The following is a 109639-nucleotide window of genomic DNA, read 5'->3' as shown; positions in this document are numbered from 1 at the left end:
TTGATTAAAATACAATATAATTATATTATATGATTTTGAGAAAGGAATTTCATGACTCTTATTATTGAAAATGTCAGTGAAGATTTTTTGCCTGCATTTAAAGGTTTAGCTAAAAGTATAAATGCTAAATGTAAAGTTTCTAAACCTAAACTAAGTAGTTTTGAAAATAAGATATTAAATGCAAGCAAAGAGCTTAGTAAGGAAAAAAAAGATAACACTGCATTAAGCTTTAATTCACATCAAGATTTTGTGAAAGCTTATCAAGATAGCAAAATATAAAATTTATTATCATAAAGATTTTATAAAAGCCTATAAAAAAATAAGCAACGAAGAGCGTATAATAACAGATAAAGTTATTATAAAGCTTTCTAACGATGAAATTTTAGAACCAAAATATAAAGATCATCAATTAAAAGGTGCATTAAAAGATTTTAGAGAATGTCATATAAAGTCTAATTTGTTATTGATTTATCAAAAACATGATAATGAACTAGAGTTAAATATTTTAAAACTAGGCAGTCATAGTAAATTATTTAAAAAATACTAAAAAGAATAATATCAAAATAACTCACAAAGAATTAAAAATACAATCTTAATCTATACTCTCTAAAGCTAATAAAAATAACAGCTTTTATCTTACAAAAAATATTTTTTATCTTACCAATATTAATTTTAAAGTTAAAATTAACAAATTAAATTATAAAAACAGAATAAATACTAATATATCAATATTTAATGCTTATAAAAAAGACTTTATAAAGGACTTTTGTGGGATATATAAAGCACCTTTAGGGGCGAAATAAAGCACTTTTTTGATAGATTTTAAGCAAAAAATAATAAAAAAAGAAAAAATGGACTTTATAAAGGACATTTAGGAGATATATAAAGGACTTTTATGTGTAAAAAATACGCTTAAAAAGCACTTAAAATAAACTTTATAAAGGACAAAAATGTAAAATATAAAAAACCCTTGCAAAATACTATAAAATAGGCATTTAAAAGCACTAAAAAACTTGATTTTTATTGTGAATTTTGGTATAATTTTAATATTAAATGTAAAGGAATAACAATGTATAAAAACACTAAATTAAAGATCACTTTTGTTGTGTTATTTGGATTAATTTTAATCAATATAGGTATTTTATTTATAAGCAAAAATGAAATATTTACTAAAACTCTTATAGGTTTAATAGCAACTACTTTCATTTTATATTATGTTTTAGCTTGGATAAATACTATTAAAAGTATTAAAGATAATAAATACATTAAACCAGCTTTTAAAGATATATTATTCTCTATATTAAAAAGTCCTTATTATATAATAAGATTTTTTCTTATAGGTAGAATCAAATATCTCGGAAATAATGAAAACAATTTGTATAAAAAAGATATAAACTATATTCTAGAAAATGCTAGAGCCATAGGAAATGATATAGTTACTCAGGTAGGTAATGTAACTTTTATAGGAAACAAAATGGTTACTAAAATAGGTAATGTAACTTTTATAGGAAACAAAATGGTTTTATGGAAATAATACTCCCATAATTCTATGGGAGTTATTTTATTTTGTAATTTCAGCAAATGCGTCAGTAACCATTTTACTTCCTTTGACAATATTACCACCTGTTCTCTTAACTGCTCCATCTTTGAAATCCTTTTCTGTATTTTGCAGACCACTTGATACTTCTTTTTGAGTATTACCACTAGAATCTCCCCAAGTAGTACTTTGTCCTGTTTGATCTTGGTGTCCTTCTTTTAGCGTTTTAACATTATTTTGATATTGATCAGCGTGTTTAGTTGCTGAACCATCGACTTTTGATATGTTACTATTGTTAAACGAAGCAACTTCACCACTAGCGTGATAATTTTTATTACTAATTTCTCCTATATTATTCGATGGATTGTCAAATTCTCCAGCATTAAAATATTTAGATAATTGCTGTGGATTATTTACAGCCCAATTTTGGAAGTCATTCATAGCCATTGTAATAGCATGGTTTTTATTTCCAGTATTCCATGCATTTGTAATTTCTGTATTATCACCAGATTTTATATAGTCATTAAGCGCTTTAGGAATAGAATTTACATTGACATTTTGAGATAAACTTTCAGTTGAACTATATTTATCAATAGCAGAATGTACTTGAGAAAATTCTTTACCTGTAAAGGTTGAGAAGGCATTATTAAGAGAAGCCCTAACAGATGAATCATTAGAGTAGGTAGAAGAAACATTGTTTGCAAATTCTTTATTCCATTGCTCCATTTCTTTATCTGATAAGGTATAAGTTCTACTAGTTCCATCTTTTTCTGTAACAGAAAATTCACTACCTACTACTACCATATTAGCTCCAGCTTTTAACGCGCCAGAAATTTCACTTGCTTTAGTATCTCCAGCTTGAGCCATTTTATCAAATGCTTTAGTGGCAGAAGCTTTAAATACTTCTTGTGCTTGAGCGTTAATACCATGAGAAGAAGAATGATCAAATGCCATGTTAGCAATATCCTGAGAAGTTCTTCCAGTTTTTAGAGTATCCCCAATTGCTTTTGATACATCATTGCTTGCGCTAGATTGCATTGTCTTAATAGAGCTTGCGTCAAGTCCAGTTATATTTGCAGAATTCACCCCATTATTATCATAGCTTACTTTTGAATTAGTATTAACATCTGTAACAGTATTTCCACCACCAGATATAGAATTAACAGAAAAACTATGATTATCTACATTATACGCCCCTAAACGAGAATTTATACCAGCATGCTTAGCAATAACTTCTTCACCTAAAGGAGAAGCTATTTTGGTTTCAGTAGATAAAGCTTGCTGATTTGTAAAACTTCCTGCACTTCTTGAAGCACCTTGTAGGGTTTGTGATAAAGATGAAGCCACTGACACAAAACCTTGCTCACTAGCTTTAGCTACTGCAAAAGCTAATAATGGAGTAAGCATTACAAGATAATTAATGAAATTTGTTTGCTCAGATATTTGTTTAAAGAAAGATAAGCTATTACTCATAGAAAAGCTTAATGAGCCATCTAATAACACTTGAACACTTTTTGATAGATTTAAATCATTAAAATAATTAATAATACTTAATATAGGAGTCCATAAAACTATCCATATACATAAGGTAAAAAACATTTTTATATGTCTAAAATCGCCAAACATAATAGAGAGTAAAGCCATAATCCATGATAAACCTATAATTAAAACTGTTAAATAAGCTTTAGCTAGTGGTAAATAAGTTTGAGCCATCATACCTTGAGTTAGCATGCTTGACATGAAGTTTTGCTCAGCTACTGCTGTATTTGTAGCTACTGCATTTGGATCAAGTCCTACCATTTTTGCAGTATTAATTAAAGAATCTCTTGAAGCATTAATTAACATAGCTTGCATTAATTGAGATCTTGCTTGTGTAGCTTGTCCTGAGAAAATTTCCCAAACACCCTGCATTGAAGCTCTATAAGCATTTTCATCTTTACTACCTAAAATACGCGCATGGATAGTTTCTATTTTTGGAGCTAAAGAACCTAAATCTTGTTTAATCAAAGCACCTGCTTGAGTACAAGATCTAATACTACCTTTATCTTTTTCCCCAAAATATAAAGTAAATTGACTACCCTTGCCTATTTCAAATAAATCCTCATATAAATTATCACTATGTCTAAAATTAGTATCCATTCTGCCTTTATTTAATTCCATTCCATAAATAACACAGTTTCTAAAAAATAAATCAAGATTTTTTTGTGTTCTAGGACTAAATTGACTTAATTCTAAATCTGGTAAATCCATAGTAGATCTTAAAGTAAAACCAAATCCAGCATTAGAAAAATTAGTAGATTGTGGAGTAGAATAAAATTTTTCCATAGCTTTAGTAATGGAATCTTCCATTCTTGACATGAAAGAAAAAGTCAAACCAATACCAAGTGGAACTTGAGAAACTATATAGTCTTTACCTGTTACATTATCATGTATCATATATCTATGCTGAGCGTCATTTGGCGCTCTTAAAAAGCATTGCCAAATAATAACCATGATAAAAATCATTTTACCAAATTCAAATATAGGGCTAGTTCTTTCATCCATTACTTTTTTAATAGCAAAAGTAAAAAAGGCAATAGCCATAACAATTTTAACCATATAATCAGCACCACTTGTTATACCTTTTATGGCTTGTAAAATATCATTTGCTACTTCACCATAACCCCAAGTAAAGATAATATGATTATCATCTATATTTGTAGCACCAAATAATAAAGAAGGTGCAAAAATTAAAGCACTAAGGAATAAAATGTAAAATCTTTTCATCAATTATGTTAAAGAAGTTAAAGAGTTTGTTTGGTATAATTGTATTAAGGGTTTAAGCCGCAGGCTGACCCCCTACGGCTAAATTGTGAAACCCCTGAAAGGAGGTAACTCAATGAGGTTCGTAAAGCTCATTTTAGTGGTTATTATACTACTTTGCCTATTTATAGTCAAGATATATTAACCAAGCCCCTTTTTGGGGCAACTAGAGTGAGCTACCTGCGGTACCAAACAAACTTTTAACTAAACTTCATCTCCTTTCTTTTAGTTTTATATATTGTTTTTTAGCATTTGTGTTAAATAAAGGCACAAAAAAATAAATTTTAAATAATAAAAAAAGTAATTTTTTCCATTGTTTGTGTTAAAGAAGTTAAAGAGTTTGTTTGGTATAATTGCATTAAGGGTGCAACGCCAAAGGGGTGCAACCCTTTAGCGTTAATTTACCGCCCAGAAGGGAGGTGAGCATAATGCTAACAAAAATTATCCTTATAATTATACTCTTAACGCTTTGCTATGTCAAGGCTTATTGAGTATCCCCTGCTTTTGCAGGGTTTAGGATAATCCCTTTGGTTTTACCAAACAAACTTTTAACTAAACTCTATCTCCTTTCTTTTGGTTTTATATATTGTTTTTAGCATTTGTGCTAAATAAAGACACAAAAAAATAAATTCTAAATAACAAAAAAGTAATTTTTTCCATTGTTTGTGTTAAAGAAGTTAAAGAGTTTGTTTGGTATAATTGTATTAAGGGTGGAATGCCAAAGGGTGCCACCTTTGACATTCAATTTACCGCCCAGAAGGGAGGTGAGTCGAATGACTAAAATTATCCTAATAATTATATTAGTTATGCTTTGTTTTGTCAAGGCATGCTAATTTCCCCTGCTTTTGCAGGGTTTAGGATAATCCCTTTGGCTTACCAAACAAACTTTTAACTAAACTTCATCTCCTTTCTATAATTTTATTTTCTTTTTAATTAGTAGGTTTTCTTATTAAATTCTCAAGATTGCTTTCAATCTTTTCTTGTATTTTTATAGAATCAGCTTGTATTTTATCTACATCAATACTTCCAACAATATCAGCAATAAATTCACTTAAATCTATTTCACTAAAATCTAACTTTTGAAATTCTTCTGGAGTAAATCCTCTACAATCAGGACTTTTTGGAGAACCCCAACCTCTTCCAATTTGTGGGCGTCCTTGTTCATTAAATATTCTTGCTAATTTTGAATTAAAACAACAATGTGTTTTTTTATGCTGAATACAAGCTATGAATTTAATTTTTTTAGAGCAATATTCACCAACTTCTACACATCTATTTTGCTTATTGAGTTTTGCTAGCTTTTTTCATCTTCTTTACAAGGAAATGGAACGCATTGATACTTATTATCCGTTAAAACCATCATTGTTAGAATCTATCGCTAAATTATCTCTTGGCTTTTGGAATGGTAATTTCAATAAACGATATATTGTCACAACATATACTAAAAATCCAAAAGAAAGTAGTATATTATAATGCAACATAACACTATTTAAAAAATTTTACTACATTTTTTATATTTCAATTAGTATTTATACCTTTTGAATTTGTATTTTGGTTAATACTTGTGTTTTGCTCCCACAGCCTATCAAGCATAGCATTAAAAAGCTTAGTGGTATTAGTTTCATTGCTTTTGGATATATAGTTTTTAACATCATCAACCCTTGTTTTGATTTGATTTTTTTGAGTATTTGCATAAAAGAGTGCTTTTAGCTCTTGTTCGTGTCTTGTTTTCAACTCCTGAGTAATCCTCGTGAGTTCATTATTTACACCCAAAACTAAATTTAAATCACTTTGACTTTTTTCTAATTTTGCGTTTGTGCTATCTAGCTTAAGATATAAAAATACATTAAGCATAAGCATTAGAGCTAAAGCAATATAAAGCTTTGTGTTTTTAAATAAAAGATTTATCATTTCTTATTTTAGAAGTTTAAGTAAGATTTGAGTATAATTTCAAAGGGTGGAACACCAAAGGTGGCCGCCTTTGGTGTTAATCAACACTCAGTTAGGTGGTGATTAAATTGAATCATAAAATTCTAGTAATAATTATACTACTTTGTATAATTATAGTCAAGGCTTATTAGCTTTGATTTCCCCTTTAAAAAGGGGAGCTAGAATACCACCTTGGCCTACTTAAACTTTTATCTCCTTTCTAAAATTTATTTGTGATTTCTAATTTTATATTTGATAAATCTTGCTGATATAACAAGTCATATAATTTTTTACAAGCTTGTCTGCTTTGACCTATACTTTCATCACTCTTAATTAAACCTAGTAAAAACAACCTTTTGTATTCTAATAATTATATATTTATCATCTTTTACTCTCAAACATTGTTTTCTAAATAAACTTTCATTTCCAAACTATAAGTTTTACAGCGTTTATAAACTAGACTTTATTTGTTTATAAAGCAATTGTTGTTAATATTTTGAAAAAATTTAGAGAAAAATCATGAAAGATCTTAAAAAATACATCGCAAATTCCAAACTAACACGCCTTGAAGTTTTATATGAAAAATTAGTAAAGTCTGAAAATGGCATAACCATAAAAGAACTAGCCCAAGAACTCAATGTAAGCGCTAAAACCATAAAAAGAGATATGCAAGGGGTTTTTGAGCCTATGGGGCTTATTAAAAATGGAAGAAAATGGCGTATTGATACAAACAAAGACGCTCAAGAGCAAGATGATGAAAAAATAATCCTTGAAGTGCTTGATACCATGGCAAAAAGCGCCGGAAATAGCTTTTATGCTAAGGCTCATCCCCTACTTTCTAAACTTTCTCAAAATATCTCTAACCCCATCCATACTAGTTTAGATGCAGAAAAGCTAGAAGAAAAAGATTTAAGCAATTTTCAAATCCTCGAACAAGCTATCAACACCAAAACACAAATTGTCTTTAAATACGAAAATAAACTTTTCCAAGTAAAACCTTTAAAACTAGCTTTTTTTAGTGGCTTTTGGTATTTGCTTGCTTTTGATATGAAAAAACGTGATATTTTCAAAAAATTTTATTTAAAAAATATCCAAAACATCACCCTAACCCAAGAGCATTTTCAAACCGATGAGAGTTTAGAAGTAAAACTTCAAAGAGTAAATTCTATATGGTTTAGCCTTGATAAGCCTTTTACAGTAAGGCTTTTAGTAGAAAAACCGATACGAAAATACTTTGAAAGAAAGCCTCTAAATTCACAAATCATCACCGGTAAAGACAAAGACGGCTCCATAGAAATAGAGCTTGAGATAACTCATGAAATGGAAATTTTACCTTTAGTGTATTATTACATACCTTATATAAAGGTTTTAGAACCTGATTTTATAGCAAATAAAGTCAAAGAAGTAGTTGGAGAATACCTTGATCAAATAAGCAAATAAATGCTTATTTGTTTGGTTTTAATTCATTGTTTATATTTTCTAAAGTGCTTTTTATGGTTTCTTTATTTAAAAACTCTTCTAAAATTTTGGAAAATTCTGTCATCCAATTACCATGATTATTTATTAGCCAATACGCAAAAGCATATTTTTCTTTAAAGTTAAAATTTTCAAATACATCATAGTAATAATGATCGCCACTTCTGCGGATATTATCATTTCTCATATTTGAGTTTTGAAAGAATTCTTTATATTTTTCATCCTCTTCATTACAATTAATTTTAAAAGTCAATCCGAAATTATCATAATCACTTTTTCCAAAAAAAACACCCACACTAGGCCACACATCATTATCATCTTCATAAATTTTTGGATAAAAATCAAACCAATCGTAATTAACTCTTTTCTCATCAAGCTTATATCCAAACCATTTTTCATCACATATAGTTCGTTCTTTTTCAAATTCTTTTTCAAGCTCATTAAAAAAATCATTTACTAATTCTTCACAAATTTCATCCCATTTCTCTCTTACTATTTCTTTTGCTTTTTTATATTTATCGTAATCTATATCCTTAAAATCACTTTTATTTTTAGTATATCTATATAAATTTGTAGCATTGTTTAAATTTTCTTTACTCGATTTCAAAAATTCCATGACATAATCTTTAGCCACATAATCATCTATAGCTACATACCAAGTTAAAAGAGTTTTATACTGATTTAAAGTAAAAATCACATTTTGCATATCATTTTTAAATTTTTTATCAATTTCATTGTTTTTAACTTTATTCTCACACACACCTATACAAGCATTAATCCACTCTTTTATCCATTTATAATCCATTTTTAGATAAAAACTCATTTTTTTATCATAGCTATCATATATAAGACCATTATTTATTTTAAATCCATTTCTTGCGCCTAAGCTATATTTGCTAGGCTCGGTATCTTCATTTTTATGCAAATAAATAGTAAGTATATTTTCATGAAAATCATCTATGTTTTTAACTTTTTCTTTTATGTGTTTTATGTAATCTTTGAGTTGATCTGGTTGATCTTTTGCATAAAGTTTATTTTCTATGATGATATATCTTTTATCTTTTAAACTTATGAGTATATCGATTCTTCTATTATCTTTAGCACAAGCTTCTGTTTCTACGCTTTCTATGTCATGGGCTGTAAGATTTTTAAATTTCTTAGCTTTTGTGTATCTTCCAAGCTTTTTTAAAAACTCATTTGCAAAAAGCTCTTGATAATGATCACCATGCGGATCGATCAAATAAGCTATAAATTTAGAATGATAGTTTTCTTTATACTCAACTCCCAAAGCTTCGAAAATATTTATATCACTCATGCCTTTTTTGGTATTTTCTTCAAATTTATCATTAACCTTTAATAATTCTTCAATAAAATTTTTCATTCACAATGCCTTTAAATATTTTTCACAATTATACTACAAAAATATAGACTACCATTGTCTGCTTTTTTTAGCTATGATTTTTCAAATCATTTAAAAAGGATAAAAATGCTTCAAACCATGAAACACATCCTAACTCACACCGATGAGACTTTGCTTGCAAAGAAATTTGGTTATAACAATGTAGAAAAATTTACCAAAACAAAAACTTTGTTTTTAGAATGCGAAAGCATACAAGAATGGCTTTTAAAAGGACATTATGATATGGTAAATTCCTCTTTAGAATTTATACAAAAATTTGATTTTATCTTAGATAAAGAAATTTTAAATTCAATTTTAGAACAAAGTATTTTATTAAAAGATAAACACATAAAATTACAAGAAGCAAAAGCCATCATAAAAACAAATTTTAAACGCAAAAGCGAGCCTTTGCATGCTTTGATGTTTTTATCTCATTTGCGTGTGCTTAAATTTCCTATTAGCAATGATATGCTCTATCTTGATAAAACACAAGTCATGCAAAAGCTCAAAGAACTAGCTATAAAGCATTATGAAAATTCACAAGGTAAATTAAAGCTTTGGGGAGATATCTTACAATATGACATTATTTATGATGATGAGTTGTTAGTTTTAAGCATGCAAAAGAGCGATGAATGATAGCTATTTCTACACTTTTATCATCAAAACATAAAAGAATTTATCAAAATCTTGTGCAAAATTTTGCTAAATTTAACATCGCTTTTAAAGAAATACCAAGTAATGATATATGGTTAAGAGATTTCATGCCTTTAGTGTATGAAAATACGGCAACAAGCTATATTTATGATCCTGATTATCTTAGAAATTATCCACATTTAAAAACCACTATAAAACCTCTAAAAAATCACTTAAATTTAATCCTTGATGGAGGTAATTTCATAAGAAAACATGATGTTGCCTTTATGTGTGAGAAAATTTTTAGCCAAAATCCAACACTTAGCAAGGAAAGCATTATCCATACTTTAAAACAAAGTCTAAATTTAAAACACATAGTCTTTTTACCAAGACTAGCTTATGATAGATACGCACATAGCGATAGTATGATAAGATTTATAAGCAAAGATCATGCGCTAATCAATGATTTCTCTTTAGAAAATGTGCAATTTTTGAGAAATTACACACCGCTTTAAAAGATTTTAAGGTTACAAAAATGAGCTATTCTAAAGAATTTATGCAAAAATACAAATGGGGTGCGTATTTAAATTTTTTAGAGTTTGATAAGGTGATTTTTGTGCCAACTTATAATATTGATGAGGATGAGAGAGTTTTAAACTTTTTGCAAAATATCTATAAAAATAAACAAATCATAGGTATATATCTAAAGCCTATTATCAAAAAAGGTGGAGCCTTGCATTGCATTAGTGCTAATATTTTACAATGATTAAATTTATTTAAAGGATTAAAAATGGAAAATCAAACATTAGAAGAAAAATTTGAAGAGCTTTATCTAAAAAGTGCTTTATCAGAATGGGATAAAGCGATAAACGAACTTAAAAATTTTGATGAAAAAGAAGCAAAGAGCGAACTAAAGAAAAAACATAAGTTACTTAAAGACTATATAGTTTTTAAGTTAAATGAGTTGTATGGAGAATTTGATAATGAAAAATACGATAAACTTTACCAAAAAATGCAAGAAATTGAAAATGATTGCAACCTAAGAAGTAAATACAATTCTCTAAAAAATAGAAATAACATTAAAGAACCATTCAACGGAATTGATAATTTTATATCATGGTATAAAAAACAAGAGAAAGAATGTTATTACTGCAAAATAGCGCAAAGTGATCTAGATAAATTATTTGGAAATAACAAACCTATAAATTCCAAAAAGCGTGCCTTCAATGGTAAATTGCAAATTGAAAGATTAGATCCAGATAAAGGCTACAATGAAGAAAATTGTGTTTTAGCCTGCTGTATTTGTAACAATACAAAAAGCGATATGATAAGTGCTAGTAATTTTGAAAATTATTTTAGTAATAGTGTTAAAAATTTCTATAAAGACTTATTAGAAAACAAAACAACAAATAATTTTTCATAACTAGACAACTAAAGTCTAGTTATTTTGTTTATAATTGCATTATATATCTTAGTTTAAAGGTTTATAATGCAAACAAATACTTCTACTCTTACTCACATTGCGGATTTTGATTATTACTCACATAATGTAAAAGTCATCTCACTACACGCACAAATGCTCTCAAACAACAAACAAATCAAAAAAGATTTTTACAGCGAATTTGAAGATACACTAGAAAAAGATGGTAAAATCACTAGTTTTATCTACAAACAATACTCCAAATTTATCTATCCTAGCTTTTTAAAGAAAAATCTAAGTTATCTTAAAAAATACTTAAATTTTACTCAAGCAGAATGTGATGTGTTTGCGTTTTTTTACTATGCAAACAAAGGTAGATTTGCTTTACACCAAGGCTATAGCACTGCTTTGGGCAAAAAGATCATAGAAAAAATTTTCAACCACACTCCAAAAGATGTCAATAAAGCTTTAAGTGATGATTCTATGCTTTTTAAACTAGATGCCTTGTGTTATTATGATAGCGATGCCTTTGGTATAGATGTAAACAATTTTGAAAGCATTTTCACTCAAGATATTAGCAAAACTACACTTATGGGTGAGTTTTCGTATTTTTTACCTAAAACTAGACTAAATTTGAGTGATTTTGACTATATACAAGAAGAATTAAATACTATCATTACTTTTTTAAAAAAACGCCAAAAAGGAAATATTTTTATATACGGAAAAGCAGGCGTAGGCAAAAACGAGCTTAGCGCACTCATAGCTAAAGAGCTTAGAAAAGAAGCATTGTGTGTTAAAGATTGCGAAAATGATAAAAAATCAAGTAGAATTTCAAATTTTTACGCACTTAAAAAGATACTCAATCCAAAAAAACAAATGGTAGTCTTTGATGAGTGTGAAGATAGCCTTTGCTATGATTCTTTAAAAGAAAAATTAAAAATCAATAAAATCTTAGATGAAGAAAATGGCATTTGTGTATTTTTATCAAATTCTAAAGACATGGATGAAGCGTATTTGAGGCGTTTTGATGTGATTTTAGAGCTTGAAAGTATGCCTAAAGAAAAGAAAATTCAAAATATAAAAAAGCTATTTAATAAAAAAAATATAAAAATAGATGAAGCCATTATAGAAAATATAGCTTCTCATCCTGAACTTTCTCAAGGGGTTATTTTAAAATGTGCAAATAATGCTAAGATCTTTAAAAGCAAAAGCCAAGAAGTATTTGTAAGATTGATCAACGAAAATCTAAAAGCAAGATCACTTCAGGGCATTTCAATGCCAAAAAAAGACAAAAAATACGATTTAAGCTTGATAGAATGTGATTTAAATTTACAAGAACTAATAAACAATATCGATAAAAATTCAAGTTTGAGAATTTTAAGCTATGGCATAGCAGGTAGTGGAAAAAGCGAGTTTGGTAAAGAACTAGCTAATGTTTTAAACAAAACTTTACATTCTTATAAACTTAGTGATATTTTAGATCCTTTTGTGGGCAATAATGAAAAAAATATCGCAAACATTTTCAAAAAAGCTTCTAATGATAATGCTATCTTACAACTTGATGAAATCGATGCGTTAATTTATAGTAGAGATGAAGCAAATAAAAGCTGGGAAAAAAGCTTAGTCAATGAAATGCTTATGCAAATGGAAAATTTTGAAGGTATTTTCATAGCTTCTACAAACTACCTACAAAATCTTGATAAAGCTAGCATAAGAAGATTTGATCTAAAGATAGAATTTCAAGCATTAAAGCAAGAAAAGCTTTTAAAGGCTTTTGAATTTTTTGCTAAAGAATTAAATTTAAGCTTTGATAAAAAGCAAATTGCAAAAAGGCTCTTAAGGCTTCAAAATATTTGTTTGGGCGATTTTGTGCTAATTCTTAGACAAAATAAAATTTTTAAAATCAAAAACGCCGATGAGTTTTTAGAAAAATTAGAAAAAGAATCAAAACTCAAATCAGATGATGAAAAAATCAATATGGGATTTTTATAAAAAGGATAAAACTATGAACATAACACTTCAAGGAACAATACACAAAAGCTTTGTGTTTGGATTTAATGATATAAAAGCAAAAGAACACATTAAAGCATTATATAAAACAAACAATGATGAGTTTAATTTCCAAACACAAATTCAAAACACAGAAAATATACAACTACTAAGCCAAAGCTATCATTTAGAAAATGGATATTTTTTAGATGAAAATACTCAAAGCAAACTTTTGTCTTTTGAAAATTTTTTAAGTCAAAATTATGCGGATTTTAAACATTTTTGTGTTGTTGATTTTATAAAACATAATGCAAAAATACACTATAAATTAAAAAAAACAAACACAAAAGGCAAACTCTATCATCTTGCAAGTGCATATGCCTTTCCTAAAAATGGCTGGATAGATAAAAAAGTGCTAAACATCAACGACATCTCACCTTATCAAAACATGCTTATAGAAGGGTTATTTTATATTAAAGAGCAAGAATTGCTAGAAATTATAAAACAAAATGAAAATTTGATAAGAAATAATTTTTATTTAAAAGATTATGATTTTTCAAAAGGTTTAAAAAAACTTTTAGATGTGAGTTTGGATATTTTATTTGCTAATATTAGCACGAAAAATTTTAAACCCTATAAACTAGAAATAAACTCTATCACTCACGAGGATATAGAAAGAAAGATTTCTTTTATTAAGCTACTAAAATGATTGTTTTAGCAGCTCTTTGATCCTTTCTATAAATTGCGTTTCTTTTTGGGTAATATACTCAAGAGTGATTTCTTTATCTTGACTATCTTCAAGAAAAATTCCATCAACTATAAATTTATACTCATCTGAAAGGATAGAATTTTCACTATGGCATTTTGCTTTTTCAAATTCTTGCATAGGATATAAAAGTCCACCTAAAAGCACCTTGCCTATCTTTTGATAATACCCCATATAAGTATGAATTTGAAACAAATCGTTTCTGTCTAAATCTCCCATGCCATTTTGGCTTCTACCTTCCATTTTCATTCTTTTATATTTAGTATCAAAAACAATATATGTATCATCTTTAGACAAAACAATATCAGGTATTATATAGCGTTTATAAAAGCTATTTTTATAAATTTCAAGCTTTGGAGAATCAACCATATATTCTTCAAAATTATTTCTTAAAAGCTTACTTATATAAATTTCAAAAAGCTCTGCTATATTAACGATAAAACCATAACTTTTTTGATCATTTTTATTTTTACTAGTAAAATTTTGACTTTCTATGATCATTTTTGCGTATTTTAAAAGCTCTTTGTAGTTTTGATAGTTTTGATTTCTCAAGGCTTTGCTAGAAAAGGCTTTGTTTAAACTTTCTTTTATAAAACAATGCTCGCTTTTATTTTGCACTAAATAGGTTTTTATATGTTTTACATTTTTTAAAAAGCTTGAATTTTTCTTTTCTATGACTTCTAATGCTTTATATAATACATTAATAATATGCACATCCTCTATTTGTTCTCTTGTTTTTGTAGCTACCTTTGCTTTTAAAGGGATATTGTGTTTTATAAATTCAACCATATCTATATTTCCCTTAAAACGCAAGTCGTTGTATTTTTTACTTTGATAATTTTTAGGCAAACCTATCAAAAAACTTTTTTCAAGTTTTTGCACAAAGATGTAAAAAAGTATAAACTCACTTATATTGCTTTCCTTTTTTACATCTTGATAAATACTCACATCATCAACAAATACATCATTAGCATAATTTAGCATTCTTTCTAAAAACTTCTTGCCAAATCTGGAATTTATCTCAACTTCCAAACCATTATAAGAAATTTTTCCTATATAATTTCCACTAGCAATTTGCCTTTTATTTTCTTCAATCGTTCGCAATGAAATGATAGGATTTTTAGCATTTTTACTTAAAATTTTTTCATCATCATTAAAAAAAGAAAAGAAATTTCCATTTTTTATAAAATATTCAAAATACAAATCAAAATCTTGTATTCTTGAAGATTTTTGATCTATTTCTATAAAGCTATTATCATTTATTTTTATCATCGTTTTTTTCTATAACAAAAAGTTTTTTTAAATCATCCAAGTGTTTTTGTATTTCTTTTTCATTATATTCGCTTCTTAAATACTCTTTTAAAAGCGCTTCAAAGCGGTTGCTAAAAAGTTTTTTCATATCACTATCTTTAATCTCATCATTTTTAAATTCAATTTTTAGAAAATAAGAATGTCCAAGTTGATATTTTTCACCTATATCTTTACTAATTTTATCGTTTAATTTTTTACAAGCTTGTGTGTATTCTTCAATATTATTTGCATAAATTTCATCTCTTATTACATTATAATCACACTCCATTTCTTGCCATATAAAGCGTCTTCTAAGCGCTAAGTCAAAGCTATCTATACTTTTATCTAAATCATTCATAGTTCCTAGTAAAAACATATTTTCAGGCACATAAAAATCCTCATCATCTCTCATAGAGGCATATTGTGTTTTTATCTTACCTTTTTCTCCTCTATACTCAAGCGCATAAAGTAATTCTCCAAAAACCCTAGATAATTCCGCACGGTTAATCTCATCAGCTATGAAAAAATACCCATGATCACTTAGAGCTTCATTAAAATTTCCTTTTTCGAGTTTTTCTAAAAATCCTTTTTCTTCTTCTTTTGCTTTATCACAAAATTCTCTAAAAATTCCATTTTTAAGCTCAAGTTTTAATTGTCCATTTTCAATCCCTGCAGGTTTAATACCTTCTATAAAATCCTCATAAGAAAAACTTGGGTGAAATTGAGTAATGAGCATTTGATTTTCATTTTTAATGATATTTTTTACATTATTTACTATAGTGTAGGTTTTTCCAGTTCCAGGAATTCCATGAAAAATGATGTTTTTATGCGTTTTTAAAAGCTTTTTAAAGCCTTCTAAATCATTGCTTTTTATATCTGCTTTGCCACATAAATTTGCAAAATCATAAGCTGCTTGATAAAGTTTATAATACGCACTTTGTTTTGGATCTTTATTGTTATCATTTTCAGCTAAGTTTTCTTTTGTAATCAAAGCCAAATCAGATTTTTTTATCTTATCAATCAAATTTAAAAATTGATCTAAAATATAGTATTTTGGAAGATTAGGTGTTCTTTCTACTTCAAGTTTTTTCAAAACAAAATCAAAATATGCTTGTTCGTTATTTTGTATATTGCTATTTTCTTTTATGCTTTTAAGTTCATTATTTGAATTTTCATTTAGCATTTCAAAGATATACTTAGCGGTATTTACAGAAGCATCATTTGCAAGTGGAAATTTATCATCTTTAAATTGCATCCAATACGCTAATTCTCTAGCAGTAGCTTTCATACCTTCTACATTTTCAAGCTTATCGAGTAATTGTGTCAAGTTTCTACTTTTATCTGAAGCATCATTTATTTTTTTAAGATTATCATCTAATTTTGTTTTATCTTTTAATAAATTCGTAGCATTACCTTGCATTCTAGCACTATTTATACTTTTATCCCACCATTGTTTAAATTTTTCATCATCAAATTTATCTTCTTTAAATGTTTCACTAAAATTGTCCACAATTTTGCTTTTTGTTTGTAAAAATTCTCCATTTTTATTAAATTTAATATGTATAGTACTTTTATCATTATAAATGTATAAATATTTCTCAAAAGCTTCTTTTAAACTATTAAATTTATCGTTATTTTCCTTATAAATGTTATCAATCAACTCTTTAAATTTCGATTTAATATCATCATTTCCTGAAATTTCACTATTTCTTTCCTTGCCAAATTTAGTATGATAAATATAACATTTTCCATCTTTATCAAAAAAATAACCAAAATTTTTATCTTCATTTTTAATTTCGTTTAATCTAGTTTTTAAATCACCCATTGTTTTCCTTAGTTTTGATTTTTATAATTATAACTTAATTTTTGCATTGTTAATTATACCAAAATAAAAAATTTAAAATAGACAAACACAGTCCACTAAAATAAATTACAATTGTAAAATAAAAATATCAAGTCATGGAGGTGTTAAAAAATAAAAATCAAATTTAAAATAACAAATCAAAAAACAAAGGAATAAAATGAAAAAACTATTTTTAATTTTAAGCATGTTAATGTGTATATGCTTTACTTTTACTAATGCTGAAGTAAATTATACAACAGCACAACAAGATATAACAATAGAAAAAACCATAGATAACAATACAAGCACAAAAATAGCTCAAGAAGATTATACCAATACAATAATCATCACCATAGCTATCTTAATATATATCATCATAGCTGCAGTGCTTGTGTATTATGGATTAAAAGGCAAGGTAGTCATATATAGAAATACAATAGATCTTAGCTTGTGTGTTGGATTATTTGCTGTATTGCCTTTAGCCTTTATAATCTTTATGACATTATTTCTAATGCGAATAGAAAGAGATACTGCGCTAATTATTATGGGTGTCATTGCTTTTATATGGGCATGCGTTGTATTATATATAGCATACACAACACTAAGAGATAATCGTAATAATCCATTACTAATGATTTTAATACTACCTTTAAAAATAACATTAGGATTATGGTATGGACTTAGTATTTTTGCAGTTTTGAGAAAAAGCAATCTTAAAACCGTAGCGCAAAGAAGAGAAGAAAAACAAAATGCGTTAGCACGCTTTGCTTTTTCAAGCGGACTAATTTATGCTCTAATGCGAGATAAACCTTTGAAAAAATAATACTCTAGCCTATTTTAATAAAAATAGGCTAAAATTCAAACAAAACAACAAAGAAAGGTAAATAATGTTTTTTTCAAAATCAAGATACACAAGAGGCACACAATGTGCTAAGTCTTTATGGCTGAAAACTTACAAAGATGAAGTACTAAGTACCCCAGAGAATACTTCGGATAAATTTAAAACTGGTAACAAAGTAGGCGATCTAGCCTGTGAGCTTTTTCCAAATGGAGTAAAGATAGAATTTGAAGGTAGTTCTTTGAATGAAAAATGCGAACAAACTAGAAAACTATTAGAAAATAACCAAGAAGTGATTTACGAAGCTACTTTTTGCTATAATGGCATTTTGATCATGATAGATATTTTACAAAATACTAAAGATGGTATGATCATTAACGAAGTAAAAAGCTCTACATCTTTAACAAAAACACCTACTTCCAAAGTAATTAAAAAAACATATATAGATGATTGTGCTTTGCAATATTATGTTTTGTCAAATTTGGGTTATAAAATCAAACAAGTTAACCTGATACATTTAAACAATGAATACTATAGAGGTGATTTTCTTGATATAAATCAACTTTTTAAGTTCAATGACATCACAGATAAAGTTATCCAAAACCAAGAAGAAGTTAGAAAAAATTTAAAATACTTTGAAGAAATTTTAAGTAAAAATGAAGAGCCAGATATAGACATAGGAACACATTGTTTTGATCCTTATGATTGTGATGGATATAAGTATTGTTGGGTTGAACAAAGAAATTTATGTGAAAATGAGAATATATTTAGCATTTCAAAATCTAATAAAATTTTTAATTTGTACCGTAAAAACATAATCAATTTTAAAGATATAAAAGATCTGTCTACTTTTACCGAGAATCAACAAATCCAAATCAAAGCTTCACTTAATAAAGAAATCTACATAAACAAAGAAAATATCAAAAAATTCTTAGATACACTAACCTATCCCATATATCATCTAGATTTTGAATCCTTTACGCAAGTCATACCTGAATACAGGGTAGTCAAGTCTTATATGCAAATTCCTTTTCAATACTCTTTGCATATAGACTATAAAGACAAGTTAGAGCATAAAGAATTTTTAAGCGAATGTGGGATCGATCCAAGATATGAACTTGCAAAAAATTTGATCAATGATATACCAAAAGATGTTTGCGTGCTTGCTTATAATGCAAGTTTTGAAAAAGGTGTTATAAGAAATTTAGCACTTGCTTTTCCTGAATTTAGTGAGCATTTGTTAAATATAGAAAAAAATATCGAAGATCTTATGATACCTTTTCAAAATAAAGATTATTATCATTATAAAATGCAAGGGAGTTATTCTATAAAAAAAGTCTTACCAGCTCTAATCCCTGATATGGAGCAAGCTTATAATAATTTAGATTTAATCCACAATGGAAGCGAAGCTATGAAAAGTTTTGAAACTATGCAAAATATGGATGAAAACAAAAGAAAAGCTCTCCGCCAAGCCTTACTAGAATACTGCAAACTTGATACTTTAGCCATGGTGAAAATTTTAAAGCATTTAGAAGAGCTTGTAAAATAATAACTATATTAAAAGTTACTGCTTAGAGTTTTTATATCAATCTCTAAGCAAAAATCATCAAACTAGACAGCAGTAGTCTATAAAAATACATTATAATAAAATATTATATCAATCAAAAAAGGAAAACATGTGAAAACAACACTTTTAAAACTAGATAAAAATCTTGCTAATAAAAAAATAATAAATTGTGGTGTTATAAAAAAAGATGAAATGTATTATGCAAGTTTTGAAGAAGATTCGATCTTATTTGACATCAATGGAAATATACTAAAAAAAATCGCTGGCAAGATTTATCACTTAAATGATGATTTATATGGACTTTGCTGCACAAAAGCAAAATGTGGTCTTATAGATAAGCAAGGAAATTTAGTCTTAGAAGCAAAGTATGATTATGTTCATGATTTTTATGATGGTTTAGCTGGAGTTAATCTTAATGGAAAATGGGGTTTTATAGATAAAAAAGGAAATTTAGTTATAGAAGCAAAATATGATGATGCTTTAAGCTTTAACGAAGGTTTGGCCGGAATTAAGCTTAATGGAAAATGGGGTTTTATAGATAAAAAAGGAAATTTAGTTATAGAAGCAAAGTATGATTATGCTTGGGATTTTAGCGAAGGTTTAGCTGTAGTTATGCTTAATGGAAAATATGGATTTATAGATAAGCAAGGAAATTTAGTTATAGAAATAGAGTATGATGTTGTCTTGAATCTTGTTGGTGATTATGAATATGATTACATGGGTTTTGCAGATATAGATGAAAATTGTTGTTATAGTGAGATACTAAAATTTGATACGAATTTATTTTTACTTAAAAAAGGCGAAGAATTAAAACTAAAAAACCTAAATTAATTTAAAATGTTTACGTGCTTGCTTATAATGCAAGCTTATAAAAATTTAGGTTTAATCCAGAATGGAAGCGAAGCTATGAAAAGTTTTGAAACTATGCAAAATATGGATGAAAACAAAAGAAAAGCTCTCCGCCAATCCTTACTAGAATGCTGCAAACTTGATACTTTAGCCATGGTGAAAATTTTAAAGCATTTAGAAGAGCTTGTAAAATAATAACTATATTAAAAGTTACTGCTTAGAGTTTTTATATCAATCTCTAAGCAAAAATCATCAAACCAGACAGCAGTAGTCTATAAAAATACATTATAATAATAACTATATCAATTAAAAAAAGGAAAACACATGAAAACAACACTTTTAAAACTAGATAAAAATCTTGCTAATAAAAAATCTATTGTGCAACCAAAATAAAATAATCACAATTTAAACAATGCTCACTATTAAACAACCTAAAAGCATCTTCACATATCAAAACTTTGATATAGAATATCATGGTTTTGGGGTACTAAATGCAAAGAAAATATATTATATAAATTTAAAAATACACAATACAAAAAATCATCGTATTGTTTTTAAGTCAATTCTAATTGATTCAAACGCACAATTTATAAAAGAATTAAAAGGAAGTATCAATTCCAAAAGCTCTTATAATGGTTTATTTAGAATATATAATGGAGATGAAAATAGCTTTGTAAATAAAAAAGGAAATATTATAAAAATAAATTTTCCTTATAAAATTGATGAAAATATTACAACACAAACTAAATTTAAAAACATAAAAAAATATAAAGAAATTTTAACAACTATTTGTTTAAAAGATAAATGGGGTTTTATAGATAAAAAAGGGAATTTAGTCATAGAAGCAAAGTATGATAATGCTTATGATTTTAACGAAGGTTTAGCTAGGGTTGAGCTTAATGGAAAATGGGGTTTTATAGATAAAAAAGGGGAAATTGCTATAGACACTAAATACAATAAAACCAAAGACTTTTTTCAAGGAATGGCTGCAGTTGAAATTGATAATAAATGGGGTTTTATAGATAAAAAAGGGAATTTAGTCATAGAAGCAAAGTATGATTTTATAGATAGTTTAGATGATGATCTAGCTTTTTTTGACATGCAAGGTGCTTCAAAAATTGGATTATATTTAATATTAAACAAAGAAAATATCGTGAGTTATTTTCACGATGGATTAGCTTCAATCTTGATTAATAAAAAATTTGGTTTTATAGATAAAAATGAAAAGCTAATTATCAAAGCACAATACGATGAAGTAGGTCATTTTAACAAAGGTTTTGCCAAAGTTAAACAAAGTGATAAATGGGGTCTTATAGATAAAAAAGGAAAGATTATTGTAAAAATCAAATATGATCAAATCATAATACTAGATAACAATCTAATATTAGCAATAAAAGATAAGATAGTTAATATGATAAATTTAAAAATCAAAAAAACCATAAAAATAAATGTTTTAAAATACATTAACTTTGATTGTTAAATGTATTTTAAGCACATTCTTTTAAGATCAAATTTTACTCTTTCAACTCTAGCAACCTTAAAATTCTCCAGCCTATATCCTTGCTTATACATGCAATTTGTCTTTGAGAAAAAGGATTAAGGGTTATTTTTCGTTGTATTCTAAGTAAAATTTATGTCCATTTTTACTAAGCTCATAAATTCCATTGCCCAAATCATTTACATTTTCAAACTGCAAATCAAGCACAAATTCTCCATTTGTGTTAATAAAACCCCATTGATTATCTATGCAAACTTGTGCTAAACCTTCTTTAAAATCAAACGCCTCATCAAAATGCTCTTTTATAACAATATTTGCATTTTTATCCACATAAATAAAACCATCACTTGTTAAAACTAATGCCAAACCACAGCTAAAACAAGACATATGCTCATACTCATGCTCACAAAGTATCTCATCATTTTGATTGATCAAAAAATATCTATTGTCTTTTTTTACACTTGCTATGCCTTCGCTAAAGCTATTTGCCTCATCGTATTTTGCTTCTATGATGATTTTTCCTTTTTTATTAATATAGCCGTATTTACCATCTTTTTTTACTACAGCTAAACCTTCGCTAAAATTATTTACATCATCGTATTTTGCTTCTATGATGGTTTTTCCTTTTGTATTGATAAAACCCCATTTACCTCTCGCACAAAAGGCTGCTAAATTCTCACTAAAAAACCTAAGCTCATCATACATCACATCGATGATGATTTTGGTATTTTTATCTATAAAGCCGTATTTGTTAGCTATCTTTACACAAGCCAATCCACCAACAAATTCTTCAACTTCATCAAATTTAGCTTCACAAATTAACATCCCATTTTGATCCATGAAACCAAATTTAGAATTTTCTAAAAACAAAACAAGCTCATCGTCAATAATCTTCATAAAATCAAAACTATTCTTACTAAGCTCATTTTTGTTTTTATCTACCAAAGTATATTTAGTCCCTACCCTGACTTTGATCATATCTTTGGCTATAAATTTCACATCCTTATACATAGGATCAAAAATGCAATTTAAATTTACATCAAACAAACCATATAAAAACTCATCAAACACTAACAAATACTCATCATTTATCAAGCTAATATCATCAAATTTAGCCTCTAAAACAAGCTTTGCAAATTCATTCAAAACTCCGCATTTAACCTTGCCATTGACCTTTTGCTTGCAAAAAAATAATTTTTCATTTAGTCTTTTTATACTTAAAAACTCAAAATCACTTAAAAAATTTCCATTCTGATCAATCAATGCAAACACATCGCCTTTTTTGATCTTAAAAAGCTTATCACTGAGTCTTATAATGCCATCATATTCAGTCTTTAAAATGATATTTGCTTGAGTATCTATGATGATATTTTCATTTCCTTGTCGCAAAAGTGCATAATCATTTACAAAACTACAAACATCATCATATACAAGATCCACCACCACTTTGGCTTTAGTATCTATAAAACCCCATTTGTCATTTATCATAACACCTGCTAAATTTTGACTAAAATTTAAAACCTCATCATATAAAAAATCACAAATTAATTCTCCACTGCTATTTATAAAGCTATACTTACCAGCTTTTTTTACCGCCGCAAAGCCATTTTGAAAATCTCTTACATGATCAAATTCATCATCAATAACAATCCTAACTTCTTTCATCACTTTCCTTTATAAAATGAAATTATATTAGAATTTTATAGACTAAGATTGTCTATATTTTATGCTAGAATATCATTTTAAAAATATGGAGGAAAACATGAAAAAGAAAAAAATACCAAGTCAGGTTCCGTTTAGTTTTGAAGATTCTCCCTTTGAAAGCAAAGAAGAGTATCTAGAATTTATCAAAAACATGCCTAAAATAGCTACTTTAGATAAGGCTTTGATAAAAAAATCAAGAGAGAAAAATTTAGCAAATAAAGCCATTTCTTACATACAAAGAAAAACTAATCTAAGCTACAACAATGCTAAAATTTTAAAAGATATCTTATCAAAAGAGTATTTTCGTAAGATAAGAAGCAAAAACAAAGTCCTTGCTAAATTTATGAAAAGATAAAGCCTTAGGCTTTATCTTGTTTGCTTTCAAAAGAATTTTTTAATACTTCTAGCATTTGATTTTTATGCTCTTTTGCTTTACCAAAAATCCAAGCGATTTTATCTTCGCCATCTTTATTAGCTAGCGCATATATAAGCCATAGTTTTAAAGATATAACTGCTTTTTTATTATCCATATATCTTTTTTGAAAATCTCTATACTTACTTGGCACATCTTGGTTATTCAAAGATGAGTTAAAACTAGAGCTAATAAGAGCTAAATTTCCAAAATTATCTATATTTACATTATTCCAGCCATTCTCATTTGCTTTGCTTTGTGCTTGCACATGTTCTATGGAATTTAAGCTTCTAAAATAGAAATTGCTAGCAATTTTGCTAAAATTTCCCCAATCTATTTTTTTTAATTTTTCATTATATTCTGTTTTTGAATACTTCCATAAATAATACTCCAAACGATAAAACCAATAATGCGGAGTCGCTGTTCCTTTATCTAATATGCATTTTTCTTTTTTAAAAAAATTATCTATTTGAAAGTTTTCATCATCTTTCTTTTGTGAATCTTGTAAAATTTCATTAACTTTACTAATTAAATCATTATTTTGCAGTTGCTCTTTAGCTAAAGTTGTGTCTAAATTTTCAAGGAAAGATATTAGATTTTTCTGATCAACATTTTTATCCTTTGTGATAAAATCATCAAAATTAATGTTATTATTTATTTGTATTTTATTTTCATCATCATTTAACCCATCAAATGAAAAGTTCAAATTAATCTCTTTATCCAAAAATTTCAAAAACGGAGTAAGCCAGTGATGATGATTATTAGTCATACCACTTCTTGCTACGCGTAGATAATTTTGCACCATAGCAAGTTCAGGCATAACATTAGAATCTTCGCTGATTGTGTATGTACTATATTTTTTAGATAATCTTCTAATCTTATAAGAATTTTCCACATCATCTTGACTTTTAATAACAAAATAATCAAATAAAATTCTATATTTTAAAAGATTTATTATGAATTTTTTAGCTTTTTGTTCTATTTTTTGTTGTTCTATTTCTTTTTGTTCTATTTTTATAATTTCTAAAAGCTTATTTTTATCTATAGTAACATCACTAGCTTTTTTCAAATAAGTAAGCTTATAAACATGCAATAAAAAAGTAGGAAAATCTACTATGGATTTAAATTTAAATTCATCTTCATCATCATCTTTTTTTGTAATTTTTTGTTGGTTATTTCCTATAATACACTCAATAGTATTTTCATTTCCACTACTTTCATTTAGCTTAGAAATCACTCTATCGCTAGCTTTTTGAAAGATATAATTATCCATTTGTGAGCAAATATCCCATATATGAGCATAAAGTGTTCTTTCGCTTTCATCTTTAATATTTTTAAGCAATCTTGCTTTTAAAATTTCATGTTTTTCTAGTTGTTTGCCGCGCTTATTCATACGGATAAAAAAGCGGTTTAAGTCAGTATTTTCGGCTAATTCTACAAAAACAAATTTTACTTTTTCATAAATAAAATTGGAAAAATTGGAAAATTCTTTGATATTTTCTTTGATATTTTCTTCAAACCAATTTACTATAATTTCTAAAGCTTGTGGTATGTTTTGGCATATATCTTGTGGAAATTTTTTAATTTCTTGTAAGAATAAATTATTATCATTTTTTTATCACTGCAAAATTTAGCAAATTCTTTTAGAACTTCTTCTTCTTTTTCTCTTATAGGCATAGAAATTCTAAGTTTATTATCGTTTATAATAAAATTTTGCCAATCATTGTAATTTTTATAAGAAAGATAAAATCCTATCAAAAACAAAGTTGTTAAGCGTTGTTGGCCATCTATGAGTAAGTATTTATCATCTTTTTTACTTACCACCACATTACCGATAAAGTATTCTTTATCCTCATTTTCATCAAATTTAGTTTTTATATCATTAAGTAAGGTTTGTATTTGCTCTTTATTCCACTCATATAGTCTTTGATAAGGTGGAATTTCAAAAAAAATATCTTTTACTTCGCTAATATTTTCGATTTTTGCTTCATTACTCATTGTTTATTCCTTTATTTTTTATTTTTTACATAATGCGATGGGATGTTTTTATATAGAGCATCTTTACCTTGATAGTATTTTTCAACAATTTTTACATAATCATCTCTTCCACCATCTAATTCTTGTGTTGATTTTCTTTCTTCTTCATTTTTTATAGCTATAAAATCAAGTAAATTTTGCTCTAATTCCTCTTCAAAAGATACAAAATAAACTTTTTCTAAAAATTCCAAAGCATAATTATTTTGAGTAGCTCTAGAAATACTTAAGCCATAAACTCTTAAACTAAAAGCAGCTCTTGCAAGCAAGGCTAAGAAATAATCACTATTGCCATTTGGAAATTTAGAAAAATAAATCATCACAGCAATGGCATAAATGTATTTATTATAAATAAATCCTGTGTAATATATTTCATCTAGCTCTTGATATAAAGCATTATTTGATAACTTATCAAAAAACTCATTATATTTAAACAAATACTCAAAAAAATCCACCCCATTAGCAAAACTGCTTAAAACCCCTAAATCTTCCTTACTATAAAGGAATTTATCACTAAAAAATTCTTTACAAAACTCTTCATATATTTGTTCTGTTTTAATTTTATCTACTCTAATGTTTTTATGTTTTAACCATGCTCTAGCAGGTGCTAAAAGCTCATCAAATAAAATAGTGATTTTTCTTTCATTTTTTGCAAGATTTTCAAATTTCCTTGCATAATAACCTAGCATACTACCTTGATTTTTCTCTAAAGAATGCAAATGAAAAGCCTTTATAAGATCGTATGATTTTAAGCCTTTTCCTTTTGAATTTGCACTATCAAAAAACAAAAACGCATCATCTACACTTGGAGCTAAAACGCAGATAAATTCTATATTCTCTAAAAGAAAATTTAAAAACTTGTCTTTTTTATTATTTTTATAACTTTCAAAATAAGCTTTTATATACTCGTAATTTTCTTTGATATGATATTTTGACTCATTATGAGAGTAATTAACTTTACCTAAAAAATTACCTATTTTGCATTCTTTGTATTTTCCTTGATTGTTTTTACATATTTTACATTCTGTGCATTTTTCTTGATTGTTTTCGCATAAAACTCTTAAAATTAAAGCCAAGGTGGTAAGGCGTTGTTGGCCATCTACTATATTAAACTTTTTTTCTGTATTTTCTATATTTTCTGTACGTAATATCAAACTTCCTAAAAGATATTTTTGGTTTTTATCTATTTGTTCGCTTATATCTTTTAAAAGAATTTTAACTTGCTCTATACCCCAAGCATAAGGGCGTTGATAATAAGGTATGTTTAAAGAAAAAGCTTTATCAAAAATACCGCTACCATTAATTTTATTTCCACACACCAACTCTTTCAAACTTACAACGCAAGATTTTACTTCTGTATTTTTACCACTCATTTATAGCCTTTCTAAATTTTAAGCTTATTATATCAAGCTATCTATCATTTCCAAAGCTTCCAAAGCTTTCATCTTAAGCCCTATGCCATTTCTAAAAAACTTTGGAAAATCACACTCATTTGGATTGATCCTTAAAAGTGTTCTAGCTTTGCTTTTTTTACAAAAATCCTCGCCAAACATACGCATACTAGGCACAGCTTTACCAGCTCCAAGCTCTATAAGCAAGATGTTTTTATCCTCTAAGGGTTTAAGCCAGTTTTTATAACTTTGCTTTTGTAAAAAATAACGGCTATCATTAAAACTACCATCATTAAACATCAAGATATTTGGCCTTGCTAAACCTTGACATCTAGGGCATTTTGGCAAAGATAAAGCTTTGAAATTTTCCATATCTATATCTAATTCCTCTTGCATTTGCCAGATCAAATCACCACATGCATAATTAAAACATTGTAAATAATTTATATTTCCATGAAATTCATAAATCTTATTCTCATCAAAGCCAGCCTTTTTAAAATGCCCATCTACATTAGTCGTAACAACATAATAATCTTGTTTGCTTTTTGCAAGTTTTAAAAGTATTTCATAACCTTTATGTGGCATAGTATCTTTGTATAATTTAAATCTATGTCCATAAAAAGCCCAAGCAAGCTGTGCGTTTGTATAAAAATTCGTAGGATTAGCCATGCGTTCAAAGTCTATGCCTAGTTTTTGCAAATGCGGATAAGCTCTCCAAAAACCTTCTTTTCCTCTAAAATCAGGCAAACCACTATCTACTCCCATGCCAGCTCCAGCTGTGATAATGATTACCTCTGCTTTGTCTAAAGCTTCTTTTATATAAGTTTGTATTTGCATTTTTTACCTTTAAAAATTTTCATAATCAAATTTCCTAGCCTCATGTAGTTCTTTAGCTACTTCAAGGCTCATTTCCCAAAAAACTGCATTCATGGATTTTGGCATGCAGTTTTCATCTTCGTATTTTTTGTTTATAGCCTTATAAACCTCATCATTTTCCTCACAATCAACAGCAAGACTACCTAAATAAGGATACGACAAATACCCTACTGGAGCCGTATCAAATACCATAGTTAGTTTTGTTTTTGGAAAATTTTCTTTCATAAAAGCTAAAAATTCATCTCTAGCTTTATAATCTGTCTTGTCTTTATCAAACAAATCGCTATGTTTTGTTTTATTGACATGAAAATCATTGTTTGGAGTGTTAAAACACATCCAAAAAGATTTTTTACCTCTTTGGATGGTATAATCTTGAATAGTTTCAAGCGCTAAAGCCATTTTTCATCCTTTTTATATTGTATTGATATAATTATACTATATAAAATGGACTTTTGCTGTCTATATTTTAACCTTTACATTTTTGAGCTATCACATCCATAGATTCTTGTGAGAGAACAAAATTTGTATGATAAAGCAAGCAACTACCCATATCAAGTACTTTTAGCACAAGCTTTTTGTTATTAGTATCTTTTGGATTGTGCCTTGTATTAGCTAGATCATAAATTTCATACACCATATCTTTGCTAAGCTTGTTAATATCAAGTTCTATGATATTTTCTTCAAATTTCATAGGCTCTTGCGTGAACTCTTCTTTGTTTTCTTTTTTTGCAAAGCTTTTTTTCTTACTAAAAAATTTTAACTCATTTTCCTTTGCTTCTTCTAGGGTGTAAATTTCATTTAAACTAAAGCTTAAATCATTGTCGTTGTTTTTATATCTTAGTAAAAAGGCAAAGGCTTCATCTTTGCTTTCTTTAAAAAGCGCTTCAACTTTTTCTACTTGAGCTTCAAAGATGATCATATCAAAAGTAGAATAAAAGTCTAAAACCACGGCCTTAGCATATCTTTTACCGCTTTTACTCATCATCGATTTAAAATCTTCGATCTTTCCTACAACCAAAAGCTCACCTTCGCCTTTAAGTGTTTCAAAATCCATACTTTTAAAATACTCTATGCCTTCTATTTGACTTGCAAATTTATCTAAAGGATGGCCTGATACATAAATTCCTAAGATTTCTTTTTCATAGCCTAGTTTTTCCATTAATTCAAATTCTACCTTGCTATCATGAAACCCTACTTTGATATCTGCAGCTATTTCCTCTTCTCCAAAAAGCGAAGCAGTGGAGTTTCTTTTAACTTCAGCAATTTTCCTACTTGTTTCTGAAATAAGCTCAAGATTATCCACCAAACATTTTCTAGTATAGCCAAACTCATCAAAAGCACCTGATTTAGCTAAATTTTCTATGGTTTTTTTATTAATCTTAGTTGGATCAATCGAGCTTATAAAATCATCAAAATCACTAAAACCTTCTTCCTTACGAATAGCCATGATATTTTCTATCGCAGGAATTCCCACACTTTTAATCGCTCCAAGCCCATAAATAATAGCTTCAGAACCATCTTCAAGCTTAGTTGCACTAAATTCTCTTTGGGCTTTGTTAATGCTTGGTGGCAAAAGCTTGATGTTCATTCTTTTCATCTCTTCAATGTATTTTGCAACCTTATCTACATTGCTTTCTTCGCTTGTTAAAAGTGCAGCCATAAACTCACTTGGATAATAAGTCTTTAAATACGCTGTTTGAAAGGTTATAAGTGCGTAAGCAGCTGAGTGAGATTTATTAAAACCATATTCAGCAAATTTCAAAATAAGCTCAAACAAATCATCAGCCTTTTTCTCATCATAGCCTTGTTTTTTAGCACCTTCTAGATATTCTGCTTTAAGATTATCCAAAATTTCTCTTTTTTTCTTACCCATAGCACGGCGCACATTATCAGCCCCGCCCAAAGAAAAACCACCGATTTTTTGCACTATTTGCATAACCTGCTCTTGATAAACTATAACTCCATAGGTATTTTCAAGTATAGGTTTTAAATCTTCAAATGCATAAGTTGCAGCCTTTCTACCATGCTTGATATCGATAAAATCATCCACCATCCCACTATCAAGTGGGCCTGGTCTATATAAAGCTAAAACCGCGATTAAATCTTCAAATCTTTCAGGCTTTAACCTGGCATTCAAACTTTGCATACCACCTGATTCTATTTGGAAAATGCCCAAGGTATTACCACTTTGTATGGTTTTATAAACCTTAGGATCATTCATATCAATCTTTTCCCAAATTACATCTTTACCATAGCGCTTTTTTACTAGCTTAATCGCATTATCAATCACCGTAAGAGTTTTTAAACCCAAGAAGTCAAATTTGATTAAATCTACATCTTCAAGATATTCTTTAGAATACTGCGTAACTAAATGACGCTCATCATTTTTGCTTTGCCTAAAAAGAGGAGCTTTATTCCACAAAGCTTCATTAGATATCACAACTCCAGCTGCGTGCATACCTGCATTTCTATTTAAACCCTCTAGTGCCTTAGCAAAATCCCAAACTTGACGTCCTTTTGGATGAGAATTTACAAATTCAGCGATTTTTGGTTCTTGCTCATAAGCTTTTTCTAAAGTGATTTTTAGCTCTTCAGGAACTAATTTTGCCAAAGCATCCGCATCAGGTATGCTCATATCACAAACCCTAGCTACATCACGGATTACTCCCTTTGCCAAAAGCTTACCAAAGGTAATGACTTGCGCAACCTTTTCAGCTCCGTATTTATCAATAACATAATCAATCACTTCCCCTCTTCTATCTTGACAAAAATCCACGTCAATATCGGGCATTGATACACGCTCAGGATTTAAAAATCTCTCAAAAAGAAGATTATAAGGTATAGGATCTAAATCTGTAATTTTTAAACAATACGAAACCAAACTCCCTGCAGCACTCCCACGTCCTGGTCCAACTGGTATATCTTTTTCCTTAGCTGCGGCGATAAAATCATGAACGATTAGCATATAACCTGAAAATTTCATATTTTTAATAATACTAATTTCTAAATCAAGCCTATCTTTATACTCTTGATGTTTGCTCTCATCGATAAATTGAAGTCTTTCTTCTAAGCCCTTTTTACAAAGATACTCAAAAACTATATCATCATTATCAAAGCTAAATTCTTGATCTTCTTGACTTAAACTTAAGCCATATTTTTTCGCATATTCACGGGTAAATTTAAAATTTGGTGGTGTTGGATCGCCTAGTTTTAATTCTAGATTGCATTTATTAGCTATTTCTTGAGTATTTTCAATGGCTTCAGGAATATCAGCAAAAAGTTCACTCATTTGCTCTGGTGTTTTTACATAAAACTCATGTACTTCATGTCTTAAACGCCCTGGATCATCAAGCTTAACCCCCATAGCTATACACATAAATACTTCATGTGCAGCTGCTCTTTCTTTAAAAGTATAATGCGTATCATTGGTTGCGATGATTTTTATATCAAGCTCTTTAGCAAGTTTGATGATAGAATCATCGATAAATTTTTGATCATCAATACCATGACGCATAATCTCAAGGTAAAAATCATCTCCAAAAACCTTTTTATACCAAAGCGCAGCTTCTTTTGCGCCTTCATAACCTTTTGCGCCAAATTTTAAATTTCTTTCATTTTTGGTATTTAAATGCCAATTAACCTCACCTTGCAAACACGCAGAAGAGCAAATCAAACCCTCACTATGTGCTTCTAATAGCTTTTTGTTAATCCTTGGGTAATAATACAAACCATGTATATAACTTTGCGAGCTTAAATACATCAAATTTTTATAGCCAATTTCATTTTTAGCAAACAAACAAATATGAAAGCGTTGTCTTGAGCTTTTATCACTTAAATCATCGTGATTATGTAAATATGCTTCAAGCCCTATGATAGGTTTAATCCCCTCAGCCCTCATCGTTTTATAAAAATCAATGGCCCCAAACATATTTCCATGATCAGTCATAGCAACACTTGTTGCACCTTGAGATTTTAGCGTTTTGGCAAGCTCTTTGAGTTTATTTGCTCCATCAAGTAAAGAATATTCTGTGTGTAAATGTAAATGTGTAAATTGGCTCATATTTTCCCTTGTATTTTTTTATTATTATAAAAAAAAACCTTAAATTTAAAACTTACAAGCATAAAAAATGTATAATAACTTACTTTCAAAAAAGGAGTAAAAAATGGAAGTAAAAATTTATTATTGTAATCTTTGAAATTACAAACCACAAGCTGCAAGGGTTGCAGAAGAAATACAAAATGAATTCAAAGATGTGCAAATTTCTACCATAGAAAAAGGTGGTGGTCATTTTATAGTAGAAGTAGATAGCAAAATCATTTACTCTAAAAAAGACTTGTTTAACTGCGAAGTAGATAGATTTCCTCATGAGGGTGAAATCACCAAGCTTATGAAACAAATGTAAGCTAAACCCTCATTAGCGAGGGTTTATTTTGTTAAAGGAACAAGCATACCTTCATAAAGTTTTTGATAAATTTCTTCTGAGCATAAATGCTTAGCAAGCTCCAAACCAAATAAAATAGCCGTAGCAGGCCCAGCTGCTGTGATGACATTTTCATTTACCACAACTGCTTTATTTAATCTAGTTCCTTCAATACCTACTTCACAACCAGGATAGCAAGAAAATTCCCCATTAATCACCCCTGCTTTTGCCAATACCATAGGTGAAGCACAAATAGCCGCTACGATTTTTTTCTTAGCATGTAAATCTTGTATGATTTTTATGATAGCTTGATTGTTTTTTAAATTCATCATACCTTCAAATCCACCTGCCAAAGCAATTGCGTCTAAATTTTCTTGATCAACACTAGATAAACTCACATCAGCCCTTATACAAATTCCATTAGCACCTTGCACTAAAAGCTCATCATCTAGCGAAGCAATAATTACTTCTAAATTTCCACTAGCTTCTCCTGCTCTTTTTAAAACATCAGCTATACCTATAAACTCAGCTTCTTCAAAACCTTTTGCCAAAGGCACTAAAACTTTTTTCATTTTTTCTCCTTTTAGTCGATAAATCTTTTATTTAATTCATGAAAATACTCTATGCGTCTATCGCGTAAAAATGGCCACCATCTACGCACATTTTCACATCTTTGCATGTCAATTTCAACGATTTTACAAAGCTCTTGTTTATCATCGGCTCTAAAAAGCTCTTCACCTTGAGCCCCAAAAACAAAAGAATTTCCCCAAAATCTTATGCCATCTTCCACACCGCTTTCATCTTTTTCAAAACCCACTCTATTAATAGCTACTACAGGTAAGCCATTAGCTATAGCATGGCCTCTTTGCACACCTATCCAAGCTTCAAGTTGTCTTTGTTTTTCTTCTTTTTCATCCTTATCAAACCAACCTATAGCAGTAGGATAAATCAAAATTTGAGCTCCCTTTAAAGCCATTAACCTAGCAGCTTCAGGATACCATTGATCCCAACATATTAAAACCCCAAGTTTTCCAACACTTGTTTGTATAGGTTCAAAACCCAAATCACCTGGAGTAAAATAAAATTTTTCATAAAAACAAGGATCATCAGGTATGTGCATTTTACGGTATTTACCTGCTATGGAGCCATCTTTTTCAAATACCACGCTAGTATTATGATAAAGCCCTGCGCTTCTTTTTTCAAATAAAGAAGTTACCAAAACAACTTTATTTTCCCTAGCTACATTAGACCAAAATTTAATATCTTCTTCATAATCATTTGCCAAATCAAAAAAGTTTGTATTTTCACTTTGGCAAAAATACTGCGTTTGATGAAGTTCTTGCAAGCATACAAGTTCAGCCTTTTCTTTTACTGCTTGTTTGATAAGTTCACATGTTTTTTCTATAGTTTTTTCTTTATTTTGTTTAAATTCTTGCTGTATGAGCGCTAATTTCATTTTTACTCCTTTCTTCTTCTGAATCATCATAAGGGTCTAAGTGTATATGGATATTCCAAAAATCATCTTTAAAATGCTCCCTTATACTATCTTCAATCTCATCACCGATTTTATGAGCTTTTAAAAGTGATATTGTAGGTTCAAAAACTAAATGCACACTAACATAAAGTATATCAGGGCTTTTTCTAGTTTTTAAATGATGAAAGCTTTTGAGTTCTTTGTTTGCACTTATAATTTGCTTAATCACTTCAACTTGTTCTTTATCAATAGCTACATCTAATAAAATTTTAGAACTTTCTTTGATGATTTTAAAAGCTGAAAAAATCGTATATAAACTTATAGCTATACCAAATAATCCATCAATAAAATGATAATTTGTAAAAGCTATAATCACAAGTGCTAAAAGTGTTAGAGCATTAGTCAAAAAGTCTATTTTATAGTGCAAGCTATCAGCTTTTATAATCAAGCTTTTTGTTTTTTTGGCAACATAATTTAAAAAAACCACCAAACACAAAGTCACAAGCATAGCAAAAGCCATGACAAAAATTCCAAGATCAAGTTTTTCTACACTTTCTTGATTGTGAATTTTCAAAACACTCTCATAAAAAATATAAACCCCAATCCCGCTAATAACAAGACCTTCAAAAAGCCCCATTAAGGCTTCAATTTTACTAAGGCCAAAATTATATTCTTTACTAGAGCCTTGAGAGCTTTTTTTCAAAGCTAAAAAATTTAAACCCGAAATCACACAATCAAGTAAAGAATCAATCGCACTAGAAAGCACCGCAACAGAACCCGAAGCTAAACCTACTATAAATTTAACAATAGCTAAAAAAACAGCACATACACTTGCGATAATGGTTGCGCTTTTTTGCAAATTCATCTTTGACCTTCATAGCGGTTTTGACAAGAACAATGCAAAGAACCATTTTGTCTTAAAAATACTCTTGCATCAACCCCTACTACTTTTCTATCTTTGCATGTTTTTTGTAAATTTTCTAATACCAAAGCATCGTTTTCATCATTATAAGTTGGCACTATCAAGCCACCATTAACAAAAACAAAATTTGCATAAGTAGCACCAAGTCTTTTACCTTCAAAATACAAAGGCTTAGGTAAAGGAAGCTCTAATAAATCAAATCCTGTTTTTTTCAGCTCCTCTTCCATAGCCTTTAAAGGTGCATAATGCTCATCATTTTCATCTTTACACACACAATAAGCAATGGTTTTTTCATTGATAAATCTTGCTAGAGTATCTATATGATGATCAGTATCATCACCTTTTATATAACCATGATTTAACCATATAATTTGTTTTAAGCCAAAAATTTCTTTTAACTTGGTTTCAATTTGCTCTTTATTTAAATGTGAATTTCTATTTTCATTTAACAAACAAGCACTCGTTGTAAGCATTACTCCTTGCCCATTAAAATCAATACTCCCACCTTCTAAGATAAGATCAATTTTTTCTAATTTTCCAGATAATTTTTGTGCAAAAAGTTTTGAATTTACCGCATTATCTAAAGTGCTTTGAAATTTATCACCCCAAGCATTAAAAATAAAATCAAGCCCTATGAGTTTATCATCTTCACACACATCAATTGCACCAAAATCTCTAATCCAAGTATCATTAGTATCGCACTTAAAAAAATCAACGTTTTTTATATGCTTAAATCTTTGAAAGTCTTTTTCACTTGGTGCTATAAGTAAAACTTTTTGAAAATTTGCCACAGCTTTAACAAATTCTTCATAGCTTTGCAAAATCTCTTCTAAATAAGGCTTCCAATCGCTATTTTCATGAGGCAAGGAAAGTAAAAGTAGCTCTTGTTTTTGCCATTCTGCTATGCTTTTTCTCATTTTGATACCCTTTTTGATAATTAAAAAAGTATTTTAACATTTTTAATGATAGTTTTTTACTCTTTTTTTAAAACCCAAGCAAAATACCATATCGCAAAAGATAAAAGCAAAATCATAAAAAGCTTTTTATCATACACTCCAAATCCTATATAAAGTACAGAATACATAAAACCAAAACTTCCTGCATAAATGCAAATTCTACTCATTAAACCATTTTCCACCGCTCTAAAACATGGGCATTTGTGAAAAAATTTCTTTTTTGCTTCTTTGGGTTTAAAAAAACTCAAAACCGCACTTAAAATCAGCAAAAAACTTAAAAAATATAAAACCTTATCCATTAGTGAAAATACCTTAACCAAGCAGGAATTGCACTTTGCTCTTCTTTTAAAGAACTTTCTTCTCCATGCCCTGGAAGCAATCTAAAATCTTTTTCATAAGCTAAAACTTTTAATAAACTCTCTTTCATCTTAGCTGCATCTGAGTAAGGAAAGTCCCATCTACCAATACTACGGTAAAATAAAAAATCTCCACTAAAAAGCACATCTTCACCCACAAGTTCTATCATACAACACCCTGGAGTATGCCCTGGGAAATGATGAAATTTAAACTTAAACTCATCTATACTAAATTCATTTTCATTTTCTATTAACACATCAGCATTTGAATGCTCAAAACCATAATTAAAAGGATCTTTTAACATAAAAGCATCATCTTTATGGATAAAAAGTGGAATTTCATAAACCTTTTTAACTTTAGCATTATCATAAACATGATCATAATGACCATGAGTATTTAAAATAGCTAAAGGCTTGCTTGCGTTTTCTTTGATAAACTCATAAGCATTTTCACCTGGGTCGATGATGATTTGCTTGTTATTATGATCTATAATATAACAATTTGTTTCATACATTCCGCATGGTTGTTTTAAAATACGCATATAAACTTCCTTTTAACTAAATCAAATATAATTTTAAAAAATTAATATTTAAAGATTTTTTATGAATTATACAAAATTACAAGAATTATTGATCAATTTTATAAAAGAACAAGCAAGAGATAAAAATCTCATCTTAGGTTTAAGCGGTGGGATAGATTCAGCTTTAGTAGCTCATCTTTGCAAAAAAGCAGTAGGTGAAAAACTTTTTGTGCTTTTAATGCCTACAAAACATTCTAAAAAAGAAAATTTAGATGATGCATTAATGCTTTGTAAAGATTTACAAATTCATCATAAGATTGTTTATATTGATGAAGTACTTTGTGCTTATGAAAAAATTTGTCAAGACTTAAACCCTTTACGCTTTGGAAATTTAGCTGCAAGAGTGCGTATGAGTTTGCTTTATGATTATTCGGCTTTACACAATGCATTGGTAGTAGGCACTTCTAATAAAAGCGAACTTATGCTTGGCTATGGAACTATTTATGGGGATTTAGCTTGTGCTTTTAACCCTTTGGCTACGCTTTATAAAAGTGAAGTTTTTGAGCTTGCTAAATTTATGGGTGTGCATGAAAATTTCATACAAAAAGCCCCTAGTGCTGATCTTTGGCCAAATCAAAGCGATGAAAAAGATCTTGGCTATAAATATGAAGTTTTAGATGAAGTTTTAAAAGCTTTAGAAAACAATCAAAGTTTGGAAAATTTTGATGAGAATTTAAAAAATTTAGTCTTAGAGCGTGTGCAAAATAATGCCTTTAAAAGAAAACCTCCAACAACATTAAAGAATACATATGACTTGGCTTGATCGCTATTTTTTTAAACCTAATTTTTTGCAAAAAACTCTAGCCTTTTTGCTTTTGCCTTTTAGCTTTTTATATATGATTATAGCGATTTTAAATACTAAATTTAAAAAAGAACTTGATTTTAATTTACCCATTATAAGCATAGGCAATCTAACCCTAGGAGGCAATGGAAAAACTCCCATTTGTAAAGCCATAGCAGCTGAGTTTGAAAATTGTTTTATCATCTTAAGAGGCTATAAAAGACAAAGTAAAGGCTTAATCATCGTTAAGCATAAAGATGAAATTTTGTGCGATATTAAAGAAAGTGGCGATGAAGCTATGGAATATGCACTTACAAAGCACATTAATGGAGTGATAGTAAGCGAAGATAGGGTTAAAGGCATACAAAAAGCTATCGAGCTTGGAGCAAAAATCATACTTTTAGACGATGCTTTTTCTAAATTTCACATTAAAAAACTTAATATTTTATTACAAAGTAAAGATGAGCCATTTTTTGATTTTACCCTACCTAGTGGGGCTTATCGTTTGCCAAAATCTTTTGCCAAAAGGGCTGATTTTATAGCTAAAGAAAATGAAGACTTTGTGCGTTATTCTCATGTAAAAGAAAATCAAAAAGCCGTTTTAATAAGCTCTATTGCAAAGCCTTTTAGATTATATGAGCATTTTATCAAAGCTAGGGCTTGTTATTTTTTTGCTGATCATTATACTTTCAAAAAAGAAGAATTAGAAAAACTTTTAAAAAAACACAATTGCGACACTTTAATGCTAACCTTTAAAGACTATGTGAAAGTAAAAGATTTTGGCTTTAAAATTGAACTTATCCATCTTGATATTGTTTTAAAAGATAGTTTTAAGCAAGTTTTGCAAGATTATATTTATAAATTTAACAAAAAGGAAGAAAATGTTACTACACTCAACCCAAGATAAAAATCACCAAGTAAGCTTTTCAAAAGCCTTACTTAGCCCTAGTGCACCTAATAATGCTTTATACGCTCCACTTAATCTACCAAAGCTTGATAATGAAGCTTTAAAAAATTTAAACTATAAAGAATTAGCCTTAAAAATCATCACAGCTTTTGATTTTGATTTAGAGCTTGAAGTTTTTGAAAAAGCTTTGAAAACTTATGAGAGTTTTGATGATAAAACCTGCCCTATTAATTTGAAAAAAATTAATGATAAGCTTTATATTAATGAATTATTCCATGGGCCAACAAGAGCTTTTAAAGATATGGCTTTGCAACCTTTTGGCGTGCTTTTAGAACACTTAAAAAAAGATAATGATTTTTTAATCATGTGCGCTACAAGTGGTGACACAGGGCCTGCAACATTAAAAAGCTTTGAAAATAAAAAAGGTATAAAAGTAGTTTGTATTTACCCAAATGAAGGCACAAGTAAAACTCAAGCTTTACAAATGACACATTCAAATGCAAGCAATTTAAAATCCATAGCCATTGAAGGTAATTTTGATGATGCGCAAAATGCTCTAAAAGCGCTTTTAAATGATGAGGATTTTAAAAATACTTTAAAAGAAGAAAAGTTAAGTCTAAGTGCTGCAAATTCAGTTAATTTTGGAAGAATACTTTTTCAAATCATCTATCATTACTATGCTAGTTTAAAAATCGATAAAACAATAGATATCATCATTCCAAGTGGAAATTTTGGCGATGCTTTGGGAGCTTATTATGCTAAAAAAATGGGAGCAAATATAGGCAAAATTAAAATTGCTTCCAATTCAAATAATATTTTAAGTGAGTTTTTTAATACAGGCAAATATGATTTAAGAAATAAAAGCTTACAAAAGACTATTTCTCCTGCTATGGATATACTCATATCATCAAATATAGAAAGATTGCTTTTTGATAAATTTAAAGATGAACGCACCAAAGAGTTAATGCAGGCTTTAAAGAATGAAAAATATTATGAGCTTAGCCAAAAAGAGCTAGAGCTTTTACAAGAAGACTTTGAAGCTGATTTTTGCAATGATAATGAGTGTATGCAATATATCAAACAATACAGCCACTTAGGACTTTTAGACCCCCATACTTGCACTTGCTTTAAAATGCTTGATTCTAACACCACTACGCTTATTACTTCCACAGCACAATGGAGTAAATTTACCCCAAGTATGTATCAAGCAATTTATAATAAAGAATGCCAAGATGAACAAGCTTGTATGCAAGAACTTGCAAAAGAATTTAAACAAGAAATTCATCCAAATATTGCAAGCTTATTTACAAGTACACAAAAGCAAAATCAAGTTTGCAAACTCAAAAATCTAAAACAAACTATTATAGAATGGATAAAACAATGATTATCATACCCGCAAGATTAAAATCAAGTCGTTTTGAAAATAAAATTTTATGTGAAATTGATAATTTACCTATGTTTATTTATACAGCTAAAAAAATGCAAGAAGTTGATGAAGTGTGTGTGGCGCTTGATGATGAAGAGGTTTTAAAAATAGCGCAAAAACATAATGTAAAAGCAGTTTTAACAAGTAAAAATCACGAAAGTGGCACTGATAGGATCAATGAAGCTTGTCAAATTTTAAAACTAAATGAAAATGAGCTAATCATCAATGTCCAAGCCGATGAGCCTTTTATAGAAACACAAAATATTAAAGATTTTAAGGAATTTAGCCAAAAAGCTTTTAAAGATGAGCTTTGTTTTATGAGTAGCTGCTACAAAGAAGTAGATGCAAAAGCTTGCGATGATCCTAATTTGGTTAAAGTAGTTACTGATAGTAATGATTATGCTTTATATTTTTCAAGATCTAAAATTCCTTATGAAAGAGCAAATTATAAACAAAGTTTTAAAGCTCATCTTGGAATTTATGCATATAGGGTTAAAAATTTACAAGAATTTTGCACTTTGAAAAACTCAGCTTTGGAAGAATGTGAAAAATTAGAACAATTAAGAGCCTTAGAAAATGGCAAAAAAATCAAAATGTTAAAAATACAAAGTCAAAGCATAGGTATAGATACAAAAGAAGATTATGAGAAAGCTTTAGCTAAATTTGGAGTTAAAAAATGAAAAAAATACTTTTTTTACTAAGCTTGTTTTTTACACTTCATGCAAAAGAATTAATCGTAGGTATGGAGTTAGCCTACCCTCCTTTTGAAATGAGTGATACCAAAGGTAATCCAAGTGGTATTAGTGTAGAGTTTTTACAAGCCTTTGCCAAAGAAAAAAACTATGATTTAAAAATTCAAAACATAGCTTGGGATGGACTCATACCTGCTTTAAGAACTCAAAAAATAGATCTAATCATGTCTTCTATGAGTATGAGTGAGCAAAGAAAAAAAGTAATAGATTTTACCTTGCCTTATGCTAAGGCAAATTTAGCGATATTAAGCGCTAAAAAATCAAATATTAATTCCATAGAAGATTTAAATCAAAAAGGAAAAATCCTTGCTTTAAAAAGAGGTTCAAGTGCACATTTATATGCTCAAAAAAATCTTAAAAATGCAAAAATCCTAGTATTTGATAAAGAAAATGCAGCTATTTTAGAAGTCATTCAAGCAAAAGCTGATGCTTTTATTTATGATCAAATGAGCATTTATAAAGCATGGAAAAAACATCCTGAGCAAACAAAAGCTATTTTTACCCCTTTTGAAAAAACACCTGAGCAATGGGCCATAGCTTTAAATAAAAATAATACCAAATTAAAAGAAGAGCTCAATGAGTTTATTTTAAAATCTAAAGAAAATGGTCTTTTTGATAAGCTAAGTCAAAAATACCTCAAAGATATGCAAGAAGTTTTCAAAGAACAAAAGCTTGAGTTTTTCTTTTAAGAAAAACTCTTTTCAAGCTTTCTTGAAAACATAGAAATAGGTAAAGTTAAAACCAAATAGCAAAGTGCTAAAGGAATGTAAATTTCTAAAGTTGAAAAAGTAAAAGCATTGATTTCTTGAGCATTTTGAGTTAATTCTGAAATAGCTATAACACTTAAAAGAGAGCTATCTTTAATTAAATTACTAAGTTGTCCACTTAGTGGTGCTAAGATATTTTTTAAAGCTTGGGGAAAAATCACGCTTTTATAAATTTCAAACTCACTCAAACCCAGAGCCTTAGCACTTTCATATTGCATTTTATCAACACTTAAAATCCCTGCTCTAAATATCTCACAAATATAAGCACTAGCAAATAAAGCTAAAATCAACACTCCACAAACATAGCGATTATCAAGTCCCAAATTATCTGCAAAAATGTAATAAATCAATAAAATTTGCACTAGCAAAGGCGTACCCCTGATAAGTTCTATAAAAACTCTTGCAATCATATTAAAAAGCACTATTTTACAAAGACTCATATAGCATAAAATCAAAGCAAAAATCACACCTACAATCAAAGACAAAACACTAATAAAAAAACTCGTAAAAAAACCCTGTATCATTTTGTCTTTATATTCATAAATTGCCCCAAAATCAAAATTATAACTAGCGCTTAAAAAAGATAAATAAAAAAATAAAAACAATAAAAAAACCAACAAAAAAGCATTAACCATATATACTTTTAAAGTAATTTTTTTATGCTCGTTAAATTTATTGTGTACTAAAAAAATACTATTCAAAAATTTCCTTTATTATGATTTCAAATATAGCAAATAGCAGCTAAATTTCACTAAATATTAAGATTGTTAAAAATTGGAATTTTAGTTTATAACAAACTCCTTAATTTAGGATAATTATTAACTTAAATTTACCACAAATAAGTAAAATAAAACAAATTTAATTTATAGTTTCAAGGAGAAAAATGCGTTTTTTAGCGGTATTTTTTATTTTTTTAAATTTAGCTTTTGCTAATAATGGAGTATTATCACTCAATGAAGCTTTTAAACTCAATACCCATAGTAACAATCAAGGAATTTTTTTAAAAATCAATCTTGCAGATAGAATTTATCTTTACAAAGATCAAATCAAAGTAGAATTAGATTCAAATGACATTACTTCTTTATTAAATTTCCCACAAACTCAAACTAGAGAAAACAAAGAGGTAATCTTTAGTCAACTTGAACTTTTTATACCTCAATTATTATTAGATGATTTTGTTAAAAATAACAAAGCAAAACTTTCCTTAGCTTATCAGGGTTGCTCAGAAGAAGGTTTATGCTATCGTCCTGTATATGTAAATTATGAACTTAATAAACAAAATGGATTTTATACTATAAAATCCGCTAAAGATCAATTTAAAAAGCAAAATGAAGATGAGCAAATTGCTAATGATTTAAGCACACAAAATATATTTATCACGCTTTTAACTTTTTTTGGTTATGGCTTGTTATTAGCACTTACTCCTTGTATTTTACCAATGATACCTATTCTTTCTTCATTAATCGCAATGAAGCTCAAAGATAAACCATCTAAAAAATATAGCTTTTATTTATCTTTTATCTATGTCTTTTTTATGTCTTTAGCTTATGCTATAGCAGGTGCTTTAGTAGGTCTTGCAGGAGCTAATGTACAAGGTTTATTGCAACAACCTTGGATTATCATTACTTTTGCTGGCATTTTTGTATTGCTCTCACTTTCCATGTTTGGCCTTTATGAATTACAACTACCACTTAAATTTCAAAATTTTATTAATAAAAAAATAGAAGACAAAAACGGAGTTTTTGGTATAGCTATTATGGGCTTTTTATCAGCTCTTATTGTAGGACCTTGCGTGGCTGCACCTTTAGCAGGGGCTTTGCTTTATATTACTAATAGTGGCGATGTATTTTTAGGAGGACTTTCTTTATTTGTGATGAGTTTTGGTATGGGCATGCCTTTACTTTTAATAGGACTTGGAGGAAGTTTTTTAAAAAGCGGAGCTTGGATGCTTAAGATAAAGATTTTCTTTGGTTTTATCATGCTCATCATGGCAGTTTGGATGCTAGAAAGAATACTTAATGCAAATATCATTTTAATGCTTTATGGGATTATAGGGGTATTTTTTGCTAGCTTTATGGGGCTATTTGATGAAGCAAAAACTAATTTTGATAAATTTAAAAAAGCAAGTATGATTTTAATTTTAGCTTATAGTTTAAGTCTAATTTTAGGCGGCTCAATGGGTTCAAAAAGCTTGCTAAAACCTCTTGAGTTTAACCTTACTTCAAAAGAAAATAGCTCTAGTTTAAGTTTTAAAACCATTAAAAACTTAAAAGAACTTAAGCAAGAATTACAAAATTCTACCAAACCAGTCATGCTTGAATTTACAGCCGCTTGGTGTGAAAACTGCAAACTTTTAGAAGAATATACTTTTACAGATACAAAAGTACAAAATTTGCTTGCTAATTACACGCTTTTAAAGGCAGATGTAACACATAATAGTCAAGAAGATTTAGCTCTTATGAAAGAATTTGGAGTTTTTGGACCTCCTGTGATGATATTTTTTAACAAAGGCGAGGAAAAAGGACGTATTATAGGCTATGTAGATGCAAATGAATTTTTAAATAGAGTTCCTTAAAAACTCTATTTAAAATTAATTTTATTTCAAAAAACCTTTCAATCCTTCAAGTTGATACTGCCATAGTTTTTCTATAAAAATTTTAAGTTTTATTGCCAAAAAACCACTAATTGGCTTATGTAAAACCGTGCCAATTGCATAATCCTTTCCGATTGAACAAACAGTATTTCCGCTTATAAAAGAAAATTCTTGCTTAAATTCTTTCTCATCAATCATAGCCATTAAAGCTTTAGCAACATAAGCTCCTTCTCTTAATGCAAGCTGAGCTGTTGGAGGATAGGGGATATTAGTTTTAGGATTTTTAAATAAACTATTATCACCTATAAAAAAGTATCTTGATGCATTTTCAACATTTAAAGGATGCATGAAAGCATCTACTTCTATACGTGATCTTGCACTTGGAAAATCTGAGCTATTTTCTATAACACTATTACCTCTAACTCCTGCGGTCCAAATGATAGTATTAGCTTTAACAAATTCTCCCCCATCAAGTCTTATACCATTTTTTTCACATTCTATAATTTTAGATTTTTCATATACTTTCACACCAAGTGCTTCTAGCCTTTGCCTTGCTTTTAAAGCCAAACTTTTATCAAACATAGGTAAAATTTGATCCATAGCTTCAATAATAGAAAGTTCTAATTTCTCATAAGCAATTTGCTCTTTTTGGCAAAAGATTTTAAGCTCTTTAGCTAAAGAAGCTACAAATTCAACCCCGCTTAAGCCCCCGCCACAAACTGTGATTTTTAAATCATCTTCATTTTGGGTGGTTTTATAATTTTTTATTTTCTCATATATTATTTCATTAATTTTTAAAGCATTTTCATAATTATCTATACTCAAAGCATATTCTTGCATGCCTTTAATACCAAAAGTTTCTTTGGCAAAACCAAGCCCACATACTAAAATATCAAAGTCAAATTCATTATTTTTAGTAAAAACTTTGTCTTTAGAAATTTTTAAAACTTCATCTTGGATAAAGTTGATTTTTGGATTTAATAAAGGCAAAAGATCATATTTTGAACTATAAATATCTTCATTGGAAGCTACTTTGTGTAGTAAAATAGTATGATAATGATAAGAATTATTATTAATCAAACTCACTTGTGCTTTTTCAAAAAACTCATCAGGTAAGGCTTTTATAGCCGATAAAGTAGCATATCCTGCACCTAAAAACAAAATTTTCTTTTTTTGCATGGATTTTCCTTTAATTTGATAAAAAAATAAATAAAAATTTGGCATAATGGTATTATTTTTTATCTTAAAATATTTTTTATTTAAATTTAGCAAGGAAAAAGCATGCAAAGACAAACTTGGAGTAATACGCTAACTTATATCCTTACAGTAGCAGGAGCGACTATTGGTTTTGGAGCCACTTGGCGTTTTCCATATTTAGTGGGTGAAAATGGAGGCGGTGCTTATGTTTTGGCCTTTTGTATAGCTATGATTTTTATAGGAATTCCTGTGATTTTGGTCGAAAATGTCATAGGAAGACGCAGAATGCTAAATTCAGTCGATGCTTTTGGCGGAAAAACAAACGATGGAGTTAAAATATCTAATTCTTGGCAAAGTGTTGGCTATATGGGACTTTTGGGAAGTTTTGGAATCATGGCTTATTATATGGTAATAGGCGGATGGGTTTTAGCTTATATTTTTAAAATTATCATAGGCGATTTTAATCTTTCAAGTCCCATTAACGCTCAATATACAAGCGAATTTTATAGCTCTACTATAGAAAATAATCCTTTATTAATAGGAATTTTTACTACTATATTTGTGATAATTAATTGGATTATCTTAAAAAAAGGTGTGATTGATGGCATAGAAAAGTCAGTAAAATATCTTATGCCATTTTTGTTTATCTGCCTTTTGGTTGTTGTTGCACGCAATTTAACTCTTGAAGGAGCAAGCGAGGGTGTGAAATTTTACCTTACTCCTGATCTTTCTAAAATCACTCCCAAATTGTTTATAGATGTTTTAGGGCAAGTATTTTTTGCCTTATCTTTGGGTTTTGGTGTAATGATAACCTTATCATCTCACCTTAAGAAAAATGAGAATTTAATCAAAACTTCTGTTTATACAGGAATTTTAAACACCCTTATAGCAGTGCTTGCTGGATTTATGATTTTCCCAGCTTTATTTAGCGTAGGTTTAACCCCTGATAGTGGGCCATCTTTGGTTTTTAAAACCCTACCTGTTGCATTTTCACATATACCTTTTGGAAGTATAATTTGCGTGTTTTTCTTTTTACTTTTAATCATCGCTGCACTTACTACAAGCTTGCCAATTTATCAAGTAATCATTAGTGTTTTAGAGGAAAAATTTAAACTAGCTAAAAATACTGCTATCAATCTAACACTTGGAAGTATTTTTGTTTTGGGAAATTTACCATGCATACTTACTTATGGTCCTTTAAGAGATATTACTATCATCAAGGGAAAAAATATTTTTGATAGCTTTGATTTTATTAGTGGAAATATATTCTTTGTTTTAACCGCATTTTTTTGTTGTATTTATGTAGGTTGGGTGCTTAAAAAAGATGCTATTTATGAACTTTCCAATCAAAATATCCTAAAAGGAAGTATTTTTAAACTATGGTATTATTATGTTAAATTTATTATACCTTTGATTATTTTAGTGATTTTTTATTTTGGAATTTTTTAATTTATACTCATAACGCTTTAACATGCTTATATTTCCTTCAAGGCCTCCTTGATGGATATATAAGATTTTTCCACCAAATTGCTCTCTATGAGCTAATAAAGTTTTAAAACCCACCATATCATAAAGCAAATCAAATTCCACTCCACATTCTTTTTTTAAATCCTTATAAAGATCATAAAATTCCAAATAAAGCTTAGCAAAATGATATTTTTTAGGTGGATTTAGTATGGTTAAATTATTAAAATTATAATTTGGCTCTAAGCTTAAAATTTGCTCTTTTAAATATGCACTATCGCCCACACAAGCACATGTAAAAACTTTAAATTTACTATGTTTAGCCAAAAAAGCCGCAGAAGTTCCTGTACCTGAAGGTAAAAAAATACTTACTTTTTCACTTAACTGCTCACTAAGCTCTAAGGCTAGTTGCTGGTATCCAAATTCAGCTTCTTTTATAGCCACACCCTCTTCTATAAAAATATCATCATCTTTTTTCAAGGCTAAAGCTTGCAGTCTTCTTGTGGGATAATTTATATTTTCTATCAACTTCACATTGTGTTTTAATGCAAATTCTAAATTTCCATGGGGATTTTCTTTTAAAAAAGAACTCATTTTTTCACAAACAAAAATGAGCAAAAAATCATTTTCGTAACAAAACTTAGCTAAAGCAACTAAAGCATTACTTTGAGAGGAGCCAAAAGAAATAAATCTTTGTCCTTTTTTAAATAAATGTTTATTTTTTTCAAAAAAGGCTAGTTTTCTAGCCTTATTTCCATTAATATAACCTAATAAATCATCTCTTTTGAGTAAAAATTCAAAATCTTTGTATTTTAAAACATCAATTCTACTTGCTATCAAGGTATTTTTCAACCTTTTCTAAAGCATTATTTGTATTGATATTAAACTTAATCTCTATTCTACGACTTGCCCCTTTGTCTTCTTTACCATCTTTCATAATCACATCAGAATAAGATCTACCACTTGCCATTAAAAGTTTTTGCAATCTTGGATCTTTGTAAAATGAGTGTATAAAACTCATCACAGCATAAGCTCTTTTTTGTGATAAATCAAGATTATATATATAAGAGCCTGCACTATCCGTATGCCCTTCTATGACTATATTTTCTATACTATTTAAGATATTTTCATCTTTTAAGATATTGTCAAAATACTGTGTTAAAATTGCCTTTAAATTCTCTTTTGCTTGAGCTTTTAGAGTAAAAGAATTTGTATCAAAAAGCACTTCAGAAGGTAAAACTATCGCGCCTGTATTAGAATCTAAGGTAATATTAGTATCAAATTTTGCTTGAAGATTTTTGATGGTATTTTCTTTGATTAATCCTAGTTCTTTGATTTTGCTTTTCGCCTCATCAAAATTACGCTCTAATTCTTTGATTTCCTCATCTTTTTTATTTAATCTTTCAAGTAAAGCAAAAATTTGCTGATCTTTTTCATCTAAACTTGAATTTAAATCTTGATTAAGTTTAGTAATATTAGCTTCTAAAGCTTGTTTTTGCTTGTTGATATTATCAAGTGTACTTGAGGTATTACTTAATTTTTGGCTAAGACTTTTTAAAATATCTTCTTTTTGATTTAATTCTTCTTTATTCTCTCTTAAGCGTTCTTCTTGTTTTTGCAAATTTTCTTTTATGATTTGTAAATCACTTTGAGTTAAAACATACTTAACAACTATAGCTCCAATAAGCAAAATAAATATAAAAAGCAAGCCCGCCATTAAATCTGCATAAGCTATCCAAAAATTATTTTCTTCATTGCTAGAATTATTTTTTATCATCTATTTTTTCATCTTCTTTTTGATTTTCAAGCTTTGCAATAACTTGTGTGGTTTGCTCATCTAACTCTTTGCTTTCTTCTTTAAATTCTTGCATTAGTGAAATTTTTTCGTCAATATTTTTTTCATCTTCATAAGCTTCTTTAAAAGTATGCATACCCTCTATAATACTTGCCCTAAAGCCTTCAAAAAGCTTAGTTTGATTATCAAGCATAAGATTTTGATATTTTTCAATATTATTTGAAAAATTATTTACCTTTTCATCTAAAGCACTCACACTTTTATCTAAATGCACAATCTTATCTGAACTCACATCTAAGAGTCTATTATATTGCTCTGAAATTCTTAAAGTTAAATCTTTTATGTTTGAATTTAACATATTTACCGCATTTGCAATCTCGCTATAAGTTTTAACAATATCTTTTTGCTCTCTTTGGGTTTTAGATAAATCACTCATAGTTTGTTTTACATGCTCACTGCTTAATCTTACAGCTTTTTCTTCAGCATTTACAAGTTCTTGAAAAACTTTAAATTTTCTATCTATTGTATTATCTAGTTCTTTAAAAAATTCCTCATTGCTTACATGTTCAAAAATCGTGCCTATTTTTTCAAAATGTTGCAAACTTTCTTGAAGGTATTTTCTATCAATTTCTTCTTTAGACCAGAAAAAATCGTTTGTTGCATTTTTTTGACGATTTAGAAGTTTTTGGAATTTACTACTACCGTATTTTTCAAAAAATATCCACCAAAGTGCTAAGAAAATTCCATAAATTGATACATAAAAGGCTGTTCCTACTCCATTTAATAAAACTGAAATTTCTTGTTCTAAGCCTGCTGTGTCGCTTGAATTAAAATTTGGCATAGACATGGCTATACTTATAAAAGTTCCTAAAATACCAAGCATAGGAAAAATAGCTGCACCCACAGAAGCAAAATTTTCATTTCTCAAATCTTTCACATAAGCATATGCAAAATCATCAAAGCTAGCATTTGACTTTGTTTCTTTACCTATAACTAAAAAATGCTTCATAATATAGCGTTTTAATATCAGCTTAAACTCATCTTTTTGTTGCTCAAAAATACTTGAAGCATAATCAGCACTATGTCTAGCAAAGATCAAAGCCACTAAAAAGATAATCCCTATCATTACAACACTATGTAATTCTACTTTAAAATCAATCTTTCCAAAATACCCTAAAAGCACTAAAATATACAATATAGCAGGGATAAAAATAATCTTTAAATAAGCAACAATTCCTGTGCTACCTTTTCCTTCAGGTAATACAAGATCAGAAAAATCATCAGTTGTTTTAACTTCCATTTTATAAACCTTTGTTAATTTTACTCTAAAAATTTAAAATCTTCACAGGAAAATTAACTAAGAGTTATAAAACTCTTAGTTTCTATCGATACAATTTAAATCGCTAAAAGCGCACTCTAAGCGTTTGATCATACTCTCTTCGCCCGCTCTAAGCCATACTCTTGGATCATAATATTTTTTATTTGGCTTATCTTCTCCATCTGGATTACCAATTTGGCCTTGCAAATAAGCTTTATTTTTAAGCTCATACTCTCTAACACCATCCCAAAAAGCCCATTGTGTATCTGTATCAATATTCATCTTAATTACACCATAGCTAAGTGCTGCTTTGATATCCTCTATATCGCTACCACTGCCACCATGGAAAACAAAATTGATTGGTTTATCTTCACCAAGATTGAATTTTTCTTTTACATAATTTTGAGAGTTTTTAAGAATTTCAGGTCTTAAAATCACATTTCCTGGTTTATATACTCCATGTACATTACCAAAACTAGCTGCAACTGAAAATCTATCACTAATTTTAGAAAGTCTCTCATAAGCTAATGCTACATCTTCAGGCTGAGTGTATAATTTTGCATTATCAATATTAGTATTATCCACTCCATCTTCTTCACCACCCGTACATCCTAGCTCAAGCTCTAAAGAAATTCCAAGCTCAGACATTTGTTTTAAATAATTCTCACAAGTGCCTAGATTACTTTCTAAATCCTCTTCACTTAAATCAATCATATGAGAGCTAAACAAAGGCTTACCTGCTTCTTTTTTAAACTCAATATTTGCTTCAATCAAAGCATCAATCCAAGGAAGTAATTTTCTAGCAGCATGATCTGTGTGTAAAATTACTGGAACTCCATAAGCTTTTGCCATTAAATGTACATGTCTTGCACCACTTATAGCACCAAGCACATCAGCTTTTGGACAAGCTTTTCCTGCTACAAATTTAGCTCCACCATTTGAAAATTGAATAATCACAGGTGAATTAACTTTTTTAGCACTTTCTAAAACCGCATTAATAGAATTTGTCCCCACGACATTTACCGCAGGGATAGCAAATCCTTCTTTTTTTGCATAATTATATACGGTATTTAGATCATCGCCACTTAAAACACCTGGTTTGACAAGATCTAATACACCCATTATTTATATTCCACTTTTGCTTTTTGACGAAGCTCTTGAGCTTTTTTATTCATAAGTTCTTTAAATTCTTCCATTTTGATATTGCTTTCAATACCTGCTTTTACTTCATTATAACTCATAGTACTTTTCGCTCTAGCATCTTCTTTTAAAATAATATGATATCCAAAATCACTTTTTACTGGTGTTTTAGAAATAGTACCTTTTTTCATAGAAAAAGCTGCATCAGCAAATGGTTTTACCATAGTTGATTCAGCAAACCATCCAAGATCACCACCTTGAGCTGAAGAACCTTTGTCGATTGATTTTTCTTTTGCAAGTTGAGCAAATTTATCATTTAAAGCTTTTCCACTTAACTTACTAAGCTCGGCAATAATATCTTTAGCTTCTTTTTCACTAGTTACCAAAATATGCTTAGCTTTTACTTGAGCTGGTTTAGTAAATTTATCTTTATTTGCTTCATAGTATTTTTTAGCCTTAGCATCATCATTTTTGATAGAATCAAAAATTTTCTTTTGATAGATATTTACCATGATAGCTTCTTTAGCACGCTCTAATTCTTCTTTATATGAAGGATCATTTTCTATTTTTTGAGCTTTAGCGTCTTTTAATACAAGTTGTTGGATGATATATTGATCAATGATTGCTTTTTTTTGTTCAGCTGGTAAGTCAGTGATTTTAGCACCTCTTAACATAGGAGCAAAAAACTCATTTACTTCTGTATCGCTAATATTGTTTCCATCAAGGGTTGCAACCACCGCAGCATTTAAACTCAAACCTGTTAATAAAGCCGCAGCAACTAAAGAAATTTTTTTCATTGTTTTTCCTTTGAAATAGTTTTGTTAATTTTATTATATCTAAACTTTATTTAAAGCCGATTAACATACAATAAGTTTATGAAAAGAAATTTAGAAATTAAAGAATTATTTTTAAAACATTTTGGACAAGCAAAAACAGAATTAGTTTTTAGTAATGCTTATGAACTTATAGTTTGTGTTATGCTTTCAGCTCAATGTACTGATAAAAGGGTTAATCTCATCACACCTGCTTTATTTAAAGCTTACCCTAGTGTGCAAGATTTAGCTAAGGCAAATTTATCTTCTTTAAAACTTTTGATTAATTCTTGCTCATTTTATAATAATAAAGCACAAAATTTAATCAAAATGGCTCAAGCAGTTTGCGAGCAATTTAATGGTGAAATTCCAATGGACGAGCAAGATTTGAAAACTCTAGCAGGTGTAGGACAAAAAACTGCACATGTAGTGATGATAGAATGGTGCGGGGCTAATTGCATGGCTGTAGATACCCATGTATTTAGAGTTTCACACAGACTTAATCTTAGCAAAGCCAAAACTCCTGAAGAAACCGAAAAAGACTTAACTAAAATTTTTAAAGATAATCTAAACTATCTTCATCAAGCTATGGTGCTTTTTGGGCGTTATACATGTAAAGCTAAAAATCCTTTATGCAAAGAGTGCTTTTTAAATCATTTATGCAAAAGTAAAGATAAGAAAATTTAATCTAGCACCAATTTAGTGCTAGATGATTTTAATGAAAGAATGGTAGATACAAGAAAGCATTAATCACTAAAGCATTTACTATATCTATGAAAAACGCACCCACTAAAGGTACAATAATAAATGCCATATGGCTCATACCATAGTGATTTGTTACAGTTTGCATATTTACCATAGCTGTTGGAGTAGCGCCCAAACCAAAACCACAATGTCCTGCTGCTAAAACTGCTGCGTCATAATCTTTTCCACATACCCTAAAAGTGATAAATATAGCATAAGCAGCCATCATAGCAACCTGAACAGCTAAAATTACCAACATCGGTAGTGCAAGAGTTACTAAATCCCAAAGATTAATAGTCATTAGAGCTAAAGCTAAAAATAAAGATAAGCTTACATTACCTAAAACTGATACTTCTCTATCAAATACATGATGAATTTTTGTAGCTGATAAAACATTTCTTAAAACCACACCTACAAAAAGACAATACACAAAAGTTGGTAAAGTAAAACCTGTATTTGTTTTAATATAAGTAGACAAAGCACTACCTATTAATAAACATAAAGCAATTAATGCCAAAGATTCTATAAAAGAAGAAGGTGTGATTAGTCTTTCTTTTTCTGGAGACTGGAAATTTAAAATCGCATCTTTATCATCATTTTGCTTTGGAACTACTAACTTATATTTATTGACTAAATATCTTGCGACAGGCCCACCTATGATACCACCTGAAATAAGCCCAAAAGTAGCACAAGCAATAGCAACAGTAGTTGCACTAGAGTAAAAATAAGGTTCTTTAATAAATTCAGCTGCCCATGCTGCACCTGTTCCATGACCACCACTCATTGTAACAGAACCTGCTATAAGTCCCATTAGTGGATTTTGCCCCATAGCACTTGCCACACCTATGCCAACTATATTTTGCGCAAAAAGCAAGCCAACAACAACAACTAAAAAAATTGCTAATTTTCTTCCACCCTTTTTTAAAGAAGCAAAATCAGCTAACAAACCAATACTTGAAAAAAATGCAAGCATTAAAGGATCTTTCATAGATTCATCAAATTTAATATCCAATGAGAAGAAACTATGTAAGATCAAAAGAATAATCGCAGCAATCCCACCACCAACAACTGGCTCAGGGATATTATAATCACGAAGAAATTTTACCCTTTTAATGACAAATACGCCTAAAAGCAATACTATAACCATAGTAACTAGCGTTGCATAAAAATCAAATTTCATAATTCTCCTTTGTTTGATTTATTTATCAATTGTATTCTAAATGACTTTAAAACAACGCAAATAAACAACACTCTTTTCTTATAATATTACAAAATGAAACACTTTTAGTCTTTTTTACTCTGAAATTAAAACAATATTATGATATAAATTAATATTTTTAAGCAAAGATAGCTTTGCTCTGCTAAGCTCTTGGAGTGAATTTATAAGCAAAGCATCCGCATCAAGATAATCTTTTAGTTCACTGCGACCTAATTCATATTTTTCTAAATATAGCTGTGTAATTTTTTCTTGATTAACATTAATGTCTTTTACTAATTTTAACAAATCATTATAATACTTGTCATTTTCATAACAAAAATTAAATTCATGGATAGTTCTTTGTAATACATCTTTATATTCAACCAAACGAGCTTGGTATGTTAATTCAGAAATTTTTACATTTTGTTTTACTCTATAAAAGTCCAAAAATGGTAAGTCAATGGCGACATTGCCTCCTAAAATTAAAAATTTAAAACTCTCATCAATATTCTTATCATTCCCATCTAAATTTCCCAATATTTTTATGCTAGGTAAAATACTTTTTTGCACACTTGTATAATCCTTGTAAGAAGCCATAAGTTGATTTAGTTTTGCTTGAACTTGTGGTCTATAAGCAAGCATTTTTAATTCTATATCAAAATTAATTTTTTGCAAAGAAAAATCTTCAAGAGTATAATTTAGCATTTTATTAATCAAATGCTCATCATCTTTACCCAGTAAGTCTTTTATATTTTTAAGAGTTAAGTCTTTATTTTGCAAATTTGTAATGATATTTTGTTTAGTGTTTAATAAAGATTTTTTAATATTTAAAAGATCTATATATTCAACTTTTCCATAATTAAGTTTAGTAGTATAAATTTCTAGCATTTGCTCTAGATTTTTTAAATGTTTGTTTAATAAATGATCTACATCATTGAAATAAACAAATTCAAAAATACTATTTATCGCTAAATTAATCGTATCAAGCTCTAAAGAGCGTAACTCATACTCACTTGCCTTTGCTAAAAATTCAGAACTAGCAACTTGATCTGAAATTTTGCCATATATATCAAGCTCATAATTTAACATAATGCCATTTGAAAAACTATGCGTTTTTGTGCCATTGTTTAAATTTTTTCTTATATTTGCACCAAAATTTCCACTCAAAGTAGGATAAAGATCTAAATTTAAAAGCTTATATCTAGCTAAAGTACTTAAAAAATTAACCCTTGCTATATTTAAGTCTTTATTATTATCAATAATAGCTTTTAAGATATTATTTAAGTCTTGATTATTATATTTTTCCCACCAAGCCTTGCTTGCGTTAAAATCTTCAAAATATTCTTTTTTTATTTGTTCTTGAGATACTTGTTCTAATTTTACTCCTACGCAGGCATTTAAAAAAAAGGCTATAAAAAATAATAAAAATATTCTCATCTCATTCCTTTGATAAAGCACTAATAGGATTTAAATTTGCTGCATTTTTTGCTGGGAAAAATCCAAAAACCACTCCGATTAAAACCGAACTTAAAAGCCCTAAAAATACCGAATTTAATGAAAGTATCATCGTAAAACCAAAATTTAAAGAATTAAATACTTCAATGATGATAAAAGAAAGCATTACTCCAAAAATAGCTCCTAAAGAACAAATCAACACAGCTTCGATTAAAAACTGCATTAAAATATCTTCTTTTCTAGCTCCAATAGCCATTCTAACTCCAATTTCTCTTGTGCGCTCACTTACTGAAACAAGCATGATATTCATCACACCAATACCACCTACTATCAAAGATACCACTGCAATAGAAGAAATAAGTAAAGTCAAAGTAGCAGTATTTTCCTCAATGGCATTTTTAATTGCGTCAGAATTTATAGTGAAAAAATCTTTTTTTCCGCGTTTAATCTCTAAAATTTTTACCATAGCCTCTTCAGCTAAAGCAGGATTTACCTCATCTTTTACCTTAGTTACTATGGCTCTTATTTGTTTATCTCCTGTGATTTTATTCATCAAAGTAGAATAAGGAGTATAAATTTTAATGGTATTTTCATCAGCTCTAAAGCCTTTGTTATCTCTTTCTTTTTTTAAAACTCCAACTATAGTTAAAGGCTGTTTGTTAAAAATCACGCTTTTACCTAAAACATCTTTAGCGCTGATATTATCAAATAAAATTCTCAAAGCATTTTCATCTATAATGCAAATATTAGTATTATCTTTTATATCTTCATTATTAATAAACCTACCATCTACCATCACAAAACCTCTAAGCCTTAGATGATTTGGCCCTACTCCATAAATTCTAGCTTGCAAAGAATTATTCTTATAAGTTACTACCCCTATTTTGCCCACATCTGCTTCTACTGCTTCTAAATAAGGCAAAGAACTTAAGGTTTTTAAATCACTTAAATTTAGCCTTGTTTTACCTGATCGAATATCTCCCAAACCACGCCCTGAAACAACTTCTATGGTATTAGTCCCAATAGAGCTAATAGAAGCAAGTATATTTTGTTGGGCTCCAAGTCCTAAAGCAACCACGCAAACTACTGAAGCTATGCCTATGATAATACCAAGCATAGTAAGCAAAGAGCGTAGCTTGTGTGCTACAATGGAAGTTATAGACATTTTCAAACTTTCAAAAAGCTGATTTTTAAGCAAATTAAAGCTTTTTTTCTCTTTTGGCATTAACTTAGTTTTTATTTCATCTGCTTTTTTTACACCATTATCGCTTATAATCTTACCATCTTTAATTTCTATAACTCTTTTTGCTCTAGCAGCTATTTCCCTATCATGAGTGACTAAAACTACGGTGTGTCCTTGCTCATTTAGTTTATTTAAAATTTCTAAAACTATCTTACCGCTTTTAGAATCAAGCGCACCCGTTGGCTCATCTGCTAAAATAAGCTCACCACCATTCATCAAAGCTCTTGCTATAGAAACTCTTTGCTGTTGCCCACCACTTAGTTCATTTGGCTTTGATAATTCTTTATGATCAAGCTCTAAAAAAGAAAGTAATTCTTTAGCCTTTTGCGATCTTTCTTGTTTGTTTTTTCCTGCATAAACAGCAGGTAAGGCTACATTATCTTTAGCATTTAAAAGACTAAGCAAATTATATCTTTGGAAAATAAAACCAATTTTTTCGCGTCTAATTCTTGCTTTTTCATCTTTGCTTAAATTTGTAACTTCATATTGATCTAAAAAGTATTTTCCACTACTTGGCTCATCAAGTGTGCCTATAATATTTAAAAGAGAGGTTTTACCACTTCCTGATTGTCCTATAATGGCTACAAATTCTCCCTTTTGAATATAAAGATTAATATTTTCTAAAATAGTTGTATTATTAATCTTTTTTTGTATATTTTCTAAGCGTATCATTTTTTATTTTTACCTATGATAACTAAATCGCCCTCATTAATACCATCTAAAATTTGAGTATTTAAACTATCTTTGATGCCTAATTTAACAGGTGTTTTTACACTTATATTATTGGCTTTTAAAATTTCTACATAATAACCACTTGTATCGCTTTTTATAGCTAAAGTTGGTATAACTAAAGTATTATTTTCTGTTTTAATAGCAATTTCATTTTCTGTACTCATACCTATGCGTAAAAAATTATTATCATTTTTTACAAAAACCCTTGCATAATAATACACAGCGCTAGTGCTAGTACTTGAGTTTGAGTTTAAATTTGTATTGCTTGTTGCATCACTTATGGTAGTATTTGCTGGATCTATACTTGAAATAGTTGCTTCGTATTTTTTATCAGGCTCATTTAAAATGCTAAATTTTACCTTTTTTCCAACACTGATTTTATTAATATCAGCTTCAGCTATTTGCATACGAATTTCCATTTCACTTAAATCGGCCAAGCGCACTATACTTGGTGTATTTTGGTTTGCATTTACAGTTTGCCCCTCTTCAACTGCTACATTGATAATCTCACCCTTACTAGGTGCAGTTATAGTAGTATAAGCTAAATCTTTTTGAGCATTTTTTAAAGAAATTTCAAGTTGAGTAGTTTGAGCTTTTAAATCAGCCACATTTGCCCTTAAGGCATAAAAAGTATTTTTAAGATTTTCAAGATTTTCTAAAGAGGTAGCCTTTTTAGCATAAAGCTTTTGCTCTCTTTGGTATTGTTTAGTAGCTATATCAAGAGCAATTTTTTTACTTTCTAAATTTGCCTTTGCACTTTCAAGTCTAGCTTTGGTAATATCTAAATCATTTTGTTGTTTATCTTTATCAATTTGTGCGATTAAATCACCCTCATTAACACGATCGCCCAATTTTACATATAGTTTAGTAATTTGCCCACTAACTTGTGCACCAACATCAACTTGGGTTTTTGCATAAACTTCACCTATTGCTTCTATGCTTTGAGTAATGTCTTGTTTTTTAACCTCATAAGTTAGATAATTATATTCTTCCTTATTTGCAAAAAAGAAAAAATACATCCCTATAATGAGTATAATCAAAAATATGCTTAAATAAATTATTTTTTTCATTTTAATCCTTTAAAAACCGCATAATAAAACATTTGTGTGAAGTAAAAATAAAATTGTAGCAATAAAATATAATTTTAACAATTTTAAAGCTTATAAGATATAAGATAAATTAAACTAAAAATAAGGAAATTATATGCAAGATTATTTAAATTTAATGCAAAATCGCTCTTCTATTAGAGCATATACTCAAGAAAAAATTTCTAGAGAGAACTTAGAATATATCTTAGAATGTGCTAGATTATCTCCTAGTTCTTTAGGGCTTGAACCTTGGAAATTCTTAGTTTTTCAAAAAGATGAACATAAAAAAGAAATTGCCAAAATAGCTAACAATCAAAATCATGTAGCAAATTGTGCTGCTATTATTGTTGTGATCTCAAGAGCTGATTTTAAAGATTATTTTGAAGAAAAACTAAAAAAGAGAGGTTTAAGCCAAGAAGAATTAAACAAACGCTTACAAACCTATAAGCCATTTTTAGACGCAATGGATTTAGAACAAAGTTTTATTTATGCAAAAGAACAAAGTCATCTTGCTATTGCAAATATTATCAATGCTGCTTATAGTTTAAATTTGGGTTCGTGTATTATCGGTGGCTTTGATAAAGATAAAATCAATCAATATTTAAATTTAGACACTGCCAAACAAAGAGTATCTATGCTTATTGCTCTAGGATATGCCCAAAAAAATTCTAGTACAGAAAAAGCTCGTTTTGCATTTAATGAAGTGGTAGAATTTAAAGATTAATCAAATATCAAAACTCCATTTAAATTTTATATAATAAAATAATATTTTTAAAATAAAATGGAGTTTTAAATGCAAGGAAATTTTTTAAAGATTTTTGGCGTATTGCCATTTTTAGCAGTAGCTTTTATTAATGCTTTTGTGGATTTAGGGCACAAAATCATCATACAAAATACCATTTATAAATTTTATGAAGATAGCACCCAACTTTTTCTAACTGCTATTGTCAATGCTTTAATGCTTTTGCCTTTTATTCTTATGCTTTCACCATCTGGATTTTTAGCGGATAAATTTCCTAAAAATAAAATCATGAAAATATCTGCATTATTTTCAGTAATATTAACTTGTATTATTTGTTTGTGTTATTATCTTGGAGCATTTTGGCTTGCATTTACAATGACTTTTATCATGGGAGTGCAATCTGCCTTATACTCTCCTGCAAAATATGGCTTTATAAAAGAATTAGTAGGAAAAGAGCTTTTAGCTATGGGAAATGGAGCTGTCAATGCAGTAAGTATTGTGGCTATTTTAGCCGGTATGGCAGTATTTTCTCTAAGCTTTGAAATGCTTTTTGAGTCAAATTTTAACACTCCTTCAGATATTTTAACACAAATTGCACCTTTGGGTTTTGTATTAATAGCTTTTGCTTTATTAGAACTTTTTTTAGCTTATAAACTTCCTGGCTTAAAAGAAGAAGATAAAAATTTAAGTTTTGATAAAAAACAATATTTACAAGGAAAGCTTTTAACCTCTAATTTAAAAACAATATTTTCTCATAAAATTATTTGGCTTTGTATTGTAGGAATTTCACTTTTTTGGGCCATATCACAACTTTATTTAGTGAGTTTTCCTGTATATGCAAAAAATGATCTTTTCATAGAAAATACCTTTTATGTACAATGCTCTTTAGCTTTTTCTGGTATAGGAGTGATTATAGGATCGCTTATTAGTGGTAAGTTTTCTAAAAATTACATCGAATTAGGTCTTATACCACTAGGTGCTTTAGGGGTTTTTCTAATGAGCATTTTAATGCCATTTTTAGAAAACTTACTAAGTTATAGTGTAGTGTTTTTTATTTTTGGTTTAAGCGGAGCATTTTTTATCATACCTTTAAACTCTCTAATACAATTTCATGCAAAAGAAAATGAATTAGGAAAAGTCTTAGCAGGAAATAATTTCATACAAAATATTTTTATGTTAGGCTTTTTAGCACTAGCTACTTTTGCTGCTTATGCTAAAATTGAAGTGATAAATTTGTTTTATTTTATCATCGCTGTGGCATTTTTTGGAAGCATTTATGTGCTAAGTAAATTGCCTTTTTCTTTAGTGCGTTTATTAATGAGTATAGCGTTTTTTCAACGCTACCGTTTATTGGTAGAAGGTTTTGAGAATATTCCTGAAAAAGGTGGAGCGTTATTACTTGGCAATCATATATCTTTTATAGATTGGGCTATTGTGCAAATGGCTATACCAAGAAAAATTTATTTTGTTATGGAAAAAAGCATTTATTCTAAGTGGTATATTAGAATTTTTCTTGATAAATTTGGAGTTATTCCTGTTTCAAGTGCTTCTAGCAAATCAAGCTTAGAGCTTATTGCTATGCATATTAAAAATGGAAATTTAGTTTGCCTTTTCCCAGAAGGAGTGCTTTCACGCCATGGACAGCTTAATGAATTTAAAGGTGGGTTTGAGTTAGTTTGCTCAAAATTAGAAGAACAAGATGGAGTGATTTTACCTTTTTATATTAGAGGACTTTGGGGAAGTGCTTTTTCAAGAAGTGATGAAGAATTTTCAGCAAGAAACCGCAAAATAAGCAAAAGAAAAATCGCTATTGCTTTTGGAAAAAGCTTGCCAATACACACTAAAAAAGAAGTGGTTAAAGCAAAGGTTTTTGAACTTTCATTTATTGCTTGGAAATCTCAATGTGAAAGTATGCATACTATAGCTAGAGCTTGGATAGATAGCGCTAAAAGAAATTTAAGTCAAATAGCTATTGTTGATCCTTTAATAGGTGGTATTACTTATAGAAAAATGCTTGCTTTAAGTCTAGTTTTTAGCTCTTTTATAAAAAATAGATCACATGAGTTAAATATACAACCTACCCAAGGAAGCTATGCTCCAAAAGAAGAATGTATAGGAATTTTGCTCCCTGCTTCCATGGCTAGTTCTCTTTGTAATCTAGCTGTATTACTTGCAAATAAAATCGTGGTAAATTTAAATTTCACAGCAGGTGTAAAAGCAATTAATCAAGCCATTCAAAGCTCTCAAATTCAACAAATTTATACTTCTAGAAAATTTATGGAAAAATTAGAAAATAAAGGCATAAAACTAGAATTTGAAGAGCATGTTAGAATTATTTTTATGGAAGATATTATCGCAAACTTTAAAAGACAAAAACTCAAAATCTTTTCTATGCTTGCTTTAGTAAGTATCTTACCTACTTGTTTAATAAAAGCATTATTTGCATCTAATAAACAAAACCTTGCCATAGCTGCTATATTATTTAGTAGTGGTAGCGAGGGAACACCTAAAGGAGTAATGCTAAATAATCGCAATATTTTAAGCAATATAGCTCAAATTTCAGATGTATTATGTGCAAAAAATGAAGATGTTGTCTTATCTTCTTTGCCACCTTTTCATGCTTTTGGATTAACTGTAACTACTTTTATGCCTTTATTAGAAGGGATTAAAAGCATAACACATGCTGATCCAACAGATGCACTAGGTGTAGCAAAAGCTATAGTAAAAAACAATGTTAGCATTATGTGTGCTACTTCAACTTTTTTGGGTATTTATGCAAGAAATAAAAAACTTGATGCGATTATGTTTGAAAGCTTAAGGATTATTGTTTCAGGTGCTGAAAAACTCAAAAGCGAAGTAAGAACAGCCTTTGAAATGAAATTTAAAAAACCTATTTTTGAAGGTTATGGAGCCACTGAAACCACTCCGGTTGCAAGTGTGAATTTACCGAATAAATTTGATCCTGACTATTGGATTTTACACCGTGCAAATAAAGAAGGTAGTGTAGGTATGCCTTTACCAGGAAGTGCTATACGCATAGTAGATCCATCTACTTATGAAAGTTTAAATCATGGAGAAGATGGATTAATACTCATTGGTGGCCATCAGGTTATGGTGGGTTATTTAAACAATAAAGAAAAAACCGATGAAGTTATCAAAGAAATCGATGGCATACGCTGGTATAATACCGGCGATAAAGGCCATGTAGATGAGGATGGCTTTTTATATATAGTAGATCGTTATTCTCGTTTTGCAAAAATTGGTGGCGAGATGATATCTTTAGGAGCTTTAGAAGAAGAAATTGCTAAATTTATCAATACAGATATAGTAAAATTTTGCGCAGTTGCACTAGATGATAATAAAAAAGGTGAAATGGTATGCTTATTAGTAGAATGCCAAGAGCAAGATTTTGAAGGAATTTGTGAAGCGATTAAAAACTCTACTATGCCTGCTATTTTTAAACCAAGTAAATATTTTAAAGTAGAACAAATTCCGCTTTTAGGTTCTGGCAAAGTGGATTTAAAAGGCGCTAAAGATTTAGCTAAAATCTTGCAAGAAAATTAATTCCCAAAGTAAATTTTACTTTGGGAAATTTTATAAACTACTTCTTTTAGTTTTATAATCATATTTTTTATCAAAAACAAGCTTATTATTTTCCTTAACTACTAATTTTCCCTTAATATAAAAATACTCCAAATCGCTAGTTTGTATTAAGATTATATCCGCCTCCATCATACAACCCTCGCGTCCTATTTGCATTGTTTGGGTAATGGTATATTGCGCGCTTAATGGGTTTTCATTTTGAAGTTTTAATTCTCTTTTTAAATTATGCTTTACTAAAACATCAACCTCATCAAATCTATAAACACCTTCTCCAAAAACTCCACCAACACCATCTGTAATACAAGTCCAAGTACCGTTTAAAATATCATAAGAAATGCTTCTATCTACCCTACCTTCTTCTAAAAGTGTTATTGGAGTTAAAGGTGCACTTTGTGCCTGCATATTGATTTTATCGCTATTTTGTCCATTAAAACATGGTAAATTAAATTCACACTCATTTAAATCTAAAGTCAAGGTTGAAATTTTTGGCATAGGCCAAAACATAGGCCAAAAAGAATTTGCTAATGATAATCTTATCTTAGAACCCTTGGCAAATCTATATCCACAAGCATCAAGTTTGATTTGCTTTTGGATAAATTCATCTTTTTTTAAAGGTATAAATTGCTCTTTATTATCACTTAATGCAAGATTGATTACTCCATAACTTACTCTTTTTACAAAACCATCAGCTCTAACTTCACTAAGTTGAGCAAAAAGCATAGCTTTTTCTTGATCGCTTGCAATTTTTACATTTAACATAGGAAAGCCTAAGACATCTAAATCTTGTTCTAAAAAATCACTTTCAAAAACAACTGCCATCCCATCATCCAACCTTTGATCGCTAGGACTTTCTCCTAAAACACCAGCTCCCATCCACTCTCCTGATAAAAGCCCATGATTTAGCGGAGTGTTAATTTTGATAAATTCACTTGATTTTTTACATGTTAATTTATGCGGATTTAAATAGTATCTTTTATAGCTAATATCATTTTTAAAATCATTTAAAGCAACAAAACGACCTTCTACTTTCTCTGTTTTTGAATTTGGCTTAGAGCTATTTTCAATATATGCTTGTATCATAGGAGCTTCAAGCACATCGTTTTCTTCATTTTTAAGCCATTTATCCCACCATTTAAGTGCTTCTTGTAAAAAACCCATTGCAGGCAAAGGTAAGCCATCATGAGGATAAACATGAGCCCAAGGACCAACGATAGCTTTTTTTGGAACTTTCAAACCATTCATTAGAGTAAAAACAGGATTAGTGTAAGAATCAGCCCATCCATCTAATGCAAAAACAGGAACTTGTATATCATCATAATTTTCCCCAACAGATCCATGCTTCCAATAATCATCTTTTAAAGTATGCTCAAGCCATAATGTGGGCCATAAAGGCATATTCTCAAGCCTATTGAGCCATTTTTTTCTACCATTTGGATCAATTTTTGGATCAACAAAGCGTGATTGATATGCAAGCATGATATTACCCCACCAAAAATTATCATTAAGCAAACATCCGCCTTTATAATGAATATCCTCATTAAACCTATCATCAGTAAAACCTACTACTATAATTGCTTTTAAATTTTTAGGTCTTCTTGCTGCAACTTGTAAAGAATTAAAGCCACCCCAAGATTTACCCATCATACCAATATTCCCATCACACCATTCTTGCTTTGCAATCCACTCAATGACTTCTAAGGCATCATCTTGTTCTTGTTTTAAATATTCATCTTCTAATAAACCATCAGATTCCCCACTTCCTCTAATATCAACCCTAACAACCGCATAGCCATTACCACTAAAATATCCGTGCATAGGCTCATCTCTGCCCCTTGTTCCATCATTTTTTCTATAAGGAATGTATTCTAATATAGCAGGAACTTTTTCTTTTACTTGAGGAAGCCAAATTCGTGATGAAAGCTTAGTGCCATCTTTTAAAACTATCCATTCATTTTCTATTACTCTAACCTTGTTTTTAAAGTTAAAAACAATTTCCTTCATTTCATCTCCTTTTTATTGTATTTTTTAATCCAAATCAAACAAAACATTACGCCCAAAATAGCCATAACTATCATGATGGTAAAATATATATGAAAACCTTTTACACCTGGGTATCTATCTAATAAATCTCCAGCAAGTAATGGTGCAAAAACTTCAGGCAAATACCCAAAAGTAGATACAATACCTATAGCCATACCCGCTAAATGTATAGGAATTTTTCCCTCACTAAGTAAAGAATAATAAATTCCAAAATTAGAATACATAGCTATATAAATTATGACACAAGCAGAAGTTAAAACACTCATTTGTAAAAATCCATTTAATTTTGAACTAAGCATTAAAAAAATAACACCAATTCCCATTAAAATAAAGCCTATCATCATTATTTTAGCTTTTCCATATCCATCTGCTATAAATCCACCCACTACAGAAGAAACCGGACGAATATATTGAGCCAATACCGTTAAAATAGCTGCAAAAACAGCAGAAGTTCCTATAACATTGCTTGCATAAGGAGTAAAATAATAAAAACTCATGTTAAAAAAATATGTACAAAAAGTAATAGCAACCACAAGCCAAAGAGCAGAATTTTTCAAAAGAAAAACCAAGTCTTTGATTTTAATCTTCTCACTTTGCTCATTAATATCATCTTTCAAAAGAAAAAACAATAAAATAGCACTTGCAATAGGAGCTATAGAATAAAACACAATAACCATTTCTATACCTTGTGCGGCTAAGGCTTTTGTTTGAAAATATCCAAAAATACTCGTAGCTATAGCCAAATGTGCAGCACCAACAACTCCTCTACCGCCTTCAAAAATTCCATAAGCCCTTGCTTGTTCTTTAGAATTTGCTAAACTCCTTACTATTTTCATCAAAGAAGGCCAAAAAGTTAATAATGAGGTAATCCCCCAAATTCCATAAATAATCAAAAGTGCATTTAAAGAAGTAAAATATAAATGCAATAAACCACCAAGTCCTGTAGCAATTAAAGAAAAAATCAATAATTTTTTTGGTGCAAAACGATCTGCTAAATAACCTCCTAAAGCATAAGAAAACAAACCAAGCAATCCATAAGCACTACCCAAAAGCCCCATTTCAAAATTATTTAAATGATAAAGACTCATATAATCATCATAATAATACTTTCTAAAATAAGGTAAACCATAAATAATAGATCCGCAAAAGGATAATAACAATAATGTTAAAAAATTATTTTTTAAACTTTGTCCTGTATTTTGTCCCATCAAAAACTCCTTTTGCATACTATATATAATTTTTATGTTTTTTTTGCTTTTATATAAGTGATTTTATGCAAAAAATATTATAATAATATATTTTTTACACATTTTAATCTACTTTATTATAAAATTTTATTAATTTAATAATTTATAAGCATAAAAAATTTATTTACAAAATAAAAATAATTTCTGTTTTTTATTTTTTATTATTGTTTTTTTGATACATTTACATAAACTAAAAATTAAAAAAGGGAAATAATGAAAATTTTTGATATGGTAGTTATTGGCGCTGGCCCTGCAGGTATTGCAGCAGGAGTAGAAGCTAAAATAAAAAATAAAGAAGTTATTGTTTTAGAAAAAGCTGATGCGATTTGTCAAACCTTAGTAAAATTTTACAAAGAAGGTAAAAGAGTAGACAAAGCTTATAAAGGTTGTGATAGCACAAATCACGGGCATATAAATTTTGAAGATGGAACTAGAGAAAGTACGATAGAAACTTTCCAAAATGCTATCAAAGAGCATAATCTTGAAGTAAAGCTTTCTAGTGAAGTTGAAAGTGTTAAAAAAGATGGAGAAAATTTCATCGTTAGTACTGCAAATGAAAATTATATTTGTAAAAATGCAGTTATTGCCATAGGTAGAATGGGTAAGCCAAATAAACCAAGCTATACTTTACCTATAACTTTAACAAAAATCATCAATTTTAATGCAAATTCAACAAGCCAAGATGAAAAAATCTTAGTTGTAGGCGGTGGAAATTCAGCAGCAGAATACGCTATAGATTTAGCTAAAAATAACGATGTTACACTTTGCTATAGAAGAGAAACTTTCTCAAGATTAAATGATATTAATCTTGAAGATATTCAAAAAGCTTTTGAGCAAGGCAGTGTAAAAGCAAAACTCGGCATAGATATAACTGGTATTGAAGATGAAAATGGCAAAGCTAAAGTAAATTTCACTAACAATACAAGTGAAATTTATGATCGCATTATTTATGCTATTGGTGGTTCAACTCCACTTGATTTCTTACAAAAATGCTCTATAGAAGTTGATGAAAAAGGTGTGCCAAGCTTTGATGAAAACAAAGAAAGTAATGTAAAAGGATTATTTGTAGCAGGCGATATAGCGAGTAAAAACGGAGCTTCTATTGTAGTGGGTTTAAATGATTCATTTAAAATCTGCGATCATCTTTATAAATGCTAAAACTCTTTCAATATTCAAAAGGCTATCGTTATAATAATGATAGCCTTTTACTTTTTGACTTTTTATCTAAAAATAACTTAAAAGGAAATATCCTTGATATAGGATGTGGATGTGGAATTTTAGGACTTTTAGTAAAGCAAAAATTTCCAAATTCAAAAGTTTATCTACTAGATATTCAAGAGCAAAATATCAAACTAAGTTATAAAAATGCCAAAGAAAATAAACTTGAAATTCAAAGCATTTGCGAAGACTTTTTAAACTATAAAAGTGATATAAAATTTGATTTTTTAATCTCTAATCCTCCATTTTATAAAAAAAATACACAAAAAAGCCAAGATTTGCATTTATGTATATCAAGATATCAAGAATTTATGCCGCTTGAGAAGATGTTTGCTAAAATAAATACTTTAATCAAGCCAAATGGTAGTTTTTTTATGTGCTATGAGGCAAGTTTTTTAGATGAAATTTGTGCTTATTTAAAACAATTTAAATTAAAACTAGTTTCTCTTCAATGTATTCACACCAATACACAAACTAATGCAAGGCTTGTTTTAATGCATATTAAAAAAAATAATAAAAGCCCTTGTGTGATAATGCCTACGCTTTTTATGTATGAAAATAATGTTTTAAATCCAAAAATTAGCGAAATTTATGAAAATACAGGAACTATAAGCTATGATATGTGAAAAAAACTTTGATTATTCTTTTGATGAAAATGCTTGTAAAATATGCGGTGGAAAATGCTGCACTGGAGAAAGTGGATATATCTATGCTAGCAAAGAAGAGCTAGAAGCTATTGCTGCTTTTTTAAATTTAAACTTTGAAGCCTTTAAAGAACAATACCTTATCAAAGTTGGATTTAAATATAGTTTTAAAGAAGTAAAGCATGAAAATGGCTATCGTTGTATTTTTTTTGATACAATGTATAAAAAATGTTTAATTTACAAGCATAGACCAAAACAATGTAAAACTTTTCCATTTTGGGAGTATTTTAAAACACACAAAGAGGAGTTGAAAGAAGAATGTATAGGGGTTTGCTTTCACTAATTATCGTTTTTATCCTAACAAACCTTGCTTTGGCTAAAAGCGAAGATAAAATCTTACAAGCACTCATTTATGAAGAACATGGACAGTTTCAAAAAGCATGTGATATTTATACAAATTTATTTCATGAAAATAATGAAAGTATCTATTTGCAAAAAGCATTGCTTTTAGCTTTGGGTGCTAACTTAAAACAAAAAGATGAACTTTTAAAAGCCTCTAAAGAATTTTTAAATCATACAGCTATTGCAAGATTAAATGCTTTGCATTTTTTTGAAATAGGAGATTATAAACAAGCCGAAACTATACTTTATAAACTCATTAAAGAAGAGCAAGATTATAGAAACTATGAAATACTAGGTGATATTTTTGCTAAAAAAGCTTTATACACCAAAGCTTTAGAGCAATACAATCTTGCTTATAAGCTTTTTGAACATGAAAATTTATTACTTAAAATAGTTGAAATTAATATAAAAAATAAAAATATTGATCAAGCTAAAAAAGCTTTAGAAGAATTTGTAAAAAATTCACAATGCACTCTTAAAACATGCACCCTACTTTTAAAAATTTATCAAGAGCAAAAAAACAATAAGGCAAGCATTCAAACCCTTGAAAAACTATATAAACTCAACAATGATATTAAATATATATATGCTATGATAGAATTACTAGTGCAAGAAAAAAATTATAAACAAGCTCTAAATTTAGTCCAACAATACAACATAGATCCTGATACTAAAATTTTCTTATATACACAAACAAAAAATTATAAAAAAGCTTACGAAATAGCTTTAAAACATTATGAACTTAGCAAAGATAAAAAATACCTTTCTATGGCAGGGGTTTTAGAATTTGAAATTTATATGGATTCTAAAAGTAAAAAAATCACGGATCCAAAAATTCTAGCTTCTATTATGAAAAAATTTGAACAAAGTGTAGATGTGCGTAGCGATGCTTTATATCAAAACTACTATGGCTATGCCTTAATCGAATATGATATTGATATTGCAAAAGGCATAGAATTAGTAGGCTGGGCACTTAAACAAGAACCACAAAATCTTTACTACCTAGATTCTTTAGCTTGGGGCTATTATAAACTTAAAAATTGCAAAAAAGCTTATGAAATTTTACAAAAAACATTCCACGATAAAGAATTTGCAAATTCCCAAGAAAGCAAAGATCACTTAAAGGCCATTGAAAAATGTTTAAAACAATAGATTTAAAAGATCATTTTTCAAAAACACAAAAAATTCTAGAAAATAAAAAAGAAATTTTTCCTTATGATATGCTGGGCAGAAGCCTAGCTTCTAATGCTTTTTATCCTAAAGATATTTACACACTTTTGCTTGAAAGAAAACTTTCGCATTTTTTATACTCCAAAGATTTAAATTTTAATCATGAAAATTTTGATGCTATCGTTTTACCAACAAGTCCTTTGCTTAATCAAGACATACAAAATTTAAGTCTTTTTAGACGCTATCATGACAAACCCATTGTGCAATTTGACTTTATTTTTGATGAATATCAAATTTTGGAAAGCTTGGTATATGGAGCTGATGCGTTTATTGTATTTCCTAAAATACTAAAAACTATGCAACTAAAAAAACTTTATAATTTTGCAATACATCTTGGCTTAGAGGCCATTTTTTATATTGAAAGCAAAAGCGATCTTAATAATGCTATTTTAGCAGGAGCTAGAATTTTTTTATTAGAAGATGAAAAGCTATTACCTTTGATACCAAAAAATAAAGCTCTTATAAGTAAAAATATCAAAAATCTGCATGCTTGCATAAAGGAGAGTTGATGGAGTATTTATACGCACCTTGGAGGGATGTTTATTTTAATAATAAAGATAAAAATTTTTGCCCTTTTTGTCATTGTAAGTATGAACTCAATGAAGATGAAAAACTTGGGGTAATTTTTAGAGCTAAAGAATGTTTTGGCATTATGAATAAATACCCTTATAGTCCGGGTCATTTCATGATTATCCCTTATGATCATTTAGAAAATATAGAAGATTTAAATAATGATACATGGCTAGAAATTAGCCATTTTGTGCGTATTGGAGTTAAAATTTTAAAAGAAAACTTTCATGCTAAGGGTGTTAATATAGGTATGAATTTAGGCAGTGCAGCAGGAGCTGGCATAGCGCCGCATTGTCATTATCATTTAATCCCAAGATGGCAAGGGGATACAAATTTTATCACTACCATAGGACAAACTAGAGTTTGTGGGAGTGATTTGGGAAAAGTTTATACCACCTTATGCAAAGCTTTTAAAGATTATGTATAAAGAAGTTGATTTTGAAAATTTTTTAAAATTTAATTTTGATCTTTTAATTGATGTAAGAAGTCCCAAAGAATACAAACTTGCTCATATAAAATCTGCGCAAAATTACTACGCATTAAATGATAATGAATTTGAAGAAATAGGCACACTTTATAAGAAAAATAAAGGCTTAGCTAAAGCAAAAGGTGCAAGTTATATTTGTAAAAATATGAGTGAACATATTAATAAACTTTATCAAAATTATAAAATAGGTTCTTTGGTGGGAATTTATTGTGCAAGAGGTGGTAAAAGATCAAAAGCTATTGCTTTAATCTTGGCTGAACTTGGTTATAGAGTTGTAAGATTAGAAGGTGGATACAAGGCCTATAGAAGTTATGTGAGTGAGTTTTTTAGGAAAGATTTAAATATTGAGTTTTTATGTCTTTGTGGCAATACAGCAAGTGGTAAAAGTGATTTAATCCAAACTTTAAACAATGCTTTAAATTTAGAAAAACTAGCTAATCACCAAGGATCAAGTTTTGGTAAAATTTATGGAGAACAACCAAGCCAAAAAGCCTTTGAAGATAAGTTGTTTTATTTTTTAAAAGATTATACTCACAAAACTTGTTTTATAGAAGCTGAAAGCAGACAAATTGGAAATTTAACTATCCCACTAAATTTATATAATAGTATGCAAAAAGCTAAGAAAATTTGGTGCGAGTGTGATATAAATTTACGCATTCAAAGAGTTTTAAAAAACTATACTCCAATGGATAAAAAAGTGTTTTATCAATGCGTTGAAAAAATATCACCTTATATCAGCAAGGATTTTAAATTAAGACTTTGTAAAAATTATGAAGAAAATAATTTAGAACTTTGTGTAAAAATGCTTTTTGAATATTATGATAAAGTATATAAAAAACCTGCAAAAATTGATTATTTTATAAATAGCTCTAATTTAAATGAAGCTAAAAAATATCTTATGAGTTTAAACTCATAAGATTATATTTACAAAAATTACAAAAATAATACTTGAAAGAATTCCAGCAACTGGTAAAGTAATAACCCAAGCTAAACCAATAGGTTTCATCATACCCCATTTAGCATCTTTATTAAACACCCCTATACCCAAAATAGCGCCGATTAAAATATGGGTTGAGCTAACTGGAATTCCAAGTTGAGTTGCTAAAAGTATAACAATACTTGCACCAAGTTCAGCACTAAAGCCTGTTGTTGGCTTAATTTCTGCTAGTTTTGAACCAACAGTTTGAATAACTTCTTTACCTAAAAACCAAAGTCCAATAACCAAAGCTATACCAAACATAAGCATTACAGCAAATGGCACTGGCGAACTTGGATTAATGGTATTATTTTTAAGCACATCTAAAATCGCAGCAAATGGCCCAAGAGCATTAGCTATATCATTAGCTCCATGCGAAAAAGCAAAACTAGAAGCAGTAAAAATTTGAAACCACGAAAAAATCTTTTCTATAGTTTTATTTACTTCAGTTTTTTTCATCAATCTTACAACAGCCAAAGTAACTATATAAGCAAAAATAGAAATAATAGAAACTATCCATAAATTCTGCACCATATCTAAAGTAGAAACTTTATTTAAACCTTTAAATAAAAACATTGACGCTATTATTAAAGCAGCTATCCCTGCAACCAAAGGAACATGGAATTTCATTTTAGAAAAAACATCTATATTTTTTTCTTTTTCTTTTAATTCTTTAATTTTTAACTTATATTCACTTCTTTTTTCATCATCATCTAAAACAATGGCGCTTAATTCTTTAATTTGCTCTTCTTGACTTTTGTTTTTTAAATTGATAAAAAAATTTTCTTTAAACTCCTTTTTTTCTTTTTTAATTTCTTTTATTTGCATATTAATCAAAGCCGAAGGTTGAAGTATTTTTTTATAAATATAAGCATAAATTAAATACGCCACAAGCCCACCAAGTAAAGGAGAAATAACCCAACTCATAGCTATTTTATAAATACCATTCCAATTTACCATAGAAAAAGCTTGGTCTTGATCAAAAAATACAAACCCCATAGCTATACTTGAACCTACAATACCACCTATAATGCTATGAGTAGTAGAAACTGGAAGTCCTTTTTTTGTTGCTATAAATAACCAAATACCTGAACTTAGCAAAGCAGAAAGCATAACACATACAAACACCATAGGATCAACACTATCTGGTAAAACCACTATACCACTTCTTATAGTATTAGTTACTTCCCCACCTGCAAACACAGCCCCACTTAATTCAAATACTGCTGCAATAATTAAAGCTTGCTTAATAGTAACTGTCTTAGCTCCCACGCTAGTGCCAAATGAATTTGCAACATCATTACCGCCAACATTAAAGGCCATAAAAATTCCAAATACACTAGCAAGAATAAATAATATCATGGAATTATTAGGAATGTAATTATAACCCCAAACAAAAAAACACAAAACGCTTACAATAAAAATAAAAAATGCAATGGTATTGTCTTTACTCAAGCATTCTCCTTAAGAAATTATTTTAAGAATATTTTAGTAACTTTTACTTATTTTTTTCTTTGATTTGTAAAAATTGTAAAGCAGATTTTGCTGCTTGCATATAACTTTGTAAGTTTATTTTTTCATTTTTATAAGCCCTATCATAAGCTGTTCCATGATCAACACTAGTTCGAACTATGGGTAAATTTAAACTCGCATTAATACTTTTATCAAAATACAAAGCTTTTAAGGGTGCTAAGGCTAAATCATGATACATACTGACTAAATACTTGCATTTACTTAATGCAAAAGGAGTAAAAGCACTATCGGCCACTAAAGGCTCACTTAAAAAAATATTTTCCTTATAAAAAAACTCTTTTTCTTTTTGACTTAAAAAATACTCATTTTCTAAATTTTGTAAATTTAATGCATGATCTTTTAAAAATACATTTGCCATTCTTATGGCCTTTTTTATTTCTTGCTCTTCCTCTCCACCTATTACGCCATTATCGCTTGCATGAGGATTAAAACCCAAAACTCCAATTTTTTCAAATAAAGTGCATTGATAAAAATTAATTAAAAATTTCGCAAGTTCAAAAGCCTTAATTTCTTTATAAACATCTCTTAAAGGCATATGTTCAGTATATAAAGCCACAAAAAGCTCATCACACCCTAACATCATAATAGCATCTTGTTTGAAAAAATCTCTTAGTGCTTCAGTATGACCTTTATAGCTCACTCCTGCCATTTGCCAAGTTTTTTTATTAATCGGTAAAGTTACTAAAGCATCTAAAAATAAATGCGTGCAATAACTAGCTCCTTCAAAACTTAAAAAAGAATAAACCCCACTTTTAGCGTCTAAATTTGCAGGATTTAACTCAAAATCAAAATCAATAATTTTACTAGCTTGATATGAAAACTCATAAATTAAAAAATTTTCTTTTTCTTCTTTAAAGGTAAACTGTGGTTTTGAAGCATTAGAAATTTCAACTAAATTGATTTTAGATTTAGGATTTATTTTCAAAAGTTTATTTGCTTTTTGAAATAATTCATAATGCACAAAATAATATGGCTCACAAATTTTTACTAGCTCATCATGACAAGATAATAAAATTTGCATACCTATGCCATTTAAATCCCCTATGCTAATAGCAATTTTTTTCATCTTTTAATCAAAGCTTTCATTTGCAATATAGCTTTTTCTAAGCCCACAAAAACCGATCTTGCTACTATACTTTGGCCTATATTTAACTCTTCTATTTCTAAAATATCTACAATATTTTTTACATTTTTATAATTAAGCCCATGTCCAGCTGCTACTCTTAAATTTAAACTCTTAGCCAAACTTGCACTTTGTCTTAATCTTTGGAGTTCATTTTCTAAAAGCTTTTTGAGTTCATTTTTACTTAAAATTAATTCAGGCAATGCATAAGAAGTTTGATTGATATTAGTATATAGTGCATTATAAATATTAGCATACAAGCCTGTATGAAGCTCTACAAAATCAGCATTTAAAGAAGATGATTTTTTGATATCTTCTAAATTAGGATCAATAAATAAAGAAACTTCGATTTGCTCTTGCTTTAAAACATTAATAGCTTCTTGTAGTTTTTCATTATCTAAATTTAAACCACCTTCTGTTGTAAGTTCTTGTCTTTTTTCAGGCACTAAAGTAACGCGTGAGGGTTTGTATTTTAAAGCATATTCTATCATATCAATAGAGCATTCTAAATTCACTACACATTTGCAATATTTTAAGATATTTTCTAAATCAAACTCATTAGCATGACGACGATCTTCTCTCACATGGATAGTGATTTGATCAGCTAAATTTGCACTCAAAATAGCAGCTTCAAGTAAATCAGGATCATTTGCTTTTCTAGCTTCTCTTAAAACTGCTATATGATCGATATTAACCCCTAAAAGCATAAGTTTTCCTTATAAGTTTTTTGCTATTATACTTTAAATTTTTTAAGGAGAGCTAGTGCTAGGTATTGATATGGGTTCAAATACATTAAGAGCTGTTTTGATGGATGAGAATTTTAATAAATTAAAAAGCGAAGAATTTATCATAGGAGCAGCTAAAAATATGCAAAATGACACCATTAGCGATGAAGCTATAGAAAGAATTTTTAGCGCTTTGAAAATCTTAAAAGAAAAAAATTATAACTTAAGTCAAGCTAAAGCAGTCGCCACAGCTGCTTTTAGAAAAGCAAAAAATACTAAGCTTATTTTTGAAAAAATTCAAAAAGAATTTAAACTTGATATAAAATTAATCGATGCAAAAACCGAAGCAAAACTAAGCGTTTTAGGTATGCAAGAGCGTCTTAAAGCTCTTAAACTTTTTAGAAAAGACTTAAACTATTGTGATTTAGGCGGTGCTTCTTGTGAAATTTCAAATGATAAATTTAGCAAAAGTTATGATTTTGGAATCATTAGTTTTTATGAAAGAATGCATTTTAAAGCCATAAAACCAAATGCTTATGTAAGTTTTTTTAAAAAATATCCACAAAATCTTGTGCGTATTAAAGATGAAAAATTAAAAATTCATCTAAGCCCCTACCCTGCGCATTTAAAGCAACTTGCCTTAAAAGCTTTTAATCTTAGTAAAGATATAAAATTAAAAGGAAATTTTTTCATACTAAATTCAGGAGTACCTACCACACTTTGTGCTTATAAACAAAACATAAAATACAAAGACTACCTAGAAGAAAGTGTAAATGGTAAAATACTCAAACGCAAAGATTTTTTTGATTTTGCATTAAAAATTTGGAATTTAGAACAAGAAAAAGCTAAAATTTATCTTGGAGAAAATAGAAAAAAATACCTCATAGCAGGCTCAATGATACTTTTTGCTTTATTTAATAAGCAAAAGCTCATTGTGATTGATGATGGTGTTAGAGAAGGTGTGTGTATAGCACATTTTAAAAATATCAAATTTTAAAGGAGAAAAAATGAGTTTAAAAGATCAAATTTTAGAAGATATCAAAGAAGCTATGCGTAATAAAGATGATTTTAAAAGAAACACTTTAAGAACGCTTAATGCTAGCTTTAAACAAATAGAAGTTGATGAGAGAATCACACTTAATAATGAAAGAATATATAAAATCATTGCGAGTGAGATTAAAAAACGAAATGAAGCCGCACTTGCTTTTAGCAAAGGTTCTAGAGAAGATTTAGCACAAAAGGAACTCCAAGAAGTAGCTATTTTAAGTGCTTATTTACCAAAACAACTTAGCGATGAGGAATTAGAAAGTGAGCTAAAAAAACTTATAGAAAAACTACAAATTAGCTCTTTAAAAGAACAAGGTATTTTGATGAAAGAAGCTAAAACAGCTTTTGGTGCAAGCGTTGATGGTAAAAGACTTAATGAAATGGTAAGAAAGCTTTTAGCATGAAAAAAGTTTTAACACTTTGCGCCTTAGCTTTAAGCTCTTTTGCTTATACTCAATATGAATTACATCCTAGCTTTAAAGCTTATTTTAAAGACTGCTCTTTATTAATGGATAAATATTATTATATTAATTGTTATGATTATAATTATAAAGGCACCAAGGCAATTGCTTATAAACTAGAAGCTAAAATTTTAAATCAAGGACACATCAAAAAACGCCCAAAATTTAAAGATGATACCAATATTCCTAAAAAGTATAGAACTTATTGGGAGGATTATCTAAGAAGTGGTTATACAAGAGGGCATGTTGTACCAAATCAATCCATGAATGCAACCCCACAAGCCCAACTTAGCACTTTTTTAATGAGCAATATCACTCCGCAAAAAAAAGATATTAATGCAGAAATTTGGAATGAAATCGAACAAAGAGAAAGATATTTAGCAAAGAAAAATAAAGAATTAGAAGTCTTAAATTTAGTACTTTATGATGATAAGCCAAAACGCATTAAAAACAACATAGCCATTCCTAGTTTTTATGTCAAAATTCTTAAGGTTAAAAATTTCAGCGAATGTTATAAAGTGCCAAATAATGATAATTTTGCAAGATTTGATAGAAATTATTTTAAGGAAGATTGTAAAAAATATATTGATTAAACTAGAAGCAACAAGGCTTCTAGTTTAGTTTTTACTCAACTTCAGCATCGATTACATCATCGTCTTTTTTCTTTTGAGCGTTTGGTTCTTCTTTTTTATACATATTTTCTGCTAATTTATGAGAAACTTCACTTAAAGCTTTCATTTTACCTTCGATTTCTTCTTTAGAAGCATTAGCATTTTTCAATGTCTCTTTTAACTCATCTAAGGCTTTTTGAATATTTGCTTTATCATCATCGCTTACTTTATCTCCAAGCTCACTTAAAGATTTTTCTACTTGATGTACTAAGCTATCAGCAGCATTTCTAGCTTCTACTGCTTCTTTGCGTTTTCTATCTTCTTCTTTGTGAAGCTCTGCATCTTTTACCATGTTGTTGATTTCTTCTTCACTTAGTCCGCTTGAACCTGTGATTTTAATCTCTTGAGCCTTACCTGTAGCTTTATCTTTTGCACTAACTGTTAAAATACCATTTGCATCAATATCAAAAGTTACTTCAATTTGTGGCATACCGCGAGGTGCTGGTGGAATTCCTTCAAGATTGAAATTTCCTAAAGATTTATTATCACGGCTAAATTCTCTCTCACCTTGTAAAACATTGATAGTAACTGCGCTTTGATTATCTTCAGCAGTTGAGAAAACTTGCTCTTTTTTAGTTGGTATAGTTGTACCTTTTTCGATGATTTTAGTCATCACACCACCTAAAGTTTCAATACCTAAAGAAAGCGGAGTAACATCAAGCAATAATACATCTTTAACATCACCTTTAATAACCGCACCTTGAATCGCCGCTCCAATTGCAACAACTTCATCAGGATTTACTGATTTATTAAGCTCTTTTCCAAAGGCTTTTTTAACTTCTTCTTGTACTAGTGGAACACGAGTAGAACCACCCACCATAACGATTTCTTTTACTTCACTTTTATCAAGTCCTGCATCTTTTACTACTTCGTTAATTTTACTAATAGTTTCAGCAACTAAACCATCAATCATACTTTCAAATTTAGCTCTTGTTAGAGTTTTAGTTAAGTGTTTTGGGCCACTTGCATCAGCTGTGATAAATGGTAAATTAATATTAGTTTCATTAGCTGAACTTAATTCTTTTTTAGCATTTTCAGCTGCTTCTTTTAATCTTTGTAAAGCCATTACATCGTTTTTAAGATCAATACCTGTTTCATCTTTAAACTCATTTGCTAAAAAGTCGATTAATTTATTATCAAAATCATCACCGCCTAAAAATGCATTACCGCCTGTTGCTAAAACTTCTACAACATTATCACCTGTTTCAAGCACAGTAACATCAAATGTACCACCACCTAAATCATAAACTACAATTTTTTCACTTTCTTTTTTATCAAGTCCGTAAGCTAAAGCTGCTGCAGTTGGTTCGTTGATAATTCTTAATACATTCAACCCTGCAATTTGTCCTGCTTCTTTTGTAGCTTTTCTTTGTGCATCATTAAAATACGCTGGAACAGTAATAACCGCATCTTCTACTTTTTCACCCAAGAAAGCTTCTGCATCTTCTTTTAATTTCATTAAAACTTTTGCTGAAATTTCTTGCGGAGTATAAATTTTACCTGCTATTTCAATCGCACAAGCCCCATTTCTCTCTGTGATATGATAAGGTAAGCGATTTTTAGCTTCTTTTGCTGCTTCTTCATTGATCATCAAACCCATAATTCTTTTTATAGAATAAATAGTTTTTTCAGGATTAGTCACAGCTTGACGCTTAGCGCTATCTCCAACTAAAACTTCTCCCTTATCTGTAAAAGCAACTACTGAAGGAGTAGTGTTTTTACCTTCTTTATTTGGGATAACTTTACTCTCGCCTCTTTCATATACACTCACACAAGAATTTGTTGTACCTAAATCTATACCTATAACTTTTGCCATTTTTTATCCTTTTTATTAAATTTTATTTTGCAACACTAACTTTTGCTGATCTAATTACTCTATCATTCATCATATAGCCCTTTTGTAAAAGTTGGACAATATGATTACTTTCATGATCGGCGCTTTCAACATGAAACATCGCTTCATGTAAATTTGGATCAAACTCACCATTTGCTTCTATTGCTTTAACCATATGTTTTTCAAGTTTTTTCAAAAGCAAGTCTAAAGTGTTTTGAACCCCTTCTTTTATTTTCAAACTTAATTCATCATTAGCTTCTACATTAATAGCCGCCTCTAATGCATCAACTACATCAAGCAAATCTTTAGCAAAACTTTCATTTGCATAAATTGTTGCTGAAATTTTTTCTTTTTCCATTCTTTTTTTGATATTTTCAAATTCAGCATTTGCTCTTAAATAAGTATCTTTTAACTCATTATACTCTGCTTGAAGTTTTTCTAATTCATTGTTTTGATTTTCTGAATTTTCCACTGCTTCTTCTTGCATTTGCTCATTTTGCTTTTCTTCGCTCACGCAGCCTCCTTTATAATATTTAACATTGTTTTAAAATCAGAATACACACTACCAGCAAAAACCACATTAGATTCTTTGCCTAAAAATGTACTCTTAAGCTTTAATCCCATAAAACCCTCTTCAAATAAAGGATCAAATTGCAATTTATCGTTAAAATAAAATCCAATTTGAGGAGATAAAAGCTTAGCAAATTCATCATTTTGATAAATTTGATAAGCTTTACTCTCATTATATCTATAATAAACCATAGCTTCTTTTAGCATAATTATTTTTTCCAATAACTCTTTAAACTCAACTCTAAAAGCTAAATTTTCAATACTTTTTAGATCAAGCCCTATAAGTCTTTGTAAGAAAACCAGACTATCTTGGCTAAATCTTAAAACCAACTCATTTTGTCCAAAATCAAGTATGATAAATTTATCATTAACCTTGGTAATATCTTGCAAAATAAGCTCATCGCCACCATAAACTAAGGTATAAATTTCAAACTTATCAAGCAAAAACTCCAACAATGCAAGATCGTTAATCACAATCTCATCTTCGCAAAGTTGCTCATACCAATAAGCCTTCATAGCACTAAAAGTTGGTATGCGACCACTGCTAATATGAAGTTGCGTTAATACACCTTCATCACTTAATTTTTTAAAATAAACTCTTATAGTAGAAGCAGGTATGCTAACTTTATGATTTAACTCATTAGAACCCACAGGGTTATTACCCTCTAGATAGGTTTCAATGATAGTTTTTAAAATTAAATCTTTTTTACTATAAGACTTCACTATAAAACCTTAAATTTTTTATTTTAGCACTCAATGTTTTTAAGTGACAAGATAATTATACAACTTTAGTATAATAATGTCAAGTTATTTTTAAATAAAAATATTTAAAATTATTTAGTCTATATAACTAAAGTTTATTTAGCCATTTATATATAATATATAAAAACTTATTTTTCAGTTTTTTTAAAAGAAAAGATAATATAATTGCGTCTAGCAATATTTTTTAAAAGGTTTATAATAATGAAAAATCTTACTTTAAGAGAAAAGCAAGATCTTGAAGCTTATGTGTTTTCCAATATAGAAAGAAAAAAAATGGCTTTAAGTAGAATTTTAAAGTTATATTATTTAAGATTTTTTAGATTAGTTTTTTAATTTATATTTTCTCATACCCTCTTTTGTGAAAGATAAGTCTTTAAAATCAAGGGATGAGATTAACTCCATACAAGTTTTATCCAAATTTTCCATTCCACTTACTTGCATACTAGCTTGCAGATTTTCATCTAAATATAAATCAAAAATTACACAAGCTTGATTATTGATCTTGTAGAGAATTTTTCCACCTTTCTTCTCATCTAGTTCATACGCTTGTAATTTATCATTTTTACTCATTTTCTTAATTTCATTTGCAAAAGATTGATGTAAGGTATAATAAATCATAAAATCGCGCATAATATTTTTAATATCAGCAATTTCTTTTCTTAGTTTTGATAAATCTTTAGTGTATAAACTTATAAATTGCGTATTTAAGTATTCATTTAGATTTTTTTCGTTTAAATTTTCACACAGTGGATAAAATTTAACCACGAAAGCCTTATCTTTAGTAAGCACTATATCCGCGCAAGCTTGTTTGTTTTGTTTGTATTCTAACAATAAAGCTTGACTTGAGCTTAAATTTAGCGTGTTTTGCTTATTGTAAGCAAAATCACTTAAATCTTCATAGATATTTGCATAAGAAAAAATTCCTATAAAAAGCAATAATAAATTTTTCATTCAAATAAATCTTTATGATGAATTTTTAAGTACTCCACTACTTCTAAGATCTCATCAACTCCTTCTTTTTGGGTATTTTGACAAACTTCATCAATACAATCAATATAAACTCCAATTGCTTTTTCTAATTTTGCTCTTTTTACCCCAGCAAACAAGAGCATTGCTTCTAAAACTATGCTTAATTCATATTGTAAATTTTCTATTTCTTCTTTAAAATCATGATTTGTTTTCATTATTTTCCTTTAATTCTTTGCTTTTAATTAAATCTACAAATTGTGCTTTTATGAAATCATAGTTAGAGCTATCTTTATACGCAGCAAATAATCCTCCGCTAGCATTTTTATGCCCTCCCCCATTGACCAAGCTTTTAGCCATCAAACTCACATCGATTTTATTATTTGCTCTAAAACTTAAGGTTTTTCTCGAACTAAGATCAACAAAAAAATCAAAATCAGGATTTTGCATTAAAAAATCATTTCCAATTACGGAAGTATTGCCTATATTTGAAGTTAATAAACCTTTACTTCCTTTATAAAATACACTAAATTTTTCTTTATTTACACTTAGTCTTTCTACTATAAATTTAGAAATTAAATTGCTTAAAGTATCATCATTTTCTTTTTTAAAAAAAGATTTTTTTAAGCCATGTAAATCATCATCTAAATTAATATGAGCATTTTTTTGATGAATGTATTTTCTACAAACATCAAAAAGATAAAAAAGATATTTGATATTTTCTTGTGCAAACATTACTCTATTGATTTCTTTTGCTCCAGAAACCATACCAAGTAGTACTTTTCCAAGTTCAAAATTCTCATCTTCACTCAACCAAATATCTACTGCATTTACCACATCTACAAATTCTGACAAAGCCTTATTTTCGCCATAACATTTACTAAAAAAATCATAAACAATCTTAGTAGCACATCTTTTATCATCTAAAAAATACCAAGGATATTTTTGCATACATTCTAAGCCACTTTGATGATGATCTAAAAGTAAAAGCTTAATTTTTTTTCCTTCTATGGCTTTTTGAAAATCTTCACATTGACTTAATGTTAAATTTAAATCTGTGATTAAAATCACAAATTCTTCATTAGGACTTTGCTTTAAATCTTCCTCTATATTTTTAAAAATCACATTAAAATTTTCATTAATCTCTTTACCATAATTAGAATTATAAAAATAACAATTCTTAAAATAAAAATCTAGCACATACTGACAAGCATAGCCATCTAAATCCGTATGTGAAAGATGATAAATTTTCATATTTTTCCTTTATAAATTATCAACTTTTATGATACCTTCTGTTTCAAATTTAGTATTTTCTGCAATCTCAGCAAAACTTAAAACTGTAATATTAATACCAAAATTAGAACAAATATCAGCAATGAATTTTCTAAGTTGTGGCTCAACACAAAGCAAGAAAGGCTTAATTCTTGTATTTGCCACACTTGCAAGTTCAGCTTTTAAAGCTTCTACTAAAGCACCAGTTTGGGCTACATTTATCATTAAATGATACGAACCATCTTTAAACTGCACATGCTCCATTAATTTTGCAGCTGCAGCTGCATCAAAAATATAAAAGCTAATTTGCCCTTTTTCATCCACATATAAATTTGTAATTGCTCTTGCTAAAGAAGCCCTTACATGCTCAATAATCATATCCAAACTCTTGCTTACTTCAGCTATATCACTAATTGATTCTAAAATTGTAAGCATATCTTTAATAGGAATATGCTCTTTAAGTAAAGCTTTTAAAACTTTTTGAATTAAACCTATACTAGCAACCCTTAAACAATCATCTACCACGATAGGATAATCATTTTTGATTTTATCTAGTAAATTTTGCACTTCTTGTTTAGTTAAAAGCTCTGAAGCATTAGCTTTTATAAGCTCACTCATATGGGTTGAAATCACACTTGCTGGATCAATTACAATATAACCATTTAGCGTTGCCTCATCTTTTAAGGATGATTCTATCCACAAAGCATCAGAATTAAAAGCAGGTTCTTTAGTAGCTATACCTTCGATAGGTTCAGTGATAAAACCACTGTCCATAGCTAGATATTTATCAGGATAAATTTCAGCACTAGCTATACCCACACCTTTGAGTTTAAAAGTATATTCATTTGGTTTTAATTGCAAATTATCTCTAATTCTAATTTTAGGCATTAAAAAACCTAAACTTTGAGCTATATTGCGTCTTGTTGATCTAATACGCTCTGTTAATTCACTTTCTGCTAGTTTGATAAGTCCATAACCTAATTCTAATTCTAAAATTTCTAATTTTAAAATATCTGTGATTTTATTTTCTTCTTCTTTTAAGATTTCTTCTTCGCTGCGTTTTTGAGGTTTAGCTTGTTCTTCTTCATGGGTTTCTTGAGACTTTTTAGCTGAAATTGCATTGATTTGAATTTTACCTTCTTGCACTTGCTTTATCATATAACCAAGTCCTAAAAACACCAAAGCCATAAAGCCCAAAGAAAAATGTGGTAAGCCTGGTACTAAAGCAAATATAAATAAAACAAAGCCTACAATTAATAAAGTTTTGTATTCCCCTAAAAGCTGATTGATAGAACCTTCAGCAAAATTATCTTCATCTTTACTAGCACGCGTGATGATAATTGCAGTTGCCGTTGAAGTTATAAGTCCAGGAATTTGAGAAACAAGTCCATCACCTATTGTTAATATAGTATAAGTTGAAGCACATTCTCCAAGCTCCATATCATGCTGAAAATAACCTATCATAAACCCACCAATTAAATTTACAATGGTGATAATAATCCCAGCAACAGCATCCCCTTTTATAAATTTAGAAGAACCATCCATTGCTCCATAAAAATTTGCTTCAGCTATGATTTCTTGGCGTCTTGCGCGTGCAGTTTTTTCATCAATCAAACCTGCATTTAAATCCGCATCAATAGCCATTTGCTTACCTGGCATTGCATCAAGGGTAAATCTTGCTTGAACTTCAGAAACCCTTGTACTACCTTTAGTTACAACCATAAAATTGATTAAAACTAAAATACAAAAAACAACCATACCTATAACATAATTTCCACCAACAACAAATTCACCAAAACTTGCCACTATATCACTAACAGCAGCTGGACCTTGATGACCCTCGCTTAAAATCATACGCGTTGTAGCTATGTTAAGTGAAAGTCTAAAAAGCGTAATAATTAAAATCATAGTTGGAAAAGTTGTTAAATCTGTAGGTTTTGGTATATATAAAGAAATTAAAATAATTAAAACCGAAATTGCTATACTTAAAGCAAGAAAAAAATCTAAAACTATACTTGGTAAAGGTACTATAATAATAGCTAAAATTGCAATAATTACAGCTACTATAGTCAGACTCTTTGCCTTTAAAATAGGTGCAACAAGTGGAGCAATCCAAGGCAATACTAAGCTAAAAATATCCCTTTTAGCCATTATTTTGAATAATATCCTCTAGAGTAATAGAAACTAAAAAATCATCTATCTTATTTTGAAGCTTCACCAACACAGGCATAATTTTACAATTTTCTTCTTTTTGCGAAGGACAAATTCCATTACTGCACTCAAATACATTGATAGATTTTTTCTCTACACTATTAATAATTTCTTTTAAAGTGTATTCACTTGGCTTTTTAACAAGCATAAATCCACCTTTAGCACCCTTATAAGATTTCAAAAGTGCGTCTTTGGCAAGTGCTTGTAAAATTTTTGCTAAAAAACTTTTTGGTATATCTAAAACACTTGACATAGTATCTACATCTTGTGGTTCTTGGGATTTTGCTATATGAATTAAAGACAATAAAGCATATTCGCTAGCTTTGGTAAATAACACTTTTTTCCTTTCATTGAAATATTAATAAACAATATCTATTTTTAACTTTAAATAAAAATTTTAATTATATCAAAAATATGTGTTGTTAAATATTAAATTTCTTATTTTTTAAATTTCAGCATTTTTTTTGTTTTTTTAGTTATAATTGCACTTTTTATTTTAAATACCGCTCAGGAGGTCTATTATGGCTTTAGATTCGGCTAAAAAAGCAGAAATAGTTGCAAAATTTGCTAGAAAAGAAGGAGATACGGGTTCTCCAGAAGTTCAAATCGCACTTTTAAGTGCAAGAATTTCAGATTTAACAGAACATTTAAAAATCTACAAAAAAGATTTTTCTTCTCGTTTAGGTCTTTTAAAGCTTGTTGGTCAAAGAAAAAGACTTTTATCTTATCTAAAAAGAAAAGATTATCAAGCTTATTCTAAATTAATCAGCGAATTAAATTTAAGAGATAAATAAGCCTCGTGCTTATTTATCTTTAATATATTTTATTTTAGTTATTTACCACTTCTTTAATTTAAGTTTTCAAAATTTCAATATTTTATTCACAAGAGTTTCACGATGTGATTTTAGCTTCTAAGTATCTAAAAATAACACTTTAAGTTTTATGAGTAAAAATATTTTTCACATTTAATTTTATTGATTTTTAATGTTTTTTCACTTTTGCTATAAAAAACCCATCTGCATAATTATCTGGTAAAACTCTTTTGGCAAATGACAAGTCAAAATCATCACTTTTTGCATTAATGAAGTTAACATTTAATAAATCAAAATCTAGTAATTCTAATTTAAAATTTTCATTTCTTAACGCATTTTCTAAAACAGCTTCATTTTCTTCTCTTAAAAATGTACAAGTACTATAAACCAATTCCCCACCATGTTTTAAGGCTAGTAATGCTGAATGTAAAAGTTTTTTTTGCAAATTTGCTATTTGCTTAATTTCTTTTGTGTTTTTTTGTATTTCAAAACCCATTTTTGCAAAAGTTGAACAAGGCGCATCAAGCAAAATTTTATCAAATTTCAAAGGACAAGCTTTACCTATAGTGCGTGCGTCTTTTAAAAAGCATTTTGCAATTTTAACTTGATAATTTTCCATAGTTTTTTTTAAGGTAAAAAAGCGTGTTTTAGATAATTCACAACTTGCTAAATAACCCTCATTTTGCATAAAATTGGCCAAATTTAAACTTTTTCCACCAGGAGCTGCACACATATCTAATACATTCTCACCAGCTTTAACACCCAAAGTTTTAGCACATAAATACGAAGAATAATTTTGTATATAAAACTTACCCTCATTAAAAGCATTCATTGAGCTTAATTTACTTTTAAAAATAGTAGGTATTTTATAACAATACAAATCAATTTTTTCAAATTTTATATTTTTTTCATTTAGAATTTCTTCTAGTTTTTCATTGTCAATAAGCAAAGAATTTCTAAAAATATTGAGATATTTTTCTTGATTAAAACTTTGAAGGATTTGTTCTTTTTGCTCTTTTGTATAAATTTCATCTAAAGCTGTATTTAAATCAAGCAAGGCCATAAAAATCCTTTAAAAATAAATATGCAGCTAAAGAATCAAGTTTGCCATCTTTTTTCTTTAAATTCACTACACCAAGCTCTTGTGCGTTTTTAGAGCTAAAACTCTCATCAACAAAAAAAACTTCTTTATCAAAATCAAGTAAAGATATGAAATGCTCTATTCTTTTTCGCATTTCATCTTCACTAGATCCGCCCAAAGGAATTCCTACCACCAAAGTATTTACATCATAGTCTTTAATGTATTTTTTTACCTCATTTGCTGCTTGATTGCGGTTTTTTCTAATGATAGCTTCAAGCGGCATGGCCATGCTTTTATTAATACACAAAGCAACACCAATACGCTTTAAACCTATATCTAACGCTAAAGTATTCATATGCAAGCTCTTATTTTCACTCCAGAAATTTCCACCAGACCCTCAAGTTCATATTCATAAACTCTATCACCAAATTTTTTCAAAACTTTTTCTAAATCATTTTCATACTTTAAAAAGCTTAACAAATCATCCTCACTTTGCTCTTGATAAAGCTCTCCAAACATTTTTGCAAATTCCTCAAAATTATGAATTAAATTTGCTTTTTTTGTGGCTAAAAGTAAATTTGTTCCTTCACTTTCATCTTTCCTATGAGGTAATACATATATAGGTTTATTCATACTCAAAGCAAGCCTTGCACTTTGCATAGAACCACTTTTTAAATCAGCTTGAGCTATTATAACAACCTCACTTAAAGCAATAATAAGCCTATTTCTTAATAAAAAATCATATGGCTTTGCTTTATATTTTGCTTCATTTTCACTTAAAGCTAATGCATTTTCATAAATATTTAAAATTTCATTTGTATTAGCTTTTGGATAAATCTCATCAAGTCCATTAGCAAATATGGCTATAGTTTGAGGATAAGCTATTTTAGCTGCTTGGATATCCACACCCAAAGCCCCACCACTTACTACACAAACCTTAGTTTTTTTTAACAAAGATACTAACTCAATGAGACAATTTTTAGTATAAACGCTCATTTTTCTAGAACCTATAATAGCTACTTTTCTAGCATTTAAAAGCTCTAAATTGCCTTTATAATAAATCTTTGAAGGTGGATTTAAAAGATTTTTAAAATCTTCAATATTCTCAATAAATTTCATTTAAATATACAAGTTCAACTGAATTTAACAAATCTTTACTTTGCACCAAAGCTTTAAAAGTCTTTTCTCTTGGATGACCAATAGCTATAGCAAAACCTTTCTTTCTTGCCTCTTCTACTGCTTGTTTGAGTTGATTTTTAATATATGCTATATCATCTTCATTATCCAAAAAAACATCTCTAGCTATATAAGGCTGATTAAATTGACTTGCTAAATTTTTAGCTTTAGAATTTCCTATGGTTCTTGAATCTACAAAAATAAAATCATTTTGTTTAAAAGCATTAAATAATTTTTCCATAGCCTGCTTATTTGCAGTAAATAAACTTCCTGTATGGTTGTTAATAAATTTTACCTTTGGAAATTGTTCTTTTACAAAAGCAATACGCTTGCTTATTTTTTCCATATCATCACTAGGGTGTAAAGTGTTTAATTCTGCCTTGTCATATTTTATAGCAGCAAGAGGCAAATGCACCATAAAAAAGTCAAAATCCTTTGCAAACTCAGCTGTATAAGGATGGCGTTTATCAGGTGGAAAAAAAGATGGGATTAATTTTAAATTTGTTTTTTTAAGCATATCTACATGAGTGTGACTTGCCATATCATCTATAATAATTGCTAGACGAGGTTTGGTATTTTTTTGCACTAGGATTTGAGTTTTATTATCCTCATTTTTATCTGATATATTTTGCTCTTTATTGATTAATTCTTTACTTGTATTTTGATCTATTACTTCTAAAATTAAAGTTTGATTATCCTCTTTAGTTTGATTTAACTCTGTATTTACAGGGTTTAAATTTAAAATTTCACTAATGTTTTTATCTAAAAATTCTAATTTTTCATTTTCTAAAGTCAAATTTATATCATTAAAACTAAAATTATTTTCTTGCTCTTTTGTAGGTGGTAATAGTTCTTTTTTAACTATGGTTTGATTATAGTCTAAGGTTTTATTTTCTTCTTTTTTTAAAAACAAAGCTCCAAATGCAAAAAGAAAAATTCCAATTACAACAAGACAAAGTGCTAGAAGCACTTTGTATTTTTTATTTATAGTTTTCAAATTAGTTTTTATCTTTATCAACTAATTTTTTAGCACTAATCCAAGGCATCATAGCACGAAGTTCGCGTCCTGTTTTTTCTATCAAAGAATCATTCATTAATTTACGCTCTGCATGCATTCTTGCAAAATTCGCTCTTCTTTCTAAGATAAAATCTTTAGCAAAACTTCCATTTTGTATATCTTTTAAAACACCTTTCATAGCCTCTTTAGTTTCTTTGGTAATAATCTTAGGCCCTGTGATATAATCTCCATATTCAGCAGTATTAGAAACAGAATATCTCATATCAGCAATACCACCTTGATAAATCAAATCTACAATTAATTTCATTTCATGCAAACACTCAAAATACGCCATTTCAGGTTCATACCCTGCTTCAACTAAGGTTTCAAAACCAGCTTGGATTAAAGCACTAAGTCCTCCACAAAGCACCGCTTGTTCGCCAAATAAATCTGTTTCAGTTTCAGCTTTAAAAGTCGTTTCTATAATACCTGTTCTACCACCACCTATAGCACTAGCATAACTTAAAGCTAAATTTTTAGCATTTTTACTTTCATCTTGGTGGATAGCAATTAAACAAGGAGTGCCCCCGCCTATACTAAATTCATGTCTTACAGTATGACCTGGAGCTTTAGGAGCTATCATAATCACATCTATACCTTTTGGAGCAACAATTTGTCCATAATGGATATTAAATCCATGTGCAAATGCTAGAGTTTTACCTGCTTTTAATTCAGGTTTAATTTCTTCATTAAAAATTTCACTTTGAATTTCATCAGGAGCTAAAATCATAATCAAATCTGCTTCTTTAGTAGCTTCTTTTACACTTTTTACTATAAAATTTGCTTTTTGAGCTTTTGCCCAACTTTGCCCACCCTCTTTTAACCCTATGATCACTTCTACACCACTATCTCTTAAATTCATAGCATGAGCATGACCTTGAGAGCCAAAACCTATAATAGCTACTTTTTTTGATTTTATTAAATTAATATCACAATCTTTATCATAATAAATTGACACAGCCATTATGCACTCCTAAAATTAAAATTAAAGCAAAGATTATAACTAAAAAATATAAATTTAATCCTTTTATGATAAAATTTAAGTTTTGAAAAAATTACTATAAAGAGTATTATGAAAGAATTATTTAATCAACTAAGCTATGGTCTAAATGCTGATGAAATTACCAATAAAAGTAAGCAAATCATTAGAGAGTTGCTAACTTGCGATATTATTAAATTTTATAAAAACAAATACTATTTAAAAGATGGCTTTACTTTTGGTAAGATTGATATTTCAGCTAATGGAACGGGATTTTTAGAAAGTTTTGATCCTGTTTTTAAGCGTGATTTGCTTGTGGAAAATAAAAATTTAAAAGGAGCAAATTATGCTGATATAGTTGTAGCAAAATTACTTCCTCTTAAAAAAAAGCGTCCAAGTGCTAAAGTTATCTTAATACTTAAAAGAGCCCATGAAACTTCTTTGGTTATAACTAAAAAATACGGCGAAGCAGTCCTTGGAGTAAATATTCAAACAGGACTCACATATGCCTTAAAAGCCTCTCAAAAATCCTTAAAAACTCTACCTTTAGGAACTATTTTAAAAATAGAAAATCATGATAATAATATCACTGAAGTGATAGGACATATTGATGATGATTTTGTAGATGATAAAATTTCCTTAGCACTTTTTAATAAAAATGCAGTTTTTGATAATTTATGTGAAAATGAAGCAAGAGCTTATGGAAATGAAGTTGATGCGAGTATGTATCCATCAAGAAAAGATCTTAGAAATTTAAATTTTTGTACCATTGATCCAATTGATGCAAAAGATTTTGATGATGCAATTTATTATGATAAAAATGAGCATGCTATTTATGTAGCCATAGCTGATGTAAGTGCTTATGTGCATGCTTATAGTGCTATTGATAAAGAAGCAAGATCAAGGGGTTTTTCGATTTATTTTCCTCATATTGCTATACCTATGCTACCAAGAGCTTTGAGTGAAAATATTTGCTCACTAAAACCTAATGAAGATAGGTTAGCATTTTGTTTTAAAATAAGCTTAGATCAAAACAATGAAGTGATTAAAGAAGAGCTTTTTGAGGCTATTATCAACTCAAAACGCCGTTTTAATTACGATGAAGTTGATGAGTATTTACAAAAGCAAGAAGATTTAGGCGCAATCAATTGGCTTTATGAGGTTTTCAAAATCACTCAAAATTTACGAAAAAAACGATTAAAAAATGCTTGTGAGTTTAAAACCCAAGAGCTAAGAATGACTTTAGATGAAAATAATAAACTCATAAAAACACGCCTTGAAAATGACACTGCTTCGCATAATTTAATCGAAGATTGCATGCTTTTAGCTAATAAAGCTGCAGCAAAACTCATTGATATAGGAGTTTTTAGAAATCATTTAAGTCCTGATTATAAAAAAATAGATCAATTGCTAGCTGATCTTTCAACACTTAGTATAGATATTAATCCTAAAAATAATGTCATAGAATTATTTAAAGACATTCAAGTCTTAGCAAATGAGCTAAATATAAGAGAAGAAGTAGATAAACTCATCATCAAGGCGCAAAAAAAAGCAGAATATTCTAGTGAAAATGCAGGGCATTTTGGCTTAGGTTTTGATAAATATACCCATTTTACAAGTCCTATTAGAAGATATTCTGATCTTATATTGCATAGACTTTTAAAAGCTAAAATCAATAATGATGAAAAAATGTTTAATTATTTGCTTTTAAATATACAAAGTACTTGCGAGGAGTTAAGCTTATTAGAAAGAGAAGCAGATAAGGTTGCTTGGCATTTTATGGATAGAAAATTTGCAAGATGGGCAAAAGAAAATATAGGAAAAAGATTTAAGGCTTTAGTGGTAGAAAATCAAAGTTCATTGCAAGTAAAATTAAATGATGAAATTAAGGGAGCTTTGATTACCATCATAGGTTCAAGGGCAAATTTATTAGAAAACATAGAAGTGGAAATCACTGAAGTAGATATTGTTAGTGCTAAAATTTTTGGCAAAATCACCAAGCATTTTAGTTTAGAAAGAAACCAAAATGTATAAAAATCAACTCCAAAGCTTACTTAATGGTAATAGTTTTCCTAATTATTTCTTACTTTATGGAGCGGATAATTTCCAAATAGAGCTTTATACTAAATTTATTAAAGACAAATACTCTTTTGATGAGAGTTTAAGATTTTATTTTGAAGAATATGATTTTAAGCAAGCATATGATTATTTATCTAGCGCTTCCTTATTTAGCGAAAGAAAATTGCTAGAAATCAAAACTCAAAAGAAAATCCCAAATAAAGAACTCAAGCAACTTTTACAGCTTTGTCAAAATTCGCAAGATAATTATTTTTTACTTGAAATTTATGATGAAAGCTCCAAACAAAGTGAAGCGGAGAAAATTTTTGCTAATAATTTTTGTAGATTTTATAAAGTAAATTCAGCTAAGGAAGGCATGGAATTACTAGCTTTAAAAGCTAAAGAATTAAATATTAACATTACTCAAAATGCCCTTTATGCTCTTTTTTATAATTTTAATGAAAATTTATATTTAGCGGCTAATGAGTTAAATAAATTTAGTGGTCTAAATATCGATGAAAAAATCATCCAAGAGCATTGTTATAGTTTAAGTACTATTAGTTTTGAAAGTTTTTTTGATAAATTAATGCAAAAAAAAGATTTAAGGAATGAACTTGAAAATATTTTAGAAAATTACAATGAAATAGCATTGATTAATGCCTTATATGCAAATTTTTCTAGACTTTTTAAAATAGCTTTACATATTAAAATTTATGGAAATTTAGACTTAAAAGAAATTTTAGGCTATGCTCCACCTATTTCTGTGGCGCAAAATCTTCAAAAACAAGCTCTTATGATTAAAATATCACAATATAAAAATATCTTTCTGACACTTTGTAATTGCGAATATGAATTAAAAAAGAATTCTAAAATAGAAAAAAAAGAATTTTTAATCGCAACACTTTTACAACTTAGCTCCATATTAAAAAGTTAAATTAAGAAAACTTATGGTAGAATGAAATTTGCATTTTATGCAAAATCCTTGCCTAAAATTTTAGGCTTTATATCCATAAGGAGAAATTAAATGAGACATTATGAAGTTTTATTCATATTAAAACCAACACTTACAGAAGAAGAAGTAAGTGCTAAGTTGGAATTCGTAAAAGAAGTCCTTACAAAAAATGGCGCAGAAATTGAAAGCGTAGTTCCAATGGGAACAAGAAAACTTGCGTACAAAATTAAAAAATACGAAAGAGGAACTTATTTTGTGATTTATTTCAAAGCTCCTACAAATTTAATAGCAGAGCTTGAAAGGGTATTAAGAATCACTGAAGAAGTAATCAGATTTTTAATCGTAAAATATGAAAATAAAAAAGAAATTGCAGCTTGGGAAAGACTAAGCAAGGGTATCAAACAAAATAAAAAAGAAATTAAAGCTAGTGAAAGCACAGAAGGCTAATTAATGTTTAACAAAGTCGTTTTAGTAGGGAATCTTACAAGGGACATAGAAATGCGTTATGCTCCATCAGGTAGCGCAATAGGCTCTTCTGCTATAGCTGTAACAAGAAGATTTAGTACAAATACAGGAGAAAAAAGAGAGGAAACCTGCTTTATCGACATTAGTTTTTTTGGAAGAACTGCAGAAATTGCTAATCAATACCTTAACAAAGGTAGTAAAATTTTAATCGAAGGTCGTTTGAGATTTGAGCAATGGAGCGATCAAAATGGACAAAACAGATCAAAACATAGTATTCAAGTTGAAAATTTAGAAATGCTAGGTTCAACTGTGCAAAATAATCAACAAAGTAATTTTGAAAATCAAAATTATGGTTATAATCAAAATTTTAATCAACAACAAAGCTTTGATCCTTATGCTCAAGTACAAACTAGAACAAATTCATCTAATAATACCTATCAAAATCCTCAAAAGGAAGCCCCTATGAAGGAAATTGATATTGATAAATATGATGATGATACAGAATTACCATTTTAAAGGAAAAAACATGGCAGAAAAAAGAAAATACTCACGCAAATATTGTAAATATACTGAAGCTAAAGTTGATTTTATAGACTATAAAGATACAGCATTGCTAAAACATGCTTTATCAGAAAGATTTAAAATTATGCCACGCCGTTTAACAGGCACTAGCAAAAAACACCAAGAAATGGTTGAAGTTGCTATTAAGCGTGCAAGACATGTAGCACTTATCCCTTATATCGTAGATAGAAAAGAAGTTGTTACTAATCCTTTTGAAGGACTATAATTATTAAATCAAACCCAAGCTTTTTAAGCTTGGGAAAATAAAAGGTTGTTTTATGTTTTCAGATATAGAATCTGAAATTTATGTTATTTTACTTGCATCCGTTGCTATTATAGCAGTTTTAAATCCTTTTGGAAATCTTCCACAATTTATTGCAATGACTGAAGGTTTAGATGCTGATACAAGAAAAAAACTTTTTAGAAATATCATTTACACTGCATTTTGTATTGTTTTAGTTTTTTTACTTTCTGGACCATTTATCATGAAATATTTATTTAAAATAGATATTAATGATTTACGAGTTGCAGGTGGTTTGATTTTAATCATTATGAGTACAAAAAATCTACTTTTTACCCCATCAAGCACTCAATTTCAACACTATCAAGGATTAAGCCACAAAGAATTATTAAAAAAAAGTATAGTGCCAATGGCATTTCCTATGCTTGTAGGACCTGGAACACTTTCTACCATAGTAGTTATTTCAGAAGATCAAAATTTAGCTATAGCCATAGCTTCTGTATTACTTACTTTTGCTTTTATTTTTGCTTTATTTCACTTTTCAGCTACTATTGAAAAAGTTATCGGTAAGCTTGTGCTTTATGTTTTTTCGCGTATTGCTTTAGTTTTTATTATGGCTATGGGAGTAAAAATGATAGCTATTGGGGTTCAAACTTACATTCAATCTACCTAGGATAAATAAAAAAACTTTTTTGTAAAAACACTTCTTCATTTACTGCTTTATTAGTATTTAACAACACACTAATATTTACCGCTACAATACTTTTTGCATGAACATACTTTGCAATTAATTTATTATTTTTACATTCACCCAAAGGATAAGCATAATCAATTCGTATTTTTATATTATTATATTCAAAATTATATTCACTTAAGCATTCTTTACCCTCCAAATAGGCTTGATATAAAAAATATTTAGAAAGCTCTTTTGCATCATGAAGTAAAATATTTCCTTGAGTATAAAGCGCTAAATCTTTCATAATTCTTGGTGGATATGAAGAAATTTTTATTATAAACGCCATAATAAAAGAAATAAATAAAATAAAAAATATTGTATATATCATTGCAAATGATTTTTTCACAAAAGCATCCATTTATCTAAACATCTATTTTGAGTATTACTGCAAATTGTAATTTTTAATAACTCACCATCATGCTTGAAAATAAGTTTTGAAATATTTTGAGCTAATAAAAATACTTGTTTGTTATGATTTAAATCATCAATTTGCATATAAATATTTTTATTTTTCAAATACACCTTAATATAAGCATATAAAATAGTATAAAATCCGCTAAAACTCTCATCAAAAAAATTGATTTTTTCTCTATCATCAACTAATATTTTATAGATTTTTGAATTTTTTATATCATAAATATACATATAATCACTAGTATATATTTTCAACTTCTTCATACTATGCATATCTTTATAATTGCTCAAAATTCCTTCAGAAATTCCATTTTCTATAAAATGCAAATTACTTTTTGGACTAAAAAAACTTTCATTATTTTCTAAAATAATACCACTGAAGTTTAATTTTTTTAATGACAAATCATAAAAAATATCATCATTTGCACTCATATAACACTCAAAAGAATTACTTGTAAATATTGCATTCAAGCAAGAATTATAAATTTTCTCCATGCTAAGTAAAGCTTGATTTAAATCAAAAAATATTTCACTAGATTTTTTAACATTAAAACTATAATTATAAATATACATAGCTGGATTAATTAAAATAGTAATCAAAATACCCAAAATAACAAGGCTTAACGCAAGTTCCAATAAACTAAAAGCCTTTGTCATCTATAAAAGCTTCTTTATAGGATAAATCTTTTATTTTTAAAGATTTGAGTTTAAATTCATCACTAGTGTATTCTAAAAAGTTGTAAGTATTTATATTTATCTCTTTTGCTTTATATGAAGGAATTTTATTTAGCAATTCTTTTTCTTCATTAAAAAGGGTTTGATTTTGCCATATAACATTTAAAGATTTATTTGTAAATACAAGATAATAAGATCCAAAAATAAAAGATAAAATTACAATACAAAAAGCAAGCTCTAGGAGACTAAAAGCTTGCTTCATTTATTTAAACTTGCATTAAAAGCTTCAAAAAAAGCACCACGTAAAGCTCTTTTTTCCAAAGCTTCAATTCCTTTTATAGTTACCCCTGCTGGAGAACAAATTTTTTCTTTAATAATAGCAGGATGAGCATGATTAAACAAAGCACTAAAGCTTTCAAAACTTGCGCGAGTAAGCTCATAACTAAGCTCATTTTTTAAACCATTTTTCACACCTGCATTAGCTAAACTTTCTGCTACCAAAGCTAAAAATGCAGGAGCACAACCGCTCAAAACCATAGCTATATCAAATTCTTTTTCATTTTGCAAACTTATGGCTTTACCAAAAGTATTTAACAAAGATAAAATTTCATCTTTAAATAAATCTTTTTCCATTAAATAAGCAGTTGTAGAAGCTTTAAATTCGGCTGCTGTATTTGGCATAATTTTCACATAATTTTGTGCATCAATACAATGAAGCCGCTCAAAAGTAGTGTTTGCTAAAACCGAAATAAGCCATCTTGCCTTGCCTTTTAATTTAACAGCTACTTCTTCTAACGCATAAGGTTTAAAAGCCAAAATAATATTTTTATTATCCATATCAAACTCATCATATGATAATACTTTTAAATTTAAACCACTAGCTTTTTTTAAATCCCTAGCAACAATAACTACTTTATAAGTATCCTCTAAACCTTTAGCTATAGCACTTGCCATAGCACCATTTCCTAAAATATAAATTTCAGACATTATTTTGTTTGTTTAATAAAAGCTGAAATCTTTTCAGACTGAAAATAATTAGGATATTTGCTTGTATCTAAAATCACTTGCACTAAAGAGTTATTATCATAATTCATCACAACAGGTGCTAAAAAATTTACCGTAGATTCTTCTAATGGCTCATTAATAGCCACTATAACAAACACACCAAAATTAGTTTGCTCATTTAAAGCTAATAATTCTTGATAATAATCAGGCACTTCAAAATCATAATCAGGACGGATCATATAAGGATCAATCATCACAAAAGAAAAATCTTTACCATCAAGGCTTTTAAGTCTATAAAAAACCTCGTCTATTTTATAAAAATTCATATTTTTGGTATCTTCAAAACCTAAAATAGGACATTTAACTTCTAAGTTCATCTTGCCTCCTAAAATCTATTGACTAAGAAATTACAACTCATTAAGCAATTTTAGTTCCAATTTTAAAAATTACACTAATTAAGAGTTTTTGACTATAATTTTAGTTTTAAAAATTAACAATTTCATAAACATAAAAACATTATAATTACAATTATTAAATTTATAAGGTAACACAATGAAAAAACTTTTTATTTTTTCACTTATTATTGCAGGTTTATTTTTAGGAGCATGTAGCTCGAAAAAAGCTGAAGATTTATATAATCTAAGTTCTATGGAATGGTATCAACAAATTATAAAAGATTTACAAGAAAAAAATCTTGAAGCAGCTGATAAACACTATACTTCAATGGCAGGTGAACATATTGCTGATCCATTATTAGAACAAACTTTACTTATATTAGCTCAAGCTCATATTAGTGAAGAAGAATATGAAATGGCAAATTTTTATCTTGATGAATATTTAAACAAATTTGGTGATTCTAAAAATGTAGCTTATATAAGATATTTAAAAATCAAAGCTAAATTTGACTCTTTTGCTGTTCCAAATCGTAACCAAGCTTTAATGCTAAAAACAATAGAAGAAATCAAAGAATACAATCAAAACTATCCTAATGTACAATATAATGATTTAATCGATACTATGCTAACTAAATTTAATCTTGCAGTTTTTTACCTTGATACAAGTATAGCAGAGTTATATCAGAAAAAAAACAGAGAACAAAGCTATGAGATTTATAAGCAAAAAATCGAAAATTCCGATTTTAATAAAATCGATATGATTAAACCAGAACTTCCATGGTATAGAAAAATATTTGAAGAAGGTATAATGTAATGAAATTAGAAAATACTCAAAACTATCCAACAAAACTTCCCATTCTTGTAGAAGATGAGCTTTTTTTATACCCTTTTATGATAACACCTATTTTTTTAAATGATATGCAAAATATTAAAGCCTTAGATACCGCTTTACAAAATGAAAGTATGATTTTTGTGGCACCATCAAAAATTGAAGGTGGGCGTGGCTTTGATGATATATATGATTGTGGTGTCATTGGGAGTATTATGAGAAAAGTTCCACTGCCTGATGGCAGGATTAAAATTTTATTCCAAGGATATGCAAAAGCCAAGATTGTTGAGAGAATTTCGGATGATCCTTTATATGCTTTAGTTGATTTAATTCATCAAGAGCCAATTTGTAATACAAAAAAAGAAGCTATTATAGAAGTAGTTAGAGAAAAAGCCAAAGCTTTATCGACTGTGAGTCATTATTTTCCACCTGATCTTTTAAGAACTATAGAAGAAGATGTCGAGCCTAGCAGAATTTGTGATCTAATATTAAATTCTATTAAAATCAAAAAACAACAAGCTTATGAATTTTTTATCGAAACTAATTTAGAAACTAAGCTTTTAAATTTAATTGATTATTTAGCTAAAGAAATTGAAGCAAATAAAATCCAAAAAGAAATCAAAAATAAAGTTCATTCTAAAATTGACAAGGTTAATAAAGAATACTTTTTAAAAGAACAACTCAAACAAATTCAAAGAGAGCTTGGAAGCGATATACAAAAAGAAAGCGAAGTAGAGGAATATAATAAAAAATTAGAAAAGAAAAAAGCTTTTATGTATGAAGAGGCTTATAAAGAAATCAAAAAGCAAATTCAAAAATACGAAAGAATTCATCAAGATAATTCAGAAGCTTCTATGGTGCAAACTTACATAGAAACGGTTTTAGATATACCTTTTGAGCACTCCTCAAAGAAAAAACTAAATTTAAAAGATGTATCTTTACAACTCAATAGTGATCACTATGCCCTAGAAAAACCAAAAGAGCGTATTGAAGAATACTTTGCAGTTAAAGAACTTTTAGAAAAACGCAAGATTAAAGATAGAGATGGTGCAAAAGTCATCTTGTGCTTAGTTGGTCCTCCTGGTGTTGGCAAGACTTCTTTAGCAAATTCAGTCGCAAAGGCATTAAAAAGAGAGTTAGTGCGCATAGCTTTAGGTGGTTTAGAAGATGTTAATGAACTAAGAGGACATAGAAGAACCTATATAGGAGCTATGCCAGGACGCATTATACAAGGACTTATAGAAGCAAAACAAAGCAACCCAGTAGTTGTGCTTGATGAGATTGATAAACTAAGTCGCAATCATAGAGGAGATCCAAGTGCAGTTTTACTTGAAATCTTAGATCCTGAACAAAATACTAAATTTAGAGATTATTATCTAAATTTCAACATCGATTTAAGCAAAATCATTTTCATAGCTACTGCAAATGATGCAAGTTTAATTCCACCTGCTCTAAAAGATAGAATGGAATTTATAGAACTTAGCTCTTACACCCCTCAAGAGAAATTCCAAATAGCCAAAAACTATCTCATACCTGATGAAATAAAAAAACATGGATTAAAAAAAGAAGAAATAAGCTTTAGTGATGATGCTATAGAATTAATAGTAAATGAATATACTAGAGAATCAGGTGTAAGAAATTTAAGAAGAAAAATTGCTGAAATTTGTAGAAAATGTGTCAAAAAACTTCTTTTAGAAAAAGATATTAAAAATATTGAAATTAATGATAAAAATTTAAAAGATTTTTTAAGTAAAAAAGTCTTTGAAATAGAAAAGCACGAAAAAGAAAATAAAATCGGACAGGTAAATGGACTTGCTTGGACTGCAGTAGGTGGAGATGTATTGAAAATCGAAGCCATTAAAATCAAAGGCAAGGGTGATCTAACTTTAACAGGGAGCTTAGGCGATGTAATGAAAGAATCAGCAAAAATTGCTCAAAGTCTTGTTAAGAATTTAATCGATGATGAACAAATTAAAGTCTCAAAGAAACTTTTCTACAAAGAAGATGAAAACATATACAATCAATACAATCTTCACATTCATGTACCAGATGGAGCCACTCCAAAAGACGGACCAAGTGCAGGCATAACTATTACCACAGCCATTGCTTCTATTTTTAGCGACAAGAAAGTAAAATCAAATGTTGCAATGACTGGAGAAATTGATCTAATGGGCAATGTTTTACCAATAGGTGGTTTAAAAGAAAAACTTATTGCTGCTTATAAAGCTGATATTAAAACAGCCATTATCCCACATAAAAACTATGAAAGAGATTTGAAAGATATTCCTGAAGAAGTAGTAAAAAATATGAAAATTATTGGGGTGAAAAATTTACAAGAAGTTTTAAAAATAGCTCTTATCTAAATTAGAAGCTTTAAGCTTCTAATTTATTCATAACTACTCTACTTTCATTTTCAAGTTCTCTTATATCATTAATAATAGAGTCATAATCTTCTTTTGATATATTATCCTTTTTAGCTATTTTTATAGCTTTACTTGCCGCGCTTTGTATTTTCTCACTCTTAATCTCCATTTCATTTTGAGAAATTAAAGGACAGAAAATACTTTTTGCATCTTCATCTTTACATAAAGTTGAAATAGGATCTAGATTTTGAAGATTTTCTTGAGAACCATTTAGAGTTAAATAAACATCAGATTTATATAATATATGATCTATTTTCATTGCAGAAAGAGTTAAATCAGAAGCAAAATTAACAAATTCTTTTCCTAAATGAGAGCTTTTATCCTCTAATTCTTTAAATGCCTCACTAAAATCAGCAACTTTACTATCAGAAGAATTTGCAATATCAAACACTTTTTCGCTATTTTCTTGTATAGAAGCAATTTCTTGATTCATTACTTGAATTGCTAAAGTAATTTCACCTGTTGCTTTTTGTGTTTTTTCAGCAAGTTGTCTTACTTCATCTGCAACTACCGCAAAACCTCTACCATGCTCTCCCGCACGAGCTGCTTCAATAGCTGCATTTAATGCAAGTAGGTTAGTTTGATCTGCAATATCCCTAATTACCTCAACAATTGCATTGATACTCTGAGCATTAGATGCAAAAGTATTTACAGCATTTTTACTTTCATCAGCCACTTGCATCATTGATGAAATTGAATCCTGTAAATTACCTACTTCTAAACCATTTTTTTGTGCTGTATTTGAGATTATTCTAATATCACCAAAAACTTCTCTCATAAGTTTGATGATTTTATTTAATGCAGAAGACAAATCGTTTAAATTTTTATTTTGACTATTTAAACTCAAGTCCATAAGTTCTCTTGATAAAGCATTTTTAAAAACAGATTTTCCTGTTTTTTCTATATCATCTAAAGCTTTATTAATAAAGTTAATATTATGAACAAAAATACCTTTTAAACCTTCAGGGATAGCTCTTCTAAAATATTCACCTTTTTGAGAACAAGCAATTGAAGTATTTATCTCTCTTAAATAAGCTTCTAAACCATCTATTGTATTATTAAGATTATCAGCAATTTCTTTTAATTTTTTATTAGCACATTTAATATATACAATTCTTGAATCAAAATTACCATTTTTTAACTCTCTACTAAGATGTAAAATCTTATCGCTAAATTGTTCTTCTTTTTTTAAAATAAACAATCCATATATAAATAAACAAAACAAAACTAAAAAGAAACCTAAGGAAATAAACTCTGCATAAAACAAAGAATTAATACAGGCTACTATGCTTAAAACTATACCAAGAAACAAAATATTTTTCATAAGAAATCCTTTTTTATTTTTGAATTTTCATCATTAGTTCATTATAGGTCACCCCATAAGATTTTACTATTGCTTTTAACTCTTCTATTCCAGATTTAATACCACCATCTTTTTCTTTCAACAAAAGAACTTTATAAATTTCTTCTATTGTTTTGATAGCTTCCATATTTGGTTTTCTTCTAACTGAATAATAATTTAAAATGTTTCCATTTTCATCACATGAAGCAGTTATATTAGCAAAAACCCAATAATAATCATTATATTTTGTTTTATTTTTTACAAAAGCAAAAACTTCTTTTTTAAGCTGAATGTTATCCCATAAATATTTAAAAACCGTTCTTGGCATATCAGGATGACGCATGATACTGTGAGGTTTGTATAAAATTTCCTCAATTTTATAATCAGAATATCTCAAAAAATCCTCATTTGCATAAATAATCTCACCTTTTAAATTAGTTTTTGATGTTATTAAAACATCTGAGGTTAGAATTTTTTCTGAAGACATAACACAATCTCCTTAGTTTAAAATTAAAATGGGAGTAATTATATCTCAATATAAAATAATAATTTATAAACAAAATTTATCAAATTCATCTTTGAAGCTCTAAAATTAATTGATTATAACTCATACCATAAGAATTAACTATCTTAACAAGTTCATCCACTCCGGCTTTTATACCATCTTTTTCTTCTATTTCTAAAAGAATTTTATAAACTTGCTCTATGGTTGATATTGCCTCTCTTTTAGGTTTTCTTCTAACTGAATAATAATTTATAATATTTCCTTGTTCATCAAAAGAAGCTGTAACATTAGTAAAAACCCAATAATAATCATTTTGTTTGGTTTTATTTTTAACAAAAGCAAAAATTTCTTTTCCATCTTGTATATAATCCCATAAACATTTAAAAACAGTTTTTGGCATATCAGGATGACGCACAATATTGTGAGGTTTATATAAAATTTCCTCCATTTTATAACCCGCATATTTTAAAAAATCATCATTAGCATAAATAATATCCCCTTTTAAATCTGTCTTAGAGGTTATTAATGTATCTGGTTCTAAAATTTTTTCTTGCGACATTTTTTTCCTTATAATTTATTTACAAAATATTATATTTCATTTATCATAAAATTTCATTGAAATTAAAACCTTTGTCATAAAGTATCTTTCTGACTAATTCTTGATGTTCTTTTCCTTTTGTTTCCAAAGTAATTGAAATCATCGCATCACCATATTCTAGCTTAGTGGAAAATCTATCATAATCAATTTTAACTATATTAGCTTGAGCTTCTTTTATAGCATCACTCAAAGTACTCAAAGCTCCTGGTTTATCAACCAAAGTAACATTGATAAGCATTTTTCTAAAAGCTTTAAACAAACCTTTTTCTATGATAATATTTAACATTTGTACATCAATATTTCCACCGCTTAAAATCACGCCTATTTTTTTATGATTTTTTAAATCTATTTTTTTATGTAAAAGTGCAGCAACTGCTGATGCTCCAGCACCTTCAACTGTGATTTTATGTTTTTCAAGTAAATATAACACCGCATTAGCTATTTCTTCATCATCAACTTGAATAAAATCATCAACACATTCAAGAATAATATCAAAATTAATTTTATTTACATCACGCACTGCAATACCATCAGCTATGGTTCTCACAGCCTTTGAATTGATTATTTTTTTACTTTTAAAACTCTCATACATAGCAGGAGCTCCTTTAGCACTCACTCCAATAACTTTTATATTAGGATTAATCTGCTTAGCAGCACTCGCCACTCCACTAATCAAACCTCCACCACCAACTGGAGCTAAAATCATATCTAAATCACTTATTTCATCAAGCATTTCAAGCATTAAAGTACCCTGCCCTGCTATAATACTTTCATTTTCAAAAGGATGAATAAAATTTAAATGATGTTCTTTAGCATAATTTAACGCATAAGCATAAGCCTCATCAAAATTATCTCCTTTTAAAATCACTTTTGCACCTAAATTTTTAGTCGCACTTACTTTTAGCAAAGGTGTAGCTTCAGGCATAACAATCACAGCTTCTATCCCAAATTTTTTAGCACTAATTGCAACTCCTTGTGCATGATTTCCAGCGCTTGCAGCTATTACACCTGCTTGCTTTTGTTCTTTACTTAAATTAGCAATAGCATTATAAGCACCTCTGATTTTATAAGCACCTGTTTTTTGCAAATTTTCACATTTTAGAAAAACATCAGTATCTAAAAACTCACTTAAAAAAGAAGAGTGCACAAAAGGGGTTTTTAATACAAAATCTGCAATTTTTTGCTTTGCTTGATAAATTTTATTTAACTCAATCATGATTTACCTTTTTTATCTAATTCTATTTTGATACAACGATCTTGAACACAATTTATACCAAATTTTTTACATTTTTGCATTATTTCATCGTTAATAATACCAAGTTGCATCCAAAAATTTTTAACATTTTTAGCTAAAAGATCTTCAAAAATTTCATTTGCGTAACTTGCTTTTCTAAACATTACAACCGTGTCGATTTCAAAAGGAATTTCACTTAAATTTCTATAAACTTTCTCGTTTAAAATAAAATCTTCTTTAAGATAGATAGGATAAATTGTATAAGATAAATCTTGTAAATATTTGCTTACAAAATACGAAGGTTTTTCTTGATTAGGACTAAGTCCTATAATGGCGATATTTTTCATAGAACTTAGTATTTTATGAGTATCACACAATGCTTTTTCCTTATTTTAAAAAAAGCATTGTATCTAAAATAAAATTAACAAAAAGTTTTTTTAACTATTAATAAATAATATAAAACAAGAGCAAACAAAACAAGTACAGCACAAAGTGCATAGACATTAGCAAAACCTATACTTGGTTCAACAATACCCAACAAATAAGGACTAACTCCTATGCCAAAATCCAAAGATAGAAAAAAAGTAGAATTAGCTAACCCCATTTTTTCTTTAGGAGCTAGTTTGATAGCCAAAGCTTGTGCACTTGAAGTAGCATTTGCATAACCTAGTGCACAAAATATACCGGCGATAATAATCATATAAAAATTTTTTGCAAACGCAAGTAAAAGTAAACACAATATAAAACTAAATAATGAAAAAATTATTACAATATTAGCTCCATGTTTATCAAATACCTTTCCAGCAAGAGGTCTAAAAACTATAGAAAATCCAGCATATATTACAAAAAACATAGATCCAGCAAAGCTTAAATTTAAACTTTGAGTATAAGCACTCATATAAGCTATAATAGCTCCAAAAGGACATGCGATCAAAAAAGTAATCAAAGCCAAATTTAAAACTGATTTTTCAAAATAATTATAAATACTAAATTTTCTTTTTACATGATAATGTTTTTTAAATCTTCTTACTTTTAAAAAAATTGATAAAACTAATGCAAAGATAATACTCACACTTGCAATTAAAAAGCTTAGTTGAAATAAGTTGATAGAGTCAAGTTTTATGGCCAAAAAAGGCCCTAAAGCTGAAGTTAAAACAACACTCGTAGCATAATACCCTATACCAATTCCTCTTTTATTACTAGGTATTATTCTAGCAATAGCTGCCCCACAAGCACAAGAACAAATTCCATAGCAAACTCCAGCTAAAAAGCGTATCAATACCAAAAAATACACATTATAAAATTTCAAATACATTAAATTAATAAAAAGATAAAATAAAAGTGAAAATATAATCACTTTTTTTTATATTAATACCATCAATAATAGAACCAAAATAAAGTCTAGAAAGCAAAGCACCTATAACAAAAGCACCCATTATAAGTCCTGCGGTGCTAGTTTGAAGATTTAAAACACCCAAAACATAATCTGTACTAGAAATAGTACTCATATAAAAAACAAGACAAATAACAAAATTTATCCCAAAAATACAGAAAAAATTTATATTAAATAAATTATATTTCTTACTAAGACCCATGAAAAAACCTTTCTTAAATTTTTTCATTGATATAATCAAGTAATTTTAAAAGCACTTCTTGATCTTGTTCATCTAATATATCTAAGATTTCTTTTTCATATTTTCTTATACAAACATTTGCATCAAAAAAAATTTCTTTACCCTTGGCACTTAAAGTAATGATCTTTTCTCTTTTATCATCAGCTTTTAAAAACTCTATATATTCAAGTTTTGCTAGTTTGGAAACAACTCTAGAAAGTATAGCTTTATCCATTTGATAAAATTCACATATTGGAGCTAAAGTGCTATTTTGATGATGGCTTAAATAAACAAAAACTCTCCAATCACTTGATTTCAATCCAAATGGCTTTAAAATTTCATTGACTTTATAGAGTATTTTTCTATTTGTATAAGTAATTTTTTGAAAAAATATGAGAAATCCTTTGTAAAAATTAATTGATTAAATCAACTATTTTAATAGTAACAAAGATTACATAAATTCTAACTTATATAAGTTTTTTCCTTAAATACATTCTGCATTTAAGATAAAAAATATCAAAAAATTAAAGCTTGTAACTTTGTTATAATATTTTAAATTTACAAATATTTGTAGTATTGACAAACTCAAATTAGCTTAGATTAAACTATGACATTAGAGACTTTATTTATACTAATAAAACTTGCATTATTATTTTATAATGCTTAACATAATTTAACATAAGTCAATAAATTTTACCACTGAGTATTGTAAAATATTAAAAATTATCGCAATAAAGGTTGTAATCATGATCGATATTTATCCTTATATACTAATAATACATTTATTTTGTGCTATATTTTTTATAGGATTTTTATTTACCGATGTATTCTTATTAAGAAAATTAAATTTGGATATAAAAAATACAATTAAAATAATGCCACTTATTGTATTGATTTTATTTCTTAGCGGTTTATATTTAGCTCATTTTCACTTAAATTCATTAAATTGGATATTTATTTGCAAAATATTCTTTGCTTTTTGTATTTTTATATTAATACTATTTTCTCTTTTTTATAAAATAATCTTAAAAAAACAAAATCCTTTTCATGCATATATTCATCCTATTGTATTTATTTTTACTATAATTATTGTAATATGTGCAAAATTAATGTTTTATATTGTTATTTGATTTTCAAATAAACACCACATTCAAGATGATTTGTGTTTGCAAATTGATCAAAAAATGCAAATTTGGATATTTTATGAGTTTTGCATAATTTCTCAAGGTTTTCTTTTAAAGTGATAGGGTTGCACGATATATAAATGATATTTTCATAATTTTTAATAAGTTTAATCACGCTTAAATCAAGTCCTGCTCTTGGAGGATCAACTAAGACATGAGATATTTTAAAACCATCTAAATCTATGTCTTTTAAGCGATTAAATTCCCTTTCTTTTTTCAATGCTTGACTTAACTCTTCACTAGAAAGCCTTGTAAAAGTTATATTTTCAATAGAATTTAAAACGCAATTTTTTAAAGCAAACTCAATATTTTTCTTAGAAATTTCAGTTGCTAAAACTTTTTTAAAATTTCTTGCTAAAGCTATGGTAAAATTTCCATAACCACAATAAAGCTCTAATAAATCTTGCTTAAAATCACTCTCTATACAAGATACAACCCATTCGATCATCTTTTCATTAATAAAAGTATTGGGTTGGATAAAACAATCATTATTAAACTCATATAAAAATTCATTTGTATTGATATTTAAAATTTGTCTTAAATTTTCTCCATTAAATACAAGTTTTTTACCCCTACTTCTTGCTATGAGCTTGAGATTTAATTTTTCTGCTAATTCTTGTAAATCTTGTGCAATTAGCTCTATATTTTTATGGAAAAGTAAAGTTATACTTAAATCTAATTTTGTAGCTAAAAACTCTACTCCAAAAAGCTTTTGTTTTAAATTTTCATTTAGATTATTTAATAAAATAGGCATATATTTTTGAATTTTTTCATCTGCTATATCAAAATTTTCAATAGGAATTTTTTTCTTATTTTCAAACATTGCATAAGAAATTTTCCCATTTTCATGATGATATATAGAAAATTCCGCCCTAGTTCTATAAGCTTTTAAAGGCGATTTAAAGCACTGAATTTCTCCATCATATAAAGAAGAAAACAATGCTTTGTTTAAAGCAATTTTTTCTTCAAAATGCATTTACGCATCCACCTTTTTGCCAACCACAAAAAGTAAAACTATCATAGCTAAGATTCCAAAAACAAGTCCTAGCCACACATTAAGTCCTAATGCTACTGGTAAATAACCACAAAGTATACTAATAGCACAAACACTCAAAGCATAAGGCATTTGTGTACTAACATGAGCTAAAAGATCACACTTACTTCCCATAGACGAAAGTATAGTTGTATCAGAAATTGGCGAGCAATGATCTCCAAAAATAGCTCCTGTTAAAACCCCTGAAATATTAATAATCATATATTGGTGCAACTCTACTCCGCTTAATTCATTATGAACCCCAACAGCCATAGCTAAAGGAATAGCCAAAGGCATTAAAATACCCATAGTTCCATAACTAGTTCCCGTTGAAAAAGAAATAATAGAAGCAAAAATAAAAATTGCTGTAGGAAGCAAATAAAGAGGTGTTTTATCTGAAAATAAGTCAATTAAATATTTAGAAGTTCCCAAATCTTTAATCACAGAAGCTAATGACCATGCACAAAGTAAAATAATCACAGTCATAATCATAGTTCTCCAGCCATGAGTCCAAACCGCAATAGCTTCTTTTAAAGTAAATATTTTTCTATACATTCCCAAAATAATAGCTACTATGGTAGCTAAAAGTGCTGCTTGAAACAATACAACTGAAGCATCAGCTGCGCCAAAAGTCTCTCTAAAAGCAAATAAACTAAACGGTGCTGCATCAATTTGTGCTTTAACACTCACATCATCTAAGGCATTATAACCACTAAAATAAAAACCTATAAATGAAAACACAATCAAAACAGCCAAAGGTATAATAGCATTAGAAGCTTGTAATTTTACATGCTCTTTTGGCTCTAAGACCTTATCTTCTATATTATCAATTTGTTCATGACCATGAGAAAATTTACCTGCTCTAGCTCTAAGTTCAGCTTTTAACATAGGTCCAAATTCCCTACCTGTATAAATAGTCAAAACAACAAAAATCAACATAAAAAGATTATAAAATCTATAAGGTAAGGTTTGTACAAAGATTTCAAAAGCGTTAATTTCTTCTTTTACTACACCTAAATGTGCAAAAGTTGCATTATCAATTAGATCATATCCGCTGCGAATTAAAGAAATTTCAAGTCCTATCCAAGTAGAAATGATAGCAAGACCGGTAATTGGTGCTGCAGTTGCATCCATTATAAAAGCAAGCTTTTCACGGCTTACTCTAAATTTATCTGTTACCGGACGCATGATAGGACCTACGATTAATGAATTGGCATAATCATCAAAGAAAATAAAAATTCCCATACACCAAGTAGCAAATTGTGAGCTTTTTGCTTGTTTAGCTTTAGTAGAAAGCCAAAGAGCTACTGCTTTTGTCCCCCCTGTTTTGGTAATAAGAGCTACAACACCACCTATGGTTAAAACTTGTAGTAAAATTCCTGCATTACCCGGACTTGCCATGGCATTTACCACTTTAGAAATAAAGCCTGTAAAAGAAGCAATAATAGCATGGTAAATACTATTTTCAATAAGTCCTAACATAAAAGTACCACTTAATGCACCAATAAATAACGAAAGTACTACATCTTTAGTAACAAAAGCTAAAATAATAGCTATCACCG

The 109639-nt window shown here is 28.7% G+C and carries 109 protein-coding genes and 1 pseudogene (1 of these 110 only partly in view); 47 read left to right on the top strand and 63 right to left on the bottom strand.

Features of this window, described 5'->3' with window-relative positions:
- The first annotated feature begins 51 nt into the window (after window positions 1-51).
- From L8V85_RS01145 to L8V85_RS01135, 3 genes are all read left to right on the top strand, one after another.
- Window positions 52-279 (top strand): hypothetical protein, encoded by a 228-nt coding sequence (locus tag L8V85_RS01145; RefSeq protein WP_263725509.1) that lies wholly within the window; start codon window positions 52-54, stop codon window positions 277-279.
- On the top strand, window positions 266-547 hold the full coding sequence (locus L8V85_RS01140; RefSeq protein WP_263737294.1) for a type II toxin-antitoxin system YafQ family toxin: 282 nt from the start codon (window positions 266-268) through the stop codon (window positions 545-547). The genes L8V85_RS01145 and L8V85_RS01140 overlap by 14 nt, the downstream gene beginning before the upstream one ends.
- Window positions 548-1069: 522 nt before the next feature.
- Window positions 1070-1534 (top strand): hypothetical protein, encoded by a 465-nt coding sequence (locus L8V85_RS01135; RefSeq protein WP_263737286.1) that lies wholly within the window; start codon window positions 1070-1072, stop codon window positions 1532-1534.
- Between the two features lie 27 nt (window positions 1535-1561).
- On the opposite strand, the gene L8V85_RS01130 is transcribed toward L8V85_RS01135, so the two are convergent.
- The 3 genes and pseudogenes from L8V85_RS01130 to L8V85_RS01120 form a co-directional block, all read right to left on the bottom strand.
- Window positions 1562-4303 (bottom strand): conjugal transfer protein TraG N-terminal domain-containing protein, encoded by a 2742-nt coding sequence (locus tag L8V85_RS01130; RefSeq protein WP_263688728.1) that lies wholly within the window; start codon window positions 4301-4303, stop codon window positions 1562-1564.
- Window positions 4304-5268: 965 nt separating this feature from the next.
- Window positions 5269-5580 (bottom strand): annotated as a pseudogene (gene traN / locus L8V85_RS01125) (conjugal transfer protein TraN); the annotation flags it as partial.
- A 277-nt stretch (window positions 5581-5857) separates the two neighbouring features.
- Window positions 5858-6250, bottom strand: coding sequence for a hypothetical protein (locus tag L8V85_RS01120; protein WP_263737285.1), 393 nt, complete (start codon window positions 6248-6250; stop codon window positions 5858-5860).
- Window positions 6251-6787: 537 nt separating this feature from the next.
- Here L8V85_RS01120 and L8V85_RS01115 point away from each other — a divergent pair.
- On the top strand, window positions 6788-7708 hold the full coding sequence (locus tag L8V85_RS01115) for a helix-turn-helix transcriptional regulator (RefSeq protein WP_263737284.1): 921 nt from the start codon (window positions 6788-6790) through the stop codon (window positions 7706-7708).
- Between the two features lie 4 nt (window positions 7709-7712).
- On the opposite strand, the gene L8V85_RS01110 is transcribed toward L8V85_RS01115, so the two are convergent.
- Window positions 7713-9125: a PD-(D/E)XK nuclease family protein gene (locus tag L8V85_RS01110; protein WP_263737283.1), complete on the bottom strand. Its 1413-nt coding sequence runs from the start codon at window positions 9123-9125 to the stop codon at window positions 7713-7715.
- Window positions 9126-9230: 105 nt separating this feature from the next.
- Between L8V85_RS01110 and L8V85_RS01105 the strand changes: the two genes are divergently transcribed.
- The 6 genes from L8V85_RS01105 (at window position 9231) to L8V85_RS01080 (ending at window position 13894) form a co-directional block, all read left to right on the top strand.
- Window positions 9231-9779, top strand: coding sequence for a hypothetical protein (locus tag L8V85_RS01105; protein WP_263737282.1), 549 nt, complete (start codon window positions 9231-9233; stop codon window positions 9777-9779).
- Window positions 9776-10291 (top strand): agmatine deiminase family protein, encoded by a 516-nt coding sequence (locus tag L8V85_RS01100; protein WP_263737281.1) that lies wholly within the window; start codon window positions 9776-9778, stop codon window positions 10289-10291. The genes L8V85_RS01105 and L8V85_RS01100 overlap by 4 nt, the downstream gene beginning before the upstream one ends.
- Window positions 10264-10542 (top strand): agmatine deiminase family protein, encoded by a 279-nt coding sequence (locus L8V85_RS01095; protein ID WP_263737293.1) that lies wholly within the window; start codon window positions 10264-10266, stop codon window positions 10540-10542. The genes L8V85_RS01100 and L8V85_RS01095 overlap by 28 nt, the downstream gene beginning before the upstream one ends.
- Before the next feature lie 24 nt (window positions 10543-10566).
- Entirely contained in the window at window positions 10567-11199 is a 633-nt protein-coding gene (locus tag L8V85_RS01090) for a hypothetical protein (RefSeq protein ID WP_263737280.1), read from the top strand.
- A gap of 66 nt (window positions 11200-11265) precedes the next feature.
- Window positions 11266-13188 (top strand): AAA family ATPase, encoded by a 1923-nt coding sequence (locus L8V85_RS01085; RefSeq protein WP_263737279.1) that lies wholly within the window; start codon window positions 11266-11268, stop codon window positions 13186-13188.
- 13 nt (window positions 13189-13201) lie between these two features.
- Complete coding sequence (locus L8V85_RS01080) at window positions 13202-13894, top strand: hypothetical protein (RefSeq protein ID WP_263737278.1); 693 nt, start codon at window positions 13202-13204, stop codon at window positions 13892-13894.
- Here the strand turns inward: L8V85_RS01080 and L8V85_RS01075 are convergent.
- Window positions 13886-15223: an McrC family protein gene (locus L8V85_RS01075; RefSeq protein WP_263737277.1), complete on the bottom strand. Its 1338-nt coding sequence runs from the start codon at window positions 15221-15223 to the stop codon at window positions 13886-13888. The genes L8V85_RS01080 and L8V85_RS01075 overlap by 9 nt on opposite strands.
- Window positions 15207-17066, bottom strand: a complete 1860-nt coding sequence (locus tag L8V85_RS01070) for an McrB family protein (protein ID WP_263737276.1) — start codon at window positions 17064-17066, stop codon at window positions 15207-15209. Before L8V85_RS01070 ends, L8V85_RS01075 begins: the two co-directional genes overlap by 17 nt.
- Before the next feature lie 175 nt (window positions 17067-17241).
- On the opposite strand from L8V85_RS01070, the gene L8V85_RS01065 reads away from it, so the two are divergent.
- From L8V85_RS01065 to L8V85_RS01045, 5 genes are all read left to right on the top strand, one after another.
- Window positions 17242-17907, top strand: a complete 666-nt coding sequence (locus L8V85_RS01065; RefSeq protein WP_263737292.1) for a YIP1 family protein — start codon at window positions 17242-17244, stop codon at window positions 17905-17907.
- 64 nt (window positions 17908-17971) lie between these two features.
- Complete coding sequence (locus L8V85_RS01060) at window positions 17972-19471, top strand: DUF2779 domain-containing protein (RefSeq protein ID WP_263737275.1); 1500 nt, start codon at window positions 17972-17974, stop codon at window positions 19469-19471.
- A 129-nt stretch (window positions 19472-19600) separates the two neighbouring features.
- Window positions 19601-20320 carry a WG repeat-containing protein gene (locus L8V85_RS01055; protein WP_263737274.1) on the top strand — a complete coding sequence of 240 codons (720 nt, stop codon included), beginning with the start codon at window positions 19601-19603 and terminating at the stop codon, window positions 20318-20320.
- Between the two features lie 75 nt (window positions 20321-20395).
- Window positions 20396-20533 (top strand): hypothetical protein, encoded by a 138-nt coding sequence (locus L8V85_RS01050; RefSeq protein ID WP_263737273.1) that lies wholly within the window; start codon window positions 20396-20398, stop codon window positions 20531-20533.
- 217 nt (window positions 20534-20750) lie between these two features.
- Complete coding sequence (locus L8V85_RS01045; RefSeq protein WP_263737272.1) at window positions 20751-21818, top strand: WG repeat-containing protein; 1068 nt, start codon at window positions 20751-20753, stop codon at window positions 21816-21818.
- Window positions 21819-21941: 123 nt separating this feature from the next.
- Here the strand turns inward: L8V85_RS01045 and L8V85_RS01040 are convergent, their stop codons facing one another.
- The gene (locus tag L8V85_RS01040; protein WP_263737271.1) at window positions 21942-23501 is read right to left on the bottom strand and encodes a WG repeat-containing protein; all 1560 of its coding nucleotides are present in this window, start codon (window positions 23499-23501) and stop codon (window positions 21942-21944) included.
- A 97-nt stretch (window positions 23502-23598) separates the two neighbouring features.
- Between L8V85_RS01040 and L8V85_RS01035 the strand changes: the two genes are divergently transcribed.
- Window positions 23599-23895 (top strand): hypothetical protein, encoded by a 297-nt coding sequence (locus L8V85_RS01035; RefSeq protein ID WP_263692525.1) that lies wholly within the window; start codon window positions 23599-23601, stop codon window positions 23893-23895.
- Window positions 23896-23899: 4 nt separating this feature from the next.
- On the opposite strand, the gene L8V85_RS01030 is transcribed toward L8V85_RS01035, so the two are convergent.
- From L8V85_RS01030 to dnaE, 6 genes are all read right to left on the bottom strand, one after another.
- Window positions 23900-25345 (bottom strand): DUF1524 domain-containing protein, encoded by a 1446-nt coding sequence (locus L8V85_RS01030; protein ID WP_263737270.1) that lies wholly within the window; start codon window positions 25343-25345, stop codon window positions 23900-23902.
- A 143-nt stretch (window positions 25346-25488) separates the two neighbouring features.
- Window positions 25489-25950 (bottom strand): DUF262 domain-containing protein, encoded by a 462-nt coding sequence (locus L8V85_RS01025; protein WP_263737269.1) that lies wholly within the window; start codon window positions 25948-25950, stop codon window positions 25489-25491.
- Between the two features lie 11 nt (window positions 25951-25961).
- Window positions 25962-27359 (bottom strand): DUF262 domain-containing protein, encoded by a 1398-nt coding sequence (locus L8V85_RS01020; protein ID WP_263737268.1) that lies wholly within the window; start codon window positions 27357-27359, stop codon window positions 25962-25964.
- Between the two features lie 27 nt (window positions 27360-27386).
- Window positions 27387-28214 (bottom strand): SIR2 family NAD-dependent protein deacylase, encoded by an 828-nt coding sequence (locus L8V85_RS01015; RefSeq protein WP_220567087.1) that lies wholly within the window; start codon window positions 28212-28214, stop codon window positions 27387-27389.
- A gap of 9 nt (window positions 28215-28223) precedes the next feature.
- Entirely contained in the window at window positions 28224-28652 is a 429-nt protein-coding gene (locus L8V85_RS01010) for a hypothetical protein (protein WP_263737267.1), read from the bottom strand.
- Between the two features lie 67 nt (window positions 28653-28719).
- Entirely contained in the window at window positions 28720-32313 is a 3594-nt protein-coding gene (gene dnaE / locus L8V85_RS01005) for a DNA polymerase III subunit alpha (RefSeq protein ID WP_263737266.1), read from the bottom strand.
- 103 nt (window positions 32314-32416) lie between these two features.
- Here dnaE and L8V85_RS01000 point away from each other — a divergent pair, with 103 nt between their 5' ends.
- Window positions 32417-32656 (top strand): SelT/SelW/SelH family (seleno)protein, encoded by a 240-nt coding sequence (locus L8V85_RS01000; protein ID WP_263737265.1) that lies wholly within the window; start codon window positions 32417-32419, stop codon window positions 32654-32656.
- 23 nt (window positions 32657-32679) lie between these two features.
- On the opposite strand, the gene L8V85_RS00995 is transcribed toward L8V85_RS01000, so the two are convergent.
- Genes L8V85_RS00995 through L8V85_RS00970 form a run of 6 tightly spaced genes read right to left on the bottom strand, consistent with a single transcriptional unit; the run spans window position 32680 to window position 36924 of the window.
- Window positions 32680-33246, bottom strand: coding sequence for a DJ-1 family glyoxalase III (locus L8V85_RS00995; RefSeq protein ID WP_263737264.1), 567 nt, complete (start codon window positions 33244-33246; stop codon window positions 32680-32682).
- 11 nt (window positions 33247-33257) lie between these two features.
- Window positions 33258-34130 (bottom strand): N-carbamoylputrescine amidohydrolase, encoded by an 873-nt coding sequence (locus tag L8V85_RS00990; RefSeq protein ID WP_263737263.1) that lies wholly within the window; start codon window positions 34128-34130, stop codon window positions 33258-33260.
- Window positions 34099-35013: a cation diffusion facilitator family transporter gene (locus L8V85_RS00985; RefSeq protein WP_263737262.1), complete on the bottom strand. Its 915-nt coding sequence runs from the start codon at window positions 35011-35013 to the stop codon at window positions 34099-34101. Before L8V85_RS00985 ends, L8V85_RS00990 begins: the two co-directional genes overlap by 32 nt.
- Window positions 35010-35987, bottom strand: coding sequence for an agmatine deiminase family protein (locus tag L8V85_RS00980; RefSeq protein WP_263737261.1), 978 nt, complete (start codon window positions 35985-35987; stop codon window positions 35010-35012). The genes L8V85_RS00985 and L8V85_RS00980 overlap by 4 nt, the downstream gene beginning before the upstream one ends.
- Window positions 35988-36043: 56 nt before the next feature.
- Complete coding sequence (locus L8V85_RS00975) at window positions 36044-36325, bottom strand: hypothetical protein (RefSeq protein WP_012661606.1); 282 nt, start codon at window positions 36323-36325, stop codon at window positions 36044-36046.
- Window positions 36325-36924 carry an MBL fold metallo-hydrolase gene (locus L8V85_RS00970; protein ID WP_257927480.1) on the bottom strand — a complete coding sequence of 200 codons (600 nt, stop codon included), beginning with the start codon at window positions 36922-36924 and terminating at the stop codon, window positions 36325-36327. Before L8V85_RS00970 ends, L8V85_RS00975 begins: the two co-directional genes overlap by 1 nt.
- 61 nt (window positions 36925-36985) lie before the next feature.
- On the opposite strand from L8V85_RS00970, the gene L8V85_RS00965 reads away from it, so the two are divergent.
- Genes L8V85_RS00965 through L8V85_RS00945 form a run of 5 tightly spaced genes read left to right on the top strand, consistent with a single transcriptional unit; the run spans window position 36986 to window position 41518 of the window.
- A complete protein-coding gene (locus tag L8V85_RS00965) occupies window positions 36986-37726 on the top strand; it encodes an NAD+ synthase (protein WP_263737260.1) in 741 nt (246 codons plus the stop codon).
- Window positions 37713-38651, top strand: coding sequence for a tetraacyldisaccharide 4'-kinase (locus L8V85_RS00960; RefSeq protein WP_263737259.1), 939 nt, complete (start codon window positions 37713-37715; stop codon window positions 38649-38651). The genes L8V85_RS00965 and L8V85_RS00960 overlap by 14 nt, the downstream gene beginning before the upstream one ends.
- On the top strand, window positions 38626-40035 hold the full coding sequence (gene thrC, locus L8V85_RS00955; protein ID WP_263737258.1) for a threonine synthase: 1410 nt from the start codon (window positions 38626-38628) through the stop codon (window positions 40033-40035). Before L8V85_RS00960 ends, thrC begins: the two co-directional genes overlap by 26 nt.
- Window positions 40032-40757 (top strand): 3-deoxy-manno-octulosonate cytidylyltransferase, encoded by a 726-nt coding sequence (gene kdsB, locus L8V85_RS00950; protein ID WP_263737257.1) that lies wholly within the window; start codon window positions 40032-40034, stop codon window positions 40755-40757. Before thrC ends, kdsB begins: the two co-directional genes overlap by 4 nt.
- Window positions 40754-41518 (top strand): transporter substrate-binding domain-containing protein, encoded by a 765-nt coding sequence (locus L8V85_RS00945; protein WP_263737256.1) that lies wholly within the window; start codon window positions 40754-40756, stop codon window positions 41516-41518. Before kdsB ends, L8V85_RS00945 begins: the two co-directional genes overlap by 4 nt.
- Here the strand turns inward: L8V85_RS00945 and L8V85_RS00940 are convergent.
- Window positions 41515-42231, bottom strand: a complete 717-nt coding sequence (locus L8V85_RS00940; RefSeq protein WP_318529727.1) for an amino acid ABC transporter permease — start codon at window positions 42229-42231, stop codon at window positions 41515-41517. The two genes, L8V85_RS00945 and L8V85_RS00940, sit on opposite strands and share 4 nt — an antisense overlap.
- A 248-nt stretch (window positions 42232-42479) precedes the next feature.
- Between L8V85_RS00940 and dsbD the strand changes: the two genes are divergently transcribed.
- Window positions 42480-44171, top strand: coding sequence for a protein-disulfide reductase DsbD (gene dsbD, locus L8V85_RS00935; protein ID WP_263737254.1), 1692 nt, complete (start codon window positions 42480-42482; stop codon window positions 44169-44171).
- A 21-nt stretch (window positions 44172-44192) separates the two neighbouring features.
- On the opposite strand, the gene L8V85_RS00930 is transcribed toward dsbD, so the two are convergent.
- Window positions 44193-45368, bottom strand: coding sequence for an NAD(P)/FAD-dependent oxidoreductase (locus L8V85_RS00930; RefSeq protein ID WP_263737253.1), 1176 nt, complete (start codon window positions 45366-45368; stop codon window positions 44193-44195).
- A gap of 102 nt (window positions 45369-45470) precedes the next feature.
- Between L8V85_RS00930 and L8V85_RS00925 the strand changes: the two genes are divergently transcribed.
- Window positions 45471-46835 carry a sodium-dependent transporter gene (locus tag L8V85_RS00925; protein WP_263709355.1) on the top strand — a complete coding sequence of 455 codons (1365 nt, stop codon included), beginning with the start codon at window positions 45471-45473 and terminating at the stop codon, window positions 46833-46835.
- Here L8V85_RS00925 and L8V85_RS00920 read toward each other — a convergent pair.
- From L8V85_RS00920 to L8V85_RS00900, 5 genes are all read right to left on the bottom strand, one after another.
- The gene (locus L8V85_RS00920) at window positions 46806-47690 is read right to left on the bottom strand and encodes a 1-aminocyclopropane-1-carboxylate deaminase/D-cysteine desulfhydrase (RefSeq protein ID WP_263737252.1); all 885 of its coding nucleotides are present in this window, start codon (window positions 47688-47690) and stop codon (window positions 46806-46808) included. The two genes, L8V85_RS00925 and L8V85_RS00920, sit on opposite strands and share 30 nt — an antisense overlap.
- The gene (locus L8V85_RS00915; RefSeq protein WP_263669786.1) at window positions 47677-48627 is read right to left on the bottom strand and encodes an OmpA family protein; all 951 of its coding nucleotides are present in this window, start codon (window positions 48625-48627) and stop codon (window positions 47677-47679) included. Before L8V85_RS00915 ends, L8V85_RS00920 begins: the two co-directional genes overlap by 14 nt.
- Window positions 48614-49945, bottom strand: a complete 1332-nt coding sequence (locus L8V85_RS00910) for a MotA/TolQ/ExbB proton channel family protein (RefSeq protein ID WP_263737251.1) — start codon at window positions 49943-49945, stop codon at window positions 48614-48616. The genes L8V85_RS00915 and L8V85_RS00910 overlap by 14 nt, the downstream gene beginning before the upstream one ends.
- 75 nt (window positions 49946-50020) lie before the next feature.
- Window positions 50021-51085: a class II fructose-bisphosphate aldolase gene (fbaA, locus tag L8V85_RS00905; RefSeq protein WP_263737250.1), complete on the bottom strand. Its 1065-nt coding sequence runs from the start codon at window positions 51083-51085 to the stop codon at window positions 50021-50023.
- Window positions 51085-51900 carry a peptidylprolyl isomerase gene (locus tag L8V85_RS00900; RefSeq protein WP_133318823.1) on the bottom strand — a complete coding sequence of 272 codons (816 nt, stop codon included), beginning with the start codon at window positions 51898-51900 and terminating at the stop codon, window positions 51085-51087. The genes fbaA and L8V85_RS00900 overlap by 1 nt, the downstream gene beginning before the upstream one ends.
- A gap of 78 nt (window positions 51901-51978) precedes the next feature.
- Here L8V85_RS00900 and nth point away from each other — a divergent pair, with 78 nt between their 5' ends.
- Complete coding sequence (gene nth, locus L8V85_RS00895; RefSeq protein ID WP_133318822.1) at window positions 51979-52602, top strand: endonuclease III; 624 nt, start codon at window positions 51979-51981, stop codon at window positions 52600-52602.
- 28 nt (window positions 52603-52630) lie between these two features.
- Here nth and gltS read toward each other — a convergent pair whose 3' ends face one another.
- The 4 genes from gltS to L8V85_RS00875 all read right to left on the bottom strand — a co-directional run bounded on the left by gltS (window position 52631) and on the right by L8V85_RS00875 (window position 58357).
- Window positions 52631-53839: a sodium/glutamate symporter gene (gltS, locus tag L8V85_RS00890; RefSeq protein WP_133318821.1), complete on the bottom strand. Its 1209-nt coding sequence runs from the start codon at window positions 53837-53839 to the stop codon at window positions 52631-52633.
- A 114-nt stretch (window positions 53840-53953) separates the two neighbouring features.
- Window positions 53954-55294 (bottom strand): TolC family protein, encoded by a 1341-nt coding sequence (locus L8V85_RS00885; RefSeq protein ID WP_263737249.1) that lies wholly within the window; start codon window positions 55292-55294, stop codon window positions 53954-53956.
- A gap of 1 nt (window position 55295) precedes the next feature.
- Complete coding sequence (locus L8V85_RS00880; RefSeq protein ID WP_263737248.1) at window positions 55296-57227, bottom strand: ABC transporter permease; 1932 nt, start codon at window positions 57225-57227, stop codon at window positions 55296-55298.
- Window positions 57224-58357 (bottom strand): efflux RND transporter periplasmic adaptor subunit, encoded by a 1134-nt coding sequence (locus L8V85_RS00875; protein WP_263709352.1) that lies wholly within the window; start codon window positions 58355-58357, stop codon window positions 57224-57226. The genes L8V85_RS00880 and L8V85_RS00875 overlap by 4 nt, the downstream gene beginning before the upstream one ends.
- A 133-nt stretch (window positions 58358-58490) precedes the next feature.
- Here L8V85_RS00875 and L8V85_RS00870 point away from each other — a divergent pair, with 133 nt between their 5' ends.
- Window positions 58491-59099, top strand: coding sequence for an NAD(P)H-dependent oxidoreductase (locus tag L8V85_RS00870; RefSeq protein ID WP_263737247.1), 609 nt, complete (start codon window positions 58491-58493; stop codon window positions 59097-59099).
- A 69-nt stretch (window positions 59100-59168) separates the two neighbouring features.
- Entirely contained in the window at window positions 59169-62681 is a 3513-nt protein-coding gene (locus L8V85_RS00865; RefSeq protein ID WP_263737246.1) for an acyl-[ACP]--phospholipid O-acyltransferase, read from the top strand.
- A 30-nt stretch (window positions 62682-62711) separates the two neighbouring features.
- Here the strand turns inward: L8V85_RS00865 and L8V85_RS00860 are convergent, their stop codons facing one another.
- The gene (locus L8V85_RS00860; RefSeq protein ID WP_263737245.1) at window positions 62712-64721 is read right to left on the bottom strand and encodes a CocE/NonD family hydrolase; all 2010 of its coding nucleotides are present in this window, start codon (window positions 64719-64721) and stop codon (window positions 62712-62714) included.
- Complete coding sequence (locus L8V85_RS00855) at window positions 64718-65968, bottom strand: MFS transporter (protein ID WP_220567114.1); 1251 nt, start codon at window positions 65966-65968, stop codon at window positions 64718-64720. Before L8V85_RS00855 ends, L8V85_RS00860 begins: the two co-directional genes overlap by 4 nt.
- A gap of 252 nt (window positions 65969-66220) precedes the next feature.
- Between L8V85_RS00855 and L8V85_RS00850 the strand changes: the two genes are divergently transcribed.
- The 7 genes from L8V85_RS00850 to mnmH are packed head-to-tail and all read left to right on the top strand — an operon-like array spanning window position 66221 to window position 71474.
- Entirely contained in the window at window positions 66221-67165 is a 945-nt protein-coding gene (locus L8V85_RS00850) for an NAD(P)-binding domain-containing protein (RefSeq protein ID WP_263660070.1), read from the top strand.
- A complete protein-coding gene (locus L8V85_RS00845) occupies window positions 67159-67851 on the top strand; it encodes a tRNA1(Val) (adenine(37)-N6)-methyltransferase (RefSeq protein WP_263659105.1) in 693 nt (230 codons plus the stop codon). The genes L8V85_RS00850 and L8V85_RS00845 overlap by 7 nt, the downstream gene beginning before the upstream one ends.
- Window positions 67841-68212: a YkgJ family cysteine cluster protein gene (locus tag L8V85_RS00840; protein ID WP_263659104.1), complete on the top strand. Its 372-nt coding sequence runs from the start codon at window positions 67841-67843 to the stop codon at window positions 68210-68212. The genes L8V85_RS00845 and L8V85_RS00840 overlap by 11 nt, the downstream gene beginning before the upstream one ends.
- Window positions 68188-69423 carry a tetratricopeptide repeat protein gene (locus tag L8V85_RS00835; RefSeq protein WP_263737244.1) on the top strand — a complete coding sequence of 412 codons (1236 nt, stop codon included), beginning with the start codon at window positions 68188-68190 and terminating at the stop codon, window positions 69421-69423. Before L8V85_RS00840 ends, L8V85_RS00835 begins: the two co-directional genes overlap by 25 nt.
- Window positions 69408-70010 carry an indole-3-glycerol-phosphate synthase TrpC gene (locus L8V85_RS00830; protein ID WP_263737243.1) on the top strand — a complete coding sequence of 201 codons (603 nt, stop codon included), beginning with the start codon at window positions 69408-69410 and terminating at the stop codon, window positions 70008-70010. The genes L8V85_RS00835 and L8V85_RS00830 overlap by 16 nt, the downstream gene beginning before the upstream one ends.
- Window positions 70010-70498: an HIT family protein gene (locus L8V85_RS00825; protein ID WP_263666181.1), complete on the top strand. Its 489-nt coding sequence runs from the start codon at window positions 70010-70012 to the stop codon at window positions 70496-70498. The genes L8V85_RS00830 and L8V85_RS00825 overlap by 1 nt, the downstream gene beginning before the upstream one ends.
- Window positions 70491-71474, top strand: coding sequence for a tRNA 2-selenouridine(34) synthase MnmH (gene mnmH, locus L8V85_RS00820; protein WP_220567121.1), 984 nt, complete (start codon window positions 70491-70493; stop codon window positions 71472-71474). Before L8V85_RS00825 ends, mnmH begins: the two co-directional genes overlap by 8 nt.
- Here mnmH and L8V85_RS00815 read toward each other — a convergent pair.
- From L8V85_RS00815 to L8V85_RS00805, 3 genes are read right to left on the bottom strand one after another with little or no spacing between them, the layout of a single operon-like run.
- Entirely contained in the window at window positions 71469-72989 is a 1521-nt protein-coding gene (locus L8V85_RS00815) for an inorganic phosphate transporter (protein ID WP_133318806.1), read from the bottom strand. The genes mnmH and L8V85_RS00815 overlap by 6 nt on opposite strands.
- Window positions 72990-73032: 43 nt before the next feature.
- Window positions 73033-74133 carry a 4-hydroxythreonine-4-phosphate dehydrogenase gene (pdxA, locus tag L8V85_RS00810; protein ID WP_263737242.1) on the bottom strand — a complete coding sequence of 367 codons (1101 nt, stop codon included), beginning with the start codon at window positions 74131-74133 and terminating at the stop codon, window positions 73033-73035.
- Complete coding sequence (locus L8V85_RS00805; RefSeq protein WP_263737241.1) at window positions 74130-74897, bottom strand: pyridoxine 5'-phosphate synthase; 768 nt, start codon at window positions 74895-74897, stop codon at window positions 74130-74132. Before L8V85_RS00805 ends, pdxA begins: the two co-directional genes overlap by 4 nt.
- Window positions 74898-74952: 55 nt before the next feature.
- On the opposite strand from L8V85_RS00805, the gene L8V85_RS00800 reads away from it, so the two are divergent.
- From L8V85_RS00800 to L8V85_RS00790, 3 genes are read left to right on the top strand one after another with little or no spacing between them, the layout of a single operon-like run.
- The gene (locus L8V85_RS00800; protein WP_263737240.1) at window positions 74953-75912 is read left to right on the top strand and encodes a Ppx/GppA family phosphatase; all 960 of its coding nucleotides are present in this window, start codon (window positions 74953-74955) and stop codon (window positions 75910-75912) included.
- Window positions 75913-75922: 10 nt separating this feature from the next.
- Window positions 75923-76366: a GatB/YqeY domain-containing protein gene (locus L8V85_RS00795; RefSeq protein WP_263664425.1), complete on the top strand. Its 444-nt coding sequence runs from the start codon at window positions 75923-75925 to the stop codon at window positions 76364-76366.
- A complete protein-coding gene (locus L8V85_RS00790; protein ID WP_263666177.1) occupies window positions 76363-77016 on the top strand; it encodes a DNA/RNA non-specific endonuclease in 654 nt (217 codons plus the stop codon). Before L8V85_RS00795 ends, L8V85_RS00790 begins: the two co-directional genes overlap by 4 nt.
- A 31-nt stretch (window positions 77017-77047) precedes the next feature.
- On the opposite strand, the gene dnaK is transcribed toward L8V85_RS00790, so the two are convergent.
- From dnaK to L8V85_RS00775, 3 genes are read right to left on the bottom strand one after another with little or no spacing between them, the layout of a single operon-like run.
- Entirely contained in the window at window positions 77048-78910 is a 1863-nt protein-coding gene (gene dnaK / locus L8V85_RS00785) for a molecular chaperone DnaK (protein ID WP_263659097.1), read from the bottom strand.
- Window positions 78911-78932: 22 nt separating this feature from the next.
- Complete coding sequence (gene grpE, locus L8V85_RS00780) at window positions 78933-79442, bottom strand: nucleotide exchange factor GrpE (protein ID WP_114640401.1); 510 nt, start codon at window positions 79440-79442, stop codon at window positions 78933-78935.
- Complete coding sequence (locus tag L8V85_RS00775) at window positions 79439-80221, bottom strand: HrcA family transcriptional regulator (protein ID WP_263737239.1); 783 nt, start codon at window positions 80219-80221, stop codon at window positions 79439-79441. Before L8V85_RS00775 ends, grpE begins: the two co-directional genes overlap by 4 nt.
- A gap of 240 nt (window positions 80222-80461) precedes the next feature.
- Between L8V85_RS00775 and L8V85_RS00770 the strand changes: the two genes are divergently transcribed.
- Window positions 80462-80593, top strand: coding sequence for a hypothetical protein (locus tag L8V85_RS00770; protein ID WP_256374638.1), 132 nt, complete (start codon window positions 80462-80464; stop codon window positions 80591-80593).
- Here the strand turns inward: L8V85_RS00770 and L8V85_RS00765 are convergent.
- From L8V85_RS00765 to L8V85_RS00745, 5 genes are read right to left on the bottom strand one after another with little or no spacing between them, the layout of a single operon-like run.
- Entirely contained in the window at window positions 80582-81211 is a 630-nt protein-coding gene (locus L8V85_RS00765) for a hypothetical protein (RefSeq protein ID WP_263737238.1), read from the bottom strand. The two genes, L8V85_RS00770 and L8V85_RS00765, sit on opposite strands and share 12 nt — an antisense overlap.
- A complete protein-coding gene (locus L8V85_RS00760; protein WP_133318798.1) occupies window positions 81208-81444 on the bottom strand; it encodes a hypothetical protein in 237 nt (78 codons plus the stop codon). The genes L8V85_RS00765 and L8V85_RS00760 overlap by 4 nt, the downstream gene beginning before the upstream one ends.
- Window positions 81428-82480: a DHH family phosphoesterase gene (locus tag L8V85_RS00755; protein WP_133318797.1), complete on the bottom strand. Its 1053-nt coding sequence runs from the start codon at window positions 82478-82480 to the stop codon at window positions 81428-81430. Before L8V85_RS00755 ends, L8V85_RS00760 begins: the two co-directional genes overlap by 17 nt.
- Before the next feature lie 9 nt (window positions 82481-82489).
- Window positions 82490-84649, bottom strand: coding sequence for a flagellar biosynthesis protein FlhA (flhA, locus tag L8V85_RS00750; protein ID WP_133318796.1), 2160 nt, complete (start codon window positions 84647-84649; stop codon window positions 82490-82492).
- Complete coding sequence (locus tag L8V85_RS00745) at window positions 84642-85046, bottom strand: Rrf2 family transcriptional regulator (RefSeq protein ID WP_220567238.1); 405 nt, start codon at window positions 85044-85046, stop codon at window positions 84642-84644. Before L8V85_RS00745 ends, flhA begins: the two co-directional genes overlap by 8 nt.
- A gap of 184 nt (window positions 85047-85230) precedes the next feature.
- Here L8V85_RS00745 and rpsO point away from each other — a divergent pair, with 184 nt between their 5' ends.
- A complete protein-coding gene (gene rpsO / locus L8V85_RS00740) occupies window positions 85231-85503 on the top strand; it encodes a 30S ribosomal protein S15 (RefSeq protein ID WP_012661650.1) in 273 nt (90 codons plus the stop codon).
- Between the two features lie 187 nt (window positions 85504-85690).
- Here the strand turns inward: rpsO and L8V85_RS00735 are convergent, their stop codons facing one another.
- Genes L8V85_RS00735 through ilvC form a run of 5 tightly spaced genes read right to left on the bottom strand, consistent with a single transcriptional unit; the run spans window position 85691 to window position 89799 of the window.
- The gene (locus L8V85_RS00735; RefSeq protein WP_263737237.1) at window positions 85691-86584 is read right to left on the bottom strand and encodes an RsmB/NOP family class I SAM-dependent RNA methyltransferase; all 894 of its coding nucleotides are present in this window, start codon (window positions 86582-86584) and stop codon (window positions 85691-85693) included.
- Window positions 86571-86957: a Holliday junction resolvase RuvX gene (gene ruvX / locus L8V85_RS00730; RefSeq protein ID WP_220567240.1), complete on the bottom strand. Its 387-nt coding sequence runs from the start codon at window positions 86955-86957 to the stop codon at window positions 86571-86573. The genes L8V85_RS00735 and ruvX overlap by 14 nt, the downstream gene beginning before the upstream one ends.
- Window positions 86954-87721 (bottom strand): DNA-protecting protein DprA, encoded by a 768-nt coding sequence (locus L8V85_RS00725; RefSeq protein WP_263737236.1) that lies wholly within the window; start codon window positions 87719-87721, stop codon window positions 86954-86956. The genes ruvX and L8V85_RS00725 overlap by 4 nt, the downstream gene beginning before the upstream one ends.
- Window positions 87708-88775: a divergent polysaccharide deacetylase family protein gene (locus L8V85_RS00720; RefSeq protein ID WP_263737235.1), complete on the bottom strand. Its 1068-nt coding sequence runs from the start codon at window positions 88773-88775 to the stop codon at window positions 87708-87710. The genes L8V85_RS00725 and L8V85_RS00720 overlap by 14 nt, the downstream gene beginning before the upstream one ends.
- Window position 88776: 1 nt before the next feature.
- On the bottom strand, window positions 88777-89799 hold the full coding sequence (ilvC, locus tag L8V85_RS00715; protein ID WP_012661655.1) for a ketol-acid reductoisomerase: 1023 nt from the start codon (window positions 89797-89799) through the stop codon (window positions 88777-88779).
- 108 nt (window positions 89800-89907) lie between these two features.
- Here ilvC and L8V85_RS00710 point away from each other — a divergent pair, with 108 nt between their 5' ends.
- The 6 genes from L8V85_RS00710 (at window position 89908) to L8V85_RS00685 (ending at window position 94764) form a co-directional block, all read left to right on the top strand.
- Window positions 89908-91848, top strand: coding sequence for a VacB/RNase II family 3'-5' exoribonuclease (locus L8V85_RS00710; protein WP_263737234.1), 1941 nt, complete (start codon window positions 89908-89910; stop codon window positions 91846-91848).
- Complete coding sequence (gene holA / locus L8V85_RS00705; RefSeq protein WP_263737233.1) at window positions 91841-92806, top strand: DNA polymerase III subunit delta; 966 nt, start codon at window positions 91841-91843, stop codon at window positions 92804-92806. Before L8V85_RS00710 ends, holA begins: the two co-directional genes overlap by 8 nt.
- Before the next feature lie 90 nt (window positions 92807-92896).
- The gene (gene rpsF, locus L8V85_RS00700) at window positions 92897-93271 is read left to right on the top strand and encodes a 30S ribosomal protein S6 (protein WP_133318789.1); all 375 of its coding nucleotides are present in this window, start codon (window positions 92897-92899) and stop codon (window positions 93269-93271) included.
- Window positions 93272-93274: 3 nt separating this feature from the next.
- Complete coding sequence (locus L8V85_RS00695; protein ID WP_133318788.1) at window positions 93275-93805, top strand: single-stranded DNA-binding protein; 531 nt, start codon at window positions 93275-93277, stop codon at window positions 93803-93805.
- A 10-nt stretch (window positions 93806-93815) separates the two neighbouring features.
- A complete protein-coding gene (gene rpsR / locus L8V85_RS00690; protein WP_039618521.1) occupies window positions 93816-94076 on the top strand; it encodes a 30S ribosomal protein S18 in 261 nt (86 codons plus the stop codon).
- A 52-nt stretch (window positions 94077-94128) separates the two neighbouring features.
- Entirely contained in the window at window positions 94129-94764 is a 636-nt protein-coding gene (locus L8V85_RS00685; protein ID WP_263660959.1) for a MarC family protein, read from the top strand.
- On the opposite strand, the gene L8V85_RS00680 is transcribed toward L8V85_RS00685, so the two are convergent.
- The 5 genes from L8V85_RS00680 to fliW form a co-directional block, all read right to left on the bottom strand.
- Window positions 94757-95071, bottom strand: a complete 315-nt coding sequence (locus L8V85_RS00680; protein WP_263737232.1) for a hypothetical protein — start codon at window positions 95069-95071, stop codon at window positions 94757-94759. The two genes, L8V85_RS00685 and L8V85_RS00680, sit on opposite strands and share 8 nt — an antisense overlap.
- Window positions 95072-95169: 98 nt before the next feature.
- Window positions 95170-95898 carry a hypothetical protein gene (locus tag L8V85_RS00675; protein ID WP_263737231.1) on the bottom strand — a complete coding sequence of 243 codons (729 nt, stop codon included), beginning with the start codon at window positions 95896-95898 and terminating at the stop codon, window positions 95170-95172.
- Window positions 95882-96178 carry a hypothetical protein gene (locus L8V85_RS00670; RefSeq protein ID WP_263659081.1) on the bottom strand — a complete coding sequence of 99 codons (297 nt, stop codon included), beginning with the start codon at window positions 96176-96178 and terminating at the stop codon, window positions 95882-95884. The genes L8V85_RS00675 and L8V85_RS00670 overlap by 17 nt, the downstream gene beginning before the upstream one ends.
- Complete coding sequence (locus L8V85_RS00665) at window positions 96175-96903, bottom strand: pyrroline-5-carboxylate reductase (protein ID WP_263659080.1); 729 nt, start codon at window positions 96901-96903, stop codon at window positions 96175-96177. Before L8V85_RS00665 ends, L8V85_RS00670 begins: the two co-directional genes overlap by 4 nt.
- The gene (gene fliW / locus L8V85_RS00660; RefSeq protein WP_012661666.1) at window positions 96903-97298 is read right to left on the bottom strand and encodes a flagellar assembly protein FliW; all 396 of its coding nucleotides are present in this window, start codon (window positions 97296-97298) and stop codon (window positions 96903-96905) included. The genes L8V85_RS00665 and fliW overlap by 1 nt, the downstream gene beginning before the upstream one ends.
- A gap of 175 nt (window positions 97299-97473) precedes the next feature.
- Here fliW and bamD point away from each other — a divergent pair, with 175 nt between their 5' ends.
- Both bamD and lon read left to right on the top strand, forming a co-directional pair.
- Window positions 97474-98130 carry an outer membrane protein assembly factor BamD gene (bamD, locus tag L8V85_RS00655; protein WP_133318782.1) on the top strand — a complete coding sequence of 219 codons (657 nt, stop codon included), beginning with the start codon at window positions 97474-97476 and terminating at the stop codon, window positions 98128-98130.
- Entirely contained in the window at window positions 98130-100508 is a 2379-nt protein-coding gene (lon, locus tag L8V85_RS00650) for an endopeptidase La (protein ID WP_133318781.1), read from the top strand. The genes bamD and lon overlap by 1 nt, the downstream gene beginning before the upstream one ends.
- A 10-nt stretch (window positions 100509-100518) precedes the next feature.
- Here lon and L8V85_RS08400 read toward each other — a convergent pair whose 3' ends face one another.
- From L8V85_RS08400 to L8V85_RS00600, 10 genes are all read right to left on the bottom strand, one after another.
- On the bottom strand, window positions 100519-101253 hold the full coding sequence (locus L8V85_RS08400) for a methyl-accepting chemotaxis protein (protein WP_412174898.1): 735 nt from the start codon (window positions 101251-101253) through the stop codon (window positions 100519-100521).
- A 652-nt stretch (window positions 101254-101905) separates the two neighbouring features.
- Window positions 101906-102397: a PAS domain-containing protein gene (locus L8V85_RS00640; protein ID WP_133318779.1), complete on the bottom strand. Its 492-nt coding sequence runs from the start codon at window positions 102395-102397 to the stop codon at window positions 101906-101908.
- 85 nt (window positions 102398-102482) lie between these two features.
- Window positions 102483-102974, bottom strand: a complete 492-nt coding sequence (locus L8V85_RS00635; protein WP_133318778.1) for a PAS domain-containing protein — start codon at window positions 102972-102974, stop codon at window positions 102483-102485.
- A 43-nt stretch (window positions 102975-103017) separates the two neighbouring features.
- Window positions 103018-104229, bottom strand: coding sequence for a threonine ammonia-lyase (gene ilvA / locus L8V85_RS00630; RefSeq protein ID WP_263660967.1), 1212 nt, complete (start codon window positions 104227-104229; stop codon window positions 103018-103020).
- A complete protein-coding gene (locus tag L8V85_RS00625; RefSeq protein ID WP_263737291.1) occupies window positions 104226-104594 on the bottom strand; it encodes a CoA-binding protein in 369 nt (122 codons plus the stop codon). Before L8V85_RS00625 ends, ilvA begins: the two co-directional genes overlap by 4 nt.
- A gap of 74 nt (window positions 104595-104668) precedes the next feature.
- A complete protein-coding gene (locus L8V85_RS00620) occupies window positions 104669-105556 on the bottom strand; it encodes an MFS transporter (RefSeq protein WP_263737230.1) in 888 nt (295 codons plus the stop codon).
- A 10-nt stretch (window positions 105557-105566) separates the two neighbouring features.
- Window positions 105567-105842, bottom strand: a complete 276-nt coding sequence (locus tag L8V85_RS00615) for a hypothetical protein (protein ID WP_263737229.1) — start codon at window positions 105840-105842, stop codon at window positions 105567-105569.
- A 13-nt stretch (window positions 105843-105855) separates the two neighbouring features.
- Window positions 105856-106179, bottom strand: coding sequence for a MarR family winged helix-turn-helix transcriptional regulator (locus L8V85_RS00610; RefSeq protein ID WP_133318774.1), 324 nt, complete (start codon window positions 106177-106179; stop codon window positions 105856-105858).
- A gap of 803 nt (window positions 106180-106982) precedes the next feature.
- The gene (gene trmA / locus L8V85_RS00605; RefSeq protein WP_263737228.1) at window positions 106983-108020 is read right to left on the bottom strand and encodes a tRNA (uridine(54)-C5)-methyltransferase TrmA; all 1038 of its coding nucleotides are present in this window, start codon (window positions 108018-108020) and stop codon (window positions 106983-106985) included.
- Window positions 108021-109639: the 3' portion of a Na+/H+ antiporter NhaC family protein gene (locus L8V85_RS00600; RefSeq protein ID WP_263737227.1), read on the bottom strand. The gene runs 94 nt beyond the window's last position; 1619 of the gene's 1713 nt are visible here — the last part of the coding sequence; its start codon lies off the right edge, out of view; it ends in the stop codon at window positions 108021-108023. It abuts the gene before it with no gap.

Origin of the sequence: Campylobacter sp. IFREMER_LSEM_CL2090 (assembly GCF_025771865.1) — a bacterium.
Taxonomy (GTDB): Bacteria; Campylobacterota; Campylobacteria; order Campylobacterales; family Campylobacteraceae; genus Campylobacter_D; species Campylobacter_D lari_D.
Note: the sequence above shows the minus strand (reverse complement) of the source record. Positions and strands in the feature narration are given on the sequence as shown.

Excerpts from the sequence above, each read along its gene's own strand:
- L8V85_RS01050 (WP_263737273.1), top strand. The coding sequence starts at position 20,396 with ATGAAAAGTTTTGAAACTATGCAAAATATGGATGAAAACAAAAGAAAA.
- L8V85_RS00765 (WP_263737238.1), bottom strand. The coding sequence starts at position 81,211 with ATGAAAAATTTATTATTGCTTTTTATAGGAATTTTTTCTTATGCAAAT.
- ilvC (WP_012661655.1), bottom strand. The coding sequence starts at position 89,799 with ATGGCTGTGTCAATTTATTATGATAAAGATTGTGATATTAATTTAATA.
- L8V85_RS01020 (WP_263737268.1), bottom strand. The coding sequence starts at position 27,359 with ATGAGTGGTAAAAATACAGAAGTAAAATCTTGCGTTGTAAGTTTGAAA.
- L8V85_RS00965 (WP_263737260.1), top strand. The coding sequence starts at position 36,986 with ATGAATTATACAAAATTACAAGAATTATTGATCAATTTTATAAAAGAA.
- L8V85_RS00840 (WP_263659104.1), top strand. The coding sequence starts at position 67,841 with ATGATATGTGAAAAAAACTTTGATTATTCTTTTGATGAAAATGCTTGT.
- L8V85_RS01070 (WP_263737276.1), bottom strand. The coding sequence starts at position 17,066 with ATGGGTGATTTAAAAACTAGATTAAACGAAATTAAAAATGAAGATAAA.
- L8V85_RS00870 (WP_263737247.1), top strand. The coding sequence starts at position 58,491 with ATGCAAGATTATTTAAATTTAATGCAAAATCGCTCTTCTATTAGAGCA.
- L8V85_RS00995 (WP_263737264.1), bottom strand. The coding sequence starts at position 33,246 with ATGAAAAAAGTTTTAGTGCCTTTGGCAAAAGGTTTTGAAGAAGCTGAG.
- L8V85_RS00990 (WP_263737263.1), bottom strand. The coding sequence starts at position 34,130 with ATGAAATTAGCGCTCATACAGCAAGAATTTAAACAAAATAAAGAAAAA.
- L8V85_RS01045 (WP_263737272.1), top strand. The coding sequence starts at position 20,751 with ATGCTCACTATTAAACAACCTAAAAGCATCTTCACATATCAAAACTTT.
- L8V85_RS01145 (WP_263725509.1), top strand. The coding sequence starts at position 52 with ATGACTCTTATTATTGAAAATGTCAGTGAAGATTTTTTGCCTGCATTT.
- L8V85_RS00900 (WP_133318823.1), bottom strand. The coding sequence starts at position 51,900 with ATGAAAAAAATTTCTTTAGTTGCTGCGGCTTTATTAACAGGTTTGAGT.
- L8V85_RS00945 (WP_263737256.1), top strand. The coding sequence starts at position 40,754 with ATGAAAAAAATACTTTTTTTACTAAGCTTGTTTTTTACACTTCATGCA.
- L8V85_RS00640 (WP_133318779.1), bottom strand. The coding sequence starts at position 102,397 with ATGTCTTCAGAAAAAATTCTAACCTCAGATGTTTTAATAACATCAAAA.
- flhA (WP_133318796.1), bottom strand. The coding sequence starts at position 84,649 with ATGGCTAAAAGGGATATTTTTAGCTTAGTATTGCCTTGGATTGCTCCA.
- pdxA (WP_263737242.1), bottom strand. The coding sequence starts at position 74,133 with ATGAAAAAAATTGCTATTAGCATAGGGGATTTAAATGGCATAGGTATG.
- L8V85_RS01035 (WP_263692525.1), top strand. The coding sequence starts at position 23,599 with ATGAAAAAGAAAAAAATACCAAGTCAGGTTCCGTTTAGTTTTGAAGAT.
- L8V85_RS01090 (WP_263737280.1), top strand. The coding sequence starts at position 10,567 with ATGGAAAATCAAACATTAGAAGAAAAATTTGAAGAGCTTTATCTAAAA.
- rpsO (WP_012661650.1), top strand. The coding sequence starts at position 85,231 with ATGGCTTTAGATTCGGCTAAAAAAGCAGAAATAGTTGCAAAATTTGCT.
- L8V85_RS00980 (WP_263737261.1), bottom strand. The coding sequence starts at position 35,987 with ATGAGAAAAAGCATAGCAGAATGGCAAAAACAAGAGCTACTTTTACTT.
- L8V85_RS01120 (WP_263737285.1), bottom strand. The coding sequence starts at position 6,250 with ATGATAAATCTTTTATTTAAAAACACAAAGCTTTATATTGCTTTAGCT.
- fbaA (WP_263737250.1), bottom strand. The coding sequence starts at position 51,085 with ATGGGTGTATTAGATCTTGTCAAACCAGGTGTTTTAAGTGGCGATGAT.
- lon (WP_133318781.1), top strand. The coding sequence starts at position 98,130 with ATGAAATTAGAAAATACTCAAAACTATCCAACAAAACTTCCCATTCTT.
- L8V85_RS00910 (WP_263737251.1), bottom strand. The coding sequence starts at position 49,945 with ATGGAAGTTAAAACAACTGATGATTTTTCTGATCTTGTATTACCTGAA.
- L8V85_RS01100 (WP_263737281.1), top strand. The coding sequence starts at position 9,776 with ATGATAGCTATTTCTACACTTTTATCATCAAAACATAAAAGAATTTAT.
- L8V85_RS00685 (WP_263660959.1), top strand. The coding sequence starts at position 94,129 with ATGTTTTCAGATATAGAATCTGAAATTTATGTTATTTTACTTGCATCC.
- L8V85_RS00770 (WP_256374638.1), top strand. The coding sequence starts at position 80,462 with ATGAAAAATCTTACTTTAAGAGAAAAGCAAGATCTTGAAGCTTATGTG.
- L8V85_RS01015 (WP_220567087.1), bottom strand. The coding sequence starts at position 28,214 with ATGCAAATACAAACTTATATAAAAGAAGCTTTAGACAAAGCAGAGGTA.
- L8V85_RS00635 (WP_133318778.1), bottom strand. The coding sequence starts at position 102,974 with ATGTCGCAAGAAAAAATTTTAGAACCAGATACATTAATAACCTCTAAG.
- L8V85_RS00760 (WP_133318798.1), bottom strand. The coding sequence starts at position 81,444 with ATGAAAACAAATCATGATTTTAAAGAAGAAATAGAAAATTTACAATAT.
- L8V85_RS00875 (WP_263709352.1), bottom strand. The coding sequence starts at position 58,357 with ATGAAAAAAATAATTTATTTAAGCATATTTTTGATTATACTCATTATA.
- dnaE (WP_263737266.1), bottom strand. The coding sequence starts at position 32,313 with ATGAGCCAATTTACACATTTACATTTACACACAGAATATTCTTTACTT.
- L8V85_RS00975 (WP_012661606.1), bottom strand. The coding sequence starts at position 36,325 with ATGGATAAGGTTTTATATTTTTTAAGTTTTTTGCTGATTTTAAGTGCG.
- L8V85_RS00790 (WP_263666177.1), top strand. The coding sequence starts at position 76,363 with ATGAAAAAAGTTTTAACACTTTGCGCCTTAGCTTTAAGCTCTTTTGCT.
- L8V85_RS01010 (WP_263737267.1), bottom strand. The coding sequence starts at position 28,652 with ATGGCTTTAGCGCTTGAAACTATTCAAGATTATACCATCCAAAGAGGT.
- L8V85_RS00970 (WP_257927480.1), bottom strand. The coding sequence starts at position 36,924 with ATGCGTATTTTAAAACAACCATGCGGAATGTATGAAACAAATTGTTAT.
- L8V85_RS00825 (WP_263666181.1), top strand. The coding sequence starts at position 70,010 with ATGGAGTATTTATACGCACCTTGGAGGGATGTTTATTTTAATAATAAA.
- L8V85_RS00960 (WP_263737259.1), top strand. The coding sequence starts at position 37,713 with ATGACTTGGCTTGATCGCTATTTTTTTAAACCTAATTTTTTGCAAAAA.
- L8V85_RS00835 (WP_263737244.1), top strand. The coding sequence starts at position 68,188 with ATGTATAGGGGTTTGCTTTCACTAATTATCGTTTTTATCCTAACAAAC.
- L8V85_RS00885 (WP_263737249.1), bottom strand. The coding sequence starts at position 55,294 with ATGAGAATATTTTTATTATTTTTTATAGCCTTTTTTTTAAATGCCTGC.
- L8V85_RS00860 (WP_263737245.1), bottom strand. The coding sequence starts at position 64,721 with ATGAAGGAAATTGTTTTTAACTTTAAAAACAAGGTTAGAGTAATAGAA.
- L8V85_RS00680 (WP_263737232.1), bottom strand. The coding sequence starts at position 95,071 with ATGAAAGATTTAGCGCTTTATACTCAAGGAAATATTTTACTTCATGAT.
- L8V85_RS00805 (WP_263737241.1), bottom strand. The coding sequence starts at position 74,897 with ATGCTTTTAGGGGTTAATATCGATCATATAGCAGTTTTAAGAGAAGCT.
- L8V85_RS01080 (WP_263737278.1), top strand. The coding sequence starts at position 13,202 with ATGAACATAACACTTCAAGGAACAATACACAAAAGCTTTGTGTTTGGA.
- L8V85_RS00865 (WP_263737246.1), top strand. The coding sequence starts at position 59,169 with ATGCAAGGAAATTTTTTAAAGATTTTTGGCGTATTGCCATTTTTAGCA.
- L8V85_RS08400 (WP_412174898.1), bottom strand. The coding sequence starts at position 101,253 with ATGATGCAAGTGGCTGATGAAAGTAAAAATGCTGTAAATACTTTTGCA.
- L8V85_RS00940 (WP_318529727.1), bottom strand. The coding sequence starts at position 42,231 with ATGGTTAATGCTTTTTTGTTGGTTTTTTTATTGTTTTTATTTTTTTAT.
- thrC (WP_263737258.1), top strand. The coding sequence starts at position 38,626 with ATGTTACTACACTCAACCCAAGATAAAAATCACCAAGTAAGCTTTTCA.
- L8V85_RS00735 (WP_263737237.1), bottom strand. The coding sequence starts at position 86,584 with ATGGCCTTGCTTGATTTAAATACAGCTTTAGATGAAATTTATACAAAA.
- L8V85_RS00850 (WP_263660070.1), top strand. The coding sequence starts at position 66,221 with ATGAAAATTTTTGATATGGTAGTTATTGGCGCTGGCCCTGCAGGTATT.
- L8V85_RS00830 (WP_263737243.1), top strand. The coding sequence starts at position 69,408 with ATGTTTAAAACAATAGATTTAAAAGATCATTTTTCAAAAACACAAAAA.
- L8V85_RS00615 (WP_263737229.1), bottom strand. The coding sequence starts at position 105,842 with ATGGGTCTTAGTAAGAAATATAATTTATTTAATATAAATTTTTTCTGT.
- L8V85_RS00930 (WP_263737253.1), bottom strand. The coding sequence starts at position 45,368 with ATGCAAAAAAAGAAAATTTTGTTTTTAGGTGCAGGATATGCTACTTTA.
- L8V85_RS01040 (WP_263737271.1), bottom strand. The coding sequence starts at position 23,501 with ATGAAAGAAGTTAGGATTGTTATTGATGATGAATTTGATCATGTAAGA.
- L8V85_RS01060 (WP_263737275.1), top strand. The coding sequence starts at position 17,972 with ATGTTTTTTTCAAAATCAAGATACACAAGAGGCACACAATGTGCTAAG.
- ilvA (WP_263660967.1), bottom strand. The coding sequence starts at position 104,229 with ATGATTGAGTTAAATAAAATTTATCAAGCAAAGCAAAAAATTGCAGAT.
- L8V85_RS00855 (WP_220567114.1), bottom strand. The coding sequence starts at position 65,968 with ATGGGACAAAATACAGGACAAAGTTTAAAAAATAATTTTTTAACATTA.
- holA (WP_263737233.1), top strand. The coding sequence starts at position 91,841 with ATGTATAAAAATCAACTCCAAAGCTTACTTAATGGTAATAGTTTTCCT.
- L8V85_RS00725 (WP_263737236.1), bottom strand. The coding sequence starts at position 87,721 with ATGAAATTTATTGAGAATATTGAAGATTTTAAAAATCTTTTAAATCCA.
- trmA (WP_263737228.1), bottom strand. The coding sequence starts at position 108,020 with ATGCATTTTGAAGAAAAAATTGCTTTAAACAAAGCATTGTTTTCTTCT.
- ruvX (WP_220567240.1), bottom strand. The coding sequence starts at position 86,957 with ATGAATACTTTAGCGTTAGATATAGGTTTAAAGCGTATTGGTGTTGCT.
- L8V85_RS00665 (WP_263659080.1), bottom strand. The coding sequence starts at position 96,903 with ATGTCTGAAATTTATATTTTAGGAAATGGTGCTATGGCAAGTGCTATA.
- mnmH (WP_220567121.1), top strand. The coding sequence starts at position 70,491 with ATGTATAAAGAAGTTGATTTTGAAAATTTTTTAAAATTTAATTTTGAT.
- dnaK (WP_263659097.1), bottom strand. The coding sequence starts at position 78,910 with ATGGCAAAAGTTATAGGTATAGATTTAGGTACAACAAATTCTTGTGTG.
- L8V85_RS00675 (WP_263737231.1), bottom strand. The coding sequence starts at position 95,898 with ATGACAAAGGCTTTTAGTTTATTGGAACTTGCGTTAAGCCTTGTTATT.
- L8V85_RS00710 (WP_263737234.1), top strand. The coding sequence starts at position 89,908 with ATGAAAGAATTATTTAATCAACTAAGCTATGGTCTAAATGCTGATGAA.
- L8V85_RS01030 (WP_263737270.1), bottom strand. The coding sequence starts at position 25,345 with ATGAATAAGCGCGGCAAACAACTAGAAAAACATGAAATTTTAAAAGCA.
- L8V85_RS01085 (WP_263737279.1), top strand. The coding sequence starts at position 11,266 with ATGCAAACAAATACTTCTACTCTTACTCACATTGCGGATTTTGATTAT.
- L8V85_RS00695 (WP_133318788.1), top strand. The coding sequence starts at position 93,275 with ATGTTTAACAAAGTCGTTTTAGTAGGGAATCTTACAAGGGACATAGAA.
- dsbD (WP_263737254.1), top strand. The coding sequence starts at position 42,480 with ATGCGTTTTTTAGCGGTATTTTTTATTTTTTTAAATTTAGCTTTTGCT.
- L8V85_RS00670 (WP_263659081.1), bottom strand. The coding sequence starts at position 96,178 with ATGAAGCAAGCTTTTAGTCTCCTAGAGCTTGCTTTTTGTATTGTAATT.
- fliW (WP_012661666.1), bottom strand. The coding sequence starts at position 97,298 with ATGAACTTAGAAGTTAAATGTCCTATTTTAGGTTTTGAAGATACCAAA.
- L8V85_RS01025 (WP_263737269.1), bottom strand. The coding sequence starts at position 25,950 with ATGAGTAATGAAGCAAAAATCGAAAATATTAGCGAAGTAAAAGATATT.
- L8V85_RS00985 (WP_263737262.1), bottom strand. The coding sequence starts at position 35,013 with ATGAATTTGCAAAAAAGCGCAACCATTATCGCAAGTGTATGTGCTGTT.
- L8V85_RS00915 (WP_263669786.1), bottom strand. The coding sequence starts at position 48,627 with ATGATAAAAAATAATTCTAGCAATGAAGAAAATAATTTTTGGATAGCT.
- L8V85_RS00925 (WP_263709355.1), top strand. The coding sequence starts at position 45,471 with ATGCAAAGACAAACTTGGAGTAATACGCTAACTTATATCCTTACAGTA.
- L8V85_RS00625 (WP_263737291.1), bottom strand. The coding sequence starts at position 104,594 with ATGAAAAATATCGCCATTATAGGACTTAGTCCTAATCAAGAAAAACCT.
- nth (WP_133318822.1), top strand. The coding sequence starts at position 51,979 with ATGAAAAGAAATTTAGAAATTAAAGAATTATTTTTAAAACATTTTGGA.
- L8V85_RS01110 (WP_263737283.1), bottom strand. The coding sequence starts at position 9,125 with ATGAAAAATTTTATTGAAGAATTATTAAAGGTTAATGATAAATTTGAA.
- L8V85_RS01135 (WP_263737286.1), top strand. The coding sequence starts at position 1,070 with ATGTATAAAAACACTAAATTAAAGATCACTTTTGTTGTGTTATTTGGA.
- rpsF (WP_133318789.1), top strand. The coding sequence starts at position 92,897 with ATGAGACATTATGAAGTTTTATTCATATTAAAACCAACACTTACAGAA.
- gltS (WP_133318821.1), bottom strand. The coding sequence starts at position 53,839 with ATGAAATTTGATTTTTATGCAACGCTAGTTACTATGGTTATAGTATTG.
- rpsR (WP_039618521.1), top strand. The coding sequence starts at position 93,816 with ATGGCAGAAAAAAGAAAATACTCACGCAAATATTGTAAATATACTGAA.
- L8V85_RS01075 (WP_263737277.1), bottom strand. The coding sequence starts at position 15,223 with ATGATAAAAATAAATGATAATAGCTTTATAGAAATAGATCAAAAATCT.
- L8V85_RS01105 (WP_263737282.1), top strand. The coding sequence starts at position 9,231 with ATGCTTCAAACCATGAAACACATCCTAACTCACACCGATGAGACTTTG.
- L8V85_RS00880 (WP_263737248.1), bottom strand. The coding sequence starts at position 57,227 with ATGATACGCTTAGAAAATATACAAAAAAAGATTAATAATACAACTATT.
- L8V85_RS00845 (WP_263659105.1), top strand. The coding sequence starts at position 67,159 with ATGCTAAAACTCTTTCAATATTCAAAAGGCTATCGTTATAATAATGAT.
- kdsB (WP_263737257.1), top strand. The coding sequence starts at position 40,032 with ATGATTATCATACCCGCAAGATTAAAATCAAGTCGTTTTGAAAATAAA.
- L8V85_RS00755 (WP_133318797.1), bottom strand. The coding sequence starts at position 82,480 with ATGAAAATTTATCATCTTTCACATACGGATTTAGATGGCTATGCTTGT.
- L8V85_RS01115 (WP_263737284.1), top strand. The coding sequence starts at position 6,788 with ATGAAAGATCTTAAAAAATACATCGCAAATTCCAAACTAACACGCCTT.
- L8V85_RS00795 (WP_263664425.1), top strand. The coding sequence starts at position 75,923 with ATGAGTTTAAAAGATCAAATTTTAGAAGATATCAAAGAAGCTATGCGT.
- L8V85_RS01130 (WP_263688728.1), bottom strand. The coding sequence starts at position 4,303 with ATGAAAAGATTTTACATTTTATTCCTTAGTGCTTTAATTTTTGCACCT.
- bamD (WP_133318782.1), top strand. The coding sequence starts at position 97,474 with ATGAAAAAACTTTTTATTTTTTCACTTATTATTGCAGGTTTATTTTTA.